This window comes from Streptococcus oralis Uo5 (genome assembly GCF_000253155.1).
GTDB classification, from domain to species: Bacteria; Bacillota; Bacilli; order Lactobacillales; family Streptococcaceae; genus Streptococcus; species Streptococcus oralis_L.
This window is the reverse complement of record NC_015291.1, coordinates 1,211,934-1,327,276: the sequence shown is the minus strand read 5'-3', so window position 1 is coordinate 1,327,276 and position 115,343 is coordinate 1,211,934. Positions and strand designations below refer to the sequence as shown.

The following is a 115,343-nucleotide window of genomic DNA, read 5'->3' as shown; positions in this document are numbered from 1 at the left end:
AAGGAAAACCATTTACGGTTCATGTCTCTGAAGGACAAAAAGTGGCTGCTGGTGATCTTCTTGTTACAGCTGACTTGGATGCTATTCGAGAAGCAGAACGCAAAACATCAACAGTGGTTGTCTTCACAAATGGTGATGTCCTCAAATCAGTTAAATTAGAACAAACAGGTTCTCTTGCAGCTAAAACAGCAGTTGCTAAAGTAGAATTGTAATATACTTGGGGTTGGAAGCTGTTTTCCAACCTCTTGTTTTAGGAGAAAAGCATGAAATTTCTAACACTCAATACTCACAGTTGGATGGAGAAGGAAGCAGAGGAAAAATTCCAAATCTTACTCCGAGACATTCTCGATAAGGACTATGATTTGATTTGTTTCCAAGAAATTAATCAAGAAATGACTTCGCCTGAGGTAGAGGTTAACAATCACTATCAAGCTTTACCATCAGCAGAACCCATTCATCAGGATCACTATGTCCGACTTCTGGTCGAAAAATTGGCTGAGAAAGGGAAAAACTACTACTGGACTTGGGCTTACAATCATATTGGCTATGACCGCTACCATGAAGGCGTAGCAATCTTATCCAAAACACCTATTAAGGCGCGTGAGATTTTGGTATCAGATGTAGATGATCCAACGGACTACCATACTCGCCGTGTTGCTTTGGCTGAGACAGAGGTTGAAGGTAAGGAACTTGCTCTTGCAAGCGTTCATCTCTCTTGGTGGGATAAAGGTTTCCAAGAAGAATGGGCACGATTTGAGGCTGTACTAAAAGAGTTGAACAAACCTCTGATTTTAGCAGGTGATTTTAATAATCCAGCTGGTCAGGAAGGCTATCAAGCGATTTTAGCTAGCCCATTAGGATTACAAGACGCGTTTGAAGTTGCGAAAGAAAGAAGTGGTAGCTATACCGTTCCACCAGAAATTGATGGCTGGAAAGGCAATACGGAGCCACTACGAATCGATTACGTCTTTACGACCAAAGAGTTAGAAGTAGAGAGTTTACAAGTAGTTTTTGATGGCCAAAATAGTCCACAAGTCAGTGATCATTATGGTTTGAATGCTGTATTGACCTGGAAATAATGAAAGAGGTTGGAATCAGAGGTTCCAACCTTTTAAGCTACTTGAATCTTTACTACAGAACTGAGACTCAAATAGGACTACTGCAATAGGACAAAATATGGTATAATTGAAAGGATAGAATCGAGGATAGTATGTCATTTAAGAAATTTCAATTTAAAAATTATATAGTAGAAGCCTTGGAGGAGTTAAAATTTACAACTCCGACAGAGGTACAAGAAAAATTAATCCCTATTGTACTGGCAGGTCGTGACTTGGTGGGTGAATCCAAAACAGGTTCAGGAAAGACTCATACTTTCTTACTACCCATTTTTCAGCAATTAGATGAAACTAGCGATAGTGTGCAAGCGGTCATTACTGCACCAAGTCGTGAGTTGGCTACTCAGATCTACCAAGCAGCCCGTCAGATTGCAGCTCACTCAGATGTCGAAGTTCGTGTGGTTAATTATGTGGGTGGTACGGATAAGGCGCGTCAGATTGAAAAACTTGCCAGCAACCAACCACATATTGTTATCGGAACGCCAGGTCGCATCTATGACTTGGTCAAATCTGGTGATTTGGCTATTCACAAGGCCAAGACCTTTGTAATTGATGAAGCCGATATGACCTTGGATATGGGATTCTTGGAAACCGTTGATAAGATTGCAGGGAGCCTTCCAAAAGACTTGCAATTCATGGTCTTTTCAGCGACGATTCCTCAAAAATTGCAACCGTTCTTGAAAAAATACTTGTCAAATCCTGTTATGGAAAAAATCAAGACTAAAACAGTTATCTCAGATACCATTGATAATTGGTTGATTTCGACCAAGGGCCGCGACAAGAATGCTCAAATTTACCAGCTGACTCAGTTGATGCAGCCTTATTTAGCAATGATTTTTGTTAACACAAAAACGCGTGCTGATGAGTTACATGCCTACTTGACTGCTCAAGGATTGAAGGTAGCTAAGATTCATGGAGATATTGCTCCTCGTGAACGCAAGCGGATCATGAACCAGGTGAAAAATCTGGATTTTGAGTACATTGTCGCAACGGACTTGGCAGCGCGTGGAATTGATATTGAAGGGGTCAGCCATGTTATCAATGATGCCATTCCGCAAGACTTGTCCTTCTTTGTTCACCGTGTTGGACGTACTGGACGCAATGGTCTTCCTGGTACAGCTATTACCCTTTACCAGCCTAGTGATGACTCGGATATCCGTGAGTTGGAGAAATTAGGGATCAAGTTTACTCCTAAGATGGTCAAAGACGGAGAGTTTCAAGATACCTATGACCGTGATCGTCGTGCTAATCGTGAAAAGAAGCAGGATAAGCTTGATATCGAAATGATTGGCTTGGTTAAAAAGAAAAAGAAAAAAGTCAAACCTGGCTATAAGAAGAAGATTCAATGGGCGGTGGATGAAAAACGCCGCAAAACCAAGCGTGCTGAAAATCGCGCACGTGGGCGTGCAGAGCGAAAAGCCAAACGCCAAACATTTTAAAAACTCAGTAGAATCACCTGATTCTACTGAGTTTTTATTTCCGGAAATATTCAAAGGAGATAATAATTATATATTTTAAATAATTTTTGATATAAAACAGTAATTGCTTTAAAACCTTTTTTAGAGCAATATTTTATTGAAATCATAAAGGAAAAAAATTGAAAACTATACAAAATTGTGTTATCATACTATAAAACAATCGGATTATATCATTTGATCCGTGAAAAGAAAAGGGGACTTCTATGGATAAATCATTTATGAAACAACAACGTTTTTCATTCCGTAAAATGAAAGTTGGGTTGGCTTCTGTAGCAATTTTGTTTGCTTTTGCTCAGGTCGGACAAGTGTCTGCAGATGAAACAACACAACCGGCATCTACTTCAGCTGAAACAGTAAAGAAAACCGAAGCAAATAAATCGGCAGTCGAAGCTGCTGTAGCAGAAATTAAAGCTGATGAGGCGAAACCAGTCGTTAACCAATCAGATGCAAAACCTGGAGAACTTGTTGATGTTTCTAAGAAGGTTTCACCTATTGACGTGAAAGAACGCCAAGAAGGTGATCAAAAGATTCATGAAGAAACTGCAACAGTTGAAGTCACAAAGACAGAAGTGGCACCTGTAAAAAGTGAAGAACTTCCTGCTCCAAAGACTGAAACAACTGAGAGTACAGTGAGTGGGAAAGATGAAGATGGAAATTCTTATACCCAATATGAACGTGTTGATAAAACAACTACAGTCGAAATCAAGAAAGCGACAAGAACGATTTCAAAATCTAACTCTGCCGATATCGTTTTTGTTGTTGACCGTTCAGCATCTATGTCTCGAACTATTGACACTGTCCGTAACAATATCAATGAGTTTGCAAGAAATCTTGCTAAAGATGGAGTAGCAGCACGTTTTGGATTAGCTACCTTTAGTGATGAAGTATATGGACGTATAGGTGGATTAGCAGATGAGGGTACAATTTTAACAAAATTTAATGAATCTTATTTTACCTCTGACCCAGCTGAGCTTGAAAAAGCCTTAGCAGGCATTAAGCTTGCACATGGTGGAGACTTCCCTGAAACATCTACACCTACTCTTACACAAATTGTTTCAACCTACGACTGGTCTAAGTCACCTAAAAATAAAAAGTTTGTCGTATTGTTGACAGATGCTCCAATGAAGGAGGATCCTTCAATTCCAACGATGGCGAATACTCTTGCGTCTTTGAAAGCCGCAAAAATCGAAAGAATTGTTGCAACTTCGACAGGGACCGATATTAGCTATAAAGATTTTGTATCTGAAGGTCGATTAATGAATATTAATCGTAACTTGGCTGATTCTTTAACTAAGGATGCAACTACATGGATTGTTGAAACTGTGACTGAAGGACACAATTACAAGGTAACGAAAGATAATTACCAATTTTACCTAGAACGTCGTACAACACTACCTGTTGCTCAGACAGGAAGTGCGACTCCAACTACCACAGTTCCAGTAGCTACAGCTTATAAAAAAGAAGTGGCGAAACTCCCTGATACAGGAAGTAATGATACAGCGAACTATGGTATTGTGGGACTTGGCCTCCTAATGGCTGGACTTGGCTTAACTGTAAGCAATAGAAAGTCTAAGGAACAGTAAGCCTAACTGGAAGATTGTTTGTTAAAACATTGTGAGGAAAAAGCAGACGAAAAAATAGGTAGTTTGTAAACGAAGTATGCAGATAAACATAGGTATGATCTTCTGTATTATGGAGTACAAGCCAAATTATTATGCCGAGAAAAGAGCCGTAAGGTTCTTTTTTTGATTTAGAGAAAATACTGCAAAAAAAAGTAAAAAGTGGTATAATGATAAGGTTATATAGTCCCGATAAGATGGTAGGTATTCATTACTAGTAGTTTTCCTATCAGTACTTTGTAACTCTATAACAATATTTTTTAAGGGGGGGACATTTTTATGTCAGAACGTAAATTATTCACGTCTGAATCTGTATCTGAGGGGCATCCGGATAAGATTGCAGACCAAATTTCAGATGCGATTTTGGATGCTATTTTAGCAAAGGATCCAGATGCGCACGTTGCTGCCGAGACAGCTGTATACACAGGTTCGGTCCATGTTTTTGGTGAAATTTCTACACATGCTTATGTAGATATTAACCGAGTGGTTCGTGATACCATTGCAGAGATTGGTTATACCAATACAGAGTATGGTTTTTCTGCGGAGACGGTGGGAGTTCATCCGTCACTTGTTGAGCAGTCACCAGATATCGCCCAAGGTGTTAACGAAGCCTTGGAAGTTCGTGGAAATGCAGATCAAGATCCACTGGACTTGATTGGTGCTGGTGACCAAGGTCTTATGTTTGGATTTGCGGTGGATGAGACAGAAGAACTCATGCCTTTACCAATCTCACTTAGCCACAAGTTGGTTCGTCGTTTGGCAGAACTTCGTAAGTCTGGTGAAATCAGCTATCTCCGTCCAGATGCTAAATCACAAGTTACGGTTGAGTATGATGAAAATGACCGTCCAGTACGGGTGGATACAGTCGTTATTTCAACTCAGCACGACCCAGAAGTTAGCAATGAACAAATTCACAATGATGTGATTAACAAGGTTATCAAAGAAGTAATTCCAGCATCTTACTTGGATGAGCAGACAAAATTCTTCATCAATCCAACTGGTCGCTTTGTAATCGGTGGACCTCAAGGGGACTCAGGCTTGACTGGTCGTAAGATCATCGTGGATACCTATGGTGGCTACTCTCGTCATGGTGGAGGTGCCTTCTCTGGTAAGGATGCGACGAAGGTGGACCGTTCAGCCTCTTATGCAGCTCGCTACATTGCCAAGAACATCGTTGCAGCAGGTCTTGCTAAGAAGGCAGAAGTACAATTGGCCTATGCCATCGGGGTGGCGCAGCCTGTTTCTGTTCGTATCGATACTTTTGGTACAGGAACAGTAGCTGAAAGCAAGCTTGAAAAAGCAGCGCGTCAAATCTTTGACCTTCGCCCTGCAGGAATTATTCAAATGCTGGATCTCAAACGCCCAATTTACCGTCAAACAGCGGCTTATGGACACATGGGACGTACAGATATTGACCTTCCATGGGAACGTTTGGATAAGGTAGATGCATTAAAAGAAGCTGTGAAATAAAACTAAAAGATTGGTAGCTGTGCACTACCAATCTTTTTTGCAAAAGAAAACCAGCTTTTGGCTGGTTTTCTTATTTTACAGGGATTGAAATCTCAATCAATTTATCTGAATAAAGCGTCTTGATATTGGCTTCATCAATGCTTCCTTTGTCGATTTTACGTTTCAAGAAGAAGTCTTGGATGGTTTCGATTTCAGGTTCACGAATAGCACGGTGTTTGTTGGAAATGAGGATTTCATAGTGAAGCGGGGCTTGTGTGAAAACTACATCTGTGTTTCCAGCAGAATAGACCTCGACAAGAGTTGCGTCTGTGCTTTCTAATTGGCTTTTAACAAGTTGCGAGTGTGAGTTTGTCGTATTGATAAGCTTCATAACAGTTCCTCCGATTTTCTAACTCTATTATAGCACTTTTTGGATAAAATCGTGTATTTTAGCCAATTCCATGCTGGATTTTCCAAGCTTCAATTCCCCATTTATGGCTACCACGTTTGAGTTTTTCAATTGCTTCATCAATAGGAAACCAAGCAATATGATTAAAATCTTCCAATGGTTTTTGTACTTCTTGGAAAGAAATAGCTTCATAGAGATAAGCTGGATTGTAGTAGTAGGTATCACGGTGGCGAGAGTAGAAATACTCATCAGCTTGACCATAATAGGTTCCAATCTCAGCTGTAAAGCCAAGTTCTTCGATTAGTTCTCTCTTCAGTGCTTCTTGATGATCTTCGCCTGCTTCAATCTCTCCACCTGGCAAGAACCAAGCACCATTGGGGGCTTGAACTAGGACAATTTGTTTTTTCTCCGCATCCGGAATAATTGCGTACACACCATAGCGGGGCTGGTAGGTCACATTCTCTTTTTTATCACCATAAGTTGGGTTTGCCATTGCATTTTCCTCATTCTCTAGTATCTTTATTATTATCATAATGGACGAGGGGCAAGCTGTCAAGAATAAACCAACGAACTGATGCAGAAAAAGCTACTTTGTCTTGATCAATCCTTGTCTAGTTAAACTTTCCAACCCTAGCACTATAACTGGTATAATAAAAGAGAGGTGATTATATGGCAGAATCAAGACTATTTCGTATCCTATATCTACTTTTAGAAAAAGGCAGTACAACGGCTCCTGAATTAGCTCGATTATTTGAAGTATCTGTACGAACGATTTATCGCGATATTGAGCGGTTGAGTATGGCGGGAATCCCTCTATATTCAGTACCTGGAAAGACGGGCGGAATCTTTTTAATGAAGGACTTTGTTCTGGATCGTACTCTCGTGTCGGAGGATGAAAAATTAGAACTTCTATCAGCTTTGCAAGGAATTCAAGCCCTGACAAATGACAGGCAAGATATGTTACTTGAAAAGTTGGAATCTATTTTTCAAGTTTCTACCAGCCCTTGGATAGAAGTAGACTTGACTGACTGGAGGAAGCGAGAAGGTCAAAAAGAATTATTTGATAATATTAAACATGCTATTCTAGAGAAAAGGCAACTGGTGATTACTTATCTAGGTGGGTGTGGTCAGAAAACGATTCGTACAGTCGAGCCCTTTAGACTCGTATTTAAAAAGAGAGATTGGTACCTTCATGCCTACTGTTGTTTGAAAGAAGAGTGGCGTTTTTTCAAATTGTCTAGAATTAGGAATTATCACCTAACAACTGAAACTGTGAAGCAGAAAAATGTGGAGGATTGGGTTGATGGTTCAGATCAAGTGGTACATCAAATCGAAGTTTCCTTGAAGTTTAGTCCCAAGCTTGCTTTCCGGGTTTATGAAGATTTTTCAGAAGATGAGATTAGCTTGGGGAAAGATGGGTGTTATTATGTCAAGACAGTCCTACCAGAGCATGAAAGTCTGTATACTTACCTCCTGTCTTATCTAGATGGGGTAGAAATACTCGCCCCCAATCATCTGAAGAAGGAATTGCTTTCTAGAGTAGAAAAAATCCAAAATCTTTACAAACCTTGACAAAAGATGTCAGGGATTTGGTGCTATACTAGAGATAGAAAGGAGAAGAACCAAATGAAGTACGAATGGAGAAAAGAAGCAAAAAATCTTTATCAAGTGAAAGCTAGGCCCAGCATCCTGCAGGTACCAGGTCAATCCTATATCGTGATTGATGGTAAAGGTGATCCAAATCAAGAAGATTTTTCAGAACGCGTAGGGGCCTTATATGCCTTGGCCTATGCGATAAAGATGAAGTATAAAAAAGCTCCTCTGGATGAGGTTTACATTGATTTTACTGTCTTTCCTTTAGAAGGTGTATGGAAAAAGGAGAAGGAGGGAGAACTGGTAAAAAGTGAGCTTTCTTATAGCATTATGATTGGGCAACCCGATTTTATTACGAGAGAACTATTTGAAAAAGCTTTGGAAGAGGTCAAAATCAAGAAGCCAAATCTTCTTTATGAAGCTATTCGTTTTGAAATGATAGAAGAAGGCCAAAGTCTTGCTATGCTTCATGTAGGACCTTTTGATACTGAAAATGAGACTTTTGCAGAGATGGAGCATTTTTGTCAACTTCATAAACTCAAAAGAACTTCGGAAGTCCACCGGGAAATTTATCTCAATAACCTTCATCGAACGGAGCCAAGCAAATTGAAAACAATTCTTCGCTATCAAGTTCAAGAAGAGAATTAAAAAAAGAACAGGAAATCTTGTTTCCTGTTCTTTTTATGAGATTTATTCTTCTATTTCAGAAGCAATCTCTTCTGTTTTCTCAGTTTTTTTGGCAGATTTGATTTGAATATTGCCATTGCTTGTCATAACTGCCTTGAGGGTTTTCTCACTTGGATTTTCAAGGTAGAAGTCAGTGATGGCATCCTCGATATAGTCTTGAATGGTGCGGCGGAGTGGGCGCGCCCCCATTTTTGGATCATAACCTAGGTCAACCAACTTTTCCTTGACCTTGTCTGTCACATCGAGGTGGATATTGTTGCTAGAGAGGCGTTTGTTGACATCCGCTAGCATGAGTTCGACGATTTGGAGAAGATTGTCCTTGCTGAGAGGTTTAAATTCGATGATGCCATCAAAACGGTTCATAAACTCTGGACTAAAGAAGTTGCCGAGTTCACCGAGAACAGAGTTGGTTCGACCTTCACGAGCTGCCCCAAAACCAACGCTGGCTTCGGCCTTACCAGTACCCGCATTTGAGGTCATGATAATGATAGCATCCTTAAAGCTAACTGTTCGTCCTTGCCCATCTGTCAAACGACCATCGTCCAAGACTTGAAGGAACATGTGCATCACATCTGGATGGGCTTTTTCAACTTCATCGAGAAGGATGAGTGAGTAAGGATTGCGACGAACTTTTTCCGTTAACTGACCCGCTTCATCGTAGCCAACATAACCTGGAGGGGCACCGACTAATTTAGCCACACTGTGTTTTTCCATGTATTCACTCATATCAAAGCGAATCATGCTGTCAGCAGAGCCAAAGAGCTCAATGGCTAGTTGTTTGGAAAGTTCTGTTTTACCGACACCAGTTGGTCCGACAAAGAGGAAGCTTCCGATTGGCCGGTTAGGAGTTCCAAGTCCAACACGATTACGACGGATAGCCTTGGCAATCTTATCCACAGCTTCATCTTGACCAATGACATGAGCTTTGAGGTCGTCTGCTAGATGGATAAGCTGAGACTGTTCTTTTTCTTTGAGTTCTCCAACAGGGATATTGGTTTTCTGCTCAATGATATGCTCAATGGTTTTCTCGCTAATGATAGGAGTATCCTGGTCAGTCACCTTGTTTTTCTGCATTTCCTTGTACTTGGCAATCTGATCGCGGAAATAGGCAGCCTTTTCAAAGTCTTCCTCTCGAGTAGCTTGAGCCTTGAGATTCTCAGCTTCAATTAAACGCTGATCAATCACTTTAGGATCAACAAAGTTCAGTGTCAGGTTCATCTTAGAACCAGCTTCATCTAACAGGTCAATAGCCTTGTCTGGCAAGAAGCGGTCTTGGATATAGCGATTGGAAAGATTTGCAGCAGCTTTGATAGCAGCGTCTGTGTACTTGACGTGATGGTAGTCTTCGTATTTTTTTTGAACCCCTTTGAGGATGGTAATGGTTTCTTCGACAGTTGGTTCATCTACCTTGACAGGCTGCATACGGCGTTCGAGGGCAGCATCTTTTTCAATGATACGGTATTCATTGAGAGTAGTGGCACCGACCAATTGCAGTTCACCACGGGCAAGGGCAGGTTTGAGGATATTACCTGCATCCATATTGCCATCACCAGCAGATCCTGCACCGACAATTTCATGGATTTCATCGATAAAGAGAATGATATCCTCACGTTTGCGTATCTCTTCCATGAGCTTTTGCATACGCTCTTCAAATTGGCCTCGGATACCTGTTCCTTGAACTAGGCTGACCACATCCAAACGGATGACTTGCTTGCCTTGGAGTTTATGGGGAACATCACCATCAACGATTTTTTGAGCCAGACCTTCAACAACGGCTGTTTTACCAACACCTGGTTCACCGATAAGGACAGGATTGTTTTTGGTTCGACGGTTGAGGATTTCGATAACGCGGATAATCTCCTCATCTCGACCGATAACAGGGTCAATATCTCCCCGACGAGCAATCTCAGTAATATTGATACCATATTCCTCTAAGAGTCCTCTTTCTTGGCTGGGAGGTGTTTGAAGTGAGCCGCGGTTTTGAGGCCCATAACCACCGTTTCCTCCGTATCCCCCACCAGATTGAGTTGGAGGGACGTTATTAGAAGAAGGTTTGAAATTGTTCAAATCATTGAAAAAGTCGCCGAAGGGATCAAAGTCATGATTATTTAAGTCAGTCATTCCTTTAAAAAGGGTATTATTTGGATCTGTTTTGATAATTTTATAGCAATTTTGACAGAGATCAATTTGCTTTTGCTGTCCATTGATATTGGTATACAGATGAATTGTTGAGTCGTTAATTTTACAGTTTTGACAGAGCATACATCTACCTCATTTCATTCATATTCTTGGCCTAAGAAAAAAGGTCAAAAATAGTCAAAGTTTTATACTCTCATTATAGCATGATTAAGGTGTAAAGCAAGTAAAAAGATTGGGAAGTGGTCGTTTTTAAAAGAAGGATTTATAGAGAATTAAGCGACTTGAAGGTAAGAAAAAATCCCATTTGTGGTGACAAAAAGGATTCTCATTCATCGGGCCTTACTGCCCGTTGTTTTTATATTAGTAAAGGAGTTCGTAGATCTCCATTGCAATCAAATCAATGCTATCAAAAGTATAAGTTTCACGAGCCTCTACATCGCGAAGGGTGAAGAGTGATCCGTTTTCTTCGTCGTGGCTGTATGCAACTTCTGCGACAACAACACCTTCACGTTCAAAATTACGTTTTAGATTTCCACCATCTTTTGTCATTGCTTCTAGGCGGTTAATGATTCTAACCAAATGTGATTCCATTTTGATTCTCCTCCATTTCTTATCGTTTCTATTTTACCATAAACAAGAGGTAGTTGACTAGAAAAAAACTGTGATTTCTCTCTATTTCTCTGTTCTAACAAGTTAATTGTTAAAATTAGGGAAAAAGGATTGCATTTTAATTCAATTCATGTTATAATAATACAATCCAATGCATAGAAAGTTGATTGAATATGAATTTCTCTTTTTTACCAAAGTATTTACCGTATTTTAACTATGGTGCTCTGATTACCGTATTGATTTCCATCCTTGTCGTCTGCTTAGGGACTATTATAGGTGTGTTACTGGCCTTCGCCCAACGTTCACGCTTTAAACCGCTCGTTTGGTTTGCAAATGTGTATGTTTGGATCTTCCGTGGAACTCCGATGATGGTTCAGATTATGATTGCCTTTGCTCTTATGCATATCAATGCTCCGACTATCCAAGTGGGAATTTTAGGAGTTGATCTTTCTCGTTTGATTCCTGGTATTCTGATTATTTCTATGAATAGTGGAGCTTACGTTTCAGAAACTGTTCGTGCGGGGATCAATGCGGTTCCTAAAGGGCAGTTAGAGGCCGCATACTCTCTTGGAATTCGTCCGAAAAATGCCATGCGTTATGTCATTTTGCCACAAGCTATCAAGAATATTCTTCCAGCGCTGGGAAATGAATTTATCACCATTATTAAGGATAGTTCCCTCTTGTCTGCGATTGGGGTGATGGAGTTGTGGAATGGTGCAACGACTGTGGCAACAACAACTTATTTACCGTTGACTCCCCTTTTATTTGCAGCCTTTTACTATTTGATTATGACCTCTGTTTTGACAGTGGCGTTGAAAGCATTTGAAAAACATATTGGACAAGGAGACAAGAAATAATGACAGAAACCTTGATTAAAATTGAAGAACTACATAAGTCTTTTGGGAAAAATGAAGTTTTAAAGGGAATCAACCTTGAAATTAAACGAGGAGAAGTTGTGGTCATTATCGGACCGTCAGGGAGCGGGAAGTCAACTCTCCTTCGTTCGATGAATCTCCTTGAAGAAGCAAGTAAAGGTAAGGTTATCTTTGAAGGAGTTGATATCACTGACAAGAAAAATGACCTTTTTGCTATGCGTGAAAAGATGGGCATGGTATTTCAACAATTCAACCTCTTTCCCAATATGACAGTGATGGAAAATATCACTTTGTCACCAATTAAAACCAAAGGTGAAAGCAAGGAAGTTGCGGAGAAAAGAGCACAGGAACTGTTAGAAAAAGTTGGCTTACCAGATAAGGCAACGGCCTATCCTCAGAGTTTGTCAGGTGGACAGCAACAACGGATTGCTATTGCACGTGGACTTGCTATGGAACCAGATGTTTTGCTCTTTGATGAGCCGACTTCAGCCTTAGACCCTGAGATGGTTGGAGAAGTTCTAGCTGTTATGCAAGACCTCGCTAAATCAGGGATGACTATGGTGATTGTGACGCATGAAATGGGCTTTGCGCGTGAGGTAGCAGACCGTGTTATCTTTATGGCGGATGGAGTTGTTGTCGAAGATGGAACTCCAGAAGAGATTTTCGATCAAACAAAAGAACAACGGACCAAGGAATTTTTAAGTAAGGTTTTGTAATACCTCATTTTTAGAAGAAATGGAGTAGGCATCATGGCTTCCAGTAAAGAATATTTAGATTTTATTCTCGAACAGCTATCAGAGCTAGAGGAGATGAGTTATCGTCCAATGATGGGAGAGTATATCCTTTATTATCGTGGAAAGATTATTGGAGGAATCTATGATAATCGTCTGTTACTGAAGCCTGTGAAGGTGGTCATGGATCAACTGGGACAGACTAGGTTTGAACGTCCTTATGAAGGAGCAAAAGAGATGATTTTGATAGAAGACACTGAAGATAAGTCATTTCTAGTGAGATTAATCAAGGATATGTATGAAGTCTTACCAGCTCCAAAAGTTAAAAAGAAAGCATAACAAATTTACCTAGTATAAATAGGCATAAAAGCTCGATAAGAGCTTTTTCTTATAGTTTCAGACTATAAGGTCCATTAGTCAAGAAGTGTTAGGATGGCGAGTTATTTTTTGATATAATAGAGGATATTTGATAGAAAAGAGAAGAGGTATGGCACAGATTATTGATGGGAAGGCTCTTGCAGCTAAGTTACAAGGACAGTTGGCTGAAAAGACGGCCAAACTAAAAGAAGAAACAGGTTTAGTTCCAGGATTGGTGGTGATTTTGGTGGGGGACAATCCTGCCAGCCAAGTCTACGTTCGCAATAAGGAACGGTCAGCCCTTGCTGCTGGCTTCCGTAGTGAAGTAGTGCGAGTTCCAAAGACCATTACCCAAGCGGAATTATTAGACTTGATTGCCAAATACAATCAAGATCCAGCTTGGCATGGGATTTTGGTCCAGTTGCCTTTACCAAAACATATTGACGAAGAGGCAGTTTTATTAGCTATTGACCCCGAAAAAGACGTGGATGGTTTCCATCCCCTAAACATGGGTCGCCTCTGGTCTGGTCATCCAGTTATGATTCCTTCGACACCTGCAGGAATTATGGAAATGTTTCATGAATATGGGATTGATCTAGAAGGTAAAAATGCAGTTGTCATCGGTCGTTCCAATATCGTTGGAAAACCGATGGCTCAGCTTCTTTTGGCTAAAAATGCGACTGTGACTTTGACTCACTCACGCACCCATCATCTTGCCAAGGTGGCTGCTAAGGCAGATATTCTGGTGGTTGCAATCGGTCGCGCTAAGTTTGTGACTGCTGACTTTGTCAAACCAGGAGCGGTTGTCATTGACGTTGGGATGAACCGAGATGAAAACGGCAAGCTTTGTGGAGATGTTGATTATGATGCGGTTGCACCACTTGCTAGTCACATCACACCTGTACCTGGTGGAGTTGGACCTATGACTATTACCATGCTAATGGAGCAAACCTATCAGGCAGCGCTTCGAACACTAAACAAGGACTAGGAAGATGAAATTCGTATTTGACCTGGATGGAACGCTATCTTTTGACTACATGACCATTGATGAGGAGATTAAGCAGGTTCTTTTAAAGGCTGAAGATTATGGGCATGAGCTTGTGTTTGCCTCGGCTCGCTCTTATCGGGATTGCTTGGGTTTATTAGGCCCTGAACTCAGTCAGCGATTGGTCATAGGTTTGAATGGTGGCGTAGCCTATCATTTGGGGAAGGCTATCTTCGAAAGGAATCTCGATGCTAGAGTTTATCAGGCGCTAGTGGATTATTGCCAGACCTACAATCTCCCTTTTTTTGCAGATGATTGCTTTGACTATAGTGGTCAGATTGTGGAGAAGATTCCATTTTTCTCCAGTGTGGACCCCCTAAAGGTTGCTCGTCATCAGAAACTCGAGGACTTGGGTACTCCGATTAAGGTAGTCGTTTATATGGGGGACCATGAGGATTTGCTTGATGACCTGCTTGGTCAGTTAGAAAGACTGGAGCTGGCTCATCTATCCTATCATGCGCATGAAAAGTGCCTTTATGTCAACCCCTTAGATACTCATAAGGCGACAACTGTTGAAAAATTATGCGGAGAGAATTTCATTGCTTTTGGAAATGACCAAAACGATATTGAACTGTTCAAAACATCTCTCTATTCAGTCCAGATAGGTAATTTTGCTGGACTTACTCCATATGCAGATGAAACGTTAGAGCTAAAAGGAGTTCCTTCTCCAGCAGTAGCAGCCAAAATCTTACAGACTTTTGCGGAATTTAAGGGAAAATAGTGTAGAAGGAGGTCTGAACCTCCTTTTGTAGTATAATGGAGTGAGAGGGAAAAAACGATGAAAGTGATTGATCAATATTTATTAGAAAAAGTCATTATTGAACGTTCTCGTCACAGCCATAAGGGAGATTACGGTCGCCTGCTCTTGCTAGGAGGAACTTATCCATATGGGGGAGCTATCATCATGTCAGCTTTTGCAGCTGTCAAAAGTGGGGCAGGTTTGGTGACTGTTGGCACGGATAAGGAGAATATTCCGGCTCTGCACAGTCATCTACCTGAGACCATGGCATTTTCTCTTCAAGATCAGCAATTGTTAAAAGAGCAGTTGGAAAAGGCAGAAGTTGTCTTGTTAGGTCCGGGTTTGCGAGAGGATGCATTTGGAGAAGAACTCGTAAAACGGGTCTGTGACAGTCTCAGAAAAGAGCAGATTTTGATTGTAGATGGTGGTGCTTTGGGCATCTTAGCAAACGGCCAGTTACCATTCCCTTCCAGTCAGCTCATCCTAACTCCCCACCAAAAGGAATGGGAAAGACTGTCTGGTATAGTTCTTGACCATCAAAATACAGAGGCGACTGCTAGGGCTCTTTCTGCTTTTCCTCAAGGGACGATTTTAGTCGAGAAGGGTCCAGCGACTCGTATCTGGCAAGCTGGTCAGTCTGAATATTATCAGTTAGAGGTTGGAGGTCCCTATCAAGCAACAGGTGGGATGGGAGATACTCTGGCTGGGATGATTGCAGGTTTTGCAGGTCAGTTTGACCAAGTCAGCCTCTATGAGAGAGTGGTGGCAGCAACTCACCTTCATTCAGCTATTGCGCAAGAACTTGCTCAAGAAAACTACCTTGTCTTGCCAACAGAAATTAGCAAGCTACTCCCAAAAACAATGAAAAAAATATCTCAAAAAGGCAACTAATATCTTGGTTGTCTTTTTATGTTGATGTAGCTTTGTTGATAAGGTTTTCAAATACCTCAGAACCAGCGACCAACTGCTGAACTTGCGTGAAATTCTCTCTTTTAAGGTCTTGATTTTTAGTCAAACTCGCAATTAAAGCGAGATTGTTATCAAAGTTGAGGGGTGTCAAATCATGCTTTTTTTGATATAATTTTTAATGATGAATGCGAGAAATGATCGGTATGTGGTCGTTGATTTAGAGGCGACCAGCACCGGAAGCAAGGCAAAAATTATTCAAGTAGGCATTGTGGTGATTGAGAATGGTGACATCATCGATCAGTATGCGACTGATGTCAATCCTCACGAACCCTTGGATTCTCATATCAAAGAATTAACAGGTCTGACCGATCAACGTTTGGCTGCGGCACCAGAATTTTCTCAGGTGGCTGGAAAAATTTTTGAATTGGTTAAGGACGGTATTTTTGTTGCGCACAATGTACAGTTTGATGCCAACCTTCTTGCGGAATTTCTCTTTTTTGAAGGATATGAATTGCGTACACCGCGGGTAGATACTGTTGAGCTAGCCCAAGTTCTATATCCTCAGTTTGAAAAATACAATCTAGGTATCCTTTGTCAAGAGTTGGGCATTGAGCTGGAACATGCCCATACTGCCCTGTCAGATGCTCAGGCAACAGCTGAACTCTTGCTTTACATGCGTCAAAAACTATTTGAGTTACCAAAAGGGCTCTTAGAAAGTTTGTTAAAACTTGCAGACAACCTTCTCTATGAAAGTTATCTGGTGATTGAGGAGGCCTATCAGCAACAATCTCTCTTGTCTTCGCCAGACTTGATGGAACTTCATGGGCTTTTCTTGAGAAAGGAAAGTCGAGCCTTAGTCCCACGAAAGTTATCCAAAGACTTTGCTAAAAACATTTCTTTATTGGGGCTGGAGGAGCGTCCACAACAGCTGGAATTTGCGGAGAAGGTTGAGCACTTATTGGAAGAAGACCAGACATCCTTTATCCAAGCTCAAACGGGACTGGGCAAGACTTATGGTTATCTCCTCCCAGCTTTGAACTTGGAGAGTCAAGCAGGTATCCTAGTGAGTGTTCCGACCAAAATTCTTCAAAATCAAATCATGCAAGAAGAAGGTCAGCACTTAAAAGAGGTCTTCCATCTGGAAATTCATAGTCTAAAGGGGCCTCAAAATTACTTGAAATTGGATGCCTTTCACCAAGTCCTCCATCGACCGGAGTCCAATCGCCTTTTCACACGTTTTAAAATGCAACTGCTCATCTGGTTAACAGAGACAGAGACTGGTGACTTGGACGAAATCGGGCAGCTTTATCGCTACCAGCACTTTCTGCCGGAACTAGTCCACGATGGTAAGCTTTCAAAGAAAAGTTTATTTGCTACAGAGGATTTTTGGAAACGAGGGCAGGAAAAGGCCAAGACCAGTCGCGTTCTTCTGACCAATCATGCCTATCTGGTCACTCGTTTGGAAGACAATCCAGAGTTTGTCGACAACCGTTTGGTGATCTTGGATGAAGCTCAAAAAATGCTGCTAGCCCTTGAAAATCTAGCCCAGCAGGCTTACCGCCTTGAGGAACTTGTAACTCAAATTGAAAAGTCCTTGGAGTCAGAGGAAGATTTGGTTCAGAAACGTTTGCTTGAGAGTATCGGTTTTGAATGTCGTTACTTGATGGAGCACTATCAGTCAGGTCTGAAGAATGGAAAGTGGTTGGATTCTCTTGAACAGTTGCGCCAGCATTTTTCGGAGTTAGCTCTCCCAGAGTATCGAGAGCTTGCAAACTTTTTCACCTCGGACCGTGAATTTTGGCTTGCTACAGCAGAGAAATCGAGCAAGGATGTCTTGATTTGTTCAAGTAAAAAAGGCCGCTTTATACTAGCAGACTTATTGCCAGAAGATTGTAGACTTCTAGGAGTATCGGCCACTCTTGAAATTAGCAATCGGGTTTCCTTAGCAGATTTACTGGGATTCCCAGATGCTCCACTTGTTAGGCTTGATGTAGCAAAGCAGGAGCAACAAGAAGTCTATCTAATTGATGACTTTCCTCTCGTTACAGAAGTTTCGCCTTTTGATTATGCTAGTGAAGTGGCTTCTGTCATTCGAAGCTTACAAGCCTTTCAAGAACCCTTATTGGTCTTGTTTACCTCAAAAGAAATGTTGCTGGCAGTTTCGGACCTGCTCGACCAACCGCATCTAGCTCAGTATAAAAATGGGGAACCAAGCCAACTGAAAAAACGTTTTGAAAAAGGTGAACGCCAGATCTTGCTTGGAACAGGTAGTTTCTGGGAAGGGGTTGATTTTTCAACCCATCCTTGCGTGATTCAAGTGATTCCGAGATTGCCTTTCCAAAATCCCCAAGAACCGTTAACCAAAAAATTAAATCAGGAACTGCGTCAAGAAGGGAAAAATCCCTTCTATGATTATCAGTTACCGATGGCGATCATTCGACTAAAACAAGCCCTGGGCCGTACTGTTAGACGATCTAATCAAGGTTCGGTTGCTCTAATCTTAGACAGTCGTGTCGTCAGCAAGCGTTACGGCAAACAAATCGCTCAGGCCTTGTCAAAAGAAAGGGCTGTTCAGGTTCTTTCTAGAGAACAGCTAGAGCCTGCTGTAGCTGATTTTCTCCAATCTCGTCGCAATAGAATGAAAGAAAAATCCAAGAAAGAGAAAAGGTAAAAAATATGAAACGTTCCTTCGACTCTCGAGTCGATTATAGCCTCCTCCTACCAGTGTTTTGTTTACTGGTGATTGGAGTAGTGGCCATTTATATAGCAGTTAGTCATGACTATCCAAATAATGTATTACCAATTCTAGGTCAGCAAATCGCTTGGATTGCCTTGGGGCTTGTCATTGGATTTGTGGTCATGTTCTTTAATACCGAGTTTTTATGGAAGGTGACTCCCTATCTTTATGGTCTAGGGCTAGCTTTGATGGTCCTACCTCTTGTTTTCTACAATCCAAATCTTGTAGCGTCAACAGGTGCCAAGAACTGGGTATCGATTGGTGGAACGACACTTTTCCAGCCATCGGAATTCATGAAGATTTCCTATATCTTGATGTTGGCTCGAGCCATTGTAAGATTCACTCAAAAACACAAGGAATGGCGACGGACTATTCCCTTGGATTTCCTACTGATTGGTTGGATGATCGCCTTTACCATACCAGTCTTGATCCTCTTAGCCCTACAAAGTGACTTGGGGACGGCCTTGGTCTTTGTAGCTATTTTTTCCGGTATGGTCCTCCTTTCAGGTGTTTCGTGGAAGATCATCATTCCGGTTTTTGCGACAGGGGTGACTGCAGTTGTAGGATTTATGGCCATCTTTATAAGCAAGGATGGACGTGCCTTCTTGCATCAGATTGGGATGCCAACTTACCAGATTAACCGTATCTTGGCTTGGCTCAATCCCTTTGACTTTGCGCAAACAACGACATACCAACAGGCGCAGGGACAAATTGCGATTGGAAGTGGTGGTTTGTTTGGGCAAGGTTTCAATGTGTCCAATCTCCTCATTCCAGTACGTGAGAGTGATATGATTTTCACGGTGATTGCTGAGGATTTTGGCTTCATTGGTTCGGTCTTTGTCGTTGCCTTGTACTTACTTCTCATCTATCGGATGTTGAAGATTACACTTAAGTCAAACAACCAGTTCTACACCTATATCTCGACTGGTTTTATCATGATGTTGCTCTTCCATATCTTTGAAAATATCGGTGCCGTGACAGGCTTACTTCCTTTAACAGGGATTCCTCTACCATTTATTTCTCAAGGGGGCTCCGCTATTATTAGTAACCTCATTGGTGTCGGTCTCCTCTTATCTATGAGTTACCAGACCAACCTAGCGGAGGAGAAAAGTGGAAAAGTTCCATTCAAACGAAAGAAAGTCGTCCTAAAACAAATTAAATAAGGAGGCCATTATGATAAATGTAGCAGTTATCTTAGCTCAGGGTTTTGAAGAAATTGAAGCCTTTACAGTAGTCGATGTCTTGCGTCGAGCAAACATTTCATGTGATATGGTAGGATTTGAAGAGCAGGTGACAGGATCGCATGGCATTCAGGTAAAAGCTGATCGTGTTTTTGATGGCAATTTGTCCGACTATGACTTGGTCGTTCTTCCGGGTGGTATGCCAGGCTCAGCTCACCTACGGGATAATCAAGCCCTCATTTCACAGATTAAAGCCTTTGACCAAGCAGGAAAGAATATTGCTGCCATCTGTGCAGCCCCAATCGCTCTTCAACAAGCAGGTGTCCTGAAAGACAAGCACTTTACTTGTTATGACGGAGTTAAGGAGCAAATTACTGACGGAATTTATCAAAAGCAAACAGTGGTTGTGGATGGTAATCTAACAACCAGCCGAGGACCGTCAACTGCCCTTGCCTTTGCCTATGAGTTGGTAGAGCAATTGGGAGGAGATGCCGAAAGTTTACGAGACGGCATGCTCTATCGAGATGTCTTTGGAAATCAACAGTAAGACGAGAGTTCGGCTCTCGTTTTTTTTATTTACTCCGTGTCTAAAAATGTTTCATATGATTGTCTTGCGATTTTATATCAAACTTTTATAAATCAATCAAGCTTTGCCTAGCATAAGAAGGAAATCAATCTCTAGAAATGTTAGTGTTTTCAGGTTGTTAGATAGAATACTTCAGATTGTTACTGAAATCAATAGTTTCATGAAAAAGATAGAATATTCAATAAATGCTATATTAAACGGTCTTATCATGCGAATTAATCTGCTTGTATTAATTTGAAATATAAAGTACTTTCTCTGTAATATAATTGAAACGTGTTACTAGTATATTAAAATTAGTAAGAATTTTTTGCATATACGAAACTGGGGGAGTGATATGTTGGAAACTTTCGGAAAAATATTCAAAGTCATTAGAGAATCAAAAAAAATGTCCCTGAAAGAGGTGGCTGCTGGTGATATTTCCGTGGCTCAGCTATCCCGTTTTGAACGGGGAGTCAATGGGATCACACTTGATTCTTTTTATTGTTGTTTAAAAAATATGGCTGTTTCCCTAGAGGAGTTTCAGTATGTTTACCATAATTACATTGATTCAGATGATGTGCTGTTCTCAAAAAAAGTAGCTGATGCATATCAGGAAAACAATGTTGTCAAGCTCCAAAATATTTTGTCAAGCTCAGAAGCTTTGACCGAACAGTTTCCTGAGAAGAAGAACTATAAACTCAATACGATCATTGTCAGAGCCCTTCTGTCTTCCTGTTGCTCAGATTTTCAGATTAGCAAGAAGGATATAGAATTTCTGACGGATCATCTCTTTTCTGTTGAGGAGTGGGGACGTTATGAACTCTGGCTCTTTACAAACAGCGTTGATTTGATGACCTTGGAAACGTTGGAAATCTTCGCTAGTGAGATGATCAATCGTACCCAGTTTTATAACAACCTACCGGAAAATCGCCGCCGTATTATCAAGATGCTACTTAATGTCATTAGCGTCTGTATAGAAGGAAACCATCTGCTAGTTGCTATGAGGTTTCTCAATTATCTCGATCACTCTAAAATCCCTGAAACAGATCTATATGATCGAACGCTGATTAAGTATCATAGGGCTCTGTATGCCTACAAGGTCGGGAATACTAATGCTCTCAGTGACATCGAGCAATGCCTATCTTTTTTTGAATTTTTAGATTCCTTTGGTGTTGCCCAAAAGCTTAAAGAACAGTTTGAAAGAATTTGCCTTTCATAGTTGTAGATGTGCAACAAAAAATGATCATTTTGAAAAATATACTAGAATAAGGGCATAACTTTATACTAAATTCAGAAGGAGGCTTTATGATGGAGAAAAAGATTCATTATAAGATGCATAAAGTTAAGAAAAACTGGGTAGCCATTGCTTTGACTACCTTGGCCCTTATTGTAGCACCAAAGGTACTTGGTCTAGAACCAGGCGTTGTCCATGCGGATGATGTAAAGCAGGTTGTAGTTCAAGAACCTGCTACAGCTCAGACTAGTGGTCCGGGTCAGCAAACTCCAGCCCAAGCTAAAATAGCATCTGAGCAAGAAGCAGAAAAAGCAACCCCTGCAGACAAGGTGACAGGCGATGCTGCTGCTAGTGATAAGTCTGCTAAACCAGCAGAAAATACGGAAGCAACAGTTCAAACCAATGCTCAAGAGCCTGCTAAACCAGCAGATACGAAAGAAGCATCTACAGAAAAGGCTGCTGTTGCTGAAGAAGTTAAAGCTGCTAATGCAATCACAGAAACTCCTAAAACAGAAGTAGCAGACCAGGATAAACAAGCAAGGCCAACAACTGCCCAAGACCAAGAAGGCGACAAACGAGAAAAATCGGCTATTGAAGACAAGATTGTTGCAAATCCAAAGGTTGCAAAGAAAGATCGCTTGCCCGAACCTGCTCAAAAACAAGGAGCAGTAGCTGAAAGAATGGTAGCAGATCAGGCTCAACCTGCACCTGTAAATGCTGACCATGATGATGATGTCCTATCTCATATTAAGACCATTGATGGTAAAAATTACTATGTTCAGGACGATGGTACAGTTAAAAAGAACTTTGCAGTTGAACTTAATGGGAGAATACTTTATTTTGATGCAGAAACGGGTGCCTTAGTTGATTCAAATGAATATCAGTTCCAACAAGGAACCAGCAGTCTCAATAATGAATTCTCCCAAAAGAATGCTTTCTATGGTACGACTGACAAGGATATTGAAACTGTAGACGGTTATTTGACAGCAGATAGCTGGTATCGTCCAAAGTTCATCTTAAAAGATGGAAAAACATGGACGGCATCGACAGAAACAGACTTACGTCCTCTTTTGATGGCTTGGTGGCCTGATAAACGTACTCAGATTAATTACCTCAACTATATGAACCAGCAAGGTCTGGGAGCAGGTGCTTTTGAAAACAAAGTGGAACAAGCTCTCCTGACAGGTGCTTCTCAGCAGGTTCAGCGCAAAATTGAGGAAAAAATTGGTAAAGAAGGCGATACCAAATGGTTGAGAACGCTGATGGGTGCCTTTGTCAAAACCCAGCCAAACTGGAATATCAAGTCAGAGTCTGAAACAACTGGTACTAAAAAGGACCACTTGCAGGGTGGAGCTTTGCTTTATACTAATAATGAGAAGAGCTCTCATGCTGACTCTAAGTTCCGTCTGCTTAACCGTACCCCTACTAGTCAAACAGGTAAACCTAAGTACTTCATTGACAAGTCAAACGGTGGTTATGAGTTCTTGCTCGCTAACGACTTTGACAACTCTAATCCAGCTGTTCAGGCCGAACAACTCAACTGGTTGCATTTTATGATGAACTTTGGAAGCATCGTAGCCAATGATCCGACTGCTAATTTTGATGGAGTTCGTGTCGATGCGGTGGACAATGTCAACGCAGACTTGCTCCAAATCGCATCTGACTACTTCAAGTCTCGCTACAAGGTGGGAGAAAGTGAAGAAGAAGCCATCAAGCATTTGTCTATCTTGGAAGCTTGGTCTGATAACGATCCTGACTACAACAAAGATACTAAAGGCGCTCAACTAGCAATTGACAACAAGCTACGCTTGTCCTTGCTTTATTCATTCATGCGTAATCTATCTATCCGTAGCGGAGTAGAGCCTACGATTACAAATAGTCTAAATGACCGTTCTTCTGAAAAGAAAAATGGCGAACGGATGGCTAACTATATCTTTGTTCGGGCTCATGACAGTGAAGTACAAACCGTTATTGCTGACATCATCCGGGAAAATATCAATCCAAATACGGATGGTTTGACCTTTACCATGGATGAACTCAAGCAAGCCTTCAAGATCTACAACGAAGATATGCGCAAGGCAGACAAGAAGTATACGCAGTTCAACATCCCAACCGCTCATGCTCTCATGCTCTCCAATAAAGACTCTATCACTCGGATCTACTATGGTGACCTCTATACCGATGATGGTCAATACATGGAGAAAAAATCTCCTTACCACGATGCTATTGATGCCTTGTTGCGTGCTCGTATTAAGTATGTAGCAGGTGGACAAGACATGAAAGTCACATATATGGGTGTACCTCGTGAGGCTGATAAATGGTCTTACAATGGTATTTTAACGTCTGTTCGCTACGGTACTGGTGCCAATGAAGCAACAGATGAAGGAACAGCAGAAACTCGTACTCAAGGGATGGCTGTGATTGCTTCAAACAACCCTAACCTCAAGTTAAATGTATGGGATAAACTGCAAGTCAATATGGGAGCAGCCCACAAGAATCAATACTATCGCCCTGTGCTTTTGACGACCAAAGATGGTATTTCCCGCTATCTAACTGACGAAGAAGTGCCGCAATCGCTCTGGAAGAAGACAGATGCTAATGGTATTTTGACCTTTGATATGAATGATATTGCAGGCTACAGCAATGTACAGGTTTCTGGATATCTGGCTGTTTGGGTACCAGTTGGCGCTAAGGTAGATCAGGATGCTCGTACAACAGCAAGCAAGAAGAAAAACGCTAGTGGTCAAGTTTATGAATCTAGCGCAGCTCTTGATTCTCAGTTGATTTACGAAGGCTTCTCTAACTTCCAAGACTTTGCAACCCGCGATGACCAATATACCAATAAAGTCATTGCTAAAAATGTCAACCTCTTCAAGGAATGGGGAGTAACTTCATTTGAGCTACCACCTCAGTATGTATCTAGCCAAGACGGTACTTTCTTAGATTCTATCATTCAGAATGGTTATGCCTTTGAAGACCGCTACGATATGGCGATGAGCAAGAACAATAAATATGGTTCTTTAAAAGATTTGCTCAATGCTCTCCGTGCTCTTCACAGTGTCAATATCCAAGCCATCGCGGACTGGGTACCAGACCAAATCTATAACCTACCAGGCAAGGAAGTGGTAACAGCAACACGTGTCAATAACTATGGAACCTACCGTGAAGGTTCAGAAATCAAGGAAAAACTCTATGTAGCTAATAGTAAGACCAATGGGACTGATTTCCAAGGTAAATACGGTGGAGCTTACTTGGATGAGCTTAAAGCTAAATATCCAGAGATCTTTGAACGAGTACAGATTTCCAATGGTCAAAAGATGACAACAGATGAGAAGATTACCAAGTGGTCGGCTAAGTACTTCAATGGTACCAATATCTTAGGTCGTGGTGCTTACTATGTTCTTAAAGACTGGGCTAGCAACGACTATCTCACTAACAAAAATGGCGAGATAGTATTGCCTAAGCAATTAGTTAATAAGAATGCTTACACAGGATTTGTTAGTGATGCCAATGGTACTAAGTTCTATTCAACTAGTGGTTATCAAGCTAAAAATTCCTTTATCCAAGATGAAAATGGAAATTGGTATTACTTCGATAAACGAGGTTATCTTGTAACAGGTGCTCATGAAATTGATGGCAAGCACGTTTATTTCTTGAAGAATGGTATTCAACTTCGTGATTCTATCCGTGAAGATGAAAATGGTAATCAGTACTACTATGATCAAACTGGTGCCCAAGTTCTCAACCGTTACTACACTACTGATGGTGAAAACTGGCGTTACTTTGATGCCAAGGGCGTTATGGCTCGAGGTCTTGTCAAGATAGGAGATGGACAGCAATTCTTTGATGAAAACGGCTATCAGGTTAAGGGCAAGATTGTGAGTGCTAAGGATGGCAAACTTCGTTACTTTGACAAGGATTCAGGAAATGCTGTTATCAATCGTTTTGCTCAGGGTGATAACCCAAGTGATTGGTACTATTTTGGAGCAGATGGAGTTGCTGTGACAGGTCTTCAAAAGATTGGTCAACAAACACTTTACTTTGACCAAGATGGCAAGCAAGTCAAGGGTAAAATCGTGACACTTTCAGATAAGAGTATCCGTTACTTTGATGCCAACTCAGGGGAAATGGCAGTCGGCAAGTTTGCAGAAGGTGCCAAGAGCGAATGGTATTACTTTAACCAAGCTGGTAAAGCAGTGACAGGTCTTCAAAAGATTGGCAAACAAACACTTTACTTTGACCAAGATGGTAAACAAGTCAAGGGTAAAGTAGTAACTTTGGCTGATAAATCCATCCGTTACTTTGATGCCAACTCAGGAGAAATGGCAGTCGGCAAGTTTGCAGAAGGTGCCAAGAACGAATGGTATTACTTTGACCAAACTGGTAAAGCAGTGACAGGCCTTCAAAAGATTGGCAAACAAACACTTTACTTCGACCAAGATGGTAAGCAAGTCAAGGGTAAAATCGTGACACTTTCAGATAAGAGTATCCGTTACTTTGATGCTAACTCAGGAGAGATGGCAACCGACAAGTTTGTCGAAGGTTCCCCAAATGAGTGGTATTATTTTGATCAAGCTGGAAAAGCAGTGACAGGCTTGCAGCAGGTTGGTCAACAGACTCTCTATTTCACGCAAGATGGCAAGCAAGTCAAAGGAAAAGTTGTTGATGTGAATGGAGTTAGTCGATATTTCGATGCCAATTCAGGGGATATGGCTCGAAGCAAATGGATTCAACTTGAAGATGGAAGTTGGATGTATTTTGACCGCGATGGTAGAGGTCAAAACTTCGGAAGAAACTAAGCGAATTTAGCTCAACAAAAATCAAACTTTATCTGATGATATACAAAAACGATAACTCCTTTAAAGGACGTTATCGTTTTTTACCTGTTTGGAGAATAAATTACAATTGAAAAGAAAGATGGAATCATTGGAAACTGAAATGAATTAACAAGAGATTCCATATTGGAATAATCTTTTTCTGCTCTCTAATGTGGTATTCAAAGCAATGAGGATTCTATTTTTAAAGTTTGGAAATCCAAAAGCGTTTCGTTTGCGAACAATGACGTGGTTGTTAGTAGTTTCTATTTTTTAATTTGTACATTTGAAATAAGAAAGATTTTGCTTGATTATTCATAGAGGAGCTATTCTTCACAAAAAAGGCTCCATAGATGCATTAGTGTTTTACTCTCTATAGAAATTATAGAGCCGAAAAATCTAGGAAATCATCGCTTTTTTCATAAAAAAATGGTATAATGAAGGGTATGAAATATCACGACTATATATGGGATTTAGGTGGTACCCTATTGGATAATTATGAGACTTCTACAGCAGCCTTTGTAGAAACCTTAGCCCAATATGGAATAGAGCAAGAACACGACCGTGTCTACGAAGCTTTGAAGGTTTCGACAGCTTTTGCCATCGAGAAGTTTGCACCAGATATCGAGGGGTTTTTAGAGAACTATAAAGAAAATGAAGCGCGTGAGCTAGAGCATCCAGTTTTGTTTGAGGGAATTCCAGAATTACTCAAAGACATTTCGGACAAGGGTGGTCGCCATTTCTTAGTTTCTCATCGAAATGACCAAGTGCTAGAACTTCTTGCTAAGACCCAGATAGCGAACTACTTCACCGAGGTGGTGACTGCCAGTTCTGGCTTTAAACGGAAACCAGATCCTGAGTCCATGATTTATTTACGTGATAAATATCATATTACATCTGGTTTGGTCATTGGTGACAGAAATATTGATGTAGAAGCAGGTAAAGCTGCTGGCTTAGATGCCTATCTTTTTAATAACGTTGCGACATTGAGACAAGCAATAGATATGTAAGAAAAGGGAAAAAATGACAGAAGAAATCAAAAATCAACAGGCACAGGATTATGATGCCAGTCAAATTCAAGTTTTGGAGGGACTTGAAGCTGTTCGTATGCGTCCAGGTATGTATATTGGATCGACTTCAAAAGAAGGTCTTCACCATCTAGTATGGGAAATCGTTGATAACTCAATTGACGAAGCCCTAGCTGGGTTTGCTAGCCACATCCAAGTCTTTATAGAGCCTGATAATTCCATCACCGTAGTGGATGATGGGCGTGGAATTCCTGTTGATATTCAGGAAAAAACAGGACGTCCCGCTGTTGAGACCGTCTTTACAGTTCTTCACGCTGGAGGAAAATTCGGCGGTGGCGGATACAAGGTTTCAGGTGGATTGCACGGTGTAGGTTCATCAGTAGTAAACGCTCTTTCAACTCAACTAGATGTTCATGTCCATAAAAACGGTAAGATTCATTACCAAGAATACCGTCGTGGTCATGTTGTTGCTGATCTTGAGGTGGTTGGAGATACGGATAAAACGGGAACAACAGTTCACTTCACACCAGATCCAGAGATTTTTACAGAAACAACAACTTTTGACTTTGAAAAATTAAACAAACGTATTCAAGAACTAGCCTTTTTGAATCGAGGCCTTCGAATCTCCATCACAGATAGGCGTGAAGGTCTCGAACAGACTAAACATTACCACTATGAGGGTGGGATTGCTAGCTATGTTGAATATATCAACGAGAACAAAGATGTTATCTTTGATACACCAATCTACACAGACGGTGAGATGGATGATATCACAGTTGAAGTAGCCATGCAGTACACAACCGGTTACCACGAAAACGTCATGAGTTTCGCCAATAACATTCACACCCATGAAGGTGGTACGCATGAGCAAGGTTTCCGTACAGCGCTGACACGTGTTATCAATGATTATGCCCGCAAGAATAAACTGCTAAAAGACAATGAAGATAACCTGACAGGAGAAGATGTTCGTGAAGGTTTGACAGCTGTTATCTCTGTCAAGCACCCTAATCCGCAGTTTGAAGGCCAAACCAAGACTAAATTGGGAAATAGCGAAGTAGTCAAGATTACCAATCGCCTCTTCAGCGATGCCTTCTCTGATTTCCTCATGGAAAATCCACAGATTGCTAAGCGTATCGTGGAAAAAGGAATCTTGGCTGCCAAGGCTCGTGTAGCTGCCAAGCGTGCGCGTGAAGTCACACGCAAGAAATCTGGTTTGGAAATTTCCAATTTGCCAGGAAAGCTAGCAGACTGTTCTTCTAACAACCCTGCTGAAACCGAACTCTTCATCGTCGAAGGAGACTCAGCTGGTGGATCAGCCAAATCTGGTCGTAACCGTGAATTCCAAGCTATCTTGCCAATTCGTGGTAAAATCTTGAATGTTGAAAAAGCAAGCATGGATAAAATTCTTGCCAACGAAGAAATTCGGAGCCTTTTCACAGCCATGGGAACAGGATTTGGTGCAGAATTTGATGTCACTAAGGCTCGTTACCAAAAACTCGTTTTGATGACCGATGCCGATGTTGATGGAGCCCACATTCGAACACTCCTGCTTACCTTGATTTATCGCTATATGAAACCAATCTTAGAGGCTGGTTATGTCTACATTGCCCAACCACCAATTTATGGGGTTAAAGTTGGAAGTGAGATCAAAGAATACATTCAACCTGGTGCAGATCAAGAAATTAAACTCCAAGAAGCCTTAGCACGTCACAGTGAAGGGCGTTCAAAACCAACCATCCAACGTTATAAAGGTTTGGGAGAAATGGATGACCACCAATTGTGGGAAACAACCATGGATCCTGAACATCGCTTGATGGCGCGTGTTTCAGTAGATGATGCTGCCGAAGCAGATAAAATCTTTGATATGTTGATGGGGGATCGAGTAGAACCTCGTCGCGAATTTATCGAAGAAAACGCTGTTTACAGTACACTTGACGTCTAAAAAGTGTGGGAAATAGTTCCCTTGGTTTAAAAAATATGATATAATCATTACGATTGTTTCTAGTATAAAAGGAGTTTGATATGTCTAATGGACAACTAATTTATCTAATGGTTGCGATTGCAGTCATTCTGATCTTAGCTTATGTAACAGCCATCTTTTTACGTAAGCGTAATGTAAGCAGATTAACGGCCCTTGAAGAAAGAAAAGAAGAACTCTACAACCTTCCTGTAAATGATGAGGTTGAAGCCGTTAAAAACATGCACTTGATTGGTCAAAGTCAGGTGACCTTCCGTGAATGGAACCAAAAATGGGTTGATTTATCTCTGAACTCATTTGCTGATATCGAAAATCACCTCTTTGAAGCTGAAAGCTATAACAATTCTTTCCGTTTCTTTAAGGCAACACACAAACTTGATCAAATTGAGAGCCAGATCGGCTTGATTGAAGAAGATATTGCAGCTATTCGCAATGCCCTTTCTGAACTTGAAAAGCAAGAATCTAAGAACAGTGGTCGTGTCCTTCATGCCTTGGACTTGTTTGAATCCCTTCAACATACCGTTGCAGAAGATTCAGAGAAGTATGGGAAAGCCCTTCCTGAGATTGAGAAACAATTGGAAAACATCCAATCAGAATTCTCTCAATTTGTTACCCTAAATTCATCAGGTGACCCGGTTGAAGCTGCAGCAATTCTTGATTCAACAGAAAATCATATTCTCGCTTTGACACACATCGTTGAGCGAATTCCAGCTCTTGTTGAAACCTTGACAAAAGAACTGCCAGAACAATTAGCAGATTTGGAAGAAGGTTATCGCAAGCTGTTGGATGCCAACTACCACTTTACAGAAACAGATATCGAGTCTCGTTTCCAACTTTTGCATGAATCTTTGAAAAATAATCAAGAAAATATTCGTCAGTTGGAATTGGACAATGCAGAGTATGAAAATAATCGCATCCAAGAAGAAATCAATGCGCTTTATGATATCTTCACTCGTGAAATTGCAGCTCAAAAAGTAGTTGAAAGTCTTCTTGTTACATTACCAACTTATCTCAACCACTTGAAAGAAAATAATCAGGTGCTTGTTCAAGACCTTGAACGCTTGACTAAAACCTACCTTCTTCCTGAAAGTGATGGTAATCATGTTCGTCGTCTTCAAGCAGAATTGGCTGCACTTGATACGGCAATCATGGAAGTGACAGAGGATCAAGGTGAGTCAACACAAGCCTACTCTGCTCTTGAAGAACAGTTGGAAATGCTTCAAAGCAACCTCAAGGATATAGAGGATGAGCAAATCTCTGTTAGCGAACGACTTGCGCAAATTGAAAAAGACGACCTCAATGCTCGCCAAAAAGCAAATGTCTATGTGAACCGTTTGCATACTATCAAACGTTACATGGAGAAGAGAAACTTGCCAGGTATTCCTCAAAGTTTCTTGAAACTTTTCTTTACTGCAAGTCATAACACAGAAGATCTGATGGCAGAGTTAGAACAACCACAAGTGAATATTGAATCGGTTAAACGAATTCTTGAAATTGCAACAAATGATATGGAAGCACTTGAAACAGAAACCTATGATATCGTTCAATATGCAACCTTGACGGAGCAACTCTTGCAATACTCAAACCGTTACCGTTCATTCGATGAGCGTATCCAAGAGGCCTTTAACGAAGCGCTTGAAATTTTTGAAAAAGAGTTTGACTATCAGGCATCATTTGAAAAAATTTCACAAGCCTTGGAAGTTGCTGAACCAGGGGTTACAAACCGTTTTGTAACTTCATATGAGAAAACACGTGAAGCGATTCGTTTTTAAAAATAGAAGCTTAGAAGATTTCTAAGCTTTTTTATTTTCCTAAAAAAAGACAGAATCCCTGTTTATCATTGAAATAATAGCCTCGATTTGATATGATGGAAATATGAAAAAAAATAGAGCGAAACGTGTTTCTCACGATAGAACGAGAAGGCTATTGCTTTCCCTTGTTGGAATCTTTGGAATTGCTACGATTCTATTAGGGAGTGCTATTGGTTATAAGCTACTACAAAAGCAATCTTACGAACAAAAAATTGAAGCGCTAAAAAGCGAAAAGGACCAGCAATTCAACTCAGGTAGTCAGAAGGACCATTTCCGAAAAGGTCAAGTTGAGGTGATTGCCTACTACCCTCTGCAAGGAGAGGAAGTCATTGCGTCTGTTAGAGAAAAAATCAACCAGGATATCAAAGAAAAGCTGGAAGATAAAGAAGATTTGGTCTTTTATTATACTGAGCAGTTGGATCCTGTCTTAAAGGGAGTTGTTGCTCGTAATGTCAGCAAGCAAGTCTATGATTTGTCTGCATTAAAGGTTGAAGAAAAAGAAAAGACTTCCTTAGGGAAAATTTTCTTGACTGAAGATGGGAAAGATTTTGACCTCAGTAGACTTTTCAAAGATGCAAGCAAGGCTAAGGAACTCTTACTGACTCAAATCAAATCAACTCTAGAAGATAAGAAACTTGACCAGGAAAAAATTGATCAAGTTATAAAGAGCTTCACAGACCAAGAATTGACATCTTGGAGCTTTGATTATAAGGATAGTCAAATCATCCTTTATCCTGCTAATGCTGGAGAGACTGTTGAGGAAATTGCTTTGCCCATATCCAGTTTCTTTGATGTCATTGAGTCTTCTTATCTATTAGAAAAGGATGCTGAACTCTACCAAGCATACTTTGCTAAGAAAAATAAAAAAGTTGTAGCCTTGACCTTTGACGATGGTCCAAATCCAACTACAACCACGCAGGCTTTGGATACTTTAGCTAAATATGGTGTAAAAGCAACCTTCTTTGTACTTGGTAAAAACATTGCAGGTAATGAAAATCTTCTAAAACGAATGAAATCAGAAGGTCATGTTGTAGGAAACCACAGCTGGAGTCATCCCGTTCTTTCACAACTTTCGCTCGAAGATGCTAAAAAGCAAATCACTGATACAGAAGATCTGTTAACTCAAGTTTTAGGATCAAGCTCTAAACTGATGCGCCCACCTTATGGTGCCATCACTGATGATATTCGAAACGGCCTTGATTTAAGCTTCATCATGTGGGACGTGGATAGTTTGGACTGGAAGAGTAAAAACGAGACAGCCATTTTGACAGAGATTCAACGTCAGGTTCGCAATGGTTCTATCATCCTCATGCATGATATCCATGGTCCTTCAGTTAATTCTCTACCAAGTGTCATTGAGTATTTAAAGGGTGAAGGGTATACATTTGTGACCGTTCCTGAATTGCTCAATTCTCGCTTAAAAGCTCACGAGATCTATTACGATCGTGATCAATAATTGTTAAAATCTAAAGAAGCAAGTGTTCTGATAATCAGGATTTTGTTTCTTTAGATTTTCTTCACATAGAAAGGAAAAACGATGAAATCATACACCCTTAATAATGGAGTTTCAATTCCTGTACTAGGATTTGGAACATGGAAAGCTGAAAATGGAGAAGTAGCCTACCAAGCCGTTTTAGAAGCCTTAAAGGCTGGTTATCGTCATATCGATACTGCAGCTATCTATAAAAATGAGGAAAGTGTTGGTCGTGCTATTCGAGATAGCGGTATTCCAAGACAAGAAATTTTTGTAACGACCAAACTCTGGAATACCAATCACAGCTATGATGAAGCTCGCCAAGCATTTGAAGAATCAATGGAAAAACTGGGATTGGATTATCTAGATTTGTACCTTATCCATTGGCCAAATCCAAAACCACTAAGAGAAAATGAGGCATGGAAAACTCGCAATGCCGATGTCTGGAGAGCGATGGAGGATCTTTACCAAGAAGGCAAAATCCGTGCTATCGGCGTTAGTAATTTCCTTCCCCATCATTTGGATGCCTTGCTTGAGACAGCAAGAATCATCCCGGCGGTCAATCAGGTACGCTTGGCACCAGGAGTTTATCAAGAGGAAGTGGTTGACTACTGTAAAGAGAAAAGAATTCTCTTAGAGGCATGGGGACCTTTTGGCCAAGGAGAGTTGTTTGAACAGAAAGAAGTCCAAGAAATTGCTGCTAAGCATGGGAAATCAGTGGCTCAAATCGCCTTGGCTTGGAGTTTGGCAGAAGGATTTTTACCTCTACCTAAGTCAGTGACAGCCTCTCGCATCCAGAGTAATCTTGACTGTTTTGGAATTGAACTCAGCAAAGACGAGCGAGAAGTCTTAAAGACAATTTCAGTGACTTCGGTCGCACCTCGTGTTGATGAGATGGATTTTTAATTTTTATAATCGATTTATACCGAAATAACAAAGACTAGGAATTTTAAATCCTAGTCTTTTTGTGTATAAAAAATCCAAATTGTTTGTATAATAAAATAATATTATGGATTGAAATATAGGAACGAATTTAGAAAATATTGGTTTGATAGAGCAAATAACACGAATGATAAAATTAAATAAGCAAAACATATACGTAAATATTACATTTTTGTGACAATTCAGATTTTTATGAAAATTTATGATTATTTGCGTTATAATAGGTATACTTTAAAGAAAAAGGAGATTATTTATGAATAGACGACAACGTTTTTCATTACGGAAATACAAATTTGGTCTTGCTTCAGTTTTATTGGGAACTGCATTGGTTTTTGGAGCAAGTCAAGTCAGTGCCAATGAGCAGAGTACAGGTGAAAATCAAGCTCAAACTCAGGAAATCAAGACAGAGCTAAAAGACGATAAACACTCAAACTCTTCAACTGACCAAACCAATACTATTGGGATTGCACCAGTAGTTGGAGAGAAACAAGAAGTTGAAACTTCTAAAGAGGATGCTAGTAAACAAGATGCTAAGATAGAAGCTCCTGTTGATAAAACTGCTGAAGCTCAAGAATCTGGAAAAGATAGAGCAGTTGCAAATGAAGAAAATCAAGGCGTCGTTCAAAAAGAAACAACAGTCGATACCAGTACAGCGCCTGCTACTGAGAAGGCTTCTAACATAGAGAACAAAGAGGCTCCAGCAACGACAGCTCCTAAAACTACTGGAGAAACGGCAACTACTGAAAAAGAACAAGAAAAAGCTGAGTCTGCAAAACCCAATAGTCTTTCAAGCAATGATATCATCACAGTACCAAAAACTTGGAAGGCTGGTTACAAGGGGACGGGGACCGTTGTTGCCATTATTGACTCTGGACTTGATTTGAATCATGAGGTTCTTCGAATTTCGGATCCGTCAAAAGCAAAATTTAAAAACAAGGAAGCCATCGAAGCAGCTAAAAAGGCTGCTGGAATTGACTACGGTAAATGGTATAGTGATAAGGTTGTCTATGCCTATGACTACTTTGATGGAACGGATAAGATCAAAGAAGCAGAAAGAACTTCTCATGGGATGCACGTAACAGGGATTGCTGCTGGAAACCCTGATAAAGAAGCACCGAATGGTGAAAAGGTCTATGGTGTGGCGCCAGAAGCCCAAGTCATGTTTATGCGTGTCTTTTCAGATCGCCAAAAAACGACCAGTTCTGCCCTTTATGTAAAGGCGATTGATGACGCAGTTGCCTTAGGAGCAGATGCTATTAATATGAGTTTAGGATCTAGCACAGGTTCGATGGTGGATGCTGGTTCTGATATTGTGGATGCCATCAAACGGGCTCGTGCCAAGGGAGTGTCTGTTCTTATCTCAGCAGGAAATAGCAATACATTCGGAAATGGTTATTCAAAACCGCTAGCTGAAAACCCAGACTTTGGCTTGGTTGGAAATCCATCTACTGTTGAGGATTCGATTTCAGTTGCTTCTGTCAACAATAAAACATTGACAACAGCCGTTTTTGAAGTTAAAGGTCTAGAGGGAAATGCCGGCCTTCATAACGGAAAATTTGATTATAATCAACCTGAAGCAGATAAGGACTTTGAAAAAGGAAAAGAGTACGAATACGTCGAAGCAGGCTTAGGTCGTGAAGAAGACTTTGCGAAGTTGGATTTAACTGGGAAACTTGCCCTCATTCAGCGTGGAGCCATGAACTTTTCAGAGAAGATCAAAAATGCACGAAAACACGGTGCAGTTGGTGCTTTGATCTACAATAATGTAGAGGGCGCAAACATCAATATGGCTATTGATGATGAAGCAAAGAAAATTCCTTCTGTATTTATTTCTAAACAGTATGGTGAAGCCTTAAAATCTGGGAACTACAAGATTGTTTTTAATGACAAGATGGATAATCGTCCTTCTGATGTAGCCAATCAGCTATCTGACTTTTCAAGTTGGGGAGTGACTACCGATGGACAATTGAAACCAGACGTGACAGCTCCTGGCGGCAATATCTACTCATCCTTTAATGACAATACCTATGGTAGTATCAGCGGAACCAGTATGGCGGCTCCTCACGTTACGGGTGTTGCAGTTTTGGTTAAGGAATACCTTCAAAAACACCATCCAGAATTGACTCCTGAGCAAGTATCAGAGACTGTCAAGGCCTTGATCATGTCAACTGCAAAACCACATGTTAATAAGGACACAGGCACTTATACCTCTCCTCGTCAGCAAGGTTCTGGTATTGTGGATACAGCTGCTGCAGTGTCAACAGACCTCTATGTAACGGGTGAAAATGGTTATCCAAGTGTGACTTTGGGAAATGTTGGAGATCAATTTACTTTCAAGGTTACTGTACACAATATTTCAGATACTGACCGTACTCTCAAGATGGTAGTGAATACCAATACAGATGATGTCCAAGATGGAAAATTCACCCTTCGACCTCGAAAACTAACGGAGACAGTCTGGCCTGAAGTGACGGTCAAAGCCCACAGCAGTCAAACAGTCACTGTTAAAGTGGATGCTCGAAAATTTGCTGCTGAACTCAGCAAACAAATGCCAAATGGCTATTTCCTTGAAGGGTTTGTTCGATTTGTAGATCCAGCAGATGATGGGGATGTTGTGAGTCTTGCATTTATGGGCTTCCGAGGAGAATTCCAAAATCTCCCTGCTGTCGAAAAACCAATTTACAATCTTGTCCGAGAAGGAAAAAATGGATTTTACACAGAAGTAGACAAAGAAAATCCTGCCGTTAACTACTCTAATGATGCCACCTATCTCGCAACCTTGCAAAATGACCTTCTAGTTTCTAAAGGTCAACGCCAAGGACGCCGAATTACCGTTCTTGGAATCGAACAAAATGCTGAAGGGAAGCATGTTCTTCAGTTAGACGAAAAAGGGAATATCCGTATTGCCATTTCTCCAAACGCTGATGGAAACAAAGACCTAGTTGAATACAAAACGGTTGCTTTGAGAAATCTTGTAAATCTTCGGGCTACAGTTTATGCGGCTACGGATACTAAGCATGAACATCCTATTTGGGAGGGCGATGCAAAGGATCTCCGTAAGAATTATTTTGATGGTGACAGTAGAAATCTGAAGAGTTATATTCTAGATAATACTGCTTGGAGAGGCCAGGATTTTGATGGCAATACCGTTGCAGATGGTTTATATGACTATGTTATTAGTTACACACCAGATGTTCCAGGAGCTAAAGAACAACACACGACCTTTAAAATTCAAATTGATACTCAAAAACCTGTTATCACGAGCGGTTATATTCGCTTTAAAGATGGAAACCAAGAATTCGTAGCTCGCAAACCAAAAGATGTGGGTCAAGGCGGTATCCTTTCAGAAAAAGTTTTCTACCTCACACCATTTGACCAGAAAGGGACCATGGTTCTATCTGGGAAAGACCAGTCTGGAACTCGTGCGCTTGAGAACACCCATCTGATTAAGGCAAATGCTGACGGTAGTTATACACTTCCTAAGAATGTTGACAAGGCTAATATTTACTATCTTGTTGAGGACTATGCAGGAAATGTAGACTATATCTCACTTGCCGAACTTGTCCGCGATCAAAATAGTGGTCGAGTGAAAATTGCCTTGAAGGATGCAAAAACAAACCAGGATATTGATACCCTCTACGTCTATCGAATCAAAAATAGCAAGGGACAATATGTTGATGTAGACAAGACAAAAGCGATTCATTTCTTACAGTTTGATCATTATACAGCAGAAATTTTTAGTTATGACCGAACAGAATTGAAATTTATCAGTGCCTTGTCCCAAGAGTTTGACTTGACGGAAGAAAATAGTTTCCAAACCATTACCTTCCTAGCAGATCTCCTAGAATATGCACCTGTGTCTGTTTCCTTCAATCAAGCCGTTCCAAAGACGACTACAGTGGTTCTGAAAGGTGAAGATGGGACTAGTATCACTCTTCCTGCTGAAAAATACGGTCATTACGCCTTTGGTAAGAAAGTTGCTACAGGTCGTTATACTGTACAAGTCACCTTGCCAACTGGATATGAACTCCTTGAAGATCTCGTTTCCTTGCTCGTTCAGCCAGGTCGAAATAATGCTTTGCGTCTATCTGTTGTGTCTAAGTTGGCCTTGCTTGCTGCGGTCAATCAACAAAAAGAACTGGTAGAAACGTCTCGTTACTTTAATAGTAGTGCAGATAAGAGAAAAGCTTATGACCAAGCTTTCCAAGTGGCACAGTCAGCCTTGTCAAGCAAGTTGAAACAAGAATTGATTGATGGCGTTCTCGCTAGTCTTGAAGCTGCTGGTAAAGCTTTGGATGGAAAAGATTCGAACGTTACAGCCTTGAAAGAAGCTATGAAAGCTTACTACGCAACGACTAAAACTGGACGATATGCGAATGCCAAGGAAAAAGTACGTCGAGCTTATGATCGTGCCTTCCAAGAAATCGCCTTACTAGCTGTGGATCCTAAAGTCAAACAGGATCAAATTGACCAATCTCTCATTGTCCTAGCGACGGCTAAAAGCAAATTAAATGGCAAAGCTACTGACTTCTCTAGTCTGAAGAAACTGGTCAAGGATGAACGTCTTTTCCAAGAAAAGAATGCGAGATTTATCTATGCAGATAAGAAAGAAAAAGCTGCTTATCTTTTAACTTTTAAAGAGGCACAGGAACTCCTTAAAGATCCAGGAGCGAGCCAAGAAGATGTCAAAGATGCCATTACAGCATTGAAACAAGCCAAGAGAAATCTGCATGGCAAAAAACCAAAAGCAAGAAGACATCCTTAAACAGGACTTTCTGAAGCTTTACTATTAAATGAGTCTGGAACTTTGTTTTCAGACTCATTTTTGGTTTACACTAGTTAGAAAATCTGCTATAATACTAGCTAGGAAAGAAAGTCTTATGGCGTTCTTCAAGCGAGTTTGGGGTAGTGGGAGCCAAGTAGAACAAGGTAAGAAACTGGCGCTTTCTGTCGTATTTTTAAAAACAATGAAGTAATAAATTAGGGTGGAACCGCGTTTCAGACGCCCCTAGTCGCAAGGCTTGGGTGTTGAAATTCGGTTCTTTTTGAATTTCCTCTAATGCCTAAGTAGAAAGGAGCATAATGCTTACAGGATCTTGTTTATGTAAAGCAGTGACCTACACTTTAGATGAGGCATTGTTGGAATTAGTTTTTTGCCACTGCTCATTCTGTCGGAAAGCAACTGCGTCTGCCTATACAGTGAATGCCAAAGTTAGCAGTAAAAACCTAGTATTGCATGGAAAAGAACAGTTGGTTACCTATAGTTCATCTCCAGGGAAACAACGCTATTACTGTCAGAACTGTCATAGTCAAATTTTCACTGCTCAAGAAAATATACCAGAAGTCTGTGCTTTGAAACTAGGTACAATAGACGAATGCGATCAGAATTTACAAACGGTTCCCAAACGTCATATTTTTCAGGACCCAGCTTTTTCTTGGTTGCTTGATGAATAAAGCTAAAAAGATAATATAAATTAAAGGAGTAAACAATGTCTAAGAAATTAACATTTCACTGCGTCAGTGGCAGAGACCTCCTTACAGTCGGATTGCCCCACGCTCAGCACTAGAGTGCTGAGCTAGACGCAGTACTAACTCGTCTTGCCTCGTATAATCGACGAGGCAGACTCGTGTCGCAAGTATTTTATAGAAAAAGGAGTAAATAATGTCTAAAAAATTGACTTTCCAGGAAATCATCCTTACTTTACAACAATTTTGGAATGACCAAGGTTGTATGCTGATGCAGGCTTATGATAATGAGAAAGGTGCGGGGACGATGAGTCCTTACACTTTCCTTCGTGCTATTGGTCCTGAGCCATGGAATGCGGCTTATGTGGAGCCATCACGTCGTCCTGCTGACGGTCGTTATGGGGAAAACCCTAACCGTCTTTACCAACACCACCAATTCCAAGTGGTCATGAAACCTTCTCCATCAAATATCCAAGAACTTTATCTTGAGTCTTTAGAAAAATTGGGAATCAATCCTTTGGAACACGATATTCGTTTTGTTGAGGACAACTGGGAAAACCCATCAACTGGTTCGGCTGGTCTTGGATGGGAAGTTTGGCTTGATGGGATGGAAATCACTCAGTTCACTTATTTCCAACAAGTTGGTGGATTGGCAACTGGCCCTGTGACTGCGGAAGTTACCTATGGTTTAGAACGCTTGGCTTCTTATATTCAAGAAGTTGATTCTGTCTATGATATCGAGTGGGCCGATGGTGTAAAATACGGAGAAATCTTCATCCAGCCTGAGTACGAGCACTCAAAATATTCGTTTGATATTTCTGATCAAGAAATGTTGCTTGAAAATTTTGATAAGTTTGAAAAAGAAGCTGGTCGTGCCTTGGGAGAGGGTTTGGTTCACCCTGCTTATGACTATGTTCTCAAATGTTCACATACCTTTAACCTGCTTGACGCGCGTGGTGCCGTATCCGTAACTGAGCGCGCAGGCTATATCGCTCGTATCCGTAACTTGGCCCGTGTCGTAGCCAAAACCTTTGTCGCAGAACGCAAACGCCTAGGCTACCCACTTTTGGATGAAGCAACACGAGCTAAACTCCTAGCAGAAGACGCAGAATAGTGAGTAATACTGTGCTCTAAGATCGTTAGAGGCAAGTCGAAGACTTGCTAGAGGGATATGCACCGCTGTACTGTTATGTGGGGATTTTTGAAACCTTAGGTTCAAAAATCAGTCAGCTAAATCCACTTTGATGAGACTGTTGGAAATCTTGATCAATTTTGCATTAGATTTCCATACAGACTCACAAAGTTAGTTAGCGACGTCCCCAGTACCTAAGGTGCATATCAAAAAAGATTGAAGAAGATGTAAAGGAAAAAACATGACAAAAAACTTATTAGTAGAACTCGGTCTTGAAGAGTTACCAGCCTACGTAGTAACTCCAAGCGAAAAACAACTAGGTGAAAAAACGGCGGCCTTCCTCAAAGAGAATCGCCTGTCTTTTGAAGCCATTCAAACTTTCTCAACACCACGCCGTTTGGCTGTTCGTGTGACTGGTCTTGCAGACAAACAGTCTGATTTGACAGAAGATTTCAAGGGACCAGCAAAGAAAATTGCCTTGGATGGTGATGGAAACTTCACCAAAGCAGCTCAAGGATTTGTCCGTGGGAAAGGCTTGACAGTTGAAGATATTAAATTCCGTGAAATCAAGGGTGAAGAATATGTCTATGTTACCAAGGAAGAAGTGGGCCAACCAGTTGAGAACATTGTTCCAGGTGTAGTAGACGTCTTGAAGTCCTTGACTTTCCCTGTTAGCATGCACTGGGCTAACAACACTTTTGAGTATATCCGCCCTGTACACACTTTGACAGTTCTCTTGGACGAGCAAGAGTTTGATTTGGATTTCCTTGATATCAAGGGTGGTCGTGTGAGCCGTGGTCATCGTTTCTTGGGACAAGAAACCAAGATTCAGTCAGCATTGAGCTATGAAGAAGACCTTCGTGCACAGTTTGTAATCGTGGATCCTCGTGAACGTGAGCAAATGATTGTTGACCAAATCAAGGCAATCGAAGCTGAACATGGTGTACGTATCGAAATTGATGCTGATTTGCTCAATGAAGTCTTGAACTTGGTTGAATACCCAACTGCCTTTATGGGAAGTTTTGATGCCAAATACCTTGAAGTTCCAGAAGAAGTCTTGGTGACTTCGATGAAGGAACACCAACGTTACTTCGTTGTCCGAGATCAAGATGGAAAACTCTTGCCAAACTTCATTTCAGTCCGTAACGGAAACGCAGAGCATTTGGAAAATGTTATCAAAGGAAATGAAAAAGTCTTGGTAGCCCGCTTGGAAGACGGAGAATTCTTCTGGCGTGAAGACCAAAAATTGGTCATTTCTGACCTAGTCGAAAAATTGAACCATGTGACCTTCCACGAAAAGATTGGTTCTCTTCGTGAACACATGATTCGTACGGGGCAGATTGCCATTCTCTTGGCAGAAAAAGCTGGTTTGTCAGTGGATGAAACAGTTGACCTAGCTCGTGCAGCAGCTATTTACAAGTTTGACTTGTTGACGGGTATGGTTGGTGAGTTTGATGAGCTCCAAGGTATTATGGGTGAAAAATATGCCCTTCTTGCTGGTGAAATTCCAGCGGTGGCAGCTGCTATTCGTGAACACTACATGCCGACAGCTGCTGAAGGAGAACTTCCAGAGAGCAAGGTTGGAGCCATTCTAGCCATTGCAGACAAATTGGATACGATTTTGAGTTTCTTCTCAGTAGGCTTGATTCCATCAGGTTCTAACGACCCTTATGCCCTTCGTCGTGCGACGCAAGGTGTGGTTCGTATCTTGGATGCTTTTGGTTGGCACATTGCTATGGATGAGTTGATTGATAGCCTTTATGCTTTGAAATTCGACAGCTTGACTTATGAAAATAAAGCAGAGGTTATGGACTTTATCAAGGCTCGTGTTGATAAGATGATGGGTTCTACTCCAAAAGATATCAAGGAAGCAGTCCTTGCAAGTTCAAACTTTGTTGTGGCGGATATGCTGGAAGTAGCAAGTGCTCTTGTCGAAGCAAGCAAGAAAGAAGATTTCAAATCGTCTGTCGAATCCCTCTCACGTGCTTTCAACTTGGCTGAGAAAGCAGAAGGATCTGATGCTGTTGATTCTGCTCTTTTTGAAAATGAAGAAGAGAAAGCCTTGGCAGAAGCCGTAGAATCACTCGTCTTGTCAGGAACTGCAAGTCAGCAATTAGAACAACTCTTTGCGCTTAGCCCAGTTATTGATGCTTTCTTTGAAAATACCATGGTGATGGCTGAAGATCAGACTGTCCGACAAAATCGCTTGGCTATCTTGTCGCAATTAACCAAAAAAGCAGCTAAACTTGCACGTTTCAACCAAATTAATACTAAATAAACTCAGTCAAACGGACTGTATCTTATCACAAAGGAGAAGAAATGGATCCGAAAAAAATCGCTCGTATCAACGAGCTTGCCAAAAAGAAAAAAACAGAAGGCTTAACTTCTGCTGAAAAAGTGGAACAAGCTAAACTTCGTGAGGAGTATATCGAAGGTTATCGTCGTTCTGTTCGTCACCACATTGAAGGAATTAAAATTGTGGACGAGGAAGGAAATGACGTCACACCAGAAAAACTACGCCAAGTACAACGTGAAAAAGGTTTGCACGGCCGTAGTATAGATGATCCTAACTCATAAAACGAAAGGGGGTTGTAGATGATTTACAAGCCCCTTTTCTTTTTCAATAAAAAAGAAGGAGCCATTTGGCTCCTTTTTGGTTTCTTAGTTGCTTGCACCAGAAGTAGCGTCAGCGTCACCACCGTGGCCTCCAGCATCACCTGAATCAGAAGCACCAGAAGTAGCATCGGCGTCTCCATGACCTCCAGCAGCAGGGGCAAATGGTCCGCTACCACCCACCAAACGTTGACCAGTCTCTTTTAGGTACCAGTCAAGCCATGGTTGGAAGTTAAAGACAATTTCATTGATACCAGCGTATGATCCATCAGGATAGTACATTGCTTGGTAGTTGTGTGTGTTGATGACACCTGCAGGAGAACCTGGAACGATCGTACGGACGTATTCTTGGTTTCCGTTGCGAAGTGTTCCGATAACCCACTCTACATTCTTCATACGTGCTGGTGGAAGAGAACCATGAACAGTCGACATACGGCTACCTGATTGAGGTGGTACACGTTTAGCAAACATGGTGTCTGGATCTTGGTGAGCGTTGTTGTAGTAGAGGAATTGGTTGTTGTCGTCAGCGTATGTCAATTCAAATGGCATAGCTTTCAAGAACATATCGATTTGGTTAACTGTAAGGATACCGTGGTCCAGTTTGACATAGGTATCACCAGAAACAGCTCCAGTGATTGCTGCAACTTTTTCTACCCATTCTGGATCGTCAGGATCAACTTCAGTAATGGTTGTAGCAATTGGTTTTCCACAATCCAAGTCTTCTGGTTCGATTGGTTTTGGTTTTTTCAATTTCGAAACGACTCCTACGTATTTAACAAAGTTATCTAAGCAAGTTTCAAGGAATTTAACAGTTCCTTCGTTGGTGATGTTTCCATTGTTATCAAAAGCTTCCTTAGCTTTACCAAGAAGGAATTCGTTACCTGGAAGCGTGTAGGCATTAACACCTGGAGCATCAAGGATTTTACGAAGGTGAACTTGGGCACGTGATGTTCCTTGGTCATAGTATGATGCTCCCACAATCATAACAGGTTTGTTTTCAAATGGATGAACTTCGTATGAAAGCCATTCGAGTACAGATTTGAGTGAAGCTGAGATAGTGTGGTTGTGCTCAGGAGTAGCGATAATGACACCATCAGCACGTGTAATCTTGTTATACAAGAAACGCAATTGGAAGCTTTCGTCCCATTTTTCGTCTTGGTTAAACATTGGAACTTCGTCAATTTCAAGGACTTCTAATTCAAATTTGAATTTGAAATTGCGACGAATAAATTCCAAGAGTTTGCGGTTATATGATTGATCGTAGTTTGATCCAACAAGTCCAACAAATTTCATTCTTTCGGTCTCCTATCTTACAAATTTTCCCAGTCAAATTCTTCAGCATCTTTGCGAAGCAATTCTTGTGCATTGCGCAATTTTTCAGTAATTTTCACAAAGATACGGAAGTCATCAAAGATGGCATCCAATTTCTTGATGACGTCAAGGTCAACCAAGTCGCCACTTGGGTTAAATGCTTGAAGAGAGTGTGAGAGCAAGAATTCATCTGGTAGAACATTTGCCTTAATTTCAGGAGCGTTCAAGATTTGACGAAGTTGCAATTGAGCACGAGATGAACCAAGAGTACCATAGGAAGCACCAGTGATCATGATTGGTTTGTTCAAAAGTGGGTAGATACCGTAAGATAGCCAAGCAAGAGCGCTCATTAAAACTGCAGGGATAGAGTGGTCGTACTCAGGAGTACCGATAATCACACCATCAGCCTCTTCAATTTTAGCTGCAATTTCAAGAATTTCAGCGGGAAGAAGTTTATCTGCAGGTTTGTTGAAAACAGGAATGTCCTTGATTTCAACGAGTTCAATTTCAGCTTTATCAGCAAAGTGTTTTTGCATGTATTGGAGCAATTGGCGGTTTGTAGAACGTTTAGAGTTCGTTCCAACAATGGCAATAAGTTTTAGCATGAGATTTCCTTTCTCTTTTTACATAATACAATTTTGAAGGCCTGAAGAACATGCAAGGCGTCCCTCTTTGTCGATGAGGATGGCTTCAATACCATCTATACTTTCGACTTGCCAGAGGATAGAAGCGCTTCGTTCTCCGAAAAGGCGCGTTGTCCAAATCTCACCATCAACGGATTTATCAGAGACAATCGTCAGGCTAGCGAGATCAGTTTCGACAGGGAATCCTGTCTTACTATCAAAGATATGATGATAGTCTTTTCCATCTACTGTCAGGTGGCGTTCATAGATACCTGAAGTGACAACGGATTTGTTAGAAGCAGGGATAGTTAGGAGATGGTTGCCACGAGGATTTCGCGGATCTTGAATCCCAATCTGCCAGGCTTTCCCTTCTTTGTCTTGATTGTTCCCGATGGTGAGGATATTTCCTCCGAGATTGATCAGGGCAGAGGTGACACCGTGTTCTTTCAAATACTGGGCAACCTTATCTGCACTATAGCCCTTAGCTAAACAACCTAAATCAAGCTTCATTCCTTTCTTCTCTAAAAAGACAGTAGAGCTAGTCGGATCCAACTTGATAAAATGCGGGTCAACTAGAGGCAAGACAGCTTCGATTTCTTTAGAGTCTGGAAGCCGTGCATCTGCAAATCCGATTCGCCAGGTTTGAATCAAGGGGCCAATGCTGATGTTTAGATGGCTAGATGGAGCTAGGCTATGCTCAAGTCCAAGAGCAATCAGTTCAAATAGCTCAGGATGAACCTTAACAGGTGCGATCCCGGCCTGGTAGTTGATTTCCATCAGTTCGGATTCTTGACTGTTGGCGTTGAAGCGGTATTCGAGCTCCTTGAGCAAATCAAAGGCTCCTTGAAGTAGGCAATCAGCCTGTTCATCTACTAATGAAATCGTGATAGTTGTTCCCATTAGCCGTTCAGAACGTGAATGAAGAGGCAAGCTACCAGCTCCTTTCTCTTTATAGGAAATCATTCAATATAAGTTGGTTAAAGAAAAATTAAACCCCTTACATTTTCTTTCCATGTATCTAGCATATCATAAAGTCAGCGTTTTCACAAATGAATTTTGACAAAAAGTCAAGAAATATGCTCAAAATTAGTATGAAAATAATAGAAAAATTAGATTTATCAATGTTAGGTGTATTTTTTCTGAAAAAAAGAGAATTCTGAGCAAATGCCTTGTAAACGCTAACAGTAAATGGTATACTAGAAAGGTAAATCAAAAATTAAAGGTAGGAATTTTTCTATGAGTAAAATCGTTGTAGTTGGTGCTAACCACGCTGGTACAGCTTGTATTAATACGATGTTGGACAACTTTGGTCATGAAAACGAAATCGTAGTATTTGACCAAAACTCAAATATTTCATTCCTTGGTTGTGGAATGGCGCTTTGGATCGGGGAACAAATTGACGGCCCAGAAGGTCTCTTCTACTCTGATAAAGAAAAATTGGAAGCTAAGGGTGCAAAAGTTTACATGAACTCACCTGTTCTTTCAATCGACTATGACAATAAAGTTGTGACAGCAGAAGTTGAAGGTCAAGAACATAAAGAGTCTTATGACAAATTGATCTTTGCGACTGGTTCAACTCCAATCTTGCCTCCAATCGAAGGTGTTGAAATCGTTAAGGGCAACCGCGAATTCAAAGCAACACTTGAAAATGTTCAATTTGTTAAGTTGTACCAAAACGCAGAAGAAGTTATCGAAAAACTTGCTGACAAGAGCAAACACCTTGAGCGCATCGCAGTTGTTGGTGGTGGTTATATCGGTGTTGAACTTGCTGAAGCTTTCGAACGTCTTGGAAAAGAAGTTGTCCTTGTTGATATCGTAGACACTGTTTTGAACGGCTACTATGACAAAGACTTCACTCAAATGATGGCGAAGAACTTGGAAGACCACAACATCCGCTTGGCTCTTGGTCAAACAGTTAAAGCCATCCAAGGTGATGGAAAAGTTGAACGCTTGGTAACAGACAAAGAAACATTTGATGTGGATATGGTTGTTCTTGCTGTTGGTTTCCGTCCAAACACAGCTCTTGCTGACGGTAAGATTGAACTCTTCCGCAACGGTGCCTTCCTTGTAGATAAGAAACAAGAAACATCTATCCCAGGTGTATACGCTGTTGGTGACTGTGCAACTGTTTATGACAATGCTCGTAAAGATACAAGCTACATCGCTCTTGCCTCTAACGCTGTACGTACTGGTATCGTTGGTGCTTATAATGCTTGTGGTCATGAATTGGAAGGAATCGGTGTACAAGGATCAAACGGTATCTCTATCTACGGTCTTCACATGGTCTCGACTGGTTTGACTCTTGAAAAAGCCAAAGCTGCAGGCTATAATGCAACTGAAACTGGCTTTAACGATCTTCAAAAACCAGAATTTATCAAACATGACAACCACGAAGTTGCCATCAAGATTGTCTTTGACAAAGACAGCCGAGAAATCCTTGGTGCACAAATGGTTTCACATGATTCTGCTATTAGTATGGGAATCCACATGTTCTCACTTGCTATCCAAGAGCATGTAACAATCGATAAATTGGCCTTGACAGACCTATTCTTCTTGCCACACTTTAACAAACCTTACAACTACATCACAATGGCTGCACTTACAGCTGAAAAATAAAAAATTGATGAACTATCTGGCCTTAACTGAAGGTCAGATAGTTTTTTATGTTAGTGTACCCGGACAATTATTGTTTTTCTATCTTGTACTTCATTCTAATCTGACTTAAAATGAAATGGTAGCTACTAATACAAGTGATGAGGATTAAGAAATGACTGAAAATCGTTATGAACTAAATAAAAACTTGGCACAGATGCTCAAAGGTGGGGTTATCATGGACGTTCAGAACCCTGAACAGGCTCGGATTGCGGAAGCTGCTGGTGCAGCAGCTGTCATGGCCTTGGAGCGCATTCCAGCTGATATTCGTGCAGTTGGTGGGGTTTCCCGTATGAGTGATCCAAAGATGATTAAGGAAATCCAAGAAGCGGTGAGCATTCCAGTGATGGCCAAGGTTAGAATCGGGCATTTTGTAGAAGCTCAGATTTTAGAGGCTATTGAGATTGACTATATCGATGAAAGTGAAGTGCTGTCTCCAGCTGACGACCGTTTCCATGTGGATAAGAAGGAATTCCAAGTTCCTTTTGTCTGTGGGGCTAAGGACTTGGGTGAAGCCTTGCGTCGTATCGTTGAAGGAGCTTCCATGATTCGTACAAAAGGAGAACCGGGTACTGGTGACATCGTTCAAGCCGTTCGTCATATGCGTATGATGAATCAAGAAATACGCCGTATTCAAAATCTCCGTGAGGATGAACTTTATGTGGCTGCCAAGGACTTGCAAGTCCCTGTTGAATTGGTCCAATACGTTCATGAACATGGAAAATTGCCAGTTGTAAACTTTGCAGCTGGAGGTGTGGCAACGCCAGCTGATGCTGCGCTGATGATGCAATTGGGGGCAGAAGGTGTTTTTGTTGGATCAGGTATTTTCAAGTCAGGAGATCCTGTTAAACGAGCAAGTGCTATTGTCAAAGCCGTAACCAACTACCAAAATCCTCAAATTTTGGCTCAAATCTCTGAAGACCTAGGAGAAGCCATGGTTGGTATCAATGAGAATGAAATCAAAATTCTCATGGCTGAGCGAGGAAAATAGATGAAAATCGGAATATTGGCCTTGCAAGGCGCCTTTGCAGAACATGCAAAAGTGTTAGAGAAGTTAGGTGTTGTCAGTGTAGAAATCAGAAATTTAGATGATTTTCAACAAGTTCAGAGTGACTTGTCCGGTTTGATATTACCTGGCGGTGAGTCTACAACCATGGGCAAGCTCTTGCGCGACCAGAACATGCTGCTTCCCATCCGAGAAGTCATTCTATCTGGATTACCCGTTTTTGGGACCTGTGCAGGCTTGATTTTGCTGGCTAAGGAAATCACTTCTCAGGAAGAAAGTCATCTTGGAACCATGGATATAGTGGTTGAGCGCAATGCTTATGGGCGCCAACTAGGAAGCTTCTATACAGAGTCAGAATGTAAGGGAGTTGGCAAGATTCCCATGACCTTTATCCGCGGACCAATTATCAGCAGTGTTGGAGAGGGTGTAGAAATTCTAGCAACAGTTGATGATCAAATCGTTGCAGCCCAAGAAAAAAATATGCTGGTAACCTCTTTTCATCCAGAATTGACAGATGATGTTCGCTTGCACCAGTACTTTATCAATATGTGTAAAGAAAAAAGTTGAGAATGTTTTCTCAACTTTTTTACATGTAATAAACAATAGCAATGTACTGGAGTGCAGATGCCGCTAGGATAAAGAGATGCCAGATCATGTGAAAATAAGGTTTTTTCTTAGCGTAAAATCCAGCTCCAACTGTATAACAGAGTCCGCCAGTTACCATGAGACTCCAGAAAATTGGCGTTGTTTGACTGATAATGGCAGGAATGATAGCTAGAACCAACCAGCCCATAATCAGGTAAAGGGCAAGGCTGAATTTCTCATTGACCTTTTTAGCAAAGATTTTATAGAGGATGCCGAAAATGGTTGTTCCCCACTGAATGGCAATAATCAGATAGCCAAACCAGTTATTCATTAAAGTCAATACGACCGGCGTGTAAGAGCCTGCGATAGCCACATAAATCATAGAATGGTCGATGATTCGCAAGACGTATTTGTGGGTCGAACCATAGGCCATAGAGTGGTAAATGGTTGACGAGAGGAACATGAGAAATAGACTGATAACAAAGATAGAAACGCCAAAAGACGATAAAAATCCATGTGCTTCATAGCTATAGGTTGATGAAATAGGGAGTAGGATGAGCATGATAACGGCACCCACAGCATGGGTCACGCTATTAGCAATTTCCTCTCCAAAACTGAGTTTTTTACTGAGCTTTAGACTGGTATTCATTGGATTTCCTCCTCTTCTTTGATAAGGATTAAGTCTAGAGTTTGATGATAGAGTTTAACCGTTTGACAGCTAGTTTGGATAATAGGATTTTCTGGATCAATCCCATGGTTCATGTAGTCTACAAAAGCGTCGTAGAGCTGGTCTGAGCTCGCTTGAGTTTGTAGACTATTAAGTGTCTGGGCGATTTCTTGGATTGAAAAGACAGACTTGAGAGTGGTGATGGCAATCAAACGGGCAATCTGTTTGCGTTGGTATTTTTTCTTGTCAGGCTTTGTCAGGTAACCGTGTTTGACATAGTTATTGACCATGGATGCTGTTAGCCCCTTGTCTTTATCTGGAGAGATAGGGGCACAGACTTGATTGACATAAAGTAAGACCTGATCCAGATAGAGGTCAATGTTTGGAATGTCTTCCCATTTTGGGTAGGAAAAGATAGAATTCATTTCCAACTCCTTTTTATCTAGTTTCAATAACTAGATTATAAAATAATAAAAAACAAAAGTCAAGTTTCAACTGCTTGTAGAAAGCTTTAAAATATGCTATGATGAGAGAAAACAGTTAGAAATGAGGGGAAAAGATGGAGATTCGTTTAGCTTTTCCAAACGAAGTTGATGCGATTATGCAGGTGATGGAGGATGCCAAAAAGTGCTTAGCTGAGTCTGGTAGTGACCAGTGGCAAAATGGCTATCCAAATGCCGACATCATTATTGATGATATCATCTCTGGTCAAGCTTATGTGGCATTGGGAGAGGGAGAACTACTAGCCTATGCTGCTGTGACCAAGAGTCCAGAGAAAGCCTATGAAGCCATTTATGAAGGGAGTTGGCAGGGGGGAGAATCAGAATATCTGGTCTTTCACCGTATCGCTGTGGCAGCAGATGTCCAAGGACAAGGTGTTGCTCAGACTTTCCTAGAAGGCTTGATTGAAGGTTTTGATTATCTAGATTTTCGTTCAGATACGCATGCACAAAACAAGGCTATGCAGCATATCTTTGAAAAGCTAGGCTTCCAACAGGTTGGTAAGGTTCCAGTTGATGGGGAACGTTTGGCCTATCAGAAATTAAAAAAATGAAGCAGAATAAGTACGCAAAAATGCTCTACCCGTCGCCAATTGGAACCTTATCCTTAGTTGCTGACGAGCAATATCTGTATGGAATTTGGGTACAGGACCAAACTCACTTTGAGAGGGGATTAGGGGATGAAACGATAGAAGAAGTTACTGGCCATCCTGTATTGGAACAAGTTATTTCCTATTTAGATACCTATTTCGAAGGCAGTGTTCAGGATCTATCTGACTTACCTCTGGCTCCCATTGGAACGGATTTTGAAAAGCGGGTCTGGGCTTACTTACAGGCCATTCCTTATGGTCAGACAGTAACTTATGGACAAATGGCGAAAGACTTGCAAGTGGCTTCTGCCCAAGCGATTGGAGGAGCAGTGGGGCGTAATCCTTGGTCCATCCTCGTACCCTGTCATCGTGTGCTGGGATCAGGCAATCGCTTGACAGGCTATGCATCTGGAGTCGAAAAGAAAGCCTGGCTCTTGCAACATGAAGGTGCAGCATTTCAAGAAAATAAAAAATAGAAAGAAAAGAAGATGTTAGAATTTATCGAATACCCAAAATGTTCAACTTGTAAGAAAGCAAAAAATGAATTGGATCAACTTGGACTGGAATACCAAGCTGTCCACATCGTAGAAGAAACACCAAGTGAAGAAGTGATTTTGAACTGGTTGGAAACTTCCGGTTTTGAAGTGAAACAATTTTTCAATACTAACGGGATCAAATACCGCGAACTGGGCCTAAAAGATAAGGTGGGAAGTTTGTCAAAACAAGAAGCAGCCAGGCTTCTAGCGAGTGATGGTATGTTATTGAAACGTCCAATTTTGGTGGAGAATGGTGCTGTTAAACAAATCGGCTACAGAAAAACCTATGAGGACTTAGGTTTGAGATAGTTTTTATTTATCTCCTTGATAGGTAAAATATATAGCATCCCTGTTTTAAAGTGTGATAAACTAGAAGATAGACAAAGTCTGATCAGCCGTAGCAAATAATTTGCTTGCGAGCAGAAGTATGATAGAATGAATCATTATCAGGAGAGGATGTTTTTATGACTGTTACAACATTTTTAGCATCAGATTGGTACCAAAGTTTGATGCAACTCATTCCGGATGGTAAGCTCTTTAGTTTGCGTTCGGTCTTTGATGGAATTCCAAGGATTGTCCAACAACTGCCTACAACCTTGATGTTGACGCTTGGAGGTGCACTCTTTGGTTTGCTGCTTGCCTTGATTTTTGCCATTGTTAAGATCAATCGTGTTAAGATTTTATATCCCTTGCAGGCCTTTTTCGTCAGCTTCTTAAAAGGTACCCCAATCCTAGTTCAACTTATGTTGACCTACTACGGAATTCCTTTGTTATTGAAAGCTATCAACCAACAATGGGGCACTGGTTTTAATATCAATGCGATTCCAGCGGCACTTTTTGCGATTGTGGCCTTTGCTTTTAATGAGGCGGCTTATGCAAGTGAAACGATTCGTGCAGCCATCCTTTCTGTTAACCCAGGTGAAATTGAGGCGGCACGCAGTTTGGGTATGACTCGTGCGCAAGTATACCGTCGTGTGATTATTCCAAATGCGGCGGTGGTAGCGACACCGACTTTGATTAACTCCCTTATCGGTTTGACCAAGGGAACTTCTCTAGCCTTTAGCGCAGGTGTTGTGGAGGTCTTTGCCCAAGCTCAGATTTTAGGTGGAGCTGATTATCGCTATTTTGAACGTTTCATCTCCGTAGCCCTTGTTTATTGGGTAGTCAATATCGGAATTGAAAGCCTCGGCCGTTTCATCGAGAGAAAAATGGCTATCTCAGCACCGGATACAGTGTCTACAGATGTGAAAGGAGACCTTCGTTAATGATTAAGATTTCGAATTTAAGCAAATCCTTTTCAGGACAGACAGTCTTGAATCATCTGAACTTGGATATCCAAAAAGGTGAGGTAGTGGCTTTGATTGGTTCATCTGGAGCTGGGAAATCAACCTTTCTTCGTAGTTTGAACTACCTTGAAACTCCAGATAGTGGAACGATTCAGATTGACAATTTTAAAGTTGATTTTTCTCAGATTAGCCAAGAAGAGATTCTAACCCTTCGTCGCAAGTTATCTATGGTTTTCCAACAGTTTAATTTGTTTGAACGACGAACAGCCCTTGACAATGTCAAGGAAGGTTTGGTTGTCGTTAAGAAATTATCGGACGAGGAAGCAACAAAAATCGCCAAGGAAGAGTTGGCCAAGGTTGGTCTTTCTGACCGTGAAAATCATTATCCTCGTCACTTATCAGGTGGACAAAAGCAACGGGTTGCCCTCGCGCGTGCGCTTGCTATGAAACCAGATGTCTTGCTCTTGGACGAGCCCACTTCAGCCCTTGACCCAGAGTTGGTCGGTGAAGTAGAAAAGTCTATTGCAGACGCTGCAAAGTCAGGTCAGACCATGATTTTGGTCAGTCACGATATGTCTTTTGTAGCCCAAGTGGCAGACAAGGTTTTATTCCTAGATAAAGGGAAAATCATCGAGTCTGGCACACCGGATGAAATCATCAATCATCCGAAAGAAGAACGAACAAAAGAATTCTTTGCTAGTTACAAACGGACTTATATTTGATATAATAGAACAAGGAAAACTCAGTTAGTTGGACTAGCTGAGTTTACTCTTTAAAAAAGATAGAAACGAGAGAGATCATGCTACTGCATCTATTTTCTTTGTATTTCGAGAGTTTGATCTTAACGACCATCCTTGTCGTGATTTTTCTGGGGATTTGGATCGGATTGCGAGCCATGTCTGGCGTGGACAAGACAGCACAGGCCCGTCAAGCCCATCTCTATGATATGATTATGATTGGAGTTTTGGTCGTTCCAGTGTTATCCTTTGCCGTCATGAGTTTGCTCTTGGTTTTCAAGGCATAATCCTTGCGTGACTAGCAAGAATGAGTTAGAATAAAGATAGTTACAACAAGAAAGAAGGAATCGAAATGTACGATACGATTATTATCGGTGCTGGACCTGCGGGAATGACCGCTGCCTTATATGCTGCTCGAAGCAATCTGAAAGTGGCTTTGATAGAAGGTGGTCTGCCAGGCGGGCAAATGAATAATACATCTGATATTGAAAACTATCCAGGTTATGCTAATATCAGTGGACCTGAATTGGCTGAAAAGATGTTTGAACCGCTTGAAAACCTTGGAGTGGAGCATCTTTATGGCTACGTTGAAAATATTGAAGACAAGGGTGACTATAAGAAGGTCATCACTGATGATCAAGTTTACGAAACCCGTACTGTCATCGTGGCAACTGGGTCAAAACACCGTCTCTTAGGGGTTCCCGGAGAAGAAGAACTGAACAGCCGAGGTGTTTCCTACTGTGCAGTCTGTGATGGAGCTTTCTTCCGTGACCAAGACTTGCTCGTAGTCGGTGGTGGAGATTCAGCGGTAGAAGAAGCTCTCTTCTTGACTCGCTTTGCCAAGACTGTCACTATTGTTCACCGTCGGGATGAACTTCGTGCTCAAAAGGTTTTGCAAGACCGAGCTTTTGCAAATGAGAAAGTCAACTTTATTTGGGACTCTGTAGTCAAGGAAATCAAAGGTGAAAACAGAGTAGAGTCAGTTGTATTTGAAAATGTGAAAACTGGTCAAGTGACTGAGCAAGCCTTTGGAGGTGTCTTTATCTACGTCGGTTTAGATCCTGTTAGTGATTTTGTTAAGGATTTGAATATCCAAGACCAATCAGGCTGGATTGTAACAGACAACCACATGAAGACTGCCGTTGATGGTATCTTTGCGGTTGGGGATGTTCGCCAGAAAGACCTTCGCCAAGTAACAACAGCAGTTGGAGATGGGGCTATCGCTGGTCAAGAAGCCTATAAATTTATCACAGAACATAGTTAAGAAAAAAGTTTCCAATCAAGTGATTGGAAACTTTTTTTATTAGTCGGTTTCGGAAAACTTCGTACATGAGAATAGCTGCAGCAACACTGGCATTGAGGCTTTGAACATGCCCATTCATGGGAATGGTAATCATCTCATCGACCTGTTTTTTGATATTGCTAGAGATGCCTTTTCCTTCATTTCCGATGATGAGGGCGATTTTCCCTTTTGTATTCCACTTGTGGCAAGGGGTACCGTTCATATCCGTTCCAAAGGTCCAGAAGCCTTCATCCTTGAGTTTATCTAGGGTTTGACTGAGGTTGGTCACTCGCGCAATCGGTACGTGCTCAATAGCACCTGTAGCTGTTTTGGCAACGACAGGAGTCACTCCGACAGCACGGTGCTTGGGAATGATGACACCTGAAACATTGGTCGCATCAGCTGTTCGCAAGATTGAACCCAGATTATGAGGGTCAGTTAGACCATCCAGAATCAATAGCAAAGGATTTTCTTCTTGACGTGTTTTTGCAAGGATGTGATCCAGCTCGCTATAGGCAAATTCTGACACTCGTAGAACAAAACCTTGGTGGACAGCGCCTTCGGTCATTTCAGAGAGGGATTTTTTTGAAGTCCAAGAAATGGATACCTTCTTTTCTGTAGCCAGTTCCTTGACCTTCTCAACATTCTTACCTCGAAGATCTTCTTGGAGGTAAAGTTTATTTCCAGTGTTTGCAAGGAGGGCTTCTGTAACGGCATGTACGCCATAGACAATATCATTTGTTTTCATGCCTCTATTATAACACAAAACCCCGTCTTGCAACGGGATTTTCTTTATTCCAGAATCAGTAAACCATCTTTAACAGCAAATGGGTCTTTTTCATTGATACGATCGTAAAACATGATTCCGTTTAGGTGATCAATTTCATGTTGGACAACGATGGAGTTGTAACCTTTGAGCTTGATACGGTGTTTTTCGCCGTCCTTGTCAAAGTAATCAACAGTGACACGGGCATGGCGGACGACATAGCCAGGTACGTTTCGGTCAACAGAAAGGCAACCTTCTCCTTCGCCAAGAGCAGCGTCCTGAACAGAGTGAGAGACGATTTTTGGATTGTACATAATTGCTTGTAAGTCGTAGGCTTCCTGTGGAGTTTCACCTTCTTCCACAATATTGGGCACTAAAACAGCAATAACACGTTTTGAGATATCGAGTTGGGGAGCAGCCAATCCAACACCACCGCGGAGCCCCATTTTCTCAGCCATAACAGGATCTTGGGAATGTTTGAGGAATTGCATCATCTTTTCACCAAGGATGATTTCCTGGTCAGACAGTGGGAAAGCGACCTCCTCAGCAACTGCGCGAAGAGTTGGATTCCCCTCGCGGATAATATCGTTCATATCAATTAAGTGAGCAGCTTTTGTAATACGTTCTATTGCAGACATTTTCTCTCCTTTCATTACCTCTACATGATAACACAAAATAGGCGAGAAAGAAAGTCGCAGAAGTTTCTAAAAAATAATATAATAAACGGTATTCCTCTTTTGTCTGTGGTATAATAAAAGAAAAGACTTGCACCAAAAAGCAAGGGGGAATAAAGATGGAAAAGCGACAAGATAGACGGTCTCAGGGCTCTCTTTATGGGGTGTGGAGAACTAGTGTGGATTTCTTTCGGAATTATAAATCCTGGACCAATGCCCAGTTTATTATTGTGTTATTGCTTGCAGTTGCCTTATCCATGGGAGGGAACTTATTAGTTCGAGCAGTACAAGGTAGTAAGGGAACAAGTACTAGTAGCCAAACTCTTGATTCTGACAGGACGGCTGGTCAATCCAAGGAAGATCAATCTGGTGAAACGACGGCACGTATCATGGCAAATGGTGACCTTCTCTACCATATCCCCATCTACCGAACAGCTCTTAAAGAAGATGGGACCTATGATTTCCATGAAAATTTTGAGTATGTAAAACCCTGGCTCAAACAAGCGGATTTGGTGATTGGTGACTTTGAAGGAACGGTGAACAAGGACCACTACTTGGCAGGTTATCCTCTCTTTAATGCACCAGGAGAAGTCATGGATGCAATCAAGGATGCGGGCTATCAGGTTTTAGACCTAGCTCACAATCACATCCTAGATTCACAGATAGAGGGAGTGGTTTCAACGGCTCAAGCTATTGAAAAGGCTGGAATGACACCCATCGGAGTCTACACACATGAATCCCGAGACCAAGCTCCTATAGTCATCAAGGAAGTCAATGGTATCAAGGTAGCTCTCCTGGCCTATTCCTACGGTTTTAATGGCATTGAGCAGTATATCTCTCAAGAGGACTATAATCGCTATCTTTCTGACCTGAATGAAGATAAGATGAAGGCAGAAATCGAGCGTGCTGAGAAGGAGGCGGATATTACTGTCATCATGCCTCAGATGGGAATTGAGTACCAGCTAGAACCAACGGAAGAACAGAAAACACTGTACCACAAGATGGTGGACTGGGGAGCTGATATTATCTTTGGAGGGCATCCTCACGTCGTTGAACCCGCTGAAACAGTTGAAAAAGATGGTGACAAAAAACTGATCATCTACTCCATGGGGAATTTCCTCTCAAATCAACGTATTGAAACCATGCAAGATGAGGAAAATGCCAAGTGGACGGAGCGCGGTGTTCTCATGGATGTGACCATTAAGAAAAAAGATGGCAAGACTAGGATTGAAACGGCCAAAGCGCATCCTACTTGGGTCAATCGAACACCCAAAGGAACTTACTCTCCAGAAGGCTATCCGCTCTTCCTTTATCAGACCTATATCCTAGAGGACTTCATCGAGGGAGGCAGTCATCGTGACAAGTTGGACGAGGCGACCAAGGAACGAATTGACACGGCCTATAAAGAAATGAATGAACATGTAGGGTTGAAGTGGTAGACGCTCACTCTAAAGGAGATATGATGACGATTAAATTAATTGCAACAGACATGGATGGAACCTTGCTAGACCCGAGGGGGCAGCTAGATCTGCCCCGCTTGGAAAAGATTTTAGATCAGCTGGATCAAAGGGATATCCGTTTTGTCATTGCGACAGGGAATGAAGTTCACCGTATGAGGCAATTATTGGAGCACTTGGCGAGTCGAGTGATCTTGGTTGTTGCTAACGGCGCTCGTATATTTGAGTATGATACGCTACTTCAGGCCCAGACTTGGGATGATGCTATGGTTGACAAGGCTCTCCTTCATTTTAAAGGGAGGGAGTGTCGAGATCAGTTCGTCGTTACCAGTATGAATGGGAGTTTTGTCAAGGAAGGAACGGTTTTTACAGACCTGGAAAAATTTATGACTCCAGAGATGATTGAAAAACTTTACCAAAGGACCAATTTTGTGGATGAGCTAAACTCAGACCTCTTTGGAGGAGTTCTAAAGATGAGCATGGTCGTTGGTGAAGAATGTTCTAGTTCAGTTTTGCAGGAAATTAATGATTTATTTGATGGTCGTGTAAGAGCTGTTTCCAGCGGTTATGGCTGTATTGACATCCTCCAAGCTGGGATTCACAAGGCCTGGGGATTGGAAGAATTACTCAAGCGCTGGAATTTGAAATCGGAACAAATCATGGCCTTTGGTGATAGTGAAAACGATGTCGAAATGTTAGAGCTGGCTGGAATTGCCTATGCTATGGAAAATGCAGATGATAATGTCAAGGCAGTTGCGACTGCCCTAGCACCAGCTAACAGCCAGGCGGGCGTTTATCAGGTCCTAGAAAAGTGGTTAGAGAAAGAGGGATAAGGTGGCAGTACAGTTATTAGAAAATTGGCTTCTAAAAGAGCAAGCAAAGATTCAAACCAAGTATCGTGAACTCAATCAGATTTCTCTTTTAGAACCAGATATGATTTTTATCGGCGATTCGATTGTAGAATACTACCCTTTGCAAGAGTTACTCGGGACTGCCAAGACGATTGTTAATCGAGGCATCCGAGGTTACCAGACGGGGTTTCTACTAGACAATCTTGATTCCCATCTGTATGGTGATGCTGTGGATCAAATTGTTCTCCTAATAGGGACAAATGATATTGGAAAAGATATTCCCATGAATGATGCTTTGGATAATCTTGAGCGTGTAATCCAATCGATTGCCCGAGATTATCCGCTGTCACAAATAAAGCTCCTTTCCATTTTGCCAGTCAATGAGGGAGAGAAATACAAGCAGACTGTTTATATCCGAACCAATGAAAAGATTAGAGAATGGAATCAAGCCTATGAGGCTCTAGCATCCGCCTATATGCAGGTAGATTTTGTGCCGATTTATGATAGTTTGACAGATTCAGAAGGGCAACTTCAATCAGCCTATACAACGGATGGCCTCCATCTAAGTGTAGCCGGTTATCAAGCCTTATCAGAAGCCTTAAAAGGGGTTCTTTTCTAAAGAAACGGCTTGATTTTGCATTTTTTTTGAAGATAGGTTATAATAGTTCTAACATCCTGGGGTCGTTACGGATTCGACAGGCATTATGAGGCATATTTTGCAACCCGTGTAGCGACGTAAACGCTCAGTTAAATATAACTGCAAAAAATAACACTTCTTACGCTCTAGCTGCCTAAAAACCAGCAGGCGTGACCTGATTTGGATTGCTCGTGTTCAATAACAGGTCTTATGATTAGCGAGATACGATCAAGCCTTGTCTAGTGGTTTGATAAGAGATTAATAGACTCGCAGTTCCTAGGCTTGAGTTATGTGTCGAGGGACTGTTAAAACAATACATAACCTATGGTTGTAGACAAATATGTTAGCAGGTGTTTGGACGTGGGTTCGACTCCCACCGGCTCCATTATGAACAGGTATACAGTAGATTTTTTCCAAATTGTATCCTTTGTAGTATCCTTCGTAGTATCCTTCGTTGTATCCTATTTATTCTAGTGTGTTAGTGGAGAATTACTCAAGAGGCTGAAGAGGACGGTTTGCTAAATCGTTAGGTCGGGTAACTGGCGCGGGGGTTCGAATCCCCCATTCTCCGTTAGATAAACCCAGTGTTTTTCTAAGCAACTATCCTTGGAGGTGGTCTCCAAGAGTAAATTTTCATAAAGAGGTGAAACATGAAAAAGATCAAGTTACTAAGTATCTTAGCACTTTCAACAGTTGTCTTGGGTGCATGTTCTGTATTTTCTAATCAGTCATCTGAAGCTTCTTCTGATAACAAGGAGAATACGGAACAAGTTGAGAAGAAGGATGAAGCAGCAGAAGTTAAAGAAAAAGTTACAAAAGATGCTGAAATTCTCTTAGACTCAGTTCTTACTAGCGACTCTGCTCGATTTAAGAAGATTTATGGCGACACTTATGAAAAATGGACTGAGGCCGTGTTTGCAGTTCAAACAAGTGAAAAAATCAAAGAAGAAGGGCTTTCACCTGCGTCTACTTACTCAGTACAATGGCACAAAGATTTCCCTGTAGAAACTCCAGAAGAAACCATTTCAGGTTTCTTGAAGATGAGACGTAGATTATATCAAGATATCGGTTCTTACACTGTTAAAGACGTGAAGGTTGATGAATCAGGAAATACAGCGACTGTTACTTTTAACTCTAAGAAGTTACACTCTAAAGGATTGGCTTCATCTACAAGGGAAGTTCTCACTACTCTTATTGGAGGTGTTGATAACCTAGGTAAATACAATCAAGCTGGTTCAAACGTTGACATCAAGCGTTACCAAACATTGGTTTCTTACTGGATTTTTGAGCATCTATTCAAGAAAGATTTCTCAACCTACAGTGACGTTGACCCTAACTTAGCTCATACACCTTTCACTACTGGTGATTTTGATACTGAAATCAAATTAACAAAGGATAAGGATGGAAACTGGCTGATTTCTCAAGAAGATTACCGTACTTTGGCGACAGAGTTGCTTGATGATACAGAAGGTTATGATAAAATTGTCCGTAAAAACTCAACTAAGTCTAATGATAAATCAACAGACAAGTCTTCAGATAAATCTTCAAACAAATCCACTGATAAATCAACAGACAAATCTTCAGATAAAAAAGATAAAAGCAATATCTAATCCTAAGATTTAAAAGAAAAACAAGTAGTCTTAATAAACTACTTGTTTTTTTATGAATTAGGATACAAAAAAGTGGTGTGATAGTTAGAGTAACTCAGCCTTTCATTCCTATATATTGTTCTTAGAGCGATGAAAAAACTGCATTGAGGTGCAGTTTTTCTTTTTTCTACGGAAGACATGGGATTCGAACCCACGCACGCTATTACACGCCTACCGCGTTTCCAACACGGCCTCTTAAGCCTCTTGAGTAATCTTCCAATACTTACTCAAATAGTCTACCATAAAGCCACTTATCTTGCAATAAAAATTTTGGAAATAAGAAAAATGATAGAATTTGACAGAAAATGATAAAAAATGCTTGACTTTGGTAGAGAATGTGCTAGAATGAATAGTGTAAACGATAACAGGAGGTGGTTTGGTGTTAAAAACTGAGCGGAAGCAACTGATTTTAGAGGAGTTAAATCAACATCATGTAGTTTCCCTAGAAAAATTGGTTAGTCTATTAGAAACATCAGAATCAACGGTACGAAGAGATTTGGATGAGTTGGAGGCGGAAAACAAGCTTCGCCGTGTGCATGGTGGAGCAGAACTACCTCACTCCTTGCAGGAAGAAGAAACCATCCAAGAAAAATCTGTCAAAAACCTTCAAGAGAAGAAGTTACTGGCTCAGAAAGCAGCCTCTCTTATCAAGGAAAAAGATGTTATCTTTATCGATGCTGGAACGACAACTGCTTTTTTAATCAGGGAATTGGTTAATAAGAATATCACAGTTGTGACCAACTCCATTCACCATGCGGTTCAGTTGGTTGAAAAACAGATTCCAACTGTCATGGTTGGAGGGAGTGTCAAGATGGCAACAGATGCATGTATCGGTGGAGTTGCTCTTAATCAAATTAACCAATTGCACTTTGACCGTGCCTTTATCGGGATGAATGGTGTCGACGATGGTTATTATACGACTCCAGATATGGAGGAGGGAGCCGTTAAGCGTGCTATTTTAGAGAATGCCAAACAAACCTATGTCTTGGTTGATTCGTCAAAGATTGGTCAAACTTGCTTTGCCAAGGTAGCACCACTTAAACGCGCTATTGTCATCACAAGTCAAGGGCATGAGCTCTTGCAGGCTATTAAGAAGAAAACGGAGGTAATAGAAGTATGATTTATACAGTCACACTTAATCCATCCATAGACTATATCGTGCGCTTGGAGCAAGTTCAAGTCGGCAGTGTCAATCGTATGGACAGTGATGATAAGTTTGCTGGTGGGAAAGGAATCAATGTTAGCCGTGTTTTGAAGCGCTTGGATATTCCTAATACTGCGACTGGATTTATCGGAGGATTTACTGGTAAATTTATCACAGATACCCTTTCAGAGGAAGAAATCGAAACTCGTTTTGTCCAAGTAGCAGAAGATACTCGTATCAATGTCAAGATTAAAGCAGACCAAGAAACAGAAATCAATGGAACAGGTCCAAATGTGGAACCAGCTCAGCTGGAAGAATTGAAAGCTATTTTGTCTAGTTTGACAGCAGAAGATACGGTGGTGTTTGCGGGTTCGAGTGCTAAGAACCTAGGCAATGTTATCTATAAGGATTTGATTGCCTTGACACGCCAGACTGGTGCGCAAGTGGTTTGTGACTTTGAAGGACAGACCTTGATTGATAGTTTGGACTACCAGCCACTTTTGGTTAAACCAAACAATCACGAACTTGGAGCTATCTTTGGAGTGAAACTCGAAAGTTTAGATGAAATCGAGAAATATGCTCGAGAATTGTTAGCTAAAGGTGCTCAAAACGTTATCATCTCTATGGCTGGGGACGGTGCACTTCTTGTCACAGCTGAGGGAGCTTACTTCGCCAAACCTATCAAGGGAACAGTCAAAAATTCAGTCGGGGCTGGTGACTCTATGGTTGCTGGGTTTACAGGTGAATTTGTCAAATCTAAAGATGCAGTAGAGGCCTTCAAATGGGGAGTAGCTTGCGGAACAGCAACTACTTTCTCGGATGACTTGGCAACAGCGGAATTTATTAAAGAAACATATGAAAAAGTTGAGGTAGAAAAACGATGAAAATTCAAGACCTATTGAGAAAAGATGTCATGTTGCTGGATTTGCAGGCAACTGAAAAAACAGCTGTCATCGAAGAGATGATTAAAAGTTTGGTAGATCACGGTTACGTGACGGATTTTGAAACCTTTAAAGAAGGAATCTTAGCGCGTGAAGCTCTAACTTCCACTGGCTTGGGTGACGGAATTGCTATGCCTCACAGCAAGAACTCTGCTGTCAAAGAAGCAACGGTTCTCTTTGCTAAGTCAAACAAGGGTGTTGACTATGAAAGCTTGGATGGGCAACCAACAGACCTCTTCTTCATGATTGCAGCTCCAGAAGGTGCCAATGACACTCACTTGGCAGCCTTGGCAGAATTATCTCAATACTTGATGAAAGACGGTTTTGCTGACAAACTTCGCCAAGTAACATCAGCTGATCAAGTTATTGAACTTTTTGACCAAGCTTCAGAAAAAGTTGAGGAACCTGTTCAAGCACCTGCTAATGACTCTGGCGACTTTATCGTAGCTGTTACAGCTTGTACAACAGGTATTGCCCACACATACATGGCCCAAGAAGCCCTTCAAAAAGTGGCTGCTGAAATGGGTGTTGGGATCAAGGTTGAAACAAACGGAGCTAGCGGTGTTGGAAATCAACTGACTGCAGAAGATATCCGTAAGGCTAAAGCTGTTATCATCGCAGCAGATAAGGCTGTTGAGATGGATCGTTTTGATGGAAAACCTTTGGTTAACCGTCCGGTTGCAGACGGTATCCGTAAGACAGAAGAGCTGATCAACTTGGCTCTTTCAGGAGATGCTGAAGTTTATCGTGCTGCTAATGGAGCAAAAGCTGCAACAGCATCTAATGAAAAACAAAGCCTTGGTGGTGCTTTCTACAAACACTTGATGAGTGGTGTATCTCAAATGTTGCCATTCGTTATCGGTGGTGGGATCATGATTGCCCTCGCCTTCTTAATCGACGGAGCTTTTGGTGTGCCACAAGATAGTCTTGGCAATCTCGGATCCTACCATGAACTAGCTTCTATGTTCATGAAAATTGGTGGAGCAGCCTTTGGCTTGATGCTTCCAGTTTTTGCAGGATACGTAGCCTACTCTATCGCTGAAAAACCAGGTTTAGTAGCTGGTTTCGTGGCTGGTGCTATTGCTAAAGAAGGTTTTGCCTTTGGTAAAATTCCTTATGCCGCAGGTGGTGAAGCAACTTCAACTCTTGCAGGTGTCTCATCTGGTTTCCTAGGTGCCCTTGTTGGTGGATTTATCGCAGGTGCCTTGGTTCTTGCTATCAAGAAATACGTTAAAGTTCCTCGTTCACTTGAAGGTGCTAAATCTATCCTTATCCTACCGCTTTTCGGAACAATCTTGACAGGATTTGTTATGCTAGCTGTTAACATCCCGATGGCAGAAATCAACACGGCTATGAATAACTTCCTAGGCGGTCTTGGAGGAGGTTCAGCTGTTCTTCTTGGTATCGTTCTTGGAGGAATGATGGCTGTCGACATGGGTGGACCAGTCAACAAAGCTGCCTATGTCTTTGGTACAGGTACGCTTGCAGCGACTGTTTCTTCAGGTGGTTCTGTAGCTATGGCAGCAGTTATGGCTGGAGGAATGGTGCCACCACTTGCTATCTTTGTCGCAACTCTGCTCTTTAAAGATAAATTTACCAAAGAAGAACGTAACTCTGGTTTGACAAACATTATCATGGGCTTGTCATTTATCACTGAGGGAGCGATTCCATTTGGTGCTGCAGACCCAGCTCGTGCGATCCCAAGCTTTATCCTTGGTTCAGCAGTAACAGGCGGACTCGTTGGTCTTGCTGGTATCAAACTCATGGCACCACACGGAGGAATCTTCGTTATCGCTCTAACTTCAAATGCCCTTCTTTACCTTGCCTTTGTTTTGGTAGGCGCAATTGTAAGTGGTGTGGTTTATGGTTACCTACGCAAACCACAAGCATAAAAAGTATTAGAATAGAAAGATTGTTACCATTTGGTGCAATCTTTTTCTCTATTCGAAATGGCTGTGAAATATGGTATAATAAAAGAATGGCAAACAAGAATACTACAAAAACAAGACGGAGACCGTCTAAAGCAGAACTTGAAAGAAAACAGGCTATCCAGAGGATGTTGATTTCCTTAGGAATTGCCTTATTGTTGATTATTGCAGCCCTCAAACTCGGCGCAGCAGGTGTCACTCTTTACAATCTCATTCGACTGGTGGTCGGAAGTTTGGCCTATGTGGCCATAGGTGGTCTCCTCATCTATCTTTTTCTTTTTAAATGGATCCGCAAGCAAGAGGGACTTCTATCAGGATTTCTCTGTATCTTCGCTGGCTTGCTCTTGATTTTTGAGGCCTACTTAGTATGGAAATATGGCTTGGAGCAATCAGTTCTAAAAGGGACCCTGTCTCAAGTTATGACGGACCTGACTGGTATGCGGGTGACTAGCTTCGCTGGTGGAGGCCTGCTTGGTGTCGGACTTTATATTCCCATAGCCTTTCTTTTCTCAAATATCGGATCGTACTTTATTGGAGTCCTCTTGATTCTAGTTGGGGCACTCTTAGTTAGTCCTTGGTCTATTTATGATGTTGCAGCCTTTATTGGAGCTCAGTTCAGATCTTTCATGGAAAAACAGGAACAGAGAAAACAGGAACGCTTCATCAAGAGAGAAGAAGAGAAGGCTCGTCAAGAAGCTGAAGAAGCAGCAAGAATTCAGAGAGAACAAGAAGAACAGGATGCATTACCGCTTCCTCCTGTAGATCCTGAAACGGGAGAAATCTTATCAGAGGTACCAGACTACGATTTCCCACCAATTCCTGAGGAAGAATGGATCGAACCGGAGATTATCCTCCCTCAAACTGATTTTGATGTTCCAGATGTGGAAGAAGACTTTGAGGATGAAGAGGTGCAGGTTGATTTTTCTGCCAAGGAAGCCCTCGAATACAAGCTACCAAGCTTGCAACTCTTTGCACCAGATAAACCCAAAGATCAGTCCAAGGAAAAGAAGATTGTTCGAGAAAATATCAAAATCCTAGAAGAAACCTTTGCCAGCTTTGGTATCAAGGTAACGGTGGAACGGGCTGAAATTGGACCATCAGTTACCAAGTATGAAGTCAAGCCAGCAGTCGGTGTACGGGTTAACCGCATTTCCAATCTGGCAGACGACTTAGCGCTAGCTCTAGCAGCTAAGGATGTTCGGATAGAGGCTCCAATCCCTGGTAAATCCTTAGTCGGAATTGAAGTCCCCAACTCTGAGATTGCGACCGTTTCCTTCCGTGAACTCTGGGAACAGTCTCAGACTAAACCAGAAAATCTCCTCGAAATTCCTCTAGGGAAGGCTGTCAATGGAACGGCTCGCACCTTTGATCTTTCCAAGATGCCCCACCTACTGGTTGCAGGTTCGACGGGATCAGGGAAATCAGTCGCAGTTAATGGTATTATCGCTAGTATTCTGATGAAAGCAAGACCCGACCAGGTCAAGTTTATGATGGTCGATCCTAAGATGGTTGAGTTATCGGTTTACAATGACATTCCTCACCTCTTGATTCCAGTTGTGACAAATCCACGCAAGGCCAGCAAGGCTCTCCAAAAGGTGGTGGATGAGATGGAAAACCGTTATGAACTCTTTGCTAAGGTTGGAGTACGAAATATCGCTGGTTACAATGCCAAGGTCGAGGAATTTAATAGCCAATCTGAGTACAAACAAGTACCGCTGCCTTTGATTGTTGTCATTGTGGATGAGTTGGCAGACCTCATGATGGTGGCTAGCAAGGAAGTGGAGGATGCCATCATCCGTCTCGGACAGAAGGCGCGTGCCGCAGGGATTCACATGATTCTCGCAACGCAACGTCCATCGGTTGATGTTATCTCTGGTCTTATCAAGGCCAATGTCCCATCTCGTGTGGCTTTTGCAGTTTCATCAGGTACAGATTCGCGAACCATCTTGGATGAAAATGGAGCTGAAAAACTGCTCGGTCGAGGAGATATGCTCTTTAAACCAATTGATGAAAATCACCCAGTCCGTCTACAAGGATCCTTTATCTCAGATGATGATGTTGAACGTATCGTAAACTTCATCAAGGCTCAGGCAGATGCGGACTACGATGACAGCTTTGACCCAGGAGACGTCCCTGAAAATGATGGAGATTTCTCTGACGGCGAAGCTGGTGGCGATCCGCTTTTTGAAGAAGCTAAGGCTTTGGTTATCGAAACCCAGAAAGCCAGCGCTTCGATGATTCAGCGTCGTTTGTCAGTTGGATTTAATCGTGCGACCCGTCTGATGGAAGAACTTGAAATGGCAGGTGTCATCGGTCCAGCTGAGGGAACCAAACCACGAAAAGTATTGCAACAATAAAAAATAGCTTCTTTCCAAATTTGGAAAGAAGCTATTTTTGTGATTACTGGTTCGTTTTAGTTTCAGAACTCGTCGTATTTGACTGTGCTCCGTTATCGCTTGTTTCTTTATTTGTAGCTGGTGTAGAAGAGTCCTGAGTTGTTGTTTTCTGTTCTTCTTTTTTCTCCTCTTTTTTATTGGATTGAGAAGTTTCTTCTTGCGTGGTATTTTCTTTAGTAGAAGTGTTGTCCCTGTTAGGAGTAGTATTTTCCTGAGGGGATTCTTTTTGAATTTCCTTGACAACAGTTGTTTGAGTTGTCGTCGGTTCTTTCTTGTTGTTTTTGTTATTATCCATAGCGTTCATGATGGTAATAGTAGCGGTGATTAGACCAAGGATACTACCGATGGTAGCAATCGTTTTTTGAAAGACTGTAAACCCTTTTTTGATGTGTTCTGTTTTTGGTTTTGAAGTTCTACGATAGTTAGACATGATACTCTCCTTTAACTATGATTTATTATACCTCATTTCTTTAAAAAAATAACTTAAAAAGAGAAAACTCCCTTTCTTGTCGCAGGTCTCTTTTCGTGATACAATAGAAGGAGTGATTTTAGAAAGCGTGAGAAAACATGATCTACTTTGATAATTCGGCGACAACCAAGCCTTATCCTGAAGCTCTAGAGACCTACATGCAGGTTGCTTCAAAAATTGTAGGAAATCCATCTAGTCTCCATCGTTTGGGAGACCAGGCAACACGAATTTTAGATGCTTCCCGGCAGCAAATTGCGGATTTGATTGGGAAGAAAAGTGACGAAATCTTCTTTACCTCTGGTGGAACAGAAGGAGATAACTGGGTCATCAAAGGTGTGGCCTTTGAAAAAGCCCAGTTTGGCAAGCACATCATCGTATCAGCCATTGAACATCCAGCAGTTAAGGAATCAGCCCTCTGGCTGAAAAGTCAAGGTTTTGAGGTGGATTTTGCTCCAGTTGATGAGAAAGGGTTTGTGGATGTTGAGGCTCTAGGAGCTTTGATACGACCTGATACGATCCTTGTCTCCATTATGGCAGTAAATAATGAAATTGGCTCTATCCAGCCTATTGAGGCTATTTCAAAACTGTTAGCAGATAAGCCGACCATTTCTTTCCATGTTGATGCGGTTCAGGCACTTGCTAAGATTCCGACAGAGGAGTATTTGACTGATCGAGTGGATTTCGCGACCTTTTCGAGTCATAAGTTTCATGGTGTCAGAGGTGTTGGATTTGTCTATATCAAGTCTGGTAAGAGGATCATGCCTCTTTTAACAGGTGGTGGTCAAGAGGGAGACTATCGTTCGACAACTGAGAATGTCGCAGGGATTGCCGCGACTGCCAAGGCCCTCCGTTTGTCTATGGAAAAATTAGCTATCTTTGCTAGCAAGACGGGGCAGATGAAGGCAGTCATTCGCCAAGCCCTTCTGGACTATCCAGACATTTTCGTCTTTTCAGATGAGGAAGACTTTGCCCCTCATATCCTGACTTTTGGGATTAAGGGTGTTCGTGGAGAAGTCATCGTTCACGCCTTTGAAGACTATGATATTTTCATTTCCACAACCTCTGCTTGTTCATCCAAGGCAGGAAAACCTGCAGGTACTTTAATTGCCATGGGAGTAGACAAGGATAAGGCCCAGTCAGCTGTGCGTCTAAGCTTAGACCTAGAAAATGACATGAGTCAGGTCGAGCAGTTTTTGACCAAGCTAAAATTAATTTACAACCAAACTAGAAAAGTAAGATAGGAGCATTTATGCAGTATTCAGAAATTATGATTCGCTATGGAGAATTGTCAACCAAGCACAAAAATCGTATGCGTTTCATCAATAAACTTCGTAATAATATTTCGGACGTTTTATCCATCTATCCTCAAGTTAAGGTAACCGCAGATCGCGACCGTGCCCACGCTTACCTCAATGGAGCTGATTATACAGCAGTAGCAGAATCTCTCAAACAAGTCTTTGGGATCCAAAACTTTTCTCCCGTTTATAAAGTTGAAAAGTCTGTAGAAGTTCTTAAATCAGCTGTCCAAGAGATTATGAAAGCTATCTACAAGGAGGGTATGACCTTTAAAATCACTAGTAAGCGAAGCGACCACAACTTCGAATTGGATAGTCGTGAACTCAATCAAACTCTTGGTGGAGCTGTTTTCGAGGCTATTCCAAACGTGCAAGCTCAGATGAAAAATCCAGATATTAATCTTCAGGTTGAGATTCGTGAGGAGGCTGCCTATCTTTCCTATGAAACTTTTCGTGGAGCAGGAGGATTACCTGTGGGAAGTTCTGGTAAAGGCATGCTCATGTTGTCAGGAGGAATTGATTCACCTGTGGCAGGTTATCTAGCTCTTAAACGTGGGGTAGATATTGAGGCGGTTCACTTTGCCAGTCCGCCATACACGAGTCCTGGTGCTCTTAAAAAAGCCCAAGATTTGACCCGCAAATTGACTAAATTTGGGGGCAATATTCAGTTTATCGAGGTTCCTTTCACTGAAATTCAAGAAGAAATCAAGGCTAAGGCGCCAGAAGCCTACCTCATGACCTTGACCCGTCGTTTTATGATGCGCATTACCGACCGTATTCGTGAGATACGAAAAGGTTTAATTATTATCAATGGGGAAAGTCTTGGTCAAGTAGCCAGCCAGACCTTGGAAAGCATGCAGACTATCAACGCTGTGACCAGCACTCCAGTCATTCGTCCCGTGGTTACCATGGACAAGTTGGAAATCATTGACATCGCGCAGGAAATCGATACTTTTGAAATTTCAATCCAGCCTTTTGAAGACTGCTGTACTATTTTTGCGCCTGACCGTCCTAAGACCAATCCTAAGATAGAGAATGCTGAGCAGTATGAAAAACGCATGGATGTTGAAGGATTGGTTGAGCGAGCAGTGGCAGGGATTATGATCACTAAGATCACACCTCAAGCTGAAAAAGATGCTGTCGATGAGTTGATTGACAATCTCCTCTAATCAGAAAATCCAGAAGAATTCTGAAAAATAAATGAAAAAGTTAGTTATTTATCCTTAAAATGGACAATTACTGACTTTTTTTCTATTTTTGTGGTATAATAAGATAAAATTTTGAATATAGAGAGTTTTCTGACAATGAATCATTCCTACTTTTACTTAAAAATGAAAGAACATAAACTCAAGGTTCCTTATACAGGAAAAGAGCGTCGTGTGCGTGTGCTTCTGCCTAAGGACTACGAGAAAGACACCGACCGTTTTTACCCAGTTGTTTACTTTCATGATGGGCAAAATGTCTTTTACAGTAAGGAGTCTTATATTGGACACTCTTGGAAGATTATTCCAGCTATTAAACGAAATCCTGACATCAGTCGCATGATTGTCGTTGCTATAGATAATGACGGCATGGGGCGGATGAATGAATACGCAGCTTGGAAGTTTCAAGAATCTCCTATCCCAGGCCAGCAGTTTGGCGGTAAGGGTGTGGAGTATGCCGAGTTTGTCATGGAGGTGGTCAAGCCTTTTATCGATGAGACCTATCGTACCAAAGCTGATCGCCAGCACACGGCTATGATTGGTTCGTCGCTAGGAGGCAATATCACCCAGTTTATCGGACTAGAGTACCAAGATCGAATTGGTTGTCTAGGTGTCTTCTCATCTGCTAACTGGCTTCACCAAGAATCCTTTAACCGCTATATCGAGCGTAAGAAATTGTCGCCTGAACAGCGCATTTTCATCTATGTAGGAACAGAAGAAGCAGACGATACGGACAAGACCTTGATGGCTGGCAATATTAAACAAGCCTATATCGACTCGTCGCTTCGCTATTACCGTGATTTGATTGCAGGTGGAGTAGGCTTGGATAATCTTGTCTTGAAAGTTCAGTCTGGTGCCATCCATAGTGAGATTCCTTGGTCGGAAAATTTACCAGACTGTCTCCGATTTTTTGCAGAGAAATGGTAAGTTAAGAAAGGAGAAAGCCAATGCATATTGAAAACCTCAGCCACTGGAGTGGCAATCTTAATCGTGAAATGTACCTTAACCGTTATGGGCATGCTGGGATTCCAGTTGTTGTTTTTGCTTCATCTGGTGGAAGTCACAACGAATACTATGATTTTGGCATGATAGATGCCTGTGCTTCCTTTATCGAAGAAGGCCGTGTTCAGTTCTTTACCCTATCCAGTGTGGACAGTGAGAGCTGGTTGGCTACTTGGAAAAATAGTCATGACCAGGCGGAGATGCATCGAGCCTACGAACGCTATGTGATTGAGGAAGCCATTCCTTTTATCAAGCATAAGACAGGTTGGTTTGATGGTATGATGACAACTGGTTGCTCCATGGGAGCCTACCATGCACTCAATTTCTTCCTCCAGCATCCAGATGTCTTTACCAAGGTGATTGCTCTCAGTGGTGTTTACGACGCACGTTTCTTCGTTGGCGATTACTACAATGATGATGCTATTTACCAAAACTCGCCTGTAGATTATATCTGGAATCAAAACGACGGATGGTTTATCGATCGTTACCGTCAGGCAGAAATCGTCGTCTGTACGGGCCTTGGTGCCTGGGAACAAGACGGTCTACCATCTTTCTACAAGCTCAAAGAAGCCTTTGACCAGAAACAAATTCCAGCCTGGTTTGCTGAATGGGGACACGATGTCGCCCACGACTGGGAATGGTGGCGCAAACAAATGCCCTATTTTCTTGGACACCTGTATCTATAAAAGGAGTTGCCTATGAATTACCTTGTTATTTCTCCCTACTATCCGCAAAACTTCCAACAGTTTACAATCGAGCTAGCCAATAAAGGCATCACCGTTTTGGGAATTGGTCAGGAGCCCTACGAACAACTTGATGAACCTTTGCGCAATAGTCTGACTGAGTATTTCCGTGTGGACAATCTTGAGAACATAGACGAAGTCAAACGTGCAGTAGCTTTTCTGTTCTACAAGCATTGCCCAATCGACCGCATCGAATCTCACAATGAATACTGGCTTGAGCTGGACGCAACACTCAGAGAACAATTTAATGTCTTTGGAGCCAAACCCGAAGATCTTAAAAAAACCAAGTTTAAGTCTGAGATGAAGAAACTCTTCCAAAAGGCAGGCGTACCTGTTGTACCAGGCGCTGTTATCCAGACGGAAGCAGATGTGGATAAAGCAGTGAACGAAATCGGTCTACCAATGATTGCCAAACCTGACAATGGAGTGGGAGCGGCAGCAACCTTTAAGCTTGAGACAGAAGACGATGTAAATCACTTTAAGGCTGAATGGGACCATTCAACCGTTTATTTCTTTGAAAAATTTGTCACTTCTAGCGAAATCTGTACCTTTGACGGACTTGTGGACAAGGATGGCAACATCGTCTTTTCAACGACTTTCGATTATGCCCATACACCACTTGATCTCATGATTTATAAGATGGACAATTCCTACTATGTACTCAAGGATATGGATCCCAAACTGCGCAAGTATGGCGAGGCCATTGTCAAGGAATTTGGTATGAAAGAACGCTTTTTCCATATCGAGTTCTTCCGTGATGGGGACGACTACATTGCCATTGAGTACAATAACCGTCCTGCAGGTGGCTTTACCATTGATGTTTATAACTTTGCTCATTCCTTGGACCTCTATCGTGGCTATGCAACTATTGTCGCAGGAGAAGAATTCCCAGAGTCAGAATTTGAACCTCAATACTGTCTAGCTACATCACGTCGTGCCAATGCAAATTATGTCTATTCAGAAGAAGACTTGCTTGCTAAGTACAGCCAGCAATTCAAGGTCAAAAAAATCATGCCAGCAGCCTTTGCAGAGCTACAAGGGGACTACCTTTATATGTTGACCACTCCGAGTCGCCAAGAGATGGAGCAGATGATTGCAGATTTTGGTCAACGTCAAGAATAACGATTAGGATGAAAGGAGTTTGACTTCTTTTGTCCTTTTTTTAAAGATAAGTTAAATAAAGCGTTTTCCATAGATTCTTTTAGAAAAGATATTGCTAAAAGGCCTAAAAATTGATAGAATAGGGATTGTCTAAAAAAATTTAAGGAGAATCTATCAAATGGATTTTACATGGGCTATTAAATATGCCACAGAATTCTTGGGAACTGCTATTTTGATCATTCTTGGTAATGGTGCAGTTGCTAACGTTGAACTTAAAGGTACGAAAGGTCACCAAAGTGGCTGGCTCGTTATCGCGGTTGGTTATGGTATGGGGGTTATGATCCCAGCCTTGATGTTTGGTAATGTATCTGGTAACCACATCAACCCAGCTTTCACTCTTGGACTTGCTGTTAGTGGACTTTTCTCTTGGGAGCAAGTACCATATTACATCCTAGCACAAGTTTTGGGAGCAATCTTCGGTCAAGCTTTGGTTGTAGCGACTCACCGTCCTTACTACTTGAAAACAGAAAACCCAAACAACATCTTGGGTACCTTCTCAACGATTTCAAGCATCGACCACGGTACAAAAGAATCACGTTTTGCAGCTACTGTTAACGGCTTCCTCAATGAGTTTGTAGGTTCATTTGTTCTTTTCTTTGCAGCACTTGGTTTGACTAAAAACTTCTTTGGAGCTGAGGTTCTTCAATACATGAAACAAATGGCTACTCAAGCTGGACAAACTGTTGATTTAAGTGAATTGGCAGTGAAAGCTCAAGTAGCTCCACATACAGCTGCTGGGATCTCAGTTGCGCACTTGGCACTTGGTTTCCTAGTGATGGCCTTGGTAACTTCACTTGGTGGACCTACTGGACCTGCTTTGAACCCAGCTCGTGACTTCGGACCACGTCTTCTTCACGAACTCCTTCCAAAATCAGTTCTTGGTCAACACAAGGGTGATTCAAAATGGTGGTATGCATGGGTTCCAGTTGTAGCTCCAATTGCAGCGGGTATTGCAGCAGTAGCACTATTCAAACTACTTTATCTATAAGAAATGAAACTGGGGAATCCCAGTTTTTTTCTTGTAAAATTTCTAAATAAAATAGATATGGCTTGTAAAATATTCGAAAATCCTTTAAAATAAAAGAGTTGGAGGAATTTATGAATGTGAATGAGATTGTTCGGATCGTTCCGACTTTGAAAGTTAATAATCGAAAATTAAATGAAAGATTTTACATTGAAACCCTGGGTATGAAACCTTTGCTGGAAGAGTCTGCCTTTCTTTCATTAGGCGACCAGACAGGTACGGAGAGATTGATTTTAGAAGAGGCTCCAAGCATGCGAACACGCAGAGTTGAAGGACTTAAGAAGCTAGCTAGACTCTTGATAAAGGTTGAAAATCCTTCTGAAATCGAGGCCCTTCTTTCTCAGATGAAGTCTCTTCCTCGCTTGTTTAAAGGAAACAGAGGGTACGCTTTTGAGATTGTTTCTCCTGAAGAGGATGTGATCCTTGTTCATGCGGAAAATGATGTTAGAGATTTGGTTCCACTGGAAACCGTTCCTGAATTTTATTCAAATACAAGTATAAAATACTTGAGCCAATTTGAGGTTTCTATGGAGTTGCGTTTGCCTGAGGGGACAGAGAGCTTACTTGATCCTGAAGGAGTAGCGCAAGTAATCACTTTTACTAAAGGGCAAGGAGCAGATTTGGTTGTTGAAAACAATGTCACTTGGGACCTGACGATGTTAAAATTTTTAGTAAGAAATTTTGATCTAACCAGCCTTCGTCAGAAATTTGAAAAGCCAGGCTACTTTGTCCCTAAGTCTGAAAAATTCTTCCTTGGTAAGGATACCAATAACATTGAATTGTGGTTTGAAGAAGCATGAAGTTGGAAAAAATTCTAAGAAAAATAGAAAATCAAATCGAGGCAGGGATTTATCCCGGGGCCTCTTTTGCGTATTATAAGGATGGTGAATGGAAAGAGTCTTATCTAGGATTGAGTGATCCAGAACGAGGCTTGAAGACAGAGGCCGGTTTGGTTTATGATTTGGCAAGTGTGAGTAAGGTCGTGGGAGTGGGGACGGTTTTTACCTTCTTGTGGCGGCAGGGCAAATTCGATATTGATCGACCGGTAACGGATTTTTTACCGGAGTGTGATTATCCTGATATCACTATACGGCAACTTCTGACCCATGCCACAGACTTAGACCCCTTCATTCCCAATCGTGACAAGTTAAGTGCAGAGGAATTGAGAGAAGCCATGTTTCACCTCAATAGACGAAATCAGCCTGCTTTTCTATACTCAGATGTTCACTTTTTACTCTTGGGCTTTGTTTTGGAAAAAATCTTTAACCAAGACCTAGATCAGATTATAGAAGAACAAGTTTTGGAACCATGGGGGATGAAGGAAACGATGTTTGGTCCCGTTGAGGCTGCTGTACCAACAGTGAGAGGAGCAGAGGCCGGAATCATTCACGATCCCAAAGCCCGACTATTAGGGAAACACGCTGGAAGTGCTGGTTTGTTTTCGACAGTTAAGGATTTGCAGATCTTTCTGGGACGTTACTTGAAAGATGAGTTTGCTGCAGAATTGAGCCGAAATTTTTCTCCCTTAGATGATAAGGAGCGTTCTCTATCCTGGAATCTGGAAGGGGCTTGGCTCGACCATACGGGCTATACGGGTACCTTTATCATGTGGAATCGCGAGAAACAGGAAGCGGCTATCTTTTTATCCAATCGAACGTATGAGAAGGATGAGCGTGCACAGTGGATACTCGATCGAAACCAAGTCATGGAAATGATTCGTCAAGAGGAGTAGGGAGAAGCATGTCAAAAACCGTAAAAGGAACTCTGTATACAGTAGTGGCAGGGATTGCTTGGGGCTTGTCTGGAACCAGTGGCCAATACCTGATGGCACACGGGATTTCTGCTCTAGTCTTGACCAATCTGCGGCTTATCATTGCAGGTTTGGCACTGGTAGTCTTATCCTATATGACTGCAAAGGATAAACTCTATGCTTTTTTTAAAGACAGAAAAAGCCTTTTATCTCTGCTGTTGTTTGCCTTGTTTGGACTATTCTTAAACCAGTTTGCCTATCTTTCTGCCATTCAGGAAACCAATGCTGGCACGGCAACAGTTCTCCAGTATGTATGCCCAGTTGGGATCTTGGTTTATACTTGTATCAAGGACAAGGTGGCGCCTACTCTGGCTGAGATTATTTCAATTGGTTTAGCAATTGGAGGAACGTTTCTTATCGCGACGCATGGGGAACTTGACCAGTTGTCTGTCACACCTGCTGGTCTTTTCTGGGGCCTCTTTTCAGCCTTGACCTATGCCCTCTATATTATTCTTCCCATTGCTTTGATTAAGAAGTGGGGCAGTATTTTGGTGATTGGTGTCGGGATGGTTATTTCTGGTGTAGTGGCTATTCCCTTCACAGGAGTCTTACAGGCCAGCATACCGACTAGTCTAGATTTTCTCTTTGCATTTGCTGGGATTATCATCATCGGAACGGTCTTTGCCTATACAGCTTTCCTAAAAGGAGCTAGTCTGATAGGCCCTGTTAAGTCTAGTTTATTGGCTTCCATAGAGCCAATTTCTGCCGTTTTCTTTGCCTTTCTGATTATGAAGGAACAGTTTTATGCGATTGATTTTGTCGGTATGGCCATGATTTTACTAGCCGTGACCATTATTTCATTGAAAGATTTACTGTTGGAAATAAAGAGTAAGTAATTAAAAAATCCACTCAATCGAGTGGATTTTGTGTGTATAGATGATTAGTCTTTATTTTCGTGTGGCAAAATCAAGTTTAAGATAATTCCTGTCATGGCTGATAAAGCAGTACCTGAAAGTGTAACTGGGCCAAGTTTGAGGATGGCTCCACCAAGTCCAAGTACCAACATGGCACTGGCAATGATGAGGTTACGCATTTGGCTGAAGTCAACGCGTTCTTTTATCAAAACTTTTAGACCGTTGCTGGCGATAACTCCGTAGAGAAGGATGGACATGCCACCAAGAACAGCATTTGGAATGGTTGAAATCAAGGCAGTGAATTTACCTAGGAAGCTAAGAGCAATGGCGATGAAGGCCGCGTTACGGATAACAGAGACAGAAGCGATACGAGTCATCCCGATAACCCCTGTATTCTCGCCGTAAGTCGTATTAGCTGGTCCACCGAGGAAGGCTGATACAGATGTCGCGATACCGTCACCGAGAAGCGTACGGTGAAGTCCTGGTTCTTTCAGGAATTGACGGCCACAGATTTGGCTCAAAACTGTGTGGTCTCCAATGTGTTCAGAAATTGTTACGATAGCGATAGGCAAGATAGCAATTGTTTCAGGACCGAAGTATAAGTTGTACTCTTTAAAGGCTCCACCTGTACTAAATGGCAAGTAGAAACCAGGAATTTCAAACCAGTTGGCTTGAAGGACTGGGGTAAAGTCAACCAAACCAAGAAGCATTGCGAAAATGTACCCACCGATGATGGCAAAGAGGAAAGGAATGATACGAAGGAAACCTTTTCCTTTTGTATTGATAAAGGCGGCAATCAAGAATGTAACAACGGCTACAAGAGCGTTCTTCCAGTTTCCGTCTGCTACAAGTCCAGCATTCGTTACAGCAGAACCAGCAAGACCAAGACCGATAACGATAATCATAGGTCCGATAATGATTGGTGGCAAGAGTTTGTCAATCCATTTCGTACCTGCAAAACGAACACTTGTCGCTACAAGAACATAGACTAAACCAGTCAGGATAACCCCAGTTTGAGCAGCAGATACATCGCCTCCCATTTCTTTCATGGCTAGAGACATAGCTGTGATAAAGGCGAATGAAGAACCTAGATAAACTGGAACCTTAAAGCCAGTAGAAATCATGTAGATAAGTGTTCCAATACCGGAAGCAAAGAGAGCAACCGATACGGGCATTCCCAAAATTAAGGGAACGAGAATGGTTGCACCAAACATGGCAAATACGTGCTGGAAGCTTAGAAGAATACCTTTACCAGCAGAAGGACGTTGATCAACGTCTAGTAACAAGTCAACAGTTGATTCCTGTTTCATAAAAACCTCACTTTTGGGCACCAAAAAAGAGCCCATTATTTTGCAGCAATAGGCCCTCAGAGTAAGACTTTTTAAAAAATAGCTATCTTTTAAAAATTTATATAAATCTGCGCCTTCGTCACCTCACAGGATGACATTAAAAACCTTTGCTTGTGATAGTATAGCAGAAAAAATTCGTTTTGTAAACGAATTTTTCCCGATCCGAGAAACAAAAAAGCGAGGCAGATTTTGTAAATCATTTTTTCCCGAGCCCAGAAATGCGAGAGCGAGGTTGGTTTTGTAAACGAATTTTTCCCGAGCCGAGAAATGCGAGAGCGAGGCAGATTTGTAAATAATTTTTTTACTAAAAAAATTAAAGTGGGTGTTTGTTTGGCATGCCAGCTTTTCTTGGGTACTTGTTAGGTGTTTCTTTTTTCTTTTCGACGACTGTGATGTAGCGCGGATCTCCATTTGGCAGGGCATAGCTGAGGTTGTCCTCTACCTTGCTAAAGAGGAGGTTGAGAGCGTTCTTGGCTTCCAGCAATTCCTCAGGGGCATTGCTGGCCTTAAGTGCCAAGAGTTTTCCGCCAACTTTAAGATAGGGGATGGTCAACTCAGATAAGATCTGCATACGGGCAACCGCACGAGCCGTCACCATATCAAACTGAGCACGGAATTTCTTGTCTTGGGCAAAGTCTTCTGCCCGTCCATGGTAGAAGTGAACACCATCCAAATCCAGCTCCTGAGCCAAAAGCTGAAGGAAGTTGATGCGCTTATTGAGTGAATCAATGATGGTCACATCTAACTGAGGATAGAGGATTTTCATGGGCAGACTAGGAAATCCTGCCCCCGCTCCGATATCAAGAAGTTTGATAGTTTCATTTGAAATCAAGCCTTGCAGAATAGGTGCAATCGAATCATAAAAGTGTTTAAGGTAGACTTCTTCTTTGTCTGTAATAGCGGTCAAATTAATCCTCTCATTCCACTCGACCAAGAGTTCAAAATACCGTTCAAATTGGTTCTTTTGCTGGTCCGAAAGTGGAAGATTTTGCTCAGCTAGTAGGCTGTAAAATGTTTCTGGTTTCATAGTAGTTTCCTTCTCTAGTATCATCTTATTTTACCATATTCGTTAAAATTTTGATATACTGGTAGTAATCTAAAAGCAGAAAGGAATAAGATTATGACTTGGATTATTCTTGGAGTTTTGGCTCTGATTGTTATTTTTGTGATTGTTAGCTATAACGGTTTGGTTAAAAATCGTATGCAGACCAAGGAGGCTTGGAGCCAGATAGATGTTCAGTTGAAGCGTCGTAATGATCTCCTCCCAAACTTGATTGAAACAGTCAAAGGCTATGCGAAATATGAAGGTTCTACCTTGGAAAAAGTAACAGAACTTCGTAGACAAGTAGCTGCAGCAACTTCACCGGCAGAAGCTATGAAGGCCAGTGATGCCCTTACCCGCCAGATTTCTGGTATCTTTGCAGTAGCAGAGAATTACCCAGACTTGAAAGCTAGTGCTAACTTTATCAAATTGCAAGAAGAGTTGACCAATACAGAAAATAAAATTTCTTACTCTCGCCAACTCTACAACAGTGTTGTCAGCAACTACAATGTAAAACTTGAAAGTTTCCCAAGCAACATCATCGCAGGACTATTTGGCTTTAAAGCTGCAGACTTCCTTCAAACACCTGAAGAGGAAAAGGCAGTTCCTAAAGTTGACTTTAGCGGTTTAGGTGACTAAGATGTTGTTTGATCAAATTGCGAGCAATAAACGAAAAACTTGGATTTTGTTGCTGGTTTTCTTCCTACTCTTGGCCTTGGTTGGTTATGCGGTTGGCTATCTCTTTATGCGTTCAGGTCTTGGTGGCGTGATTATTGCCTTGATTATTGGTCTTATCTACGCTCTGACCATGATCTTTCAATCGACAGAGATTGTCATGTCTATGAATGGGGCGCGTGAGGTTGATGAGCAAACAGCACCAGACCTCTACCATGTAGTAGAAGATATGGCCATGGTCGCTCAGATTCCCATGCCGCGTGTTTTCATCATTGAGGATTCTTCTTTAAATGCCTTTGCAACAGGTTCGAATCCGCAGAATGCCGCAGTAGCAGCAACGTCGGCTCTCTTAGCTATCATGAATCGCGAGGAGCTAGAAGCTGTTATGGGTCATGAAGTCAGCCATATCCGAAACTACGATATTCGCATTTCGACCATTGCTGTCGCCCTTGCCAGTGCCATTACCCTTCTGTCTAGTATGGCAGGACGGATGATGTGGTGGGGAGGCGCAGGTCGCAGACGGAGTGATAATGATCGTGATGGAAATGGTTTGGAGATTATCATGCTTGTTATCTCTCTCTTAGCCATTGTTCTAGCACCTCTCGCAGCAACCTTGGTGCAACTAGCCATTTCCCGTCAGAGGGAATTTTTGGCGGATGCATCCAGTGTGGAGCTGACTCGCAATCCTCAAGGGATGATCAATGCCTTGCGTAAGTTGGAGAATAGCGAGCCGATGCATCAACATGTTGACGATGCCAGTAGCGCTCTTTATATCAATGATCCCAAGAAAGGTGGGGGACTACAAAAACTCTTTTATACCCACCCACCTATCTCAGAACGAATCGAACGCTTGAAACACATGTAAAAAAATCCAGAGGTCGTCTCTGGATTTTTGCTTTTAGTATCTCGCTTTTAACTTGTTATCTCACCAAAAAATAGTATAATATATGTAATTCTATATAATTGAGGTGAATGATGTATAAGCGCTGGATGACGTTTTTCTTGATTTTGATTTTTCTGCCAATTCATTTGAGTATAGCAGAGAAAATCATGCGAACAAATTCATTAACGCTATCAATCCTTTTTACACTTGTTGAACTTGCATTATTTTTATATGTAGGAAAAAAGTATGACTTGTTTCACATTCGGAAAATCTGCCTAAAAGATATTTTAAAATGTTTTCTTTCATACGCCTTGCTTTTCCTATTTTATATTTTGGTCAATTTTTTAGGCCCTACCCAATCAGACACAACTCAAGCTGTGCAAAGTTTATCACTTTCATGGTCTGTACTTTTTGTGGATCTCTGTGTTTTGGCACCTGTCACGGAAGAAATCTTTATGCGAGGTATGTTACAGGGGATAGTATTTAAGAATACATATTTTGGCTTGTTTGTTACATCGCTTCTTTTTGCTTATCTGCATGGTCCCTATACTATTCCTAGCTTTATCACCTATTTAGGTATGGGATTTGCATTTGGGATAAGGTATAAGACTTCTGACAACCTATGGAATTCCATTCTTTTGCATGTCCTCAATAATCTGGTTGCGTTTTGCTTTTTGTATATGAGATAATACTGCATTAGAATGTCGACGATGCTAGCAGCGCACTTTATGTCAATGATCCTAAGAAAGGTGGGGGACTTCAAAAACTCTTTTATACTCACCCACCTATTTCAGAACGAATCGAACGCCTGAAACACATATAAAAAAATCCAGAGAAACTTCTCTGGATTTTTTGCCATGTTCAACATTTATAAATCTTGTAAATCAACAACTTCCAAACCATTTTCTGTTAAACGATAGATACTCGTACAGACCTCTTTTAAGAAGCGTCTGTCATGCGAAACAGTGATCAGACCGCCGGGATAGGAGGCAAAGAGTTTTCTAATTTCGGGTTGAGAAGTGGGAGAAAAGTTTCGTGTGGGCTCATCTAGAAGGAGAAAGTTTGGTTTACGCAACACTAAATCCAAAAGCAGGAGTTTACCTTGTTGCCCGCCAGATAGGGAGCGTATTTGGTGGTGCATCTCTGGATAGCTGAAATTGAGACTGGCTAGGTGAGATTGGATTTTCTGTAGTTCCTCTTTTCGTCCAGTTTGACTGAGGTAGGCTATTGGAGATAAATCCAATTGCAGTTTTTTATGGTAATCTTGTGGCATGAAACCAAGCGAAATCTCTCTTTTGGCGCTGAGCAGTTGTTGAAACTTGGCTAACAGAGTTGATTTCCCAACACCATTTGGCCCGATGATACCGATTTTATCTTGGCCACGGACAGTTAGTTGTAACCCCTGAGCTAAAACGCGCTCTCTAATGGACAAATTTTCTTTTTCCAGTTGGATTAATACTTTAGAAGCCGGCAATGGTTGTATATCTGAGAAGAAAAGTTGGATTTGCTCCTCTTCAAGTGGCTTTTGGATCATGGACTGGGCTTCCTTTTCAAAGCGTTTTTCTTGAGAGAGTACATTTTTCATCTTTTTAGCAAATAGGCGCCCAACAGTACTGTTTCTGGTAGCTCGAAGAGCAGTTTCTACATTTTGTTTGACTCGGCGATGCTTTTCCATGGTTTTGTCATAGGCTCTTTGGTCATTAGCAGCTTGCTGACTTTGTCTGGCAAAACTAGCCTTTCTCTGGTCACTATAGCGATCGTAGTCTAAATGCTCTACTAGCGTTTCCGCTTCTTTCCGGTGCTTGACCAGTCGCAAGTGAACAATAGTATCTGCTGTCTGAGAAAGAAAGTCTTCATCGTGGGAAATGAAAATAACTGTTTGCTTCATCTTCTGTATCTGACTTTTTAGCCAATCAACTGTCTCAAGGTCTAAGTCATTTGAAGGCTCATCTAAAAATAGAATCTCAAAAGGCTTTGCTAACTCGTGGATGAGCTGAATTTTCAAAGCTTCGCCCCCTGATAGACTGCCAATTTCTTGATCGCTAGCAAAACGGTCGCTATCAAAGTGCAACTCCTCCGCCAAACGATAAAGAATACTGTAGTCTAAATCAGCAGAATCCAAAAAGAAGTAATCGTGTAGAGTTCTATTTTTTAGCTCCTCAGGTAACTTTTGAGGAATGTATGCCATTGATTGAAGGTCAGACTGTATGTCGCCCTTGATAGTAAAATCAGGCAATGCTTCCCCCATTAAAGCTCGTAGTAAAGTCGATTTACCATTTCCTTCTTCACCAATAATAGCAACCTTTTCCCCGTCTTGGATAGTCATGGTTAGGTCAGATACAAGATCTCGTAGATCTTTGTTTTGAGTGATGGTCAGATGATTGATTTTTATCATATTGTTGCCCTTTCTAGAATGTCCATAGTGCATAACAAAAAGCTCTACTTTACCTAGTAGAGCCCAAAGTCACTGTCAAAACTCTATTATCCTCGTTGAAAAACTCGTCAAACTAGCTTGGAGCTGCCTAACCCAAGAGGGGCAGATGATTTGCTTTCTAGTTTTTTGATTTTCAATGGGGACAAGATACTAGAAAATCTAGTACAAAAAGAGCATGCAAAAAGAGACAAAAACAAGATCTACTAAATAAAGGTTCTTTATTTGATAGATTAGTTGTTCATGTCTCCCTTACCTCCGAGTATTAGTACCTCTATCCTATACCTTTCAGGAAATTTTGTCAATAGAAAACAGGAAATTCTAGTTTTTATACTCAATGAAAATCAAAGGGCAAACTAGGAAGCGATCCGAAGGCTATACTTGAGTACGGTAAGGCGAAGCTGACGTGGTTTGAAGAGATTTTTGAAGAGTATCAGAATCCAAAAACAGGTCCATAAAGAGTTAGTACGTGTTTGACATGTTCGTAGTGGAACTTGTCATAGTTGCGCCAAGCGGTGCGTGCTTGATCATTCAATTTTAGGCTACCTAGTCCAATCAGTAGACTGGTACGTTGGTAAAATTTCTCAAGGTCGATTAAGATACTGTTGTCAAGCTTTTCCGCTTTTTTAAGTTCCTTGAGAGTGCTGTTCAGCAGTTCTTGTAGACGAAAATCATCGGCTGTACCTTGTTTGCAATTTTGGAAACTTTGATTTAACTCGAAAAGTAGTTGGTAAGCTTCAGTGATGAGTGCGTTGTCTTCCATATGAGCATCCTCCTTGCTCTGATGTATTCTTGTCTATAGTATAGCACTAAACAGAAAACATGTCATAGTAAATATGTTAAAAAATGAGATTTTAATATAAAAGTTTGGAAAGCTGACTTATAACCTTTTCATGGTATAATCAAGTGAATACATCTTTATGGAGGAAATATGAAGTTAAATATTCAAGAAATTCGTAAGCAGCCTGAAGGCCTACACTTTGAACAAACTTTAGACCTTGTCGCAGACTTGCGTAAACGGAATCAAGAAATTTTAGATGTCAAAGATATCCTAGCAGTGGGAAAGGCCCAGTACGAAGACCGTCTGTATTTCTTAGACTATCAGTTGTCATATACTATTGTCCTTGCTTCCAGCCGCAGTATGGAGCCAGTTGAGTTGGCTGAGTCTTATCCAGTCACAGAGGTTTTCATGGAAGGAGCGACCAACCAACTGGACCAGGAAGTTCTAGACGATGACTTGGTCTTGCCTATCGAAAATGGGGAAATCGACCTTGCTGAGAGCGTAGCAGATAATATCTTGCTCAATATCCCAATCAAGGTCTTGACGGCAGAAGAAGAGGCGGGCCAAGGTTTTGTGTCAGGAAATGACTGGCAAATCATGACTGAAGACGAATATCAAGCTCAACAAGCAGTCAAGAAAGAAGAAAACAGTCCATTTGCTGGCTTGCAAGGACTGTTTGATGGAGACGAGTAGATGGTTTTATCCAAGAAACGTGCCCGTCATGTCATAGAGGAAATTATTGCCCTCTTTCCAGATGCTAAGCCTAGTCTTGATTTTACCAATCATTTTGAACTACTGGTTGCGGTGATGTTGTCAGCTCAGACCACAGATGCAGCGGTAAATAAGGCCACGCCAGGTCTCTTTGCTGCTTTTCCAACGCCGCAAGCCATGTCTGTAGCGACAGAGAGTGAAATTGCTTCACACATTTCTCGCCTGGGACTGTATCGAAATAAGGCCAAATTCCTTAAAAAATGTGCCCAACAGTTACTAGACGATTTTGATGGTCAAGTGCCTCAGACTCGAGAGGAATTAGAAAGTCTAGCGGGTGTTGGTCGTAAAACAGCAAATGTCGTCATGAGTGTGGGCTTTGGAATCCCAGCCTTTGCAGTGGACACTCATGTGGAGCGTATCTGTAAACATCACGATATCGTTAAAAAATCAGCTACGCCACTTGAAGTAGAAAAACGTGTCATGGACGTTCTGCCACCAGAAGAATGGTTAGCAGCTCACCAGGCCATGATTTACTTTGGACGAGCTATCTGTCATCCCAAAAATCCAGAATGTGACCACTATCCCCAACTGTATGATTTTAGTAATGTTTAAGGGGACTTTGAAAAAGTTTTTGCTTGATTTTAAGGGCGCTTTGTGCTATAGTAAATGGTAACTAAATAGTCCTTTAAACCTGTCCCGTGAGGCAGGCAAGGAGCGCGATGATAAAGTAGAAGGGTGAGGTCTATACTGTATACAGTAGGGCTCGCTTGGCTATACATTTCAAGTCTCCTTGTAGAAGGAGACTTTTCTTTTTGGAGGTTTGTCATGAAGACAAAAGAAGTTGTAGACGAATTGACTGTCAAACGAGCGATTACGCGAATTACTTATGAGATTATCGAGCGCAATAAAGATTTGAATAAAATTATCCTAGCGGGGATAAAAACGCGTGGTGTTTTCATCGCTCATCGTATCAAAGAACGCTTGGAGCAGTTGGAAAATATCACTGTTCCTGTTGTGGAATTGGACACCAAGCCTTTCCGTGATGATGTTAAAAGTGGAGAAGATACTTCTTTGATTTCTGTTGATGTGACTGACCGTGAAGTTATCTTGGTGGATGATGTACTCTATACAGGTCGTACCATCCGTGCTGCGATCGATAACATTGTCGGACATGGTCGTCCTGCGCGCGTGAGTCTTGCGGTGCTAGTTGACCGTGGACATAGAGAATTGCCTATCCGTCCAGATTACGTTGGGAAAAATATCCCAACCAGTCGTTCTGAAGAAATCATCGTAGAGATGACAGAACTTGATGGCCAAGACAGAGTTCTGATTACTGAAGAAGCTTAGAAAGCTGAAGGAGTAGCCATGTCAGAAAATCAACAAGCATTGAACCATGTGGTTTCTATGGAAGACCTTACAGTTGATCAAGTGATGAAATTGATCAAACGAGGGATCGAGTTTAAAAATGGAGCCCAACTTCCCTACGAGAACAAACCTATCGTGTCTAATCTCTTCTTTGAAGATTCTACACGGACACATAAGTCCTTTGAAGTGGCAGAGATTAAGCTAGGATTGGAGCGACTGGACTTTGATGTGAAGACTAGTTCGGTCAATAAGGGTGAGACACTGTATGATACCATCTTGACCCTATCTGCTCTAGGAGTGGATGTCTGTGTGATTCGCCACCCAGAGGTTGACTATTACAGAGAGTTGATTGCGAGTCCATCGATTACGACCTCCATTATCAATGGTGGGGATGGTTCGGGACAACATCCTAGCCAGAGCTTGCTTGATTTGATGACTATTTATGAGGAATTTGGCCACTTTGAGGGTCTCAAGGTTGCTATTGCAGGCGACTTGGACCACTCACGCGTTGCCAAATCCAATATGCAGATTTTGAAACGCTTGGGAGCTGAACTGTTCTTTGCAGGACCTGAGGAATGGAGAAGTCAAGAGTTTGCGGACTATGGACAGTTTGTAACTATTGATGAGATTGTTGATCAGGTGGATGTTTTGATGTTACTCCGAGTTCAACATGAACGCCATGATAGTGGAGCAGTTTTTTCAAAAGAAGACTACCATGCTCAACACGGTTTGAACCAAGAACGCTATAATCGCTTAAAAGAAACAGCAATCATTATGCATCCTGCTCCAGTTAATCGAGATGTGGAAATTGCTGACCACTTGGTTGAAGCACCAAAATCACGCATTGTCCAACAAATGACCAACGGTGTCTTTGTTCGAATGGCAATCTTAGAATCCGTATTGGCGAGTAGGAACGCCAACTAAAACACAAGACGTTAAAAGACGCCAGTGAGCGTCCACGAGAGGTGAAAATATGACAAAAAGACTTCTAGTATTAGAAGATGGCACAGTTTTTGAAGGCAAGGCCTTTGGAGCAGATATTGATGTAACAGGTGAGATCGTCTTTAACACAGGGATGACCGGCTACCAAGAATCCATTACAGACCAGTCTTATAATGGACAAATCTTGACTTTCACTTATCCTTTGGTGGGAAATTATGGAATAAATCGTGATGATTATGAATCCATCATTCCAACTTGTAAGGGAGTCGTTGTTTTCGAAGAGGCACGTAGAGCTAGCAACTGGCGCAACCAAATGACCTTGGATGAATTTTTGAAAGCTAAGAAAATTCCAGGTATTTCAGGGATTGATACGCGTGCACTTACCAAGATTATCCGTAAGCATGGTACCATGCGTGCAACCTTGACTCACGTCGGGGACAGCATGGACCATGTGACGGATCAGCTCCAAGCAACAGTCTTGCCGACAGACAATATCAAGCAGGTTTCTACTAAAACTTCCTATCCAGCTCCTGGAGTTGGTTTGAGTGTGGTCTTAGTAGACTTTGGTCTCAAGCACTCAATCTTACGTGAACTTTCTAAGCGTAACTGTAACGTGACCGTCGTTCCGTATTCAACAACGGCAGAAGAAATTCTCCACCTCAATCCTGATGGAGTTATGTTGTCAAATGGTCCAGGTAACCCAGAAGACGTTCCAGAAGCACTGGACATGATTCGTGGTATTCAAGGGAAAATTCCAATTTTCGGAATTTGTATGGGACACCAACTTTTTGCCATGGCAAACGGGGCTAAGACCTACAAGATGAAGTTTGGTCATCGTGGCTTTAACCACGCAGTACGTGAAATTGCTACAGGACGCGTAGATTTTACCAGCCAAAACCATGGTTATGCAGTCAGCCGTGAGGACTTGCCAGAGCATTTGATCATTACCCACGAAGAAATCAATGACAAGTCAGTTGAAGGAGTTCGCCACAGATACCAACCAGGTTTTTCTGTACAATTCCACCCAGATGCAGCTCCCGGTCCACACGACGCTAGCTACCTCTTTGACGAATTTATCGAGATGATGGAAGCTTTTAAACAAGCAAACTAAAAACGAGTAAAAGCTCGTCGGAGAATTTATGTAACTGAACACGGACGGAAAGCTCGGAATTTAGAGAAACCAACTTGGATTGTCAATCTTTCCTTGGTTTCCTAAAATTCAATTGCTTTCTATTCGTCCTTTGTATCTTATTTAATGTCGCTCTGTGAGGCGACGAATAGAAAGGCAGGTCGTTTCTTTTAGTCGCTATCGGGCGAACTAAAAACTCCCTGCACTAGATTTTTTATCGAAAAATATCGTTTCTCTAAAAAATCGTCGGAGAATTTATTTAATGGCAACCTGAGAGTTGCCGAATAGAAAGGAGAAGGGTGGTCCGTATTTGCTGAACTGAATACGGGCTACGGACATTGCTAAAAAGATAGTTATTCCTAGAACTGACAGTTCTTCGTCATAACTCCTATTTTAGCTTTGTCCGCTTGACGCCCTTAATATCTTATAAATGCCTAAACGTACTGATATTCAAAAAATTATGGTGATTGGTTCTGGTCCGATTATTATTGGTCAGGCTGCTGAGTTTGACTACGCGGGGACCCAGGCCTGCTTGTCTTTGAAAGAGGAAGGCTATGAGGTCGTCTTGGTGAATTCAAACCCTGCCACCATCATGACGGATAAGGAGATTGCGGACAAGGTTTACATCGAACCGATTACACTGGAATTTGTGACACGTATTCTCCGTAAGGAACGCCCAGATGCTTTACTTCCAACTCTTGGAGGTCAGACAGGGCTCAATATGGCCATGGAATTGTCTAAAAACGGCATCCTAGATGAGCTTGGAGTAGAGCTTCTAGGTACTAAATTGTCTGCCATCGACCAAGCAGAGGACCGTGACCTCTTTAAACAATTGATGGAAGAGCTTGAGCAGCCAATCCCTGAATCTGAAATTGTCAACACAGTGGAAGAAGCTGTTGCCTTTGCGGTGTCAATCGGCTATCCTGTTATCGTTCGTCCAGCCTTTACCCTAGGTGGTACTGGTGGTGGTATGTGTGCCAACGAGGAAGAATTGCGTGAAATCGCTGAAAATGGGTTGAAACTGTCACCTGTTACTCAATGTTTGATTGAGCGTTCAATCGCAGGTTTCAAGGAAATCGAATACGAAGTCATGCGCGACTCAGCTGATAATGCCCTCGTTGTTTGTAACATGGAAAACTTTGACCCCGTTGGGATTCACACAGGGGATTCCATTGTATTTGCCCCTGCGCAAACCATGTCAGACTATGAAAACCAAATGTTACGTGACGCGAGCTTGAGCATCATTCGTGCCCTTAAGATTGAAGGTGGGTGTAACGTTCAGCTGGCCCTTGATCCGCATAGCTTCAAGTACTATGTTATCGAAGTAAACCCTCGTGTATCGCGTTCGTCAGCCCTTGCTTCTAAGGCGACGGGTTATCCGATTGCCAAATTGGCTGCCAAGATTGCCGTTGGTTTGACCCTGGATGAGGTCATCAACCCAGTTACAGGTTCAACCTATGCTATGTTTGAACCAGCCCTTGACTACGTCGTTGCTAAGATTCCACGTTTCCCATTTGACAAGTTTGAAAAAGGTGAGCGTCGTCTTGGAACTCAGATGAAGGCAACTGGAGAAGTCATGGCTATCGGTCGTAACATCGAGGAATCACTTCTCAAGGCATGTCGTTCACTTGAAATTGGGGTTCATCACAATGAAATGCCTGAACTTGCATCTGTTTCTGATGATGCCTTGATTGAAAAAGTTGTCAAGGCTCAAGATGATCGTCTCTTCTACGTATCAGAAGCCATTCGCCGTGGCTACACACCAGAAGAAATTGCTGAATTGACCAAGATTGATATCTTCTATCTAGATAAACTCTTGCACATCTTTGAAATTGAGCAAGAATTAGGTGCCCATCCACAAGATCTAGAAGTCTTGAAAACTGCTAAACTTAATGGTTTCTCAGACCGCAAGATTGCTGAACTCTGGAAAACGACAGCTGACCAAGTTCGCCAACTTCGCTTGGAAAATAAGATTGTCCCAGTTTACAAGATGGTCGATACTTGTGCGGCAGAATTTGACTCTGAAACTCCATATTTCTATTCAACCTATGGATGGGAAAATGAGTCTATCAAGTCGGATAAGGAATCCGTCCTAGTCCTAGGTTCAGGTCCAATCCGTATCGGACAAGGGGTTGAGTTTGACTACGCGACCGTTCACTCTGTTAAGGCGATTCAGGCTGCTGGTTATGAAGCTATCATCATGAACTCAAACCCAGAGACCGTTTCTACGGACTTCTCTGTATCTGACAAGCTCTACTTTGAACCATTGACATTCGAAGATGTGATGAATGTCATTGATTTGGAGCAACCAAAAGGCGTTATTGTTCAGTTTGGTGGTCAAACAGCTATCAACCTTGCAGAGCCTTTGGCAAAAGCAGGTGTGACCATTCTTGGTACCCAAGTAGCTGACTTGGATCGTGCCGAAGACCGCGACCTCTTCGAGCAAGCCCTCAAAGACTTGGATATTCCACAGCCACCAGGACAAACGGCTACCAATGAAGAAGAAGCAGTGCTTGCTGCTCGCAAGATTGGCTTCCCAGTCCTCGTTCGTCCATCTTATGTCTTGGGTGGACGTGCTATGGAAATCGTCGAAAACGAAGAAGACCTTCGTTCTTACATGCGTACCGCTGTTAAGGCCAGTCCAGACCATCCAGTCCTTGTCGATTCTTACATCGTTGGGCAAGAGTGTGAAGTCGATGCCATCTCAGACGGGGAAAATGTCCTCATCCCTGGTATCATGGAACATATCGAACGTGCCGGTGTCCACTCAGGTGACTCAATGGCCGTTTATCCTCCACAAACCTTGTCGCAAAAGGTTCAGGAAACCATCGCAGACTACACCAAACGCCTAGCCATCGGCCTCAACTGTCTTGGGATGATGAACATCCAGTTTGTTATCAAGGATGAGAAAGTATACGTCATTGAAGTAAACCCTCGTGCAAGCCGTACGGTTCCATTCCTTTCTAAGGTAACCAATATCCCTATGGCACAGGTAGCAACTAAGCTCATTCTTGGTCAAAGTCTCGAAGAACTTGGTTACCAGGATGGACTTTACCCAGAAAGCACTCGCGTTCATATCAAGGCTCCAGTCTTCTCCTTTACGAAACTAGCTAAGGTAGACAGCTTGCTCGGGCCTGAAATGAAGTCAACAGGGGAAGTTATGGGTTCTGATACTACTTTGGAAAAAGCTCTCTACAAGGCCTTTGAAGCTTCCTACCTACACTTGCCAACCTTTGGGAATGTTGTCTTTACCATCGCTGATGATGCCAAAGATGAAGCCTTGGACTTGGCTCGTCGTTTCCAAAATATCGGTTATGGTATCCTTGCGACAGAAGGGACAGCAGCCTTCTTTGCCAGTCATGGACTTCAAGCCCAACCTGTTGGTAAGATTGGTGACGATGAACAGGATATCCCAAGCTTTGTCCGCAAAGGGAAAATCCAAGCGATCATCAATACTGTCGGAACCAAACGAACTGCTGACGAAGATGGTGAGCAAATCCGTCGTTCAGCCATTGAACACGGTGTACCCCTCTTCACAGCCCTAGATACAGCTAATGCCATGCTCAAGGTGCTAGAAAGTCGTAGTTTTGTCACAGAAGCGATTTAACTAAAAAAAAGAGAAGACTCCAAGTCTTCTCTTTTTTGATGGGAGTATAAAAAAATAAGGAATTTCTTGACAAAGACAATGAAGGGGGTTACAATGTTCTAAAAGAAGCAAGGAGAACCTAAATATGATTATTTCAACTACGGGGATCGAAGGAAAGAAAATTCTAGAATACAAAGGAATTGTCTTTGGCGAAGTGGTTGCTGGGGTTAATATGTTTAAAGATATGGCGGCTAGTTTCCGTAATATTTTTGGCGGTCGTGCTAGTAGTTATGAAGGCGAATTGACCCAAGCGAGAGAAGAAGCCTTAGCAGAAATGATGGCGCCTGCGAGTTAACGTGGCGTAAATGCCATCATAGGGGTCAAGATGGACAATGAAACTCTGGGATCAGAGAATGGTATGCTGATGGTTACCTGTAGTGGAACAGCAGTGGTGCTTGAGCCCTGATTTGAAGAATAAAAAGAACAGTGCAAACTGTTCTTTTTATTCTTATTTGAGACCGTATTTTTTGTTGAAACGATCCACGCGTCCATCTGCTTGAGTGAACTTTTGACGTCCAGTGTAGAATGGGTGTGAGTCTGATGAAATTTCCACACGGATCAATGGGTAAGTTTCGCCTTCGAACTCAACAGTTTCGTTAGAGCGTTTTGTTGAACCGCTAAGGAATTTGTAACCAGTAGTTGTGTCCATGAAGACAACTGGGCGATATTCTGGATGGATATCTTTTTTCATTTTGCAATATTTCCTTTCTGCCATGGTCTCTTTGCGAGCCATAGATTGTTACCATACTAGTCTATCAGATTCTGATAAGTTTGGCAAGTCTTTTCCCTGATTTTATTAAAAATCTTGATAAAAAATCACTCCAGTGTTTACTGGAGTGACGGTAGAAGAATGATTAGTTCTCTTGTTTTGGAGCTTTTTCTTCTTGTTGATTTTTTACTTCTGGTTCTTTTACCGGTTCTACGTTTTCTGCTGCTGATTCAGCTTTTTTTTCAGATTCAGTAGGTTCTGTTTCTGTTGATTCTGTTACAGTTTCAGCTTCAGCCTCTGTTTCTGTTGGTTTGGCTACTGGCTCAGCTTCTGTTTTTGTTTCAGATTCAGATTCAGTAGTTTCTTCTTTTACTGGCTCTGTGTTTTCTGCTGCTGATTCAGCTTCCACATTAGCTGGTTCCTTAGCTTCTTCTTTTTTCTCGGTTTCCTCTTTAGCTGTCTCTGTTTTTTCAGCAGTAGTTTCTTCTTTTTTACGTTCTTGAGATTCTTTTTTGATTTCTTCGACCGCAGTTTTAACGGTAGAGCTTGTTACACGTCCGACAGTTTGAGCAAAATCTTTACCAGACTCAGCTAATTCAGTAAATGACTCTTTTGTAATTTTACCACCTGACATTGCCAAGAGACCAGTTACAACTAGTGCAATGCTAGCAAGAAGAGCTAAAATCAAACCAAAGCCGATTGAAATGCCGTATCCACCAAAGTTAGACATGTACTTATTTACATTAAAGAGACTATTTAGTGTGACGAGAGTTGCAATTGCACCCGCAACAATGACACCAATTGAGAACCCTTTAGGCATTGCTTTATTCATATTATTCAAGCAAGCAAGAACAATAGACACAATAGCGGCGATAATGACAAACCACCCATCACCTTGGTAACCATTCACGCTATAGGATCCAAAAGAACCTGCATTTAAACTAGCCCATGGCAAAAGTGAACCAAGGATGGCTACTCCAGCAGAAATGAGAATATACAAACGATTTTTTTCCATTATTAAGTCTCCTTTTATTCAGTTTGATTTATTATACCATAAACTGAGGTACAAAGAAACCGTATATTTTAAGAATATAGCATATAAAAGGCCAAGAAAATTCTTTCTTAGCCTTGGTGAATCTGTAGAACCTCTTTCAGCTCTTGGTATATTTGTTCGTTTTCTTCTAGACTATAGGAATTGGCGCCACTGGCTAATGGATGTCCTCCTCCGTCGTGTTCTTTGGCAATCTCATTGATAGGAGTGATTTTACTGCGCATTCGCACACGGAAGTGGCCATCAGCTTGTTCAACAAAAATAGCCCAAGCCTTAACGGTATCAATTCGACCAGGTGCCCCAACAATCGCTGCTGTTTCAGCATCCGTAACCTTATATTTTTCCAAGATGTCTTGAGTAAGCAGAACGCGTGCAGCCCCATTCTCATCAACTTCTAAGTGATCATAGACATACCCTTGCAATTTTGCAATCTTGAAGCTCATGGTATCCATTTGACGAGACAATCCAGCAAAGTCAAAATCAATTTCTCGGAGCTGGCCAGCTATTCTAAAGGTACGGGCACTAGTTGACGGGTAGAGAAAACGCCCTGTGTCCCCGACAATTCCTGCATAGAGAAGTCGTGCCGCTTCACTAGACAAAGCTAGCTGATTTTCTTGAGCAAATAATGCAATCATCTCACTGGCACTGCTTGAACTTGTATCCACCCATGATAGGTCACCATAGATATCATCATTTGGATGATGATCGATTTTGATGGTGAAAGCAGCTTGTTCGTAGCGTTTATCATCGATACGAGGACGATTCGCTGTATCACAAATAATCGCAAGAGCTCCTTTGTAGTCACTGTCTTGGACAGTATCCATTTCCGCCATCCAAGTTAGAGTTGGTTCGTTATAACCGACTGCTTTAATGGTCTTTTCTGGAAAATGGTGTGTGAGAAGAGCTTTCAAACCTACCTGACTCCCTAAGGCATCCGGATCTGGTTTCATATGACGGTGAATGATAATGGTATCGTATTCTTTGATTTTCTCTAATATTTGCTGGCAAATTTCCATAAATAACCTCAATTCTTTCTCATTTCATTGTAGCACAAGAATTTTTATTTTTAAAATGAAAAAGATATGATATAATGGAGAAAGATAAATTGAGGAGGACGTTATGGCATTAGCAAAAATTGTATTTGCCAGTATGACCGGTAATACCGAAGAAATTGCAGATATTGTAGCAGATAAATTGCGTGACTTGGGCTTGGATGTCGATGTGGATGAATGTACGACTGTTGACGCTTCAGACTTCTTGGAAGCGGACATTGCGATCGTTGCGACTTATACTTATGGAGACGGAGAATTGCCAGATGAGATGATGGACTTCTACGAAGACCTAGCAGATCTCAACTTGAATGGCAAAATCTACGGAGTGGTCGGTTCAGGAGATACCTTCTACGACGAATTCTGTAAGGCTGTTGATGACTTTGATCGTGTTTTTGTAGCGACAGGAGCAGAAAAAGGTTCAGAGTGTGTTAAAGTGGACCTCTCTGCCGAAGAAGAAGATATCGAACGTTTGGAACAATTCGCAGAAGAATTGGCTGCAAAAGTAGGATAAGAATCAAACTGCGCTGACTGGAAGAAGTCAGTGCGTTTTTTTATTAGTTTTTTTGGGATTTTACTAGCCTATTTAGAGGGTTTTTGATACAATAATTCAAATAAAGGAGGAGATGCCATGGATTTAGATATTATTCGGCAAGAAATTGATCAAATCGACGACCAAATCGTTAAGCTCCTAGAAGAACGGATGCACTTAGTTGAAGGGGTTGTTGCTTATAAGAAAGCCTCAGGAAAACCTATTTTAGATACTAAGAGAGAAGAAATCATTTTTGAAAAGGTCAAAAATCGAGTAGAAGACAAGCGCTATCAGGAGACCATTGTTGCGACTTTTTCAGACATTCTCAAACGTTCGCGTGATTATCAGGATCAGAATATCAAATGAAGAAAGAACAATTCTATCCGCTAGGGATTTTTCTAGCTGCAATGGTGGGAGGACTTGCCCGCTATCTCATTTCCACTTGGTTACCAGCTAGCCCAGACTTTCCTTGGGGAACCCTTCTCGTCAATTATCTGGGAATATTCTGCCTGATCTATCTGGTAAAAGGCTATCTGGTCTATAAGGGGACTAGTAAAGGATTGGTTTTGGCGCTGGGGACAGGATTTTGTGGAGGCCTGACAACCTTTTCTAGCCTAATGCTTGATGCAGTAAAACTGCTTGATACTGGGCGTTATCTTAGCTTAGGCATCTACTTACTTTTGAGCATTGGTGGAGGTCTACTTTTGGCTTATGTTCTAGGGAGGAAGAAATGGTAATCGTTTATCTTGCAATCGCCTGCGGGTTCGGAGCCTTGGTGCGTTATTTCTTTTCCCGCTATAATCAACCTTCAAAATTGCCTTTAGGAACTCTCATAGCTAATCTTCTAGGATGTTTTTTAATTGGTCTACTCTACAATCATGTGGAGTCCAAGGAAGTCTATGCTATTCTAGCGACAGGTTTTTGTGGAGGGTTGACGACCTTTTCAACCTTGAATGACGAGCTGCAAAGACTATTCAGTGACAAGAAGGTATTTTATAGCTATTTTCTCTTAACTTACATAGGCGGCTTAGTAGCGATTTTTTTAGGAATTCTGCTATAAATTTCTTTACTTTTAGGTGGAAATTTGGTAAACTGTATCTTGTGTGTAATGGACGCACAAAAATACAGTTTATCCGCTGAGGAAGGTTCCTCAAGATTGACAAAGATAGGAGAATAAAATGAATCCATTAATCCAAAGCTTGACTGAAGGTCAACTTCGTACAGATATCCCATCATTCCGTCCTGGTGACACTGTTCGTGTACACGCGAAAGTTGTCGAAGGAAACCGTGAACGTATCCAGATTTTTGAAGGTGTTGTTATTGCACGTAAAGGTGCTGGCATCTCAGAAAACTACACAGTTCGTAAAATCTCTAACGGTGTAGGTGTTGAGCGTATCTTCCCAATCCATACTCCACGTGTTGAAAAGATCGAAGTTGTTCGTTACGGTAAAGTACGTCGTGCGAAATTGTACTACTTGCGTGCTCTTCAAGGTAAAGCAGCTCGTATCAAAGAAATCCGTCGTTAATTCGACTAAAAAACTCTGCTCATTCAGCAGGGTTTTTCTCTAGCTCCCTTAGTTCAATGGATATAACAACTCCCTCCTAAGGAGTAGTTGCAGGTTCGATTCCTGCAGGGGGCAATAATTCAATCAAAAAGCACTGAATGATCAGTGTTTTTTTCTTGTCTTAAAATAGAAACCATTTCAGATGAAAATGGAGGTGTGGTATAATAGGAGAAAGTATAAGTGCTTATTTGGAGGGGAATTTCTCTCCTTATTATGGGATTGGATTGAGTATTAGGATTTAGATTCCTAAGAAGAATAATGATGTTTTAGTAAAGAAGGAAATAGAATGAAAATTTCAGGGTCAAGCGGTAACATTACTTTTGACTATGAAAATGGCTATGTTTTAAAAGCAGAGGGAGAGTTGTTGACTGCTGGTAACTTTATTGTATATAGGTCAAGCATACAGAATTGGGAGCCACCTTACAATCACATTCCTATCACACAGAACGAGATAGATAAACTTGTTGAGGAAGTGAACTCCATGATGACGGAGCAGACAATTCAGATCGAATTTATCTGAGTTAGAGTAGGAGAAGGGTGATGAAAATTGATTACAGTAAACAGATGCTCACATGGGAGTGGGATGGCAATGAAATAAAGATAGAATTACCAGAAATCATTCATGCGGAATATCATAAAGATGAGAACATGGTGATGGTTTATAGTGGGGAAAATTTCATTAACAAAATCATTTTCTACTTTAGTTTAGAAGGAAAATTGTTAGGGCAACAAAATCTACTAGAAGGAACCCTAGATTGGAATCATAATGGGAAGCATCAGATTAGTTTTCATCATTTACATTGTCTTCGCTTTAGCCCTAAATATCAGCGTATCTTGAGCATATTTCGCTCATCCAGCGATTTTGATGTTCCATCAGAACTAGAGGTTTATAATTTAGAAGGTGAGAGAATCGACCAAATTGAATCTCCTGCAGGGTATACAATGCTATACATTTCTGAGATAAGTAAAGAAAAACTGAGAATTGTATGTGAAGCTCTTAATGAAGATTGTTTTGATAGTTCTGGCCGAAGTGATTTCTATTTTAATTTAGACTTAGAAACTAGAAGATGGGTAAAAGATGGCTTCGCCTATTGAGGAAGAGAAAAAGAAGCCTGATTTTATGATATTCTGGTTGAGAGAAAAACTTGCACTAGGAGAATACAAATGAAACCAACAAAATTACAATGGGAAGATGTTATCCAATTTGAAGAGGTAAAAGGTTACGGTCAGCATATCTGGAGAGATGGTAATCATCTTTATTATGTTGATGAGGAGGGAAGAATTGCCCCTCAGCGTGTTGTTTATAAATTACCAAATGAGCTGTTTGCCTTATTAGAAAGTGGAGAGAGATCGCTACTCGAAATATCTTGGAAGATTAAGCACGATCGTTGGCCACCGACGGAAGAAGAAATCAATAAAATAAAAAGAGGAAGAGCCAAAGAACGACCAAAGATACTGATAGCTAATCCGAAAAATCAATTACTTTTTACACAAGAAGAATTAAAAGAATTAATGCCTATTGCAGAGAAGATTTGGATCGAATCTGAAGGCAAATTTCCAGATGATTATGTATCACCACTTAAGTAAGGAAGGTATAAAATGAAAGCAACAAACCTACAATGGGAAGATGTTATCCAGTTCGAAGAAGTAAAAGGTTATGGTCAGCACATTTGGAGAGATGGCAATCATCTTTATTACGTTACTGAGGAGGGAGGAATTGCCCCTCAGCGAGTGGTTTATGAATTACCAAATGAGTTATTTGCCTTACTGGAAAGTGGGGAGAGAACGCAGTTAGAAATATTAAGTAAACTTCAGAACGATTGTTGGCCACCGACAGAAGAAGAAAAGAAGGCTAGTGAGAAACGATTCATAGAAGAGAGTCCTACATCTTTAATTGATTTACCTGAAACTAGAGATTTATTTACTCAAGAAGAGCTTGAAAGATTAATTCCACTTGCTGAACAGAAATGGATTGACTGGAGAGGCAAACTTCCAGATGATTATGTATCGCCATTTAAGTAAGGAAGGTATAAAATGAAACCAACAAACCTAGAATGGGAAGATGTTATCCAGTTTGAAGAAGTTGAAGGATATGGGAAATCCATCTGGAAAAATGAGGATAAATATTATTTAGTTTCAGAAGAAGGAACTGTGGCTTCTTGGTTAGCAGTCTATGATTTACCCCAAGAATTATTCTCTCTATTAGATAGTGGAGAGAGAACACTACTCGAAGTATCTTGGAAGATTAAACACGATTCTTGGCCACCGAACGTGACACAAAAAGAAGCTAATAGAAATTTCTTGAGGCAATATCCAGAAGCTTTAAGAGGAAATCCTAAAGCGCAAGGCTTGTTCACAAAAGATGAACTGGAAGAAATATTACCAGAAGGGACTGAAATTCTTGCGAGTGACGATTAAGAAGAGAAAACTAAGCTTAATAAAATCAAAATGGTAAATTTTGCAGAGAACGAACTAAGTCTTTTCGAAATTGGAGATAAGAGAGATTATCAAATGAAAAATTACAGAAAACTCTTGTTAGAAGCTATCCAAGCAGACAATGTTGCAGGGATTTTGCGAGGTGAAAAAAGATATCGCATAGAGCCTCCAACCTCTGTACCAGATGTTTTTCCAACAGATGTTTGCCAAGTGTTAACTGAGTATTTCTACAAGCAGAATGATATTGACAAGATTCAAGATATATTAGAAGGCAGTCTTATAGAGTTATCACAGAATTCTGCCGTTGATTTATATATTTCAGTTTTGTTTTTTGATACAATCCTTTTTATGCAGGAAAAAAACATAGCTAGCTTTACAATCCATACGTCGACAGTTGCACAAGCAATCGCTAAGGGAATTAAGAATTTTCAAGAGGAATTGAACAACAGTATCACTTTCCCAAACGGTCTTGTTAAATTAAAACCAATGAATCAGCTGGAAAAATTCAATCAAAAATATCAAAAGAATGAACAGTTTTCCATTATGGAGAAATAATAGTGTGAGTTTTAATCCTATATAGATGAAATGTAAGTTGGGACAAATATTATGAATGAGAATTTAAATTTTGATTTGTTAAAACATGATGTAGAAAAAGAAATCATCTCCCCTATGCCAACTGATGCCTTATTGTATGAAAGAGAAGTAGTGTGGAGGGTTAAACTGCCTGATGATTATAAGGAATTTATAAAGAAAGAGAATGGATTGATTCCGTCAAAACGGTATTTTCATTTTGGGAATAATGAGAAAGTAATCGAGCACTTTTTAGCCATACTAGCTATTTCAGGTGAGAAGGCAGAAGAGGCTTATGATATCGGAGTTGTGAGTACACAATTGGAAGGTCGCATTGTCTTTGATGAAGATTATGTCGGAATGCAACTAATCCCAATAGCAGCATTGTTTGGGGGTGATTTTGTTTGTCTAAATTATATAGAGGATCCCGAAAATCCAAGCATATGTATCTGGTATCACGAAGAATCCTACGACCTGGAGCCTGCTATAGAGTTTGTAGCTAATAATTTTACAGAGTTTTTAGCGATGCTATATTGATAGAAAGAACGGTTTAAAAAAAAATGGAAATAAATCATCAGACTTTTGGGAAAATAAAATTTAATTACGGTTGGACAAAAGATATTTCTCTAGATATTTTCAATAAGCACCATGTTTTGAAAATCAATATTGATGCGGATGAAGATGCTGAATTTGAAATTAATCAGAAAAAAGCCTATATATTTTTTGAAAATCACATAGATGAAATAGCAAAAGAGGTAGATGTGGCAATTGTATCATATTACGATCGTGAAATATCAGATATTGTTTCAAGCTACACGAATCATAAAGAAAAACAATATTTTTTAGATATAATTGGTGACAAAGATAAGATTTATTCTTTGTTACAACCAAAGAAAATCATGTTTCCTTTAACTTTTGACGAAAATGTTGAAGAGTTTGGTTTTTTATGTGAGTGTGATTGGGATAAAGAAAATGGCATAGGAATAAAATTTGTCAATGGCGTATTGTCTGAAATTGGTTATCAGGATGTACTCCTATAAGTATTTGTTTTCTTATAATTATTTGTAGTTTTAATATTTATTGATGAAATCTGCAAAATCAAAGGAATTTTTGACGAACGCTTAAAGGAGTTGGAGTACTTTCCATATGACCTCCTAGTCCAAGAAAACTAAGAAAACTGGGGTTTCCACCCAGTTTTTATCAGACAGGTAGTCTCCTTTTTCTTTACATTAACTCAGTTATTCTTAACACGGACATCCACAGTGTTGCTCAGGTCCTCAAACAAAGAGGAAACATACCGGAGGTAAATAAAATGGTATTAACTTTAGACCCATTTGGGCATGCAGAAGATGAAAATATCGAGCTTTTAGAAAAACGATTTGATATCAAACTTCCAGTTGACTATAAAGAATTTTTAGTCACACAAAACGGAGGAAGAAATTTATCTTATACATTTGAAAATTCAATTAAGATTCATCAAATTGATGAAACTATTAATATTGATACTATGTTTGGTATAAATACTGGAATTAAAAATGCTGATATAGAGCAGTGGACAGAAGAATATCGGAATGATATTTTTGAACATTCCATTATTATTGGTGACACTTTGCAGCATGGATTTCTACTATTTTGGCAAAGTGGTGATGCTAACGAAGGTTTATATTATTACGACGATACCTATCAATTAGAAGCCTCAAGCGATGAGAACAATGCCTATTTTTTAGCTAAAACATTTTCAGAATTCATAGAGTTGATACAGAACTAAGAGCACAGTTGAAAGAAATGCGTAATCATGAATAAATATAATAAAGCACTATTTGAATTAGGAATAGCTACATGGTTATCCAAATTAATGCAGGAAAGTCAGTTTTATAACAAGATTGAAGAGCTTCTCGAAGTATGCTGGAAATGGGTAGAGAATCATGAAGTGTCTGCAGATTACATCTATTCCCTTCTCGATGATGGAACTGAATTTGGAGGAGCTTTTGTTTATATGCAAGAAGATGATCCAAAATTTGAAGCAAGGTGGAATTGTGTTATTGAAGCAGGTGCTTCCATAGCCTCGTTAGCTTATGAGTGTGAGGAGAAAGACTATAAACCTGCCTTGTTGGAAGAGATCGATGCTGAACAAGAAGAATTTTTCAATGAGCAGTTGCGAACTATTATTGGAAATCAAATCCAGTCCCTAGATAACTTTAAAAACTACTTATCAGTTGATAAGGAAAAGAACAAAGAAAAGATAATAGAGAAACTATCAGAGATATTAGATTAGCAGTGATGTTGAGCAAAGTCAGGAGTTACCGCATGATAAGAGACAAACATAAAGATCTTGCGTATTTTGAAAAACGTTTGAATCGTTTACAAAACCGTTTAAGAGAAGATATCGAGATGACGGATGAAATTGCGGAGAAGTATTTGTTGCTCCATTACCAAGATTTGGTTTTGGATAATGAAGAACTGGTGAAACTTTCCTATTCTATAGGGTCTTCAGGGTCTTCGAAAGAGGAGATTTTCCCCTATTATCAAGGCGTTCTTTCTAATTTGAAACTCATTGCATCAGAGGGAGTTCCATTTGACTTGGCAGTTAACATCTTTTCCTTGGGAGTTCTTTACAGTGAGCGCAAGGAAGAGTTTCTGGATGATTTAAAGGCTATTTATGAGCAGATGGATCACACAGATGGCTTGATTGAATACTACATGGTTTATCTATTCCATGATAAGATAGTCCCTTTCCATTCGATTCTAGAGTATCAAAATATGATTGAGGATGCTTATGAGAGTGTAGCCAAGGTGCAACTCAGGAACTATGGGAACGTTTTTATAATAAATTAGATTGAGGTATTAAAAATGGATGCAACAAAATTAAATAAGCTATCATATATTTTATATTCTGAAAGCAATGCTGAAGCTGTAAAACTAGTTAAGTCTATTGATAGTGAAGATGAACTCTTTGTCTTGCTTGATAATTATAATTGGGATAATGGTTTTGAAGTACCAGAGGCAATTATTAATCATCCTAGTTGCACTCTCCCTGTTGCCTTATTAGCTTTTCATCGAGCAGACGGTATACAATATTTACTTGAAGGAGAGGCTGTTTTTGTAAATCGCTTATCGAAATCCTGGGAAGATTTTATAAAGGAAGTTTATGATAAAATTTTGAGAAAACAATATCATAAAGGAAGTATCTCTTTTCAGCCTGAAATAACAAAAATTCAAAAGTTCAAATTAAATAAGTTGAATCCCAATCTCGATTCGTTTATTTTAGACGGAGTATTAGGAAAAGATTTACATATTCGTCTTTAAAAATAAGAATAATGATACGATAGCTCGCTTTAAATGGATGTGAAAATTTATTGACTTGCCCCCAGCAGGTAAATACCTACATGACTTGGCCAATACAGGAAAGATTGCAGGGCTCACCGCTGTTAAGACTAGTATAAAAACCAAAGTTAAACATCTACGACGAGCGCTTGAAAGGCCTAGAGTACTTTCCATATGACCTTCTAGTCCAAGAAAACTAATCATGGATTTGAAATATAGGTTGATTAATCGAAAGGAGAAATGAATGGAAACAGAAAATACAGTGTCCATTTGGATTGGAAATTTTGCTGATAAATCTCAATTAGACCATTATTTGCAGATAAACTATGATGAGGATGGAGAAGCAGTTCCATCTCAGTTCTTAATAGAGAATGGTATTGACTTGGATGATATTGATGACGATTTTATAGAATGTGAGGTCGATGATGTAGAACACTCAAATCTCGAACGGATGTTGAAAGGTGCGTCCTATGAACAGACTATTCTTCAAAATTTAAAAGAGGAGGGAATCAATACGATTATTCCTCCCAGCAACACCATCATTTTGCTTTACAATTATGATTATAGTGACAATGAAATAGCAACGGGAAATACAAGATTTATCGGAACTGTTAGATATAAGGAGACTTAGTCTCATTATTGCAAAATAATAGAACCAATCATACCGTATACTTAATTGATAGGAGCTCCTTAGGAAGATACTTTAGAGGTGAAAAAATGATATTTGAAGACGAATTTTCAGCTAAACAAACAGACATGATTCAATTGGCATTAGAATATGTGGATAGGGTAGAGAAAAAGGTTGATACTGTGTATATCTATTGTTCTTTTGAATCAATGTATTCCTTTGATGTTTTCTATAAAGATGATAAAAATAATATTGTAATGTTGCATGAACTTTCAAAAAAAGGTATGAGTGAATCTGAAATAGATAATCTGATTTTTTCAGTTTTAAAATTAGGCAATAAAGATTTACAAGATATTCATAAAATTTGTCAAAAGTATAATCGTCCGATGCCTTCACAAATAAAATTGATTTATGATAATGTAAAAAAGAGTGTAAATGGTAAGTATTTCTATGATTTATTTTATTCCAACTCAGATACATTAACAGCAGATGATATTTTTGAACAATGGTACAATGAAGTAAAAGAAGAGATAGAGGGGAATTATGGTATTTGAAGATAAATTTATGGAAGTTCAGGTTAGCATGATTTCGTTAGCAATGGAATATGTTCAAAATCAGGCAGAAAAAGTATATATTTATTGCATTTCGGAGGAAGCATTGCAATCATATAAAGTTTTTTATAAGATTAATGGTATTGTAATTGAAATGGATAAAGTTAATGAAGTTGTGGCAAAAAAAGTAGATAATTCTGATAATATGGCATTCGCTCTATTGAGATATGGAGCTGAAGATATACAAAAAATGCTTGATATTTGCCAAGAATATAACCGTGAACACCCAACTGAAATGTGGTTGATTTATGATGCCAAGAAAAACAGCCTTGACAGTCGCTATAGCTATGAGGGGCGCTATGACAAGGATGAGGAATTGCTTCCACGTCTCGAGTTTGAAAAATGGTTTGAGGAAGTAAAAGACGAGGAACTGTAGGAGAAGAATATGACACAACAAGATCAATCGATTATCTCCCCCTTGCCAACTGATGCGCTATTAAATGAAAGAGAAGTAGCGTGGAAAGTTCGACTACCTGACGATTATAAGAATTTTATAATGAGAAAAAATGGTTTTCGTCCTTCTAAAAATTTATTTTCTTTAGCAAATAGGTCCTTTTTGATCGAGAGATTCTTGTGTGTATTAGAAAATACAAAAGACAATCCACTTGGCATGTATGACATTGATGTTGTAATGTCCCAACTGGATGAACGTTTGTTTGTCCATGAAGATATTTTGGGGTTTGAGTTGGTCCCCATAGCAGCACTGTTTGGTGGCGACTTTCTTTGTCTAAATTATATAGAGAATCCCGAAAATCCAAGCATTTGTATCTGGTACCACGAGGAATCCTACGAACTGGAGCCTGCTATAGAGTTTGTAGCTAATAACTTTACAGAGTTTTTAGCTATGTTACAGGATTAGCAGCAGGCTAGATATTGATTTAGCAAGAATACGAAGAAACGATTAAAAGACTGATTAACGTAGGTATTCTCAGATGAAAGGTTGATACAATGCTAGAATATAAAAAACACCAGCTAATAGAAAATGGTGAAATTATAAAATCTTTTACATTTGAAATCCGAAATATAATTGAACTAGTTGATGGATGTATTGTTTTATTGGAGGTTCCTTTTGATAATGATATTGAAAAAAATAACATTTTAAGAGTTGATGGTAGTGGAAATATAGTTTGGACGATAGATAATAGTGGATACAGTAATAATATTTATCCCTTTGAACAGATGACTTTGAGCGATGGCTGGCTTTATGCGACTGATTTTTATGGCAGAAGATTAAAAGTCGATATAAAAACGGGGAAAATAGTTGATATGACTCTATCAAAGTAATAGAAGTTTGAGAATTTCGAAAATATGCGGAGGTCTCGCAAATGAGCGAAGGTTACTTACCTACAAGAGATAGTTTAGGTTATCAGAATGTCAAACAAGCTTTAGAGAAAATTTTTTCGATTGACCTTGATACGATTGCCATTCATGAAGGAGAAGATGAAAATTTTAATTTTCCATTCGTGTATAAGGGTTATCATATGACGATGGGGATTTCATCAACAAGTAAAAATAGGCAATTGGAAGCTGGAGAGGGTGGCTTGTTTAACATATGGTTCACTCAAGCTGATGAACAGAGATTTTCAGTCACATTGTTGTCACAGATAATTGATGACAAAAGCATAAAAAGAGTGTATGGCCGTGATGAAGAATCAGTTGAACGGACTTTGAATATATTGAAAGACTTTCTAGATTCTGAAAGAGCGGAAGTTTTATTAAAGAATTGACCAAATAGATTTTAAAGAAAATGATTTCTTTGAGGAGAATAATATTATGGAATTAAATGAAACCGAGAAGTTTGCTGTTGAAACGAGCCGAATGATTCGAACTTATTTCGGGAATAAGATGGATTCTTCTAGCATTTATGATGTTATTGACGAACCAAATCATCATACTTTCAAACTGAAGTTCCGCGTCTATAATTTTGCTGGGGTAAAATTTCAGTACGAGAATGATTTCTTCGAGATTTATGTTTTTTTCAATGGTGATGAGGGTTTACTGCTGTCTAAGGGAAATAGTCGTTACAGTGAAATAAGCGATTGGGATAGTTATTTAAAAAAAATCATGACAAAAATCGAGTCTCATATCCCAGAGAAATATCTTAAAGCCAAGGGTTGGCGATAAAAAAGAAGGAGGTATTGGTATGGTTCAAGAAAGTATGGAAGCTATAAAACAAGAAGTAATTGAACGGATTCAGCGTTTCTTTAGAGATAGGGCCTCTGATGTAACCATTTGTGAGTTGGTTGATGTCCCAAATCATTATATATTACGTCTCATATTTAGAGCCTATGATTACTATTGGGTTCAATTTAATTACGATAATGATTTATGCGGATTCTCTATTGTTTTGAATGATGAATTTGGAGCGTCGCTTGAAAGCAAAATGCGTAGCTATATGGGAACAAAGGATTGGGATAACTACTTAAAAGAAATCATGGCAGAGATTGAATTACGTATTCCCGATGAGTTCTTAAAAGCTAAGGGCTGGTTGTAAGTGAGTAATGTTTAGCTTCCAGCTGATTGATAACTAGCTAAAGTTTGGTTAGTACAAAAGAGAAGATGAATGAGTTTTGAGAAAGAATAAATCAGTGGACATTTGGTAGATGGCAAAGGATATAAGAATGGAAACAATTTATGTAAGTCAAAAAGATATGTTGGAAATCTGTCAAGATGGTGACAAGTATTTCTTGCGTTATCCAACTTTTAATATTACCTGCCCAGAAGTGGTTAGAGAAATCCCCAAAGAAGCTGCAGATAGTTATATGTCTGGAGAACATACTGGCAAAGAGTTGATGAATTATGCAGATTATGGTTTTTGGAAATCTAAAAAACAATATACACAAGAAGAGTCGAATAAAATTTTTATACAAAATAACCCTGACTTAATTTTCAATGATTTATCTTATAACCAAAAAATATTTTCTCCTGAAGAATTTACTCAAATTTCCACCCAAGCTATCGTTTCGAAACTGAAACCTAGCGAACTTGACGCTATTGGTACAGTTGATAGTCATTTAGAGCTTCTTCTGGCGGATCCAGTCGGCTGGCAGGAAGAGATAGAAGCAGTCCATCTGGAAATTCTGCAAGAAAAAATTAACAATTACATTCACTTCATCGAAAGCAAGCAGTATGTGGCACGATATGGTGATAGTTTTGACAAAAAAGTTATCCATATCACATTCCAGCATTCCCCATCTGATAACGGATTGGCCTTTCTCGCAGCGGTTCAGAAAGTGTTGCAACCCACAGATATGAGCTTGAAGGTAGAATTGCCAGAGTAAGAAAGGGAGCGGAAACGCTCTCTTTTTGTGGTATAATGGGACTAGATTTTTAAAATGATTATTTAGCATTTCTAAATAGCGAACTACTCATGCCAACGATTGACACAACGGGGCATTCTTACGATGAGCCTTCTATCTGCGATTGAACGTCAAGGCTATTATGAAATCAAAAAACCACGTGTCTATAAACTAGGCACTAATTAAATTGATGAAATTAAAGTGATTTTTAGAATTAACCAATGGAGTAAATAAATGAAGAAATTTGAAATACCAGAGCCTAAAGATTATCAACATTTTGTCACACATTATAGAGAAGTGATGAGGGAAGGAAAAGAAGATCAGGCTTTTCTAGGTACGGAAGCTTGGTATCGTTTTCGACAACGAGATTCTTATGAACTTGACAGTACAGACATTAGCGTATTAATGGAATATTGCTTATATCCGTTGTATGTGGAAGGTGATAGGGATATAGCGCGCAGAACCTTTAATATCTTGAAATATTTTAGCTTATCAGTTGACCTAGTCAAATTAGATAAGGTGACTGATTATATTTCTATTCAAAACTGGTTTTTAACTGAATATTCTAATCTTCCCTTTGTTATTGAAACAGATGAGTTAGAAAGAAATATTATAGATAGCATTTCAAAATTATCAGATGAGCAGAAACGTACTTATACCTATGAAAGACTCTGTAATGTATTAGACCGTAGTCCATTATACAGACAGTGTGATGAAGAAAAGGTAGAGAAGATTCTCAAGGAATTCAAGGAAAAATACTACAATCCCCCTAAGGTAGTAGAAACCATTAAAACAGTTGAGAAAATTGTACTGGATGTTACAAGTATCGATGCGATGGGTGTTTCTGATGACCATCTGGAGTTGTTGTTGATTGATGAAAACAAATGGATAGAGTCATTAGAAGAGGAACATCTCTTGAAACTTCAAGAAAAACTCAATAACTATATCTACTTCCTCGAAAGCAAGCAGTATGTGGCACGATATGGCGATAGTTTTGACAAAAAAGTTATCCATATCACATTCCAGTATTCTCCATCAGACAACGGTCTAGCATTCCTCGCAGCTGTTCAGAAGACATTGCAAAATACAGATATGAGCTTGAAGGTAGAATTGCCAGATGATGAAACTTTACCAGAGAAGAAGAGCTCATTAGCAGATGTAAGTCAACCCAAACAAGAACAAGAAAAGGTATCTCAAGAGCGATATCTCCAGATTAAGAAAGAATATAAAGTTCGACTAGTATTAGTAGTTTTTCTTTTATTCCTTTCTTTTATACTATATTTGTTTATCATTCTAAGTTTTTCTAGACATATCCCATTTATAGCAACAGTTATGGGGACGGTTATTCCTTTTAATCATTTTCTACTGGTCCCAGTTTGGCAAGAGAAAAAAGCGATAGAAGAGGAACATCCTGAATGGAAGAACCTTAGCACAAGTGAAGTCAAGGTTCCCTCATCAGAATCCAGTAAAAGAACTTTAGCAGCTATTGGAACTATTTTGGCCTTATTCTTATCTTTTGCGATGCTCTACAGACCGGTTAAAGTAAATACGAAAATTCCTACTGCTGAGGAAATTAAAAATATGCCTAGATTTGACAATAACTATACTCCTAAGTCAAAAAGTAGTTCATCCTCTGAACCAGAGTCTAGATCGACAACATCAGATTTGAACGAGACCTCTTCAACTGAAGAAAGTACACAAAGTCAAAATTCAAGTAAGGAGAGTCAAAATTACCCTCACCATATACCTGGAATGAGTGATGAGGAATTAAAGAGGGTCATTGATAAAACATTGAAAGATTTCAATGAGAAACGGGAGAAAGAAGAAAATTCAGAAAAGACTGAGTCAGGAAATGAGTGATGTAAGTACGGAAAATTTGTTGTTGTGAATATAATATAATGGAATACGTGGAGGGTTAGTATGCGTAAAGAATTTCTAGTTTATCAAAACAAAGTATACTCGAATTTTGTGAATTATATAAATGACTATATCCTTCTTTCAGAAGATCCGGCAATGTTGAAAGAAGGCTATTTCCCCTATAGTTCCTATGTAGATGGTGAAGAAGAAGGTCTATACGGGAAGCTTGTGCCTTATAGTGAGGTTAGTCAAAGGTATTTGGTTTGTGATAGTGTCTTGTATAAAGATCATGAATTTGAAATCGCAGGTCACAAGTATGGGGATGATGATTTTACAGCACCCGATTCTTATGTGCGAATATTGGTTTCTGATAAAGAATTTTTAAATGAAAACAATATAGCAGATGGTGCGTCATTGATGGATGATAAGTACGGTCATATTACGTATGCATCAGGAAAAATCCCTGTCAGCGAAGTAACGATTCTACGTCGTAGAAAGAATTTACCAGTAGACCGAAGGAGAAAAATATGAAATCAGTTATTTTTACAATAAAAAGCAACCAATCACTAAGAATTGGTGAGGTGCTTCAAGCAGAACTCTTTGAATGTTACAGCGTTTCTGCTAAGGATGCAGGATTAAAGCCATCTGCAGACTCTCTTATTTCGGATTTCCATTCTGTTCAGTTTGGGGTCAAAGAGAAGTCTAGTTTAGGGTTCCGTCTATCTTTTGATGGTCAAGCCTATCAGGTATCTGTTCCAGATTTGGCGACAGCTTCTGACTGGACTGGGGCCTTGATGTTCTTGAAAACCTTGCTCATTCTCTTAGATGTAACTGTATGTGAACATGATGGTGTGGCGTATGATAAAGATTCTATTCTAGAATTTCATTTCACAGATATTTTCTTATCAGCTCTTTCAGAATTGACTAAGGAAGTAAAAGTCCATCCCATCGTGGAAATTATGGGAGTGAAACGTCCTATTTACATCAATGAACTCTACCTAGGGCAGATTATCCATGTGCCGGACGAGCAACTCTTAAATAGTTATGACCAGCGTTTGCGCTTTACCCAACAGCTGAATGCTTATTACTCTGAGCAGCAAGTTTTTAAAGTAGAGCAGGATGGTGAGGACATCATTATCCCTATCAATTATCTAAATAGTGAAGGACGAACAATCTTACCGGCTCAACCAGAGCTAGAACCTCAATATTTACAAGAGTATCGAGGAAGTAAGGTTGCAGTTGCACGACTGTTTATCATGACAGCCGATGGGGAAAAACTAGCCGAGGTTCCTTATCGACAGTTCTTAGAGTCGTTGACCGAGGGCATCTATATGCTAGATGCCAAGTATGTTCTGGTCGACCCAATTTCTCCTGAAACGTTGCAGAAGTTATCACAAAACTAACGTTCTAAGAAACTTATTAGTCTGTTCAAGATTGAACAGTTTACCATCTGATAGTTTTTTCAGGTGGTTTTCTTTTTCCTTAAGTTCCCCATTTTATTTTTTCTGTATTTATTTTATGCTATAATAAGACAAAGTTTTAATACCATCATTCAACAATAGACCAAGTAAATACCCAGAAATAGGCAGAATAAACCAATGGAGTAAATAAATGAAGGCATATAGACTAAAAAAAGATACCGAGTGGGATATTATGCGGTATAAAAAAGCAATTGAAAATCACAGAGAAATAGATTCTTTCTTAGGTATTGATCCCAAGTATAGAATTGGTCATCGAGATTCATATTATCAAGATATTACAGATACTCATATTTTGATAGAATACAGCCTTTATCCAATTTATGTAGAGGGAGATTTTGATATTCCAGATCGAACTTTTAATATTTTAAAGGAATTAGCTTCTAGTCAGGATATTATACATTTATATCAAGTTGTATCATTTATCAAAAAACAAGAAGATTTACTGGAGGAATATGATACTTTACCTTTTGTCGTTGATGTTGAGAACATAGTACCTATAGTTCTTGAAAGTATTTATAATCTTCCTAATGAGAAAAAGGTTGATTATTACCGTAATATTTGTAATTTAATTGATTCTATGGTGCTTTTCAAAAACTGTGATAAAGACAAAGTAGAATATATTGTTAATGAGCAAAAGAAAGAGGAGAATAAGAATAGAAGAAAAATTAAATCAGTTGCAGAAGTATGGCCAATTGAACTAGACGTTACAAGCATCGATGCAATGGGTGTTTCTGATGACCATCTAGAGTTGTTGTTGATTGATGAGAATAAATGGATAGAGTCATTAGAAGAGGAGCATCTCTTGAAGCTTCAAGAAAAACTTAACAACTACATCTACTTCCTCGAAAGCAAGCAGTATGTGGCTCGATATGGCGATAGTTTTGACAAAAAAGTCATTCATATCACATTCCAGTATTCTCCATCTGATAATGGCCTAGCCTTTCTCGCAGCTGTTCAGAAGGTGTTACAACCGACTGATATGAGCTTGAAGATAGAATTGCCAGAGTAATAAAGGGAGCGGGAACGCTCTTTTTAATTTCTTATGGAATAGCTCTCCAGTATGATATAATGTCATTTAGAAGCACCCAGAGAATATAGGAGTCGAAACCATGCTAGCTATTTGTATTGATTTTATAGGTGATAAGTCAGGGACCTATAAGTTGTTAAGAAATTATTCATCCTTGCCTTTTTCTCTGATTCAAACCAGAATAAACAATCACGATACGTTCATGGAAGTGGATATTCTAGATCTGGATGAATTAAAAAAGGTTAGAGAATTAATCGGTCAGTTAACTGCCATTGGAACTATTGTTACCATTAAGGATTCGACTGGTATTATCACCTTAGAAACAGTAAATAATCTTATTTCCACCTTTGAAGAGATTGCGGCTGAAAGAGAAGAACTGGATGCCCTGATGTTTGAGGAGGAAGAGTGAGTGCCATGTTTTTCAGTGGATCCCAAGTGAGTTTTTAGTAATAAAAGGAAAATCGATGAATGATAATAGAGATTTATTGCGCTTCTTACAGGAGTTGATATACGGTCTTGTAGATCTTATCAGTGAGAAAGAATATCAGGAGTTTGTCCTTGATGCCTTAAAACTTTCCAAACAGGAGCTTGATAAAGAGAGTGATTTTTGTCCAGATATTTTATACAATCGACTGGAAAATATGGACGAGCTGGATATCTTGACATTTCAGGTGTTGGATAAGAAAACCAATCCACTAGTGTGGAACTGTATCGCTAATTTCTTTGTCCTAGTTTGTCACTACTCATATATTGCTTCTGAGGAGGTTTACCTGCCACAAACGATTGAAAGTGCCGACGAGGACATACTTGAGGCTCTTTCTTCAAGTTACAAACAAATCCTAGCTGAAAATAGGGAGCTTATTTCACAAATAACTGGTCCAGAAATAGAAGGATATTTAAAGGATGAGCTCGTTAAAAACTATTTTGGTTCACTATTTTTATCAGATGAGAATGAATAGGCTATTCGTTCAAGTATAGATCAGGAGAGGATATGCTTACGAGTTATTTTATGTTGATTTTTGCTGAAGCAATTGTAAACCGTATGAAAACACGATACAATTCTCAAATTCGAACTGCCTTGGATGCATGTTGGAGTTTTTTGGAGAATAGAGATAAAAGGGGAGAGGAACTTTATCGCCTTTTAGATGATGGGACAGACTTCAGTGGAATATTTATCTACATGTAGTTAGATGAAAATGAAGCGAATGGTCTCTTGTGGGACAACATTAGCTATGCAATAGGTGTGACTGCTAAAGAAGCTTTTGAGTTTGAAAACAAGAAAGAGCTTCCTTCTCCCTTGGAAAACATTGAACCGGAACTACTTGATGTCTTTATTGATAATTTAAAAGATATTAGCATGGATCTTTATCATCACGTCGAAACAGTAAAAATTTTCATCAATAGAAATCCATATCCATCAAAAGAGTATGCCCTAAAAGCACTAGATAAGATGGGCTTACTTAGATGAATTGATTGGAAGATTTGGCGAAAAATCAAAAAGAACACCCCAGAAGTTAGAGTGTCATCTCTACCTTTTGGGGTGTTGTTTATTTTCTATCCTTAAGAATTTTACAATACCCAGGTACGAATAGCATGGGCAACGCCAGATTCATCATTTGTTTTGGTAATGTATTTGGCGATTTTTTTGAGTTCTGGATTTCCATTTTCCATGACAACGGGATTTCCAACGACTTCGAGCATGGCACGGTCATTTTCTTCGTCGCCGATCGCCATGGTTTCATCTTTGGTCAATCCGAGTTTTTCAGCTAGGTGAGTGATAGCTGAACCCTTGTCTACATTCTTTTTAAGGAGTTCGAGGTAGAAAGGAGCTGATTTGTTAATAGAGTAACGCTCGTAAAATTCGGCTGGAATCTTTTCAATCGCAGCATCGAGAATCTCTGGTTCATCGATAAACATACATTTGACGATTTCCTTGCCAGCCATTTCTTCAGGAGTGCGGTAAAAGATGGGCATGCTGACGAGGGTTGATTCGTGAACTGTGTATTTTCCGATATTGCGATTGGCAGTATAGATACCGTCCTTGGTAATAGCGTGCATGTGAACACCGAGCTTGCGACTGAGAAATTCCATATCCAGATAATCCTCATAGGTCAAGGATTCGCTGATAATCTCATGGCCAGTAGCAGTTTCTTGAACAAGGGCACCGTTGAAGGTTACAACATAGTCACCCTCATCTCTCAATTGCAAGTCGTCCAAAAGTTTGGCAACGCCTGCGATAGGACGACCCGTTGCAATCACGACTTTGACACCAGCTTCTTTGGCATCTTGGATGGCAGAAAAGACTTCCGGAGTGATTTCCTTTTTACTGTTAACCAGGGTACCGTCGATATCGACGGCGATTAGTTTAATACTCATAAATTTCCTCTATTCATTCTTATTTGGGGTAAAATGATCGTTCTCAATCAAGTGTAAAAATTGCTGGGTGATACTTGCGAAGATGCTGTTTTGGTCCAACATTTCTTTTGGAAAATAGAAACGATTGTCACCGTGGCGACTGCCAGCAAGGGATTGGACGATAGGGGACAGGCTAGAGAGTTCTGCCAGTTCACCATTTTTTTGTAAAATTTCAATCTGAGTCCGTGGATTTTCAGATTCGGGACGATAGATATCATAAGGGAGGTCAAAGTTCTTATGAATAGCAGTATAGTAGTCTGGATCAAAACCGATTTCTTCAACCAGTTGTCTCATGGTTGCGAGTTGGTCTTGGTCTTTTTCTGAAAAAGTAATGGATTTAAAGACCTTGCGGTTGACAAAACGTTGCGACAAGTCTGCGAGAATCTTGTCAGGACTGCTCATCCAGAGTTGGAAGTAGGTATTCATCACGCCGTCATCAAGTGCCAGATAGTCAGATAGAGTAACTTTTTTTTCAAAAAAAGGTAGCAAATGTGGAGAAGTGCGTGCAAAGAAGTCCTTGTCCTCAGGGTAGAGTTCCTTAGCACGCTTGAGAAGATTCTGTAGGAGAACTTCCATGGCACGTGTTGCTGGGTGGAAATAAACCTGCATATACATCTGGTAGCGACTGAGAACATAGTCTTCGATGGCGTGCATGCCATTGCGCTGAAAGGCGATGCCATTTTCGATAGGGCGAATCACTCGGAGGATGCGAGTCAGGTCAAATTCCCCATAAGATGCTCCTGTAAAATAGGAGTCGCGCAAGAGATAGTCCATGCGGTCCGCATCGATCTGACTAGAAATGAGCTGCACGACCTGCTTGTTAGGATAGGTATGATCGATGACACTGGCAACTTTTTTTGGAAAGTCAGGCGCTACTTGTAGCAGAACTTGGTGAATCTCTGTCTCAGGACTTTGGATGATTTCCTGGGTAATAGCTTCATGATCTGTATCAAAGAGATGTTCAAAAGTATGGGAGTAGGCACCATGCCCAAGATCATGAAGGAGCGCAGCGGTCATGGTCAAGAGAGACTCAGCAGGATCCCATTCTTCAGGATATTTTTCTTCAAAAATCTCTGTGATACGACGAGCAATCTCATAGACCCCCAAACAGTGGGAAAAGCGACTGTGTTCGCCACCATGGAAGGTATAGCTGGAAGTTCCTAGTTGCTTAATACGGCGCAGACGTTGAAATTCTTTTGTATTGATCAAGTCGTATATGACCTGATTGTTTACATGGATGTAGTTGTGAACTGGGTCACGGAATACTTTTTCGTTCATATGACCATTATAGCAAAATCCTGCTCTTTTTGGTAAAATAGTAGGACAAG

The 115,343-nt window shown here is 40.7% G+C and carries 115 protein-coding genes, 3 tRNA genes, 1 other RNA gene and 6 pseudogenes (1 of these 125 only partly in view); 103 read left to right on the top strand and 22 right to left on the bottom strand.

Annotated features, from left to right (window positions below):
• The 5 genes from SOR_RS06670 to metK form a co-directional block, all read left to right on the top strand.
• Window positions 1–212, top strand: partial view of a PTS transporter subunit IIBC gene (locus tag SOR_RS06670; protein WP_000973829.1) — the 3' portion only. 1,975 nt of this gene lie to the left of the window's left edge; the window shows 212 of its 2,187 coding nt (coding positions 1,976–2,187); its start codon lies beyond the left edge, outside the window; its stop codon occupies window positions 210–212.
• Between the two features lie 51 nt (window positions 213–263).
• The gene (locus SOR_RS06665) at window positions 264–1,079 is read left to right on the top strand and encodes an endonuclease/exonuclease/phosphatase family protein (protein ID WP_000670852.1); all 816 of its coding nucleotides are present in this window, start codon (window positions 264–266) and stop codon (window positions 1,077–1,079) included.
• Between the two features lie 131 nt (window positions 1,080–1,210).
• The gene (locus tag SOR_RS06660; protein WP_008284610.1) at window positions 1,211–2,554 is read left to right on the top strand and encodes a DEAD/DEAH box helicase; all 1,344 of its coding nucleotides are present in this window, start codon (window positions 1,211–1,213) and stop codon (window positions 2,552–2,554) included.
• Between the two features lie 242 nt (window positions 2,555–2,796).
• Window positions 2,797–4,176, top strand: coding sequence for a VWA domain-containing protein (locus SOR_RS06655; RefSeq protein ID WP_000361432.1), 1,380 nt, complete (start codon window positions 2,797–2,799; stop codon window positions 4,174–4,176).
• Between the two features lie 315 nt (window positions 4,177–4,491).
• Window positions 4,492–5,682 (top strand): methionine adenosyltransferase, encoded by a 1,191-nt coding sequence (metK, locus tag SOR_RS06650; RefSeq protein WP_000003912.1) that lies wholly within the window; start codon window positions 4,492–4,494, stop codon window positions 5,680–5,682.
• Window positions 5,683–5,752: 70 nt separating this feature from the next.
• Here the strand turns inward: metK and SOR_RS06645 are convergent, their stop codons facing one another.
• Together SOR_RS06645 and SOR_RS06640 are read right to left on the bottom strand one after the other, a co-directional pair.
• Entirely contained in the window at window positions 5,753–6,052 is a 300-nt protein-coding gene (locus tag SOR_RS06645; protein WP_000767208.1) for a DUF1827 family protein, read from the bottom strand.
• 58 nt (window positions 6,053–6,110) lie between these two features.
• The gene (locus tag SOR_RS06640; RefSeq protein ID WP_000013174.1) at window positions 6,111–6,563 is read right to left on the bottom strand and encodes an NUDIX hydrolase; all 453 of its coding nucleotides are present in this window, start codon (window positions 6,561–6,563) and stop codon (window positions 6,111–6,113) included.
• Window positions 6,564–6,739: 176 nt separating this feature from the next.
• On the opposite strand from SOR_RS06640, the gene SOR_RS06635 reads away from it, so the two are divergent.
• Entirely contained in the window at window positions 6,740–7,642 is a 903-nt protein-coding gene (locus SOR_RS06635) for a helix-turn-helix transcriptional regulator (protein WP_000841079.1), read from the top strand.
• Window positions 7,643–7,696: 54 nt separating this feature from the next.
• Entirely contained in the window at window positions 7,697–8,311 is a 615-nt protein-coding gene (locus SOR_RS06630) for a GyrI-like domain-containing protein (protein ID WP_000873102.1), read from the top strand.
• 42 nt (window positions 8,312–8,353) lie between these two features.
• Here SOR_RS06630 and SOR_RS06625 read toward each other — a convergent pair whose 3' ends face one another.
• Both SOR_RS06625 and SOR_RS06620 read right to left on the bottom strand, forming a co-directional pair.
• Window positions 8,354–10,612, bottom strand: a complete 2,259-nt coding sequence (locus SOR_RS06625; protein WP_000882484.1) for an ATP-dependent Clp protease ATP-binding subunit — start codon at window positions 10,610–10,612, stop codon at window positions 8,354–8,356.
• Between the two features lie 237 nt (window positions 10,613–10,849).
• The gene (locus SOR_RS06620) at window positions 10,850–11,080 is read right to left on the bottom strand and encodes a DUF1797 family protein (RefSeq protein WP_000443577.1); all 231 of its coding nucleotides are present in this window, start codon (window positions 11,078–11,080) and stop codon (window positions 10,850–10,852) included.
• Window positions 11,081–11,271: 191 nt separating this feature from the next.
• Here SOR_RS06620 and SOR_RS06615 point away from each other — a divergent pair, with 191 nt between their 5' ends.
• From SOR_RS06615 to SOR_RS06515, 21 genes are all read left to right on the top strand, one after another.
• Window positions 11,272–11,955, top strand: a complete 684-nt coding sequence (locus SOR_RS06615; protein WP_001011622.1) for an amino acid ABC transporter permease — start codon at window positions 11,272–11,274, stop codon at window positions 11,953–11,955.
• The gene (locus tag SOR_RS06610) at window positions 11,955–12,689 is read left to right on the top strand and encodes an amino acid ABC transporter ATP-binding protein (protein ID WP_000140925.1); all 735 of its coding nucleotides are present in this window, start codon (window positions 11,955–11,957) and stop codon (window positions 12,687–12,689) included. The genes SOR_RS06615 and SOR_RS06610 overlap by 1 nt, the downstream gene beginning before the upstream one ends.
• Window positions 12,690–12,722: 33 nt before the next feature.
• Window positions 12,723–13,043, top strand: a complete 321-nt coding sequence (locus SOR_RS06605) for a TfoX/Sxy family protein (protein WP_000168533.1) — start codon at window positions 12,723–12,725, stop codon at window positions 13,041–13,043.
• Window positions 13,044–13,191: 148 nt separating this feature from the next.
• A complete protein-coding gene (locus tag SOR_RS06600; protein ID WP_000057233.1) occupies window positions 13,192–14,049 on the top strand; it encodes a bifunctional methylenetetrahydrofolate dehydrogenase/methenyltetrahydrofolate cyclohydrolase in 858 nt (285 codons plus the stop codon).
• A gap of 4 nt (window positions 14,050–14,053) precedes the next feature.
• Window positions 14,054–14,827, top strand: a complete 774-nt coding sequence (locus SOR_RS06595) for an HAD hydrolase family protein (RefSeq protein WP_000673608.1) — start codon at window positions 14,054–14,056, stop codon at window positions 14,825–14,827.
• A gap of 57 nt (window positions 14,828–14,884) precedes the next feature.
• Window positions 14,885–15,736 carry an NAD(P)H-hydrate dehydratase gene (locus SOR_RS06590; protein ID WP_000863097.1) on the top strand — a complete coding sequence of 284 codons (852 nt, stop codon included), beginning with the start codon at window positions 14,885–14,887 and terminating at the stop codon, window positions 15,734–15,736.
• A 199-nt stretch (window positions 15,737–15,935) separates the two neighbouring features.
• Window positions 15,936–18,425, top strand: coding sequence for a bifunctional DnaQ family exonuclease/ATP-dependent helicase (locus SOR_RS06585; protein ID WP_041170865.1), 2,490 nt, complete (start codon window positions 15,936–15,938; stop codon window positions 18,423–18,425).
• 5 nt (window positions 18,426–18,430) lie between these two features.
• Window positions 18,431–19,654 (top strand): FtsW/RodA/SpoVE family cell cycle protein, encoded by a 1,224-nt coding sequence (locus SOR_RS06580; protein WP_000830413.1) that lies wholly within the window; start codon window positions 18,431–18,433, stop codon window positions 19,652–19,654.
• A gap of 10 nt (window positions 19,655–19,664) precedes the next feature.
• Window positions 19,665–20,219: a DJ-1 family glyoxalase III gene (locus SOR_RS06575; protein ID WP_000611231.1), complete on the top strand. Its 555-nt coding sequence runs from the start codon at window positions 19,665–19,667 to the stop codon at window positions 20,217–20,219.
• Between the two features lie 373 nt (window positions 20,220–20,592).
• Window positions 20,593–21,456, top strand: a complete 864-nt coding sequence (locus tag SOR_RS06570; RefSeq protein ID WP_000894365.1) for a helix-turn-helix domain-containing protein — start codon at window positions 20,593–20,595, stop codon at window positions 21,454–21,456.
• Window positions 21,457–21,542: 86 nt separating this feature from the next.
• Window positions 21,543–26,270, top strand: a complete 4,728-nt coding sequence (locus SOR_RS06565; protein WP_000970248.1) for a glycoside hydrolase family 70 protein — start codon at window positions 21,543–21,545, stop codon at window positions 26,268–26,270.
• 461 nt (window positions 26,271–26,731) lie between these two features.
• A complete protein-coding gene (locus SOR_RS06560) occupies window positions 26,732–27,295 on the top strand; it encodes an HAD-IA family hydrolase (RefSeq protein WP_013670254.1) in 564 nt (187 codons plus the stop codon).
• A gap of 13 nt (window positions 27,296–27,308) precedes the next feature.
• Window positions 27,309–29,255, top strand: a complete 1,947-nt coding sequence (gyrB, locus tag SOR_RS06555) for a DNA topoisomerase (ATP-hydrolyzing) subunit B (RefSeq protein ID WP_000134077.1) — start codon at window positions 27,309–27,311, stop codon at window positions 29,253–29,255.
• 80 nt (window positions 29,256–29,335) lie between these two features.
• Window positions 29,336–31,063: a septation ring formation regulator EzrA gene (ezrA, locus tag SOR_RS06550; protein WP_000064810.1), complete on the top strand. Its 1,728-nt coding sequence runs from the start codon at window positions 29,336–29,338 to the stop codon at window positions 31,061–31,063.
• A 103-nt stretch (window positions 31,064–31,166) separates the two neighbouring features.
• Complete coding sequence (gene pgdA / locus SOR_RS06545) at window positions 31,167–32,558, top strand: peptidoglycan-N-acetylglucosamine deacetylase PgdA (protein ID WP_013670253.1); 1,392 nt, start codon at window positions 31,167–31,169, stop codon at window positions 32,556–32,558.
• Window positions 32,559–32,639: 81 nt separating this feature from the next.
• Window positions 32,640–33,482: an aldo/keto reductase gene (locus SOR_RS06540; RefSeq protein ID WP_000844566.1), complete on the top strand. Its 843-nt coding sequence runs from the start codon at window positions 32,640–32,642 to the stop codon at window positions 33,480–33,482.
• Between the two features lie 289 nt (window positions 33,483–33,771).
• The gene (locus SOR_RS06535) at window positions 33,772–38,283 is read left to right on the top strand and encodes a S8 family serine peptidase (RefSeq protein ID WP_001081924.1); all 4,512 of its coding nucleotides are present in this window, start codon (window positions 33,772–33,774) and stop codon (window positions 38,281–38,283) included.
• Between the two features lie 317 nt (window positions 38,284–38,600).
• Window positions 38,601–38,972: a GFA family protein gene (locus SOR_RS06530; RefSeq protein WP_000955296.1), complete on the top strand. Its 372-nt coding sequence runs from the start codon at window positions 38,601–38,603 to the stop codon at window positions 38,970–38,972.
• A 208-nt stretch (window positions 38,973–39,180) separates the two neighbouring features.
• Complete coding sequence (gene glyQ / locus SOR_RS06525) at window positions 39,181–40,098, top strand: glycine--tRNA ligase subunit alpha (RefSeq protein ID WP_000038730.1); 918 nt, start codon at window positions 39,181–39,183, stop codon at window positions 40,096–40,098.
• A gap of 259 nt (window positions 40,099–40,357) precedes the next feature.
• Window positions 40,358–42,394, top strand: coding sequence for a glycine--tRNA ligase subunit beta (gene glyS, locus SOR_RS06520; protein ID WP_000164801.1), 2,037 nt, complete (start codon window positions 40,358–40,360; stop codon window positions 42,392–42,394).
• Between the two features lie 41 nt (window positions 42,395–42,435).
• Window positions 42,436–42,693 (top strand): DUF896 family protein, encoded by a 258-nt coding sequence (locus SOR_RS06515; protein ID WP_000371290.1) that lies wholly within the window; start codon window positions 42,436–42,438, stop codon window positions 42,691–42,693.
• Between the two features lie 84 nt (window positions 42,694–42,777).
• Here SOR_RS06515 and SOR_RS06510 read toward each other — a convergent pair whose 3' ends face one another.
• Genes SOR_RS06510 through SOR_RS06500 form a run of 3 tightly spaced genes read right to left on the bottom strand, consistent with a single transcriptional unit; the run spans window position 42,778 to window position 45,593 of the window.
• Window positions 42,778–44,022 carry an NAD(P)H-dependent oxidoreductase gene (locus SOR_RS06510; protein ID WP_000673672.1) on the bottom strand — a complete coding sequence of 415 codons (1,245 nt, stop codon included), beginning with the start codon at window positions 44,020–44,022 and terminating at the stop codon, window positions 42,778–42,780.
• A gap of 17 nt (window positions 44,023–44,039) precedes the next feature.
• Window positions 44,040–44,645 carry an NADPH-dependent FMN reductase gene (locus SOR_RS06505; protein ID WP_000915930.1) on the bottom strand — a complete coding sequence of 202 codons (606 nt, stop codon included), beginning with the start codon at window positions 44,643–44,645 and terminating at the stop codon, window positions 44,040–44,042.
• Between the two features lie 18 nt (window positions 44,646–44,663).
• Window positions 44,664–45,593, bottom strand: coding sequence for an FAD:protein FMN transferase (locus SOR_RS06500; RefSeq protein ID WP_013670252.1), 930 nt, complete (start codon window positions 45,591–45,593; stop codon window positions 44,664–44,666).
• A 306-nt stretch (window positions 45,594–45,899) separates the two neighbouring features.
• Here SOR_RS06500 and nox point away from each other — a divergent pair, with 306 nt between their 5' ends.
• The 3 genes from nox to pdxT all read left to right on the top strand — a co-directional run bounded on the left by nox (window position 45,900) and on the right by pdxT (window position 48,888).
• The gene (nox, locus tag SOR_RS06495; RefSeq protein ID WP_000036766.1) at window positions 45,900–47,279 is read left to right on the top strand and encodes a H2O-forming NADH oxidase; all 1,380 of its coding nucleotides are present in this window, start codon (window positions 45,900–45,902) and stop codon (window positions 47,277–47,279) included.
• 151 nt (window positions 47,280–47,430) lie between these two features.
• A complete protein-coding gene (gene pdxS / locus SOR_RS06490; RefSeq protein ID WP_000138535.1) occupies window positions 47,431–48,306 on the top strand; it encodes a pyridoxal 5'-phosphate synthase lyase subunit PdxS in 876 nt (291 codons plus the stop codon).
• Window positions 48,307–48,888, top strand: a complete 582-nt coding sequence (pdxT, locus tag SOR_RS06485; protein ID WP_000689959.1) for a pyridoxal 5'-phosphate synthase glutaminase subunit PdxT — start codon at window positions 48,307–48,309, stop codon at window positions 48,886–48,888.
• A 19-nt stretch (window positions 48,889–48,907) separates the two neighbouring features.
• Here the strand turns inward: pdxT and trhA are convergent, their stop codons facing one another.
• Window positions 48,908–49,555: a PAQR family membrane homeostasis protein TrhA gene (gene trhA, locus SOR_RS06480; protein WP_001097972.1), complete on the bottom strand. Its 648-nt coding sequence runs from the start codon at window positions 49,553–49,555 to the stop codon at window positions 48,908–48,910.
• Window positions 49,552–49,998 carry a DUF1836 domain-containing protein gene (locus tag SOR_RS06475; protein ID WP_001084365.1) on the bottom strand — a complete coding sequence of 149 codons (447 nt, stop codon included), beginning with the start codon at window positions 49,996–49,998 and terminating at the stop codon, window positions 49,552–49,554. Before SOR_RS06475 ends, trhA begins: the two co-directional genes overlap by 4 nt.
• 134 nt (window positions 49,999–50,132) lie before the next feature.
• Between SOR_RS06475 and SOR_RS06470 the strand changes: the two genes are divergently transcribed.
• The 7 genes from SOR_RS06470 (at window position 50,133) to trxB (ending at window position 54,486) form a co-directional block, all read left to right on the top strand.
• Complete coding sequence (locus SOR_RS06470) at window positions 50,133–50,627, top strand: GNAT family N-acetyltransferase (protein ID WP_000405840.1); 495 nt, start codon at window positions 50,133–50,135, stop codon at window positions 50,625–50,627.
• Complete coding sequence (locus SOR_RS06465; RefSeq protein WP_000812480.1) at window positions 50,624–51,139, top strand: methylated-DNA--[protein]-cysteine S-methyltransferase; 516 nt, start codon at window positions 50,624–50,626, stop codon at window positions 51,137–51,139. The genes SOR_RS06470 and SOR_RS06465 overlap by 4 nt, the downstream gene beginning before the upstream one ends.
• 12 nt (window positions 51,140–51,151) lie before the next feature.
• A complete protein-coding gene (locus SOR_RS06460; RefSeq protein WP_000889072.1) occupies window positions 51,152–51,508 on the top strand; it encodes an arsenate reductase family protein in 357 nt (118 codons plus the stop codon).
• A gap of 155 nt (window positions 51,509–51,663) precedes the next feature.
• Window positions 51,664–52,464: an amino acid ABC transporter permease gene (locus SOR_RS06455; protein ID WP_000219168.1), complete on the top strand. Its 801-nt coding sequence runs from the start codon at window positions 51,664–51,666 to the stop codon at window positions 52,462–52,464.
• Entirely contained in the window at window positions 52,464–53,207 is a 744-nt protein-coding gene (locus SOR_RS06450; RefSeq protein WP_000590997.1) for an amino acid ABC transporter ATP-binding protein, read from the top strand. The genes SOR_RS06455 and SOR_RS06450 overlap by 1 nt, the downstream gene beginning before the upstream one ends.
• Window positions 53,208–53,284: 77 nt before the next feature.
• Window positions 53,285–53,509 (top strand): DUF4059 family protein, encoded by a 225-nt coding sequence (locus tag SOR_RS06445; RefSeq protein WP_000924295.1) that lies wholly within the window; start codon window positions 53,285–53,287, stop codon window positions 53,507–53,509.
• Between the two features lie 65 nt (window positions 53,510–53,574).
• The gene (gene trxB / locus SOR_RS06440; RefSeq protein WP_000272329.1) at window positions 53,575–54,486 is read left to right on the top strand and encodes a thioredoxin-disulfide reductase; all 912 of its coding nucleotides are present in this window, start codon (window positions 53,575–53,577) and stop codon (window positions 54,484–54,486) included.
• Here the strand turns inward: trxB and rlmB are convergent.
• Window positions 54,470–55,252 carry a 23S rRNA (guanosine(2251)-2'-O)-methyltransferase RlmB gene (rlmB, locus tag SOR_RS06435; protein WP_000855743.1) on the bottom strand — a complete coding sequence of 261 codons (783 nt, stop codon included), beginning with the start codon at window positions 55,250–55,252 and terminating at the stop codon, window positions 54,470–54,472. The genes trxB and rlmB overlap by 17 nt on opposite strands.
• 44 nt (window positions 55,253–55,296) lie before the next feature.
• Window positions 55,297–55,908 carry a peptide deformylase gene (gene def, locus SOR_RS06430; RefSeq protein WP_001272947.1) on the bottom strand — a complete coding sequence of 204 codons (612 nt, stop codon included), beginning with the start codon at window positions 55,906–55,908 and terminating at the stop codon, window positions 55,297–55,299.
• 155 nt (window positions 55,909–56,063) lie between these two features.
• Between def and SOR_RS09975 the strand changes: the two genes are divergently transcribed.
• The 6 genes from SOR_RS09975 to SOR_RS06400 all read left to right on the top strand — a co-directional run bounded on the left by SOR_RS09975 (window position 56,064) and on the right by SOR_RS06400 (window position 60,499).
• A complete protein-coding gene (locus SOR_RS09975; protein WP_000415549.1) occupies window positions 56,064–57,383 on the top strand; it encodes a CapA family protein in 1,320 nt (439 codons plus the stop codon).
• 23 nt (window positions 57,384–57,406) lie between these two features.
• Window positions 57,407–58,234, top strand: coding sequence for a Cof-type HAD-IIB family hydrolase (locus SOR_RS06415; RefSeq protein ID WP_000152911.1), 828 nt, complete (start codon window positions 57,407–57,409; stop codon window positions 58,232–58,234).
• A 1-nt stretch (window position 58,235) separates the two neighbouring features.
• Window positions 58,236–58,871 (top strand): SGNH/GDSL hydrolase family protein, encoded by a 636-nt coding sequence (locus tag SOR_RS06410; RefSeq protein ID WP_000290622.1) that lies wholly within the window; start codon window positions 58,236–58,238, stop codon window positions 58,869–58,871.
• A gap of 58 nt (window positions 58,872–58,929) precedes the next feature.
• Window positions 58,930–59,277: a transfer-messenger RNA gene (gene ssrA, locus SOR_RS09785) on the top strand.
• A gap of 95 nt (window positions 59,278–59,372) precedes the next feature.
• Window positions 59,373–59,460: transfer RNA gene (locus tag SOR_RS06405), tRNA-Ser, on the top strand.
• 79 nt (window positions 59,461–59,539) lie between these two features.
• On the top strand, window positions 59,540–60,499 hold the full coding sequence (locus tag SOR_RS06400) for a hypothetical protein (RefSeq protein WP_000721422.1): 960 nt from the start codon (window positions 59,540–59,542) through the stop codon (window positions 60,497–60,499).
• A gap of 169 nt (window positions 60,500–60,668) precedes the next feature.
• On the opposite strand, the gene SOR_RS06395 is transcribed toward SOR_RS06400, so the two are convergent.
• Window positions 60,669–60,756 (bottom strand) — tRNA-Ser (locus tag SOR_RS06395).
• Window positions 60,757–60,917: 161 nt separating this feature from the next.
• Here SOR_RS06395 and SOR_RS06390 point away from each other — a divergent pair.
• From SOR_RS06390 to SOR_RS06375, 4 genes are all read left to right on the top strand, one after another.
• Window positions 60,918–61,658, top strand: a complete 741-nt coding sequence (locus SOR_RS06390) for a DeoR/GlpR family DNA-binding transcription regulator (RefSeq protein ID WP_000920648.1) — start codon at window positions 60,918–60,920, stop codon at window positions 61,656–61,658.
• A complete protein-coding gene (gene pfkB, locus SOR_RS06385) occupies window positions 61,655–62,566 on the top strand; it encodes a 1-phosphofructokinase (RefSeq protein WP_000640820.1) in 912 nt (303 codons plus the stop codon). Before SOR_RS06390 ends, pfkB begins: the two co-directional genes overlap by 4 nt.
• Window positions 62,563–64,515 (top strand): PTS fructose transporter subunit IIABC, encoded by a 1,953-nt coding sequence (locus SOR_RS06380; protein WP_000701474.1) that lies wholly within the window; start codon window positions 62,563–62,565, stop codon window positions 64,513–64,515. The genes pfkB and SOR_RS06380 overlap by 4 nt, the downstream gene beginning before the upstream one ends.
• 86 nt (window positions 64,516–64,601) lie before the next feature.
• On the top strand, window positions 64,602–66,908 hold the full coding sequence (locus SOR_RS06375; protein WP_013670251.1) for a DNA translocase FtsK: 2,307 nt from the start codon (window positions 64,602–64,604) through the stop codon (window positions 66,906–66,908).
• 43 nt (window positions 66,909–66,951) lie between these two features.
• Here the strand turns inward: SOR_RS06375 and SOR_RS06370 are convergent, their stop codons facing one another.
• Complete coding sequence (locus tag SOR_RS06370; RefSeq protein ID WP_000073917.1) at window positions 66,952–67,377, bottom strand: DUF6556 family protein; 426 nt, start codon at window positions 67,375–67,377, stop codon at window positions 66,952–66,954.
• 137 nt (window positions 67,378–67,514) lie between these two features.
• Between SOR_RS06370 and SOR_RS06365 the strand changes: the two genes are divergently transcribed.
• The 9 genes from SOR_RS06365 to SOR_RS06325 all read left to right on the top strand — a co-directional run bounded on the left by SOR_RS06365 (window position 67,515) and on the right by SOR_RS06325 (window position 76,489).
• Window positions 67,515–68,657 (top strand): cysteine desulfurase family protein, encoded by a 1,143-nt coding sequence (locus SOR_RS06365; protein WP_000638933.1) that lies wholly within the window; start codon window positions 67,515–67,517, stop codon window positions 68,655–68,657.
• Between the two features lie 8 nt (window positions 68,658–68,665).
• Complete coding sequence (thiI, locus tag SOR_RS06360) at window positions 68,666–69,880, top strand: tRNA uracil 4-sulfurtransferase ThiI (protein ID WP_001200093.1); 1,215 nt, start codon at window positions 68,666–68,668, stop codon at window positions 69,878–69,880.
• A gap of 135 nt (window positions 69,881–70,015) precedes the next feature.
• Window positions 70,016–70,840 carry an alpha/beta hydrolase gene (locus tag SOR_RS06355; protein WP_001016820.1) on the top strand — a complete coding sequence of 275 codons (825 nt, stop codon included), beginning with the start codon at window positions 70,016–70,018 and terminating at the stop codon, window positions 70,838–70,840.
• Between the two features lie 20 nt (window positions 70,841–70,860).
• Window positions 70,861–71,601: an esterase family protein gene (locus tag SOR_RS06350; RefSeq protein ID WP_000546818.1), complete on the top strand. Its 741-nt coding sequence runs from the start codon at window positions 70,861–70,863 to the stop codon at window positions 71,599–71,601.
• A 12-nt stretch (window positions 71,602–71,613) separates the two neighbouring features.
• Window positions 71,614–72,780 (top strand): ATP-grasp domain-containing protein, encoded by a 1,167-nt coding sequence (locus SOR_RS06345; RefSeq protein WP_001108606.1) that lies wholly within the window; start codon window positions 71,614–71,616, stop codon window positions 72,778–72,780.
• Between the two features lie 157 nt (window positions 72,781–72,937).
• Window positions 72,938–73,807, top strand: coding sequence for an aquaglyceroporin Gla (gene gla / locus SOR_RS06340; RefSeq protein ID WP_000348115.1), 870 nt, complete (start codon window positions 72,938–72,940; stop codon window positions 73,805–73,807).
• Window positions 73,808–73,917: 110 nt separating this feature from the next.
• Window positions 73,918–74,643 (top strand): CppA N-terminal domain-containing protein, encoded by a 726-nt coding sequence (locus SOR_RS06335; RefSeq protein ID WP_001102081.1) that lies wholly within the window; start codon window positions 73,918–73,920, stop codon window positions 74,641–74,643.
• The gene (locus SOR_RS06330) at window positions 74,640–75,575 is read left to right on the top strand and encodes a serine hydrolase domain-containing protein (protein WP_000764156.1); all 936 of its coding nucleotides are present in this window, start codon (window positions 74,640–74,642) and stop codon (window positions 75,573–75,575) included. The genes SOR_RS06335 and SOR_RS06330 overlap by 4 nt, the downstream gene beginning before the upstream one ends.
• A gap of 8 nt (window positions 75,576–75,583) precedes the next feature.
• A complete protein-coding gene (locus SOR_RS06325; RefSeq protein WP_000048006.1) occupies window positions 75,584–76,489 on the top strand; it encodes a DMT family transporter in 906 nt (301 codons plus the stop codon).
• 44 nt (window positions 76,490–76,533) lie between these two features.
• Here the strand turns inward: SOR_RS06325 and SOR_RS06320 are convergent, their stop codons facing one another.
• Complete coding sequence (locus tag SOR_RS06320; protein WP_000808283.1) at window positions 76,534–77,817, bottom strand: uracil-xanthine permease family protein; 1,284 nt, start codon at window positions 77,815–77,817, stop codon at window positions 76,534–76,536.
• Between the two features lie 352 nt (window positions 77,818–78,169).
• Window positions 78,170–78,883 (bottom strand): 16S rRNA (guanine(527)-N(7))-methyltransferase RsmG, encoded by a 714-nt coding sequence (gene rsmG, locus SOR_RS06315; protein WP_000801956.1) that lies wholly within the window; start codon window positions 78,881–78,883, stop codon window positions 78,170–78,172.
• A 93-nt stretch (window positions 78,884–78,976) separates the two neighbouring features.
• Between rsmG and SOR_RS06310 the strand changes: the two genes are divergently transcribed.
• The 4 genes and pseudogenes from SOR_RS06310 to SOR_RS09970 form a co-directional block, all read left to right on the top strand.
• Entirely contained in the window at window positions 78,977–79,537 is a 561-nt protein-coding gene (locus SOR_RS06310) for a LemA family protein (protein ID WP_000219838.1), read from the top strand.
• A gap of 1 nt (window position 79,538) precedes the next feature.
• A complete protein-coding gene (gene htpX, locus SOR_RS06305; RefSeq protein WP_000895759.1) occupies window positions 79,539–80,438 on the top strand; it encodes a zinc metalloprotease HtpX in 900 nt (299 codons plus the stop codon).
• A 107-nt stretch (window positions 80,439–80,545) separates the two neighbouring features.
• Complete coding sequence (locus SOR_RS06300; RefSeq protein WP_232501612.1) at window positions 80,546–81,145, top strand: CPBP family intramembrane glutamic endopeptidase; 600 nt, start codon at window positions 80,546–80,548, stop codon at window positions 81,143–81,145.
• Between the two features lie 11 nt (window positions 81,146–81,156).
• Window positions 81,157–81,279, top strand: a pseudogene (locus SOR_RS09970) (zinc metalloprotease HtpX); the annotation flags it as partial.
• Window positions 81,280–81,324: 45 nt separating this feature from the next.
• Here the strand turns inward: SOR_RS09970 and SOR_RS06295 are convergent.
• Complete coding sequence (locus SOR_RS06295) at window positions 81,325–82,884, bottom strand: ATP-binding cassette domain-containing protein (protein ID WP_013670250.1); 1,560 nt, start codon at window positions 82,882–82,884, stop codon at window positions 81,325–81,327.
• A gap of 436 nt (window positions 82,885–83,320) precedes the next feature.
• A complete protein-coding gene (locus SOR_RS06290) occupies window positions 83,321–83,650 on the bottom strand; it encodes a hypothetical protein (protein WP_000389919.1) in 330 nt (109 codons plus the stop codon).
• A gap of 168 nt (window positions 83,651–83,818) precedes the next feature.
• Here SOR_RS06290 and SOR_RS06285 point away from each other — a divergent pair, with 168 nt between their 5' ends.
• From SOR_RS06285 to SOR_RS06255, 7 genes and pseudogenes are all read left to right on the top strand, one after another.
• Complete coding sequence (locus tag SOR_RS06285; RefSeq protein ID WP_000773201.1) at window positions 83,819–84,361, top strand: YceD family protein; 543 nt, start codon at window positions 83,819–83,821, stop codon at window positions 84,359–84,361.
• The gene (nth, locus tag SOR_RS06280) at window positions 84,362–84,991 is read left to right on the top strand and encodes an endonuclease III (RefSeq protein WP_000244437.1); all 630 of its coding nucleotides are present in this window, start codon (window positions 84,362–84,364) and stop codon (window positions 84,989–84,991) included.
• A 213-nt stretch (window positions 84,992–85,204) separates the two neighbouring features.
• Complete coding sequence (gene pyrR / locus SOR_RS06275) at window positions 85,205–85,726, top strand: bifunctional pyr operon transcriptional regulator/uracil phosphoribosyltransferase PyrR (RefSeq protein WP_000850018.1); 522 nt, start codon at window positions 85,205–85,207, stop codon at window positions 85,724–85,726.
• An 18-nt stretch (window positions 85,727–85,744) separates the two neighbouring features.
• Window positions 85,745–86,668 (top strand): aspartate carbamoyltransferase catalytic subunit, encoded by a 924-nt coding sequence (locus SOR_RS06270; RefSeq protein WP_001293853.1) that lies wholly within the window; start codon window positions 85,745–85,747, stop codon window positions 86,666–86,668.
• Window positions 86,669–86,717: 49 nt separating this feature from the next.
• Window positions 86,718–87,797: a carbamoyl phosphate synthase small subunit gene (locus tag SOR_RS06265; RefSeq protein WP_000166842.1), complete on the top strand. Its 1,080-nt coding sequence runs from the start codon at window positions 86,718–86,720 to the stop codon at window positions 87,795–87,797.
• Window positions 87,798–88,245: 448 nt separating this feature from the next.
• Window positions 88,246–91,422 carry a carbamoyl-phosphate synthase large subunit gene (gene carB, locus SOR_RS06260; RefSeq protein WP_013670249.1) on the top strand — a complete coding sequence of 1,059 codons (3,177 nt, stop codon included), beginning with the start codon at window positions 88,246–88,248 and terminating at the stop codon, window positions 91,420–91,422.
• A 124-nt stretch (window positions 91,423–91,546) separates the two neighbouring features.
• Window positions 91,547–91,867 (top strand): annotated as a pseudogene (locus SOR_RS06255) (heavy metal-binding domain-containing protein).
• 42 nt (window positions 91,868–91,909) lie between these two features.
• Here SOR_RS06255 and SOR_RS06250 read toward each other — a convergent pair.
• From SOR_RS06250 to SOR_RS06240, 3 genes are all read right to left on the bottom strand, one after another.
• Window positions 91,910–92,152 carry a type B 50S ribosomal protein L31 gene (locus tag SOR_RS06250; protein ID WP_000710762.1) on the bottom strand — a complete coding sequence of 81 codons (243 nt, stop codon included), beginning with the start codon at window positions 92,150–92,152 and terminating at the stop codon, window positions 91,910–91,912.
• A 163-nt stretch (window positions 92,153–92,315) separates the two neighbouring features.
• On the bottom strand, window positions 92,316–93,185 hold the full coding sequence (locus tag SOR_RS06245; RefSeq protein WP_000414500.1) for a hypothetical protein: 870 nt from the start codon (window positions 93,183–93,185) through the stop codon (window positions 92,316–92,318).
• 107 nt (window positions 93,186–93,292) lie between these two features.
• Window positions 93,293–94,237 carry a DHH family phosphoesterase gene (locus SOR_RS06240; RefSeq protein WP_000401792.1) on the bottom strand — a complete coding sequence of 315 codons (945 nt, stop codon included), beginning with the start codon at window positions 94,235–94,237 and terminating at the stop codon, window positions 93,293–93,295.
• 103 nt (window positions 94,238–94,340) lie between these two features.
• Between SOR_RS06240 and SOR_RS06235 the strand changes: the two genes are divergently transcribed.
• The 35 genes and pseudogenes from SOR_RS06235 (at window position 94,341) to SOR_RS06070 (ending at window position 113,068) form a co-directional block, all read left to right on the top strand.
• Complete coding sequence (locus SOR_RS06235) at window positions 94,341–94,784, top strand: flavodoxin (RefSeq protein ID WP_001162125.1); 444 nt, start codon at window positions 94,341–94,343, stop codon at window positions 94,782–94,784.
• A 117-nt stretch (window positions 94,785–94,901) separates the two neighbouring features.
• Window positions 94,902–95,168, top strand: a complete 267-nt coding sequence (locus SOR_RS06230; protein WP_000362437.1) for a chorismate mutase — start codon at window positions 94,902–94,904, stop codon at window positions 95,166–95,168.
• Window positions 95,165–95,539, top strand: a complete 375-nt coding sequence (gene crcB, locus SOR_RS06225) for a fluoride efflux transporter CrcB (protein ID WP_000712107.1) — start codon at window positions 95,165–95,167, stop codon at window positions 95,537–95,539. Before SOR_RS06230 ends, crcB (SOR_RS06225) begins: the two co-directional genes overlap by 4 nt.
• Window positions 95,533–95,862: a fluoride efflux transporter CrcB gene (gene crcB, locus SOR_RS06220; RefSeq protein WP_000237401.1), complete on the top strand. Its 330-nt coding sequence runs from the start codon at window positions 95,533–95,535 to the stop codon at window positions 95,860–95,862. The genes crcB (SOR_RS06225) and crcB (SOR_RS06220) overlap by 7 nt, the downstream gene beginning before the upstream one ends.
• A gap of 118 nt (window positions 95,863–95,980) precedes the next feature.
• The gene (gene rplS, locus SOR_RS06215) at window positions 95,981–96,328 is read left to right on the top strand and encodes a 50S ribosomal protein L19 (protein WP_001068669.1); all 348 of its coding nucleotides are present in this window, start codon (window positions 95,981–95,983) and stop codon (window positions 96,326–96,328) included.
• A gap of 42 nt (window positions 96,329–96,370) precedes the next feature.
• Window positions 96,371–96,442 (top strand) — tRNA-Arg (locus SOR_RS06210).
• 211 nt (window positions 96,443–96,653) lie between these two features.
• Window positions 96,654–96,887 (top strand): Imm74 family immunity protein, encoded by a 234-nt coding sequence (locus SOR_RS06205; protein WP_000703147.1) that lies wholly within the window; start codon window positions 96,654–96,656, stop codon window positions 96,885–96,887.
• 20 nt (window positions 96,888–96,907) lie between these two features.
• Window positions 96,908–97,462, top strand: a complete 555-nt coding sequence (locus SOR_RS06200; RefSeq protein WP_000687347.1) for a hypothetical protein — start codon at window positions 96,908–96,910, stop codon at window positions 97,460–97,462.
• Between the two features lie 69 nt (window positions 97,463–97,531).
• A complete protein-coding gene (locus SOR_RS06195) occupies window positions 97,532–97,954 on the top strand; it encodes a hypothetical protein (protein WP_000805167.1) in 423 nt (140 codons plus the stop codon).
• Between the two features lie 12 nt (window positions 97,955–97,966).
• Complete coding sequence (locus SOR_RS06190; RefSeq protein WP_000648435.1) at window positions 97,967–98,389, top strand: hypothetical protein; 423 nt, start codon at window positions 97,967–97,969, stop codon at window positions 98,387–98,389.
• A 12-nt stretch (window positions 98,390–98,401) separates the two neighbouring features.
• Window positions 98,402–98,785 (top strand): hypothetical protein, encoded by a 384-nt coding sequence (locus SOR_RS06185; RefSeq protein WP_000805348.1) that lies wholly within the window; start codon window positions 98,402–98,404, stop codon window positions 98,783–98,785.
• A 93-nt stretch (window positions 98,786–98,878) separates the two neighbouring features.
• Window positions 98,879–99,358: a hypothetical protein gene (locus tag SOR_RS06180; protein WP_013670246.1), complete on the top strand. Its 480-nt coding sequence runs from the start codon at window positions 98,879–98,881 to the stop codon at window positions 99,356–99,358.
• Window positions 99,359–99,409: 51 nt separating this feature from the next.
• On the top strand, window positions 99,410–99,910 hold the full coding sequence (locus SOR_RS06175) for an SMI1/KNR4 family protein (RefSeq protein ID WP_001004931.1): 501 nt from the start codon (window positions 99,410–99,412) through the stop codon (window positions 99,908–99,910).
• A 23-nt stretch (window positions 99,911–99,933) separates the two neighbouring features.
• Window positions 99,934–100,413 (top strand): DUF6985 domain-containing protein, encoded by a 480-nt coding sequence (locus SOR_RS06170; protein WP_000405081.1) that lies wholly within the window; start codon window positions 99,934–99,936, stop codon window positions 100,411–100,413.
• 51 nt (window positions 100,414–100,464) lie between these two features.
• Window positions 100,465–100,545, top strand: a pseudogene (locus SOR_RS10480) (PoNe immunity protein domain-containing protein); the annotation flags it as partial.
• A 140-nt stretch (window positions 100,546–100,685) separates the two neighbouring features.
• Window positions 100,686–101,141: an SMI1/KNR4 family protein gene (locus SOR_RS06165; RefSeq protein ID WP_000244584.1), complete on the top strand. Its 456-nt coding sequence runs from the start codon at window positions 100,686–100,688 to the stop codon at window positions 101,139–101,141.
• Window positions 101,142–101,168: 27 nt separating this feature from the next.
• The gene (locus tag SOR_RS06160) at window positions 101,169–101,648 is read left to right on the top strand and encodes an Imm6 family immunity protein (RefSeq protein WP_013670245.1); all 480 of its coding nucleotides are present in this window, start codon (window positions 101,169–101,171) and stop codon (window positions 101,646–101,648) included.
• A gap of 32 nt (window positions 101,649–101,680) precedes the next feature.
• Window positions 101,681–102,172: pseudogene (locus tag SOR_RS06155) on the top strand (PoNe immunity protein domain-containing protein); the annotation flags it as partial.
• Window positions 102,173–102,223: 51 nt separating this feature from the next.
• Window positions 102,224–102,679: a DUF4274 domain-containing protein gene (locus SOR_RS06150; protein WP_000340156.1), complete on the top strand. Its 456-nt coding sequence runs from the start codon at window positions 102,224–102,226 to the stop codon at window positions 102,677–102,679.
• A gap of 262 nt (window positions 102,680–102,941) precedes the next feature.
• Window positions 102,942–103,328: an immunity 22 family protein gene (locus SOR_RS06145; RefSeq protein ID WP_000447127.1), complete on the top strand. Its 387-nt coding sequence runs from the start codon at window positions 102,942–102,944 to the stop codon at window positions 103,326–103,328.
• 86 nt (window positions 103,329–103,414) lie between these two features.
• On the top strand, window positions 103,415–103,879 hold the full coding sequence (locus SOR_RS06140; protein ID WP_000575662.1) for a hypothetical protein: 465 nt from the start codon (window positions 103,415–103,417) through the stop codon (window positions 103,877–103,879).
• The gene (locus SOR_RS06135) at window positions 103,869–104,312 is read left to right on the top strand and encodes a hypothetical protein (RefSeq protein ID WP_000230884.1); all 444 of its coding nucleotides are present in this window, start codon (window positions 103,869–103,871) and stop codon (window positions 104,310–104,312) included. Before SOR_RS06140 ends, SOR_RS06135 begins: the two co-directional genes overlap by 11 nt.
• Window positions 104,313–104,321: 9 nt before the next feature.
• Entirely contained in the window at window positions 104,322–104,795 is a 474-nt protein-coding gene (locus SOR_RS06130; RefSeq protein ID WP_000193663.1) for an SMI1/KNR4 family protein, read from the top strand.
• An 89-nt stretch (window positions 104,796–104,884) separates the two neighbouring features.
• A complete protein-coding gene (locus tag SOR_RS06125; protein WP_000895374.1) occupies window positions 104,885–105,220 on the top strand; it encodes a hypothetical protein in 336 nt (111 codons plus the stop codon).
• Window positions 105,221–105,261: 41 nt separating this feature from the next.
• Window positions 105,262–105,663: a hypothetical protein gene (locus SOR_RS06120; protein WP_001289188.1), complete on the top strand. Its 402-nt coding sequence runs from the start codon at window positions 105,262–105,264 to the stop codon at window positions 105,661–105,663.
• 46 nt (window positions 105,664–105,709) lie between these two features.
• Window positions 105,710–106,060: a hypothetical protein gene (locus SOR_RS06115; RefSeq protein ID WP_000422386.1), complete on the top strand. Its 351-nt coding sequence runs from the start codon at window positions 105,710–105,712 to the stop codon at window positions 106,058–106,060.
• A gap of 19 nt (window positions 106,061–106,079) precedes the next feature.
• Window positions 106,080–106,430 (top strand): hypothetical protein, encoded by a 351-nt coding sequence (locus SOR_RS06110; protein ID WP_000249645.1) that lies wholly within the window; start codon window positions 106,080–106,082, stop codon window positions 106,428–106,430.
• A gap of 127 nt (window positions 106,431–106,557) precedes the next feature.
• Window positions 106,558–107,217, top strand: coding sequence for a DUF6572 domain-containing protein (locus SOR_RS06105; RefSeq protein WP_000448092.1), 660 nt, complete (start codon window positions 106,558–106,560; stop codon window positions 107,215–107,217).
• A gap of 252 nt (window positions 107,218–107,469) precedes the next feature.
• Window positions 107,470–108,354 (top strand): annotated as a pseudogene (ifs, locus tag SOR_RS06100) (NAD glycohydrolase toxin immunity factor); the annotation flags it as partial.
• Window positions 108,355–109,155: 801 nt separating this feature from the next.
• On the top strand, window positions 109,156–109,623 hold the full coding sequence (locus SOR_RS06095; RefSeq protein ID WP_001224336.1) for a hypothetical protein: 468 nt from the start codon (window positions 109,156–109,158) through the stop codon (window positions 109,621–109,623).
• Window positions 109,620–110,495 (top strand): DUF4299 family protein, encoded by an 876-nt coding sequence (locus SOR_RS06090; protein WP_000843671.1) that lies wholly within the window; start codon window positions 109,620–109,622, stop codon window positions 110,493–110,495. Before SOR_RS06095 ends, SOR_RS06090 begins: the two co-directional genes overlap by 4 nt.
• A gap of 208 nt (window positions 110,496–110,703) precedes the next feature.
• Window positions 110,704–111,582: an NAD glycohydrolase toxin immunity factor gene (ifs, locus tag SOR_RS06085; protein WP_000649384.1), complete on the top strand. Its 879-nt coding sequence runs from the start codon at window positions 110,704–110,706 to the stop codon at window positions 111,580–111,582.
• Window positions 111,583–111,682: 100 nt separating this feature from the next.
• Complete coding sequence (locus SOR_RS06080) at window positions 111,683–112,009, top strand: hypothetical protein (protein ID WP_000879597.1); 327 nt, start codon at window positions 111,683–111,685, stop codon at window positions 112,007–112,009.
• A gap of 55 nt (window positions 112,010–112,064) precedes the next feature.
• Window positions 112,065–112,559, top strand: a complete 495-nt coding sequence (locus SOR_RS06075) for an Imm6 family immunity protein (RefSeq protein WP_000999422.1) — start codon at window positions 112,065–112,067, stop codon at window positions 112,557–112,559.
• A 32-nt stretch (window positions 112,560–112,591) separates the two neighbouring features.
• A pseudogene (locus tag SOR_RS06070) lies at window positions 112,592–113,068 on the top strand (Imm6 family immunity protein).
• Window positions 113,069–113,169: 101 nt separating this feature from the next.
• Here the strand turns inward: SOR_RS06070 and yidA are convergent.
• On the bottom strand, window positions 113,170–113,976 hold the full coding sequence (gene yidA, locus SOR_RS06065) for a sugar-phosphatase (RefSeq protein WP_000023484.1): 807 nt from the start codon (window positions 113,974–113,976) through the stop codon (window positions 113,170–113,172).
• Window positions 113,977–113,985: 9 nt separating this feature from the next.
• On the bottom strand, window positions 113,986–115,293 hold the full coding sequence (locus tag SOR_RS06060; protein WP_001003521.1) for an HD domain-containing protein: 1,308 nt from the start codon (window positions 115,291–115,293) through the stop codon (window positions 113,986–113,988).
• Window positions 115,294–115,343: the final 50 nt, after the last annotated feature.

Bases quoted from the DNA above. Each gene is read 5' to 3' on its own strand.
- SOR_RS06475 (WP_001084365.1), bottom strand. From the start codon at position 49,998: ATGAATTCTATCTTTTCCTACCCAAAATGGGAAGACATTCCAAACATT.
- SOR_RS06250 (WP_000710762.1), bottom strand. From the start codon at position 92,152: ATGAAAAAAGATATCCATCCAGAATATCGCCCAGTTGTCTTCATGGAC.
- SOR_RS06130 (WP_000193663.1), top strand. From the start codon at position 104,322: ATGACACAACAAGATCAATCGATTATCTCCCCCTTGCCAACTGATGCG.
- SOR_RS06235 (WP_001162125.1), top strand. From the start codon at position 94,341: ATGGCATTAGCAAAAATTGTATTTGCCAGTATGACCGGTAATACCGAA.
- SOR_RS06075 (WP_000999422.1), top strand. From the start codon at position 112,065: ATGAATGATAATAGAGATTTATTGCGCTTCTTACAGGAGTTGATATAC.
- SOR_RS06350 (WP_000546818.1), top strand. From the start codon at position 70,861: ATGCATATTGAAAACCTCAGCCACTGGAGTGGCAATCTTAATCGTGAA.
- crcB (WP_000237401.1), top strand. From the start codon at position 95,533: ATGGTAATCGTTTATCTTGCAATCGCCTGCGGGTTCGGAGCCTTGGTG.
- SOR_RS06090 (WP_000843671.1), top strand. From the start codon at position 109,620: ATGAAATCAGTTATTTTTACAATAAAAAGCAACCAATCACTAAGAATT.
- SOR_RS06170 (WP_000405081.1), top strand. From the start codon at position 99,934: ATGGAAATAAATCATCAGACTTTTGGGAAAATAAAATTTAATTACGGT.
- glyQ (WP_000038730.1), top strand. From the start codon at position 39,181: ATGTCTAAAAAATTGACTTTCCAGGAAATCATCCTTACTTTACAACAA.
- SOR_RS06645 (WP_000767208.1), bottom strand. From the start codon at position 6,052: ATGAAGCTTATCAATACGACAAACTCACACTCGCAACTTGTTAAAAGC.
- SOR_RS06450 (WP_000590997.1), top strand. From the start codon at position 52,464: ATGATTAAGATTTCGAATTTAAGCAAATCCTTTTCAGGACAGACAGTC.
- SOR_RS06165 (WP_000244584.1), top strand. From the start codon at position 100,686: ATGGTATTAACTTTAGACCCATTTGGGCATGCAGAAGATGAAAATATC.
- SOR_RS06515 (WP_000371290.1), top strand. From the start codon at position 42,436: ATGGATCCGAAAAAAATCGCTCGTATCAACGAGCTTGCCAAAAAGAAA.
- gla (WP_000348115.1), top strand. From the start codon at position 72,938: ATGGATTTTACATGGGCTATTAAATATGCCACAGAATTCTTGGGAACT.
- SOR_RS06580 (WP_000830413.1), top strand. From the start codon at position 18,431: ATGAAACGTTCCTTCGACTCTCGAGTCGATTATAGCCTCCTCCTACCA.
- SOR_RS06535 (WP_001081924.1), top strand. From the start codon at position 33,772: ATGAATAGACGACAACGTTTTTCATTACGGAAATACAAATTTGGTCTT.
- SOR_RS06135 (WP_000230884.1), top strand. From the start codon at position 103,869: ATGGTATTTGAAGATAAATTTATGGAAGTTCAGGTTAGCATGATTTCG.
- SOR_RS06140 (WP_000575662.1), top strand. From the start codon at position 103,415: ATGATATTTGAAGACGAATTTTCAGCTAAACAAACAGACATGATTCAA.
- SOR_RS06605 (WP_000168533.1), top strand. From the start codon at position 12,723: ATGGCTTCCAGTAAAGAATATTTAGATTTTATTCTCGAACAGCTATCA.
- SOR_RS06615 (WP_001011622.1), top strand. From the start codon at position 11,272: ATGAATTTCTCTTTTTTACCAAAGTATTTACCGTATTTTAACTATGGT.
- crcB (WP_000712107.1), top strand. From the start codon at position 95,165: ATGAAGAAAGAACAATTCTATCCGCTAGGGATTTTTCTAGCTGCAATG.
- gyrB (WP_000134077.1), top strand. From the start codon at position 27,309: ATGACAGAAGAAATCAAAAATCAACAGGCACAGGATTATGATGCCAGT.
- nox (WP_000036766.1), top strand. From the start codon at position 45,900: ATGAGTAAAATCGTTGTAGTTGGTGCTAACCACGCTGGTACAGCTTGT.
- SOR_RS06240 (WP_000401792.1), bottom strand. From the start codon at position 94,237: ATGGAAATTTGCCAGCAAATATTAGAGAAAATCAAAGAATACGATACC.
- SOR_RS06635 (WP_000841079.1), top strand. From the start codon at position 6,740: ATGGCAGAATCAAGACTATTTCGTATCCTATATCTACTTTTAGAAAAA.
- SOR_RS06320 (WP_000808283.1), bottom strand. From the start codon at position 77,817: ATGAAACAGGAATCAACTGTTGACTTGTTACTAGACGTTGATCAACGT.
- SOR_RS09975 (WP_000415549.1), top strand. From the start codon at position 56,064: ATGGAAAAGCGACAAGATAGACGGTCTCAGGGCTCTCTTTATGGGGTG.
- SOR_RS06115 (WP_000422386.1), top strand. From the start codon at position 105,710: ATGGAATTAAATGAAACCGAGAAGTTTGCTGTTGAAACGAGCCGAATG.
- SOR_RS06460 (WP_000889072.1), top strand. From the start codon at position 51,152: ATGTTAGAATTTATCGAATACCCAAAATGTTCAACTTGTAAGAAAGCA.
- SOR_RS06560 (WP_013670254.1), top strand. From the start codon at position 26,732: ATGAAATATCACGACTATATATGGGATTTAGGTGGTACCCTATTGGAT.
- SOR_RS06245 (WP_000414500.1), bottom strand. From the start codon at position 93,185: ATGGAAAAAAATCGTTTGTATATTCTCATTTCTGCTGGAGTAGCCATC.
- SOR_RS06120 (WP_001289188.1), top strand. From the start codon at position 105,262: ATGAGCGAAGGTTACTTACCTACAAGAGATAGTTTAGGTTATCAGAAT.
- SOR_RS06150 (WP_000340156.1), top strand. From the start codon at position 102,224: ATGGATGCAACAAAATTAAATAAGCTATCATATATTTTATATTCTGAA.
- SOR_RS06465 (WP_000812480.1), top strand. From the start codon at position 50,624: ATGAAGCAGAATAAGTACGCAAAAATGCTCTACCCGTCGCCAATTGGA.
- SOR_RS06445 (WP_000924295.1), top strand. From the start codon at position 53,285: ATGCTACTGCATCTATTTTCTTTGTATTTCGAGAGTTTGATCTTAACG.
- rlmB (WP_000855743.1), bottom strand. From the start codon at position 55,252: ATGAAAACAAATGATATTGTCTATGGCGTACATGCCGTTACAGAAGCC.
- SOR_RS06585 (WP_041170865.1), top strand. From the start codon at position 15,936: ATGAATGCGAGAAATGATCGGTATGTGGTCGTTGATTTAGAGGCGACC.
- SOR_RS06200 (WP_000687347.1), top strand. From the start codon at position 96,908: ATGAAAATTGATTACAGTAAACAGATGCTCACATGGGAGTGGGATGGC.
- yidA (WP_000023484.1), bottom strand. From the start codon at position 113,976: ATGAGTATTAAACTAATCGCCGTCGATATCGACGGTACCCTGGTTAAC.
- SOR_RS06295 (WP_013670250.1), bottom strand. From the start codon at position 82,884: ATGCACTATGGACATTCTAGAAAGGGCAACAATATGATAAAAATCAAT.
- glyS (WP_000164801.1), top strand. From the start codon at position 40,358: ATGACAAAAAACTTATTAGTAGAACTCGGTCTTGAAGAGTTACCAGCC.
- pyrR (WP_000850018.1), top strand. From the start codon at position 85,205: ATGAAGACAAAAGAAGTTGTAGACGAATTGACTGTCAAACGAGCGATT.
- SOR_RS06370 (WP_000073917.1), bottom strand. From the start codon at position 67,377: ATGTCTAACTATCGTAGAACTTCAAAACCAAAAACAGAACACATCAAA.
- pfkB (WP_000640820.1), top strand. From the start codon at position 61,655: ATGATTTATACAGTCACACTTAATCCATCCATAGACTATATCGTGCGC.
- SOR_RS06335 (WP_001102081.1), top strand. From the start codon at position 73,918: ATGAATGTGAATGAGATTGTTCGGATCGTTCCGACTTTGAAAGTTAAT.
- SOR_RS06300 (WP_232501612.1), top strand. From the start codon at position 80,546: ATGATGTATAAGCGCTGGATGACGTTTTTCTTGATTTTGATTTTTCTG.
- SOR_RS06285 (WP_000773201.1), top strand. From the start codon at position 83,819: ATGAAGTTAAATATTCAAGAAATTCGTAAGCAGCCTGAAGGCCTACAC.
- trhA (WP_001097972.1), bottom strand. From the start codon at position 49,555: ATGAATACCAGTCTAAAGCTCAGTAAAAAACTCAGTTTTGGAGAGGAA.
- SOR_RS06570 (WP_000894365.1), top strand. From the start codon at position 20,593: ATGTTGGAAACTTTCGGAAAAATATTCAAAGTCATTAGAGAATCAAAA.
- SOR_RS06380 (WP_000701474.1), top strand. From the start codon at position 62,563: ATGAAAATTCAAGACCTATTGAGAAAAGATGTCATGTTGCTGGATTTG.
- SOR_RS06330 (WP_000764156.1), top strand. From the start codon at position 74,640: ATGAAGTTGGAAAAAATTCTAAGAAAAATAGAAAATCAAATCGAGGCA.
- SOR_RS06145 (WP_000447127.1), top strand. From the start codon at position 102,942: ATGGAAACAGAAAATACAGTGTCCATTTGGATTGGAAATTTTGCTGAT.
- SOR_RS06160 (WP_013670245.1), top strand. From the start codon at position 101,169: ATGAATAAATATAATAAAGCACTATTTGAATTAGGAATAGCTACATGG.
- SOR_RS06540 (WP_000844566.1), top strand. From the start codon at position 32,640: ATGAAATCATACACCCTTAATAATGGAGTTTCAATTCCTGTACTAGGA.
- SOR_RS06230 (WP_000362437.1), top strand. From the start codon at position 94,902: ATGGATTTAGATATTATTCGGCAAGAAATTGATCAAATCGACGACCAA.
- SOR_RS06205 (WP_000703147.1), top strand. From the start codon at position 96,654: ATGAAAATTTCAGGGTCAAGCGGTAACATTACTTTTGACTATGAAAAT.
- SOR_RS06415 (WP_000152911.1), top strand. From the start codon at position 57,407: ATGACGATTAAATTAATTGCAACAGACATGGATGGAACCTTGCTAGAC.
- SOR_RS06310 (WP_000219838.1), top strand. From the start codon at position 78,977: ATGACTTGGATTATTCTTGGAGTTTTGGCTCTGATTGTTATTTTTGTG.
- metK (WP_000003912.1), top strand. From the start codon at position 4,492: ATGTCAGAACGTAAATTATTCACGTCTGAATCTGTATCTGAGGGGCAT.
- ezrA (WP_000064810.1), top strand. From the start codon at position 29,336: ATGTCTAATGGACAACTAATTTATCTAATGGTTGCGATTGCAGTCATT.
- SOR_RS06185 (WP_000805348.1), top strand. From the start codon at position 98,402: ATGAAACCAACAAACCTAGAATGGGAAGATGTTATCCAGTTTGAAGAA.
- rplS (WP_001068669.1), top strand. From the start codon at position 95,981: ATGAATCCATTAATCCAAAGCTTGACTGAAGGTCAACTTCGTACAGAT.
- SOR_RS06345 (WP_001108606.1), top strand. From the start codon at position 71,614: ATGAATTACCTTGTTATTTCTCCCTACTATCCGCAAAACTTCCAACAG.
- SOR_RS06180 (WP_013670246.1), top strand. From the start codon at position 98,879: ATGAAAAATTACAGAAAACTCTTGTTAGAAGCTATCCAAGCAGACAAT.
- SOR_RS06625 (WP_000882484.1), bottom strand. From the start codon at position 10,612: ATGCTCTGTCAAAACTGTAAAATTAACGACTCAACAATTCATCTGTAT.
- SOR_RS06575 (WP_000611231.1), top strand. From the start codon at position 19,665: ATGATAAATGTAGCAGTTATCTTAGCTCAGGGTTTTGAAGAAATTGAA.
- SOR_RS06610 (WP_000140925.1), top strand. From the start codon at position 11,955: ATGACAGAAACCTTGATTAAAATTGAAGAACTACATAAGTCTTTTGGG.
- pgdA (WP_013670253.1), top strand. From the start codon at position 31,167: ATGAAAAAAAATAGAGCGAAACGTGTTTCTCACGATAGAACGAGAAGG.
- SOR_RS06325 (WP_000048006.1), top strand. From the start codon at position 75,584: ATGTCAAAAACCGTAAAAGGAACTCTGTATACAGTAGTGGCAGGGATT.
- SOR_RS06060 (WP_001003521.1), bottom strand. From the start codon at position 115,293: ATGAACGAAAAAGTATTCCGTGACCCAGTTCACAACTACATCCATGTA.
- SOR_RS06600 (WP_000057233.1), top strand. From the start codon at position 13,192: ATGGCACAGATTATTGATGGGAAGGCTCTTGCAGCTAAGTTACAAGGA.
- nth (WP_000244437.1), top strand. From the start codon at position 84,362: ATGGTTTTATCCAAGAAACGTGCCCGTCATGTCATAGAGGAAATTATT.
- SOR_RS06400 (WP_000721422.1), top strand. From the start codon at position 59,540: ATGAAAAAGATCAAGTTACTAAGTATCTTAGCACTTTCAACAGTTGTC.
- SOR_RS06270 (WP_001293853.1), top strand. From the start codon at position 85,745: ATGTCAGAAAATCAACAAGCATTGAACCATGTGGTTTCTATGGAAGAC.
- SOR_RS06190 (WP_000648435.1), top strand. From the start codon at position 97,967: ATGAAAGCAACAAACCTACAATGGGAAGATGTTATCCAGTTCGAAGAA.
- SOR_RS06080 (WP_000879597.1), top strand. From the start codon at position 111,683: ATGCTAGCTATTTGTATTGATTTTATAGGTGATAAGTCAGGGACCTAT.
- pdxT (WP_000689959.1), top strand. From the start codon at position 48,307: ATGAAAATCGGAATATTGGCCTTGCAAGGCGCCTTTGCAGAACATGCA.
- SOR_RS06595 (WP_000673608.1), top strand. From the start codon at position 14,054: ATGAAATTCGTATTTGACCTGGATGGAACGCTATCTTTTGACTACATG.
- def (WP_001272947.1), bottom strand. From the start codon at position 55,908: ATGTCTGCAATAGAACGTATTACAAAAGCTGCTCACTTAATTGATATG.
- pdxS (WP_000138535.1), top strand. From the start codon at position 47,431: ATGACTGAAAATCGTTATGAACTAAATAAAAACTTGGCACAGATGCTC.
- SOR_RS06505 (WP_000915930.1), bottom strand. From the start codon at position 44,645: ATGCTAAAACTTATTGCCATTGTTGGAACGAACTCTAAACGTTCTACA.
- rsmG (WP_000801956.1), bottom strand. From the start codon at position 78,883: ATGAAACCAGAAACATTTTACAGCCTACTAGCTGAGCAAAATCTTCCA.
- SOR_RS06265 (WP_000166842.1), top strand. From the start codon at position 86,718: ATGACAAAAAGACTTCTAGTATTAGAAGATGGCACAGTTTTTGAAGGC.
- SOR_RS06590 (WP_000863097.1), top strand. From the start codon at position 14,885: ATGAAAGTGATTGATCAATATTTATTAGAAAAAGTCATTATTGAACGT.
- SOR_RS06640 (WP_000013174.1), bottom strand. From the start codon at position 6,563: ATGGCAAACCCAACTTATGGTGATAAAAAAGAGAATGTGACCTACCAG.
- trxB (WP_000272329.1), top strand. From the start codon at position 53,575: ATGTACGATACGATTATTATCGGTGCTGGACCTGCGGGAATGACCGCT.
- SOR_RS06195 (WP_000805167.1), top strand. From the start codon at position 97,532: ATGAAACCAACAAAATTACAATGGGAAGATGTTATCCAATTTGAAGAG.
- SOR_RS06175 (WP_001004931.1), top strand. From the start codon at position 99,410: ATGAATGAGAATTTAAATTTTGATTTGTTAAAACATGATGTAGAAAAA.
- SOR_RS06375 (WP_013670251.1), top strand. From the start codon at position 64,602: ATGGCAAACAAGAATACTACAAAAACAAGACGGAGACCGTCTAAAGCA.
- SOR_RS06665 (WP_000670852.1), top strand. From the start codon at position 264: ATGAAATTTCTAACACTCAATACTCACAGTTGGATGGAGAAGGAAGCA.
- SOR_RS06365 (WP_000638933.1), top strand. From the start codon at position 67,515: ATGATCTACTTTGATAATTCGGCGACAACCAAGCCTTATCCTGAAGCT.
- SOR_RS06655 (WP_000361432.1), top strand. From the start codon at position 2,797: ATGGATAAATCATTTATGAAACAACAACGTTTTTCATTCCGTAAAATG.
- SOR_RS06660 (WP_008284610.1), top strand. From the start codon at position 1,211: ATGTCATTTAAGAAATTTCAATTTAAAAATTATATAGTAGAAGCCTTG.
- SOR_RS06455 (WP_000219168.1), top strand. From the start codon at position 51,664: ATGACTGTTACAACATTTTTAGCATCAGATTGGTACCAAAGTTTGATG.
- SOR_RS06110 (WP_000249645.1), top strand. From the start codon at position 106,080: ATGGTTCAAGAAAGTATGGAAGCTATAAAACAAGAAGTAATTGAACGG.
- SOR_RS06510 (WP_000673672.1), bottom strand. From the start codon at position 44,022: ATGAAATTTGTTGGACTTGTTGGATCAAACTACGATCAATCATATAAC.
- SOR_RS06620 (WP_000443577.1), bottom strand. From the start codon at position 11,080: ATGGAATCACATTTGGTTAGAATCATTAACCGCCTAGAAGCAATGACA.
- SOR_RS06530 (WP_000955296.1), top strand. From the start codon at position 38,601: ATGCTTACAGGATCTTGTTTATGTAAAGCAGTGACCTACACTTTAGAT.
- SOR_RS06290 (WP_000389919.1), bottom strand. From the start codon at position 83,650: ATGGAAGACAACGCACTCATCACTGAAGCTTACCAACTACTTTTCGAG.
- SOR_RS06565 (WP_000970248.1), top strand. From the start codon at position 21,543: ATGATGGAGAAAAAGATTCATTATAAGATGCATAAAGTTAAGAAAAAC.
- ifs (WP_000649384.1), top strand. From the start codon at position 110,704: ATGAAGGCATATAGACTAAAAAAAGATACCGAGTGGGATATTATGCGG.
- SOR_RS06355 (WP_001016820.1), top strand. From the start codon at position 70,016: ATGAATCATTCCTACTTTTACTTAAAAATGAAAGAACATAAACTCAAG.
- carB (WP_013670249.1), top strand. From the start codon at position 88,246: ATGCCTAAACGTACTGATATTCAAAAAATTATGGTGATTGGTTCTGGT.
- htpX (WP_000895759.1), top strand. From the start codon at position 79,539: ATGTTGTTTGATCAAATTGCGAGCAATAAACGAAAAACTTGGATTTTG.
- SOR_RS06105 (WP_000448092.1), top strand. From the start codon at position 106,558: ATGGAAACAATTTATGTAAGTCAAAAAGATATGTTGGAAATCTGTCAA.
- SOR_RS06125 (WP_000895374.1), top strand. From the start codon at position 104,885: ATGCTAGAATATAAAAAACACCAGCTAATAGAAAATGGTGAAATTATA.
- SOR_RS06470 (WP_000405840.1), top strand. From the start codon at position 50,133: ATGGAGATTCGTTTAGCTTTTCCAAACGAAGTTGATGCGATTATGCAG.
- thiI (WP_001200093.1), top strand. From the start codon at position 68,666: ATGCAGTATTCAGAAATTATGATTCGCTATGGAGAATTGTCAACCAAG.
- SOR_RS06095 (WP_001224336.1), top strand. From the start codon at position 109,156: ATGCGTAAAGAATTTCTAGTTTATCAAAACAAAGTATACTCGAATTTT.
- SOR_RS06630 (WP_000873102.1), top strand. From the start codon at position 7,697: ATGAAGTACGAATGGAGAAAAGAAGCAAAAAATCTTTATCAAGTGAAA.